Source organism: Kribbella deserti (genome assembly GCF_042434725.1).
Classification (GTDB): Bacteria; Actinomycetota; Actinomycetes; order Propionibacteriales; family Kribbellaceae; genus Kribbella; species Kribbella deserti.
Genome location: NZ_JBHLTC010000018.1, coordinates 515,619 through 629,368, shown reverse-complemented (window position 1 = coordinate 629,368; position 113,750 = coordinate 515,619). Strand labels below are relative to the sequence as shown.

108 protein-coding genes (2 of these 108 cut by a window edge) are annotated in these 113,750 nt (G+C 68.4%); 56 read left to right on the top strand and 52 right to left on the bottom strand.

Features of this window, described 5'->3' with window-relative positions; genetic code table 11:
- The 5 genes from ACFFGN_RS16200 to ACFFGN_RS16180 form a co-directional block, all read right to left on the bottom strand.
- Positions 1-111, bottom strand: the start of a protein-coding gene (locus ACFFGN_RS16200; protein ID WP_380048232.1) for an MFS transporter. The gene continues 1,233 nt to the left of window position 1, outside the view; only the first 111 of its 1,344 coding nucleotides appear in the window; its start codon is at positions 109-111; its stop codon lies off the left edge, out of view.
- Between the two features lie 102 nt (positions 112-213).
- On the bottom strand, positions 214-636 hold the full coding sequence (locus tag ACFFGN_RS16195) for a TIGR03667 family PPOX class F420-dependent oxidoreductase (RefSeq protein WP_380048230.1): 423 nt from the start codon (positions 634-636) through the stop codon (positions 214-216).
- Positions 637-668: 32 nt separating this feature from the next.
- Entirely contained in the window at positions 669-1,064 is a 396-nt protein-coding gene (locus tag ACFFGN_RS16190; protein WP_380048228.1) for a CoA-binding protein, read from the bottom strand.
- Positions 1,065-1,094: 30 nt separating this feature from the next.
- Positions 1,095-1,742 carry a response regulator transcription factor gene (locus ACFFGN_RS16185; protein WP_380048226.1) on the bottom strand — a complete coding sequence of 216 codons (648 nt, stop codon included), beginning with the start codon at positions 1,740-1,742 and terminating at the stop codon, positions 1,095-1,097.
- Positions 1,743-1,768: 26 nt separating this feature from the next.
- Positions 1,769-3,037, bottom strand: a complete 1,269-nt coding sequence (locus tag ACFFGN_RS16180) for a sensor histidine kinase (RefSeq protein WP_380048224.1) — start codon at positions 3,035-3,037, stop codon at positions 1,769-1,771.
- Between the two features lie 109 nt (positions 3,038-3,146).
- Here ACFFGN_RS16180 and ACFFGN_RS16175 point away from each other — a divergent pair, with 109 nt between their 5' ends.
- The 7 genes from ACFFGN_RS16175 (at position 3,147) to ACFFGN_RS16145 (ending at position 12,563) form a co-directional block, all read left to right on the top strand.
- Complete coding sequence (locus ACFFGN_RS16175) at positions 3,147-3,893, top strand: ABC transporter ATP-binding protein (RefSeq protein WP_380048222.1); 747 nt, start codon at positions 3,147-3,149, stop codon at positions 3,891-3,893.
- A complete protein-coding gene (locus ACFFGN_RS16170) occupies positions 3,893-5,830 on the top strand; it encodes an FtsX-like permease family protein (protein ID WP_380048220.1) in 1,938 nt (645 codons plus the stop codon). The genes ACFFGN_RS16175 and ACFFGN_RS16170 overlap by 1 nt, the downstream gene beginning before the upstream one ends.
- A 381-nt stretch (positions 5,831-6,211) precedes the next feature.
- Positions 6,212-8,662, top strand: coding sequence for a DNA gyrase/topoisomerase IV subunit A (locus tag ACFFGN_RS16165; RefSeq protein ID WP_380048218.1), 2,451 nt, complete (start codon positions 6,212-6,214; stop codon positions 8,660-8,662).
- Between the two features lie 4 nt (positions 8,663-8,666).
- Positions 8,667-9,371: an LppX_LprAFG lipoprotein gene (locus ACFFGN_RS16160; protein ID WP_380048215.1), complete on the top strand. Its 705-nt coding sequence runs from the start codon at positions 8,667-8,669 to the stop codon at positions 9,369-9,371.
- Positions 9,368-11,071: an MFS transporter gene (locus ACFFGN_RS16155; protein ID WP_380048213.1), complete on the top strand. Its 1,704-nt coding sequence runs from the start codon at positions 9,368-9,370 to the stop codon at positions 11,069-11,071. The genes ACFFGN_RS16160 and ACFFGN_RS16155 overlap by 4 nt, the downstream gene beginning before the upstream one ends.
- 5 nt (positions 11,072-11,076) lie before the next feature.
- A complete protein-coding gene (locus ACFFGN_RS16150; RefSeq protein WP_380048211.1) occupies positions 11,077-12,027 on the top strand; it encodes a ferredoxin family protein in 951 nt (316 codons plus the stop codon).
- Positions 12,027-12,563, top strand: coding sequence for a beta-class carbonic anhydrase (locus tag ACFFGN_RS16145; protein WP_380048209.1), 537 nt, complete (start codon positions 12,027-12,029; stop codon positions 12,561-12,563). Before ACFFGN_RS16150 ends, ACFFGN_RS16145 begins: the two co-directional genes overlap by 1 nt.
- A 44-nt stretch (positions 12,564-12,607) precedes the next feature.
- Here ACFFGN_RS16145 and ACFFGN_RS16140 read toward each other — a convergent pair whose 3' ends face one another.
- Positions 12,608-13,381: a carbonic anhydrase gene (locus tag ACFFGN_RS16140; RefSeq protein ID WP_380048207.1), complete on the bottom strand. Its 774-nt coding sequence runs from the start codon at positions 13,379-13,381 to the stop codon at positions 12,608-12,610.
- Positions 13,382-13,603: 222 nt separating this feature from the next.
- Between ACFFGN_RS16140 and ACFFGN_RS16135 the strand changes: the two genes are divergently transcribed.
- Positions 13,604-14,953, top strand: coding sequence for a pyroglutamyl-peptidase I (locus ACFFGN_RS16135; RefSeq protein ID WP_380048205.1), 1,350 nt, complete (start codon positions 13,604-13,606; stop codon positions 14,951-14,953).
- A gap of 8 nt (positions 14,954-14,961) precedes the next feature.
- Here ACFFGN_RS16135 and ACFFGN_RS16130 read toward each other — a convergent pair whose 3' ends face one another.
- The 3 genes from ACFFGN_RS16130 to ACFFGN_RS16120 form a co-directional block, all read right to left on the bottom strand.
- Positions 14,962-15,441 carry a VOC family protein gene (locus tag ACFFGN_RS16130; RefSeq protein WP_380048203.1) on the bottom strand — a complete coding sequence of 160 codons (480 nt, stop codon included), beginning with the start codon at positions 15,439-15,441 and terminating at the stop codon, positions 14,962-14,964.
- A gap of 88 nt (positions 15,442-15,529) precedes the next feature.
- Positions 15,530-15,664, bottom strand: a complete 135-nt coding sequence (locus ACFFGN_RS16125; protein ID WP_380048201.1) for a hypothetical protein — start codon at positions 15,662-15,664, stop codon at positions 15,530-15,532.
- Complete coding sequence (locus ACFFGN_RS16120) at positions 15,664-17,748, bottom strand: DNA gyrase/topoisomerase IV subunit B (protein WP_380048199.1); 2,085 nt, start codon at positions 17,746-17,748, stop codon at positions 15,664-15,666. The genes ACFFGN_RS16125 and ACFFGN_RS16120 overlap by 1 nt, the downstream gene beginning before the upstream one ends.
- Before the next feature lie 603 nt (positions 17,749-18,351).
- On the opposite strand from ACFFGN_RS16120, the gene ACFFGN_RS16115 reads away from it, so the two are divergent.
- Positions 18,352-18,597, top strand: a complete 246-nt coding sequence (locus tag ACFFGN_RS16115) for a DUF7455 domain-containing protein (RefSeq protein ID WP_328994281.1) — start codon at positions 18,352-18,354, stop codon at positions 18,595-18,597.
- A 39-nt stretch (positions 18,598-18,636) separates the two neighbouring features.
- On the opposite strand, the gene ACFFGN_RS16110 is transcribed toward ACFFGN_RS16115, so the two are convergent.
- On the bottom strand, positions 18,637-20,703 hold the full coding sequence (locus ACFFGN_RS16110) for a glycogen debranching N-terminal domain-containing protein (protein WP_380048196.1): 2,067 nt from the start codon (positions 20,701-20,703) through the stop codon (positions 18,637-18,639).
- A 64-nt stretch (positions 20,704-20,767) separates the two neighbouring features.
- On the opposite strand from ACFFGN_RS16110, the gene ACFFGN_RS16105 reads away from it, so the two are divergent.
- From ACFFGN_RS16105 to ACFFGN_RS16080, 6 genes are all read left to right on the top strand, one after another.
- Positions 20,768-21,250 (top strand): DUF456 domain-containing protein, encoded by a 483-nt coding sequence (locus ACFFGN_RS16105; RefSeq protein ID WP_380048194.1) that lies wholly within the window; start codon positions 20,768-20,770, stop codon positions 21,248-21,250.
- Between the two features lie 155 nt (positions 21,251-21,405).
- On the top strand, positions 21,406-21,963 hold the full coding sequence (locus ACFFGN_RS16100) for a hypothetical protein (RefSeq protein WP_380048192.1): 558 nt from the start codon (positions 21,406-21,408) through the stop codon (positions 21,961-21,963).
- A 96-nt stretch (positions 21,964-22,059) separates the two neighbouring features.
- Entirely contained in the window at positions 22,060-22,755 is a 696-nt protein-coding gene (locus ACFFGN_RS16095; protein ID WP_380048190.1) for a response regulator transcription factor, read from the top strand.
- Between the two features lie 37 nt (positions 22,756-22,792).
- Positions 22,793-24,244, top strand: a complete 1,452-nt coding sequence (locus ACFFGN_RS16090; protein ID WP_380048188.1) for a sensor histidine kinase — start codon at positions 22,793-22,795, stop codon at positions 24,242-24,244.
- A 47-nt stretch (positions 24,245-24,291) separates the two neighbouring features.
- Positions 24,292-25,266 carry a carbohydrate kinase family protein gene (locus ACFFGN_RS16085; RefSeq protein ID WP_380048186.1) on the top strand — a complete coding sequence of 325 codons (975 nt, stop codon included), beginning with the start codon at positions 24,292-24,294 and terminating at the stop codon, positions 25,264-25,266.
- Positions 25,263-26,201: a pseudouridine-5'-phosphate glycosidase gene (locus tag ACFFGN_RS16080; protein ID WP_380048184.1), complete on the top strand. Its 939-nt coding sequence runs from the start codon at positions 25,263-25,265 to the stop codon at positions 26,199-26,201. The genes ACFFGN_RS16085 and ACFFGN_RS16080 overlap by 4 nt, the downstream gene beginning before the upstream one ends.
- Before the next feature lie 76 nt (positions 26,202-26,277).
- Here the strand turns inward: ACFFGN_RS16080 and ACFFGN_RS16075 are convergent, their stop codons facing one another.
- From ACFFGN_RS16075 to ACFFGN_RS16045, 7 genes are all read right to left on the bottom strand, one after another.
- Positions 26,278-26,553 carry a YidC/Oxa1 family membrane protein insertase gene (locus ACFFGN_RS16075; RefSeq protein WP_380048182.1) on the bottom strand — a complete coding sequence of 92 codons (276 nt, stop codon included), beginning with the start codon at positions 26,551-26,553 and terminating at the stop codon, positions 26,278-26,280.
- Positions 26,554-26,589: 36 nt separating this feature from the next.
- The gene (locus ACFFGN_RS16070; protein WP_380048180.1) at positions 26,590-26,787 is read right to left on the bottom strand and encodes a hypothetical protein; all 198 of its coding nucleotides are present in this window, start codon (positions 26,785-26,787) and stop codon (positions 26,590-26,592) included.
- A gap of 4 nt (positions 26,788-26,791) precedes the next feature.
- Positions 26,792-28,111, bottom strand: coding sequence for an RNA polymerase sigma factor (locus ACFFGN_RS16065; RefSeq protein WP_380048178.1), 1,320 nt, complete (start codon positions 28,109-28,111; stop codon positions 26,792-26,794).
- A 278-nt stretch (positions 28,112-28,389) separates the two neighbouring features.
- Positions 28,390-29,007 carry an HhH-GPD-type base excision DNA repair protein gene (locus ACFFGN_RS16060; RefSeq protein WP_380048176.1) on the bottom strand — a complete coding sequence of 206 codons (618 nt, stop codon included), beginning with the start codon at positions 29,005-29,007 and terminating at the stop codon, positions 28,390-28,392.
- 1 nt (position 29,008) lies between these two features.
- Positions 29,009-29,422, bottom strand: a complete 414-nt coding sequence (locus tag ACFFGN_RS16055; RefSeq protein ID WP_380048174.1) for a universal stress protein — start codon at positions 29,420-29,422, stop codon at positions 29,009-29,011.
- 180 nt (positions 29,423-29,602) lie between these two features.
- Positions 29,603-31,081 carry a glutamate-cysteine ligase family protein gene (locus tag ACFFGN_RS16050; protein ID WP_380048172.1) on the bottom strand — a complete coding sequence of 493 codons (1,479 nt, stop codon included), beginning with the start codon at positions 31,079-31,081 and terminating at the stop codon, positions 29,603-29,605.
- Between the two features lie 177 nt (positions 31,082-31,258).
- A complete protein-coding gene (locus tag ACFFGN_RS16045; protein WP_380048170.1) occupies positions 31,259-32,044 on the bottom strand; it encodes an MBL fold metallo-hydrolase in 786 nt (261 codons plus the stop codon).
- A 61-nt stretch (positions 32,045-32,105) separates the two neighbouring features.
- Here ACFFGN_RS16045 and ACFFGN_RS16040 point away from each other — a divergent pair, with 61 nt between their 5' ends.
- The gene (locus tag ACFFGN_RS16040) at positions 32,106-33,452 is read left to right on the top strand and encodes a DNA polymerase IV (RefSeq protein ID WP_380048168.1); all 1,347 of its coding nucleotides are present in this window, start codon (positions 32,106-32,108) and stop codon (positions 33,450-33,452) included.
- A gap of 181 nt (positions 33,453-33,633) precedes the next feature.
- On the opposite strand, the gene ddaH is transcribed toward ACFFGN_RS16040, so the two are convergent.
- Entirely contained in the window at positions 33,634-34,398 is a 765-nt protein-coding gene (ddaH, locus tag ACFFGN_RS16035) for a dimethylargininase (RefSeq protein ID WP_380048166.1), read from the bottom strand.
- A 112-nt stretch (positions 34,399-34,510) separates the two neighbouring features.
- On the opposite strand from ddaH, the gene ACFFGN_RS16030 reads away from it, so the two are divergent.
- Complete coding sequence (locus ACFFGN_RS16030; protein WP_380048164.1) at positions 34,511-35,026, top strand: hemerythrin domain-containing protein; 516 nt, start codon at positions 34,511-34,513, stop codon at positions 35,024-35,026.
- A gap of 3 nt (positions 35,027-35,029) precedes the next feature.
- On the opposite strand, the gene ACFFGN_RS16025 is transcribed toward ACFFGN_RS16030, so the two are convergent.
- The 5 genes from ACFFGN_RS16025 to ACFFGN_RS16005 are packed head-to-tail and all read right to left on the bottom strand — an operon-like array spanning position 35,030 to position 39,062.
- A complete protein-coding gene (locus tag ACFFGN_RS16025; protein WP_380048162.1) occupies positions 35,030-35,758 on the bottom strand; it encodes an MBL fold metallo-hydrolase in 729 nt (242 codons plus the stop codon).
- Positions 35,755-36,147: a YccF domain-containing protein gene (locus ACFFGN_RS16020; RefSeq protein ID WP_380048160.1), complete on the bottom strand. Its 393-nt coding sequence runs from the start codon at positions 36,145-36,147 to the stop codon at positions 35,755-35,757. Before ACFFGN_RS16020 ends, ACFFGN_RS16025 begins: the two co-directional genes overlap by 4 nt.
- The gene (locus tag ACFFGN_RS16015) at positions 36,144-37,001 is read right to left on the bottom strand and encodes an alpha/beta fold hydrolase (protein ID WP_380048158.1); all 858 of its coding nucleotides are present in this window, start codon (positions 36,999-37,001) and stop codon (positions 36,144-36,146) included. Before ACFFGN_RS16015 ends, ACFFGN_RS16020 begins: the two co-directional genes overlap by 4 nt.
- 4 nt (positions 37,002-37,005) lie before the next feature.
- Positions 37,006-38,163: a saccharopine dehydrogenase family protein gene (locus ACFFGN_RS16010; protein WP_380048156.1), complete on the bottom strand. Its 1,158-nt coding sequence runs from the start codon at positions 38,161-38,163 to the stop codon at positions 37,006-37,008.
- Entirely contained in the window at positions 38,160-39,062 is a 903-nt protein-coding gene (locus ACFFGN_RS16005) for a short-chain dehydrogenase/reductase (RefSeq protein WP_380048154.1), read from the bottom strand. The genes ACFFGN_RS16010 and ACFFGN_RS16005 overlap by 4 nt, the downstream gene beginning before the upstream one ends.
- 73 nt (positions 39,063-39,135) lie before the next feature.
- On the opposite strand from ACFFGN_RS16005, the gene ACFFGN_RS16000 reads away from it, so the two are divergent.
- Positions 39,136-39,753: a TetR/AcrR family transcriptional regulator gene (locus tag ACFFGN_RS16000; protein ID WP_380048152.1), complete on the top strand. Its 618-nt coding sequence runs from the start codon at positions 39,136-39,138 to the stop codon at positions 39,751-39,753.
- Between the two features lie 21 nt (positions 39,754-39,774).
- On the opposite strand, the gene ACFFGN_RS15995 is transcribed toward ACFFGN_RS16000, so the two are convergent.
- The gene (locus ACFFGN_RS15995; RefSeq protein ID WP_380048150.1) at positions 39,775-40,737 is read right to left on the bottom strand and encodes a hypothetical protein; all 963 of its coding nucleotides are present in this window, start codon (positions 40,735-40,737) and stop codon (positions 39,775-39,777) included.
- Between the two features lie 114 nt (positions 40,738-40,851).
- On the opposite strand from ACFFGN_RS15995, the gene ACFFGN_RS15990 reads away from it, so the two are divergent.
- The 3 genes from ACFFGN_RS15990 to ACFFGN_RS15980 all read left to right on the top strand — a co-directional run bounded on the left by ACFFGN_RS15990 (position 40,852) and on the right by ACFFGN_RS15980 (position 45,498).
- A complete protein-coding gene (locus tag ACFFGN_RS15990; RefSeq protein ID WP_380048148.1) occupies positions 40,852-41,655 on the top strand; it encodes an exodeoxyribonuclease III in 804 nt (267 codons plus the stop codon).
- A 25-nt stretch (positions 41,656-41,680) separates the two neighbouring features.
- Positions 41,681-43,756 (top strand): S9 family peptidase, encoded by a 2,076-nt coding sequence (locus tag ACFFGN_RS15985; protein ID WP_380048146.1) that lies wholly within the window; start codon positions 41,681-41,683, stop codon positions 43,754-43,756.
- 791 nt (positions 43,757-44,547) lie between these two features.
- Entirely contained in the window at positions 44,548-45,498 is a 951-nt protein-coding gene (locus tag ACFFGN_RS15980) for a sigma-70 family RNA polymerase sigma factor (protein ID WP_380048144.1), read from the top strand.
- Between the two features lie 96 nt (positions 45,499-45,594).
- Here the strand turns inward: ACFFGN_RS15980 and ACFFGN_RS15975 are convergent, their stop codons facing one another.
- Positions 45,595-46,314, bottom strand: coding sequence for an HAD family hydrolase (locus tag ACFFGN_RS15975; RefSeq protein ID WP_380048142.1), 720 nt, complete (start codon positions 46,312-46,314; stop codon positions 45,595-45,597).
- 111 nt (positions 46,315-46,425) lie between these two features.
- Between ACFFGN_RS15975 and ACFFGN_RS15970 the strand changes: the two genes are divergently transcribed.
- From ACFFGN_RS15970 to ACFFGN_RS15960, 3 genes are read left to right on the top strand one after another with little or no spacing between them, the layout of a single operon-like run.
- A complete protein-coding gene (locus ACFFGN_RS15970; protein ID WP_380048140.1) occupies positions 46,426-47,757 on the top strand; it encodes an MFS transporter in 1,332 nt (443 codons plus the stop codon).
- Entirely contained in the window at positions 47,754-49,178 is a 1,425-nt protein-coding gene (locus ACFFGN_RS15965; protein ID WP_380048138.1) for a pyridoxal phosphate-dependent decarboxylase family protein, read from the top strand. Before ACFFGN_RS15970 ends, ACFFGN_RS15965 begins: the two co-directional genes overlap by 4 nt.
- Positions 49,179-49,213: 35 nt before the next feature.
- Complete coding sequence (locus ACFFGN_RS15960; protein ID WP_380048136.1) at positions 49,214-50,749, top strand: ATP-dependent DNA ligase; 1,536 nt, start codon at positions 49,214-49,216, stop codon at positions 50,747-50,749.
- 21 nt (positions 50,750-50,770) lie between these two features.
- Here the strand turns inward: ACFFGN_RS15960 and ACFFGN_RS15955 are convergent, their stop codons facing one another.
- Positions 50,771-51,427: a TetR/AcrR family transcriptional regulator gene (locus ACFFGN_RS15955; protein ID WP_380048134.1), complete on the bottom strand. Its 657-nt coding sequence runs from the start codon at positions 51,425-51,427 to the stop codon at positions 50,771-50,773.
- 148 nt (positions 51,428-51,575) lie between these two features.
- Here ACFFGN_RS15955 and ACFFGN_RS15950 point away from each other — a divergent pair, with 148 nt between their 5' ends.
- The gene (locus tag ACFFGN_RS15950) at positions 51,576-52,802 is read left to right on the top strand and encodes a cytochrome P450 (protein ID WP_380048132.1); all 1,227 of its coding nucleotides are present in this window, start codon (positions 51,576-51,578) and stop codon (positions 52,800-52,802) included.
- A 5-nt stretch (positions 52,803-52,807) separates the two neighbouring features.
- On the top strand, positions 52,808-53,008 hold the full coding sequence (locus tag ACFFGN_RS15945; RefSeq protein WP_380048129.1) for a ferredoxin: 201 nt from the start codon (positions 52,808-52,810) through the stop codon (positions 53,006-53,008).
- Between the two features lie 9 nt (positions 53,009-53,017).
- Here the strand turns inward: ACFFGN_RS15945 and ACFFGN_RS15940 are convergent, their stop codons facing one another.
- A complete protein-coding gene (locus ACFFGN_RS15940) occupies positions 53,018-55,084 on the bottom strand; it encodes a DUF2207 domain-containing protein (protein ID WP_380048127.1) in 2,067 nt (688 codons plus the stop codon).
- A gap of 265 nt (positions 55,085-55,349) precedes the next feature.
- Here ACFFGN_RS15940 and ACFFGN_RS15935 point away from each other — a divergent pair, with 265 nt between their 5' ends.
- The gene (locus tag ACFFGN_RS15935) at positions 55,350-56,042 is read left to right on the top strand and encodes a GAF and ANTAR domain-containing protein (protein WP_380048125.1); all 693 of its coding nucleotides are present in this window, start codon (positions 55,350-55,352) and stop codon (positions 56,040-56,042) included.
- Positions 56,043-56,048: 6 nt separating this feature from the next.
- Here the strand turns inward: ACFFGN_RS15935 and ACFFGN_RS15930 are convergent, their stop codons facing one another.
- On the bottom strand, positions 56,049-57,065 hold the full coding sequence (locus ACFFGN_RS15930; RefSeq protein WP_380048123.1) for a sigma-70 family RNA polymerase sigma factor: 1,017 nt from the start codon (positions 57,063-57,065) through the stop codon (positions 56,049-56,051).
- 78 nt (positions 57,066-57,143) lie between these two features.
- Between ACFFGN_RS15930 and ACFFGN_RS15925 the strand changes: the two genes are divergently transcribed.
- Positions 57,144-57,734, top strand: coding sequence for a DinB family protein (locus ACFFGN_RS15925; RefSeq protein ID WP_380048120.1), 591 nt, complete (start codon positions 57,144-57,146; stop codon positions 57,732-57,734).
- A gap of 46 nt (positions 57,735-57,780) precedes the next feature.
- Positions 57,781-58,719, top strand: coding sequence for a uridine-preferring nucleoside hydrolase UriH (gene uriH / locus ACFFGN_RS15920; RefSeq protein WP_380048118.1), 939 nt, complete (start codon positions 57,781-57,783; stop codon positions 58,717-58,719).
- 61 nt (positions 58,720-58,780) lie between these two features.
- On the opposite strand, the gene ACFFGN_RS15915 is transcribed toward uriH, so the two are convergent.
- The 3 genes from ACFFGN_RS15915 to ACFFGN_RS15905 form a co-directional block, all read right to left on the bottom strand.
- Positions 58,781-59,419: a GAF and ANTAR domain-containing protein gene (locus tag ACFFGN_RS15915; protein WP_380048116.1), complete on the bottom strand. Its 639-nt coding sequence runs from the start codon at positions 59,417-59,419 to the stop codon at positions 58,781-58,783.
- Between the two features lie 192 nt (positions 59,420-59,611).
- A complete protein-coding gene (locus ACFFGN_RS15910) occupies positions 59,612-60,517 on the bottom strand; it encodes an SDR family oxidoreductase (RefSeq protein WP_380048114.1) in 906 nt (301 codons plus the stop codon).
- 115 nt (positions 60,518-60,632) lie between these two features.
- A complete protein-coding gene (locus ACFFGN_RS15905; protein ID WP_380048112.1) occupies positions 60,633-61,052 on the bottom strand; it encodes a low affinity iron permease family protein in 420 nt (139 codons plus the stop codon).
- A gap of 161 nt (positions 61,053-61,213) precedes the next feature.
- Between ACFFGN_RS15905 and ACFFGN_RS15900 the strand changes: the two genes are divergently transcribed.
- Positions 61,214-61,594, top strand: a complete 381-nt coding sequence (locus tag ACFFGN_RS15900; protein WP_380048110.1) for a DUF6766 family protein — start codon at positions 61,214-61,216, stop codon at positions 61,592-61,594.
- 83 nt (positions 61,595-61,677) lie between these two features.
- Here the strand turns inward: ACFFGN_RS15900 and ACFFGN_RS15895 are convergent, their stop codons facing one another.
- The 3 genes from ACFFGN_RS15895 to ACFFGN_RS15885 all read right to left on the bottom strand — a co-directional run bounded on the left by ACFFGN_RS15895 (position 61,678) and on the right by ACFFGN_RS15885 (position 64,057).
- Complete coding sequence (locus ACFFGN_RS15895; RefSeq protein WP_380048108.1) at positions 61,678-63,219, bottom strand: FAD-dependent oxidoreductase; 1,542 nt, start codon at positions 63,217-63,219, stop codon at positions 61,678-61,680.
- A 33-nt stretch (positions 63,220-63,252) separates the two neighbouring features.
- A complete protein-coding gene (locus ACFFGN_RS15890) occupies positions 63,253-63,669 on the bottom strand; it encodes a CBS domain-containing protein (RefSeq protein WP_380048106.1) in 417 nt (138 codons plus the stop codon).
- Positions 63,670-63,763: 94 nt separating this feature from the next.
- Entirely contained in the window at positions 63,764-64,057 is a 294-nt protein-coding gene (locus tag ACFFGN_RS15885) for a DUF4287 domain-containing protein (protein ID WP_380048104.1), read from the bottom strand.
- A gap of 184 nt (positions 64,058-64,241) precedes the next feature.
- Between ACFFGN_RS15885 and ACFFGN_RS15880 the strand changes: the two genes are divergently transcribed.
- The 11 genes from ACFFGN_RS15880 (at position 64,242) to ACFFGN_RS15830 (ending at position 72,585) form a co-directional block, all read left to right on the top strand.
- On the top strand, positions 64,242-64,583 hold the full coding sequence (locus ACFFGN_RS15880; RefSeq protein WP_380048748.1) for a YciI family protein: 342 nt from the start codon (positions 64,242-64,244) through the stop codon (positions 64,581-64,583).
- Between the two features lie 4 nt (positions 64,584-64,587).
- Positions 64,588-65,850 (top strand): RNA polymerase sigma factor, encoded by a 1,263-nt coding sequence (locus ACFFGN_RS15875; protein ID WP_380048102.1) that lies wholly within the window; start codon positions 64,588-64,590, stop codon positions 65,848-65,850.
- An 86-nt stretch (positions 65,851-65,936) separates the two neighbouring features.
- Positions 65,937-66,290, top strand: coding sequence for a hypothetical protein (locus ACFFGN_RS15870; RefSeq protein WP_380048100.1), 354 nt, complete (start codon positions 65,937-65,939; stop codon positions 66,288-66,290).
- Between the two features lie 70 nt (positions 66,291-66,360).
- On the top strand, positions 66,361-66,729 hold the full coding sequence (locus ACFFGN_RS15865) for a hypothetical protein (protein WP_380048098.1): 369 nt from the start codon (positions 66,361-66,363) through the stop codon (positions 66,727-66,729).
- Between the two features lie 40 nt (positions 66,730-66,769).
- The gene (locus ACFFGN_RS15860; protein ID WP_380048095.1) at positions 66,770-67,150 is read left to right on the top strand and encodes a VOC family protein; all 381 of its coding nucleotides are present in this window, start codon (positions 66,770-66,772) and stop codon (positions 67,148-67,150) included.
- 90 nt (positions 67,151-67,240) lie between these two features.
- Complete coding sequence (locus tag ACFFGN_RS15855) at positions 67,241-68,503, top strand: aminotransferase class V-fold PLP-dependent enzyme (RefSeq protein WP_380048093.1); 1,263 nt, start codon at positions 67,241-67,243, stop codon at positions 68,501-68,503.
- A 212-nt stretch (positions 68,504-68,715) separates the two neighbouring features.
- Entirely contained in the window at positions 68,716-69,504 is a 789-nt protein-coding gene (locus tag ACFFGN_RS15850) for a glycerophosphodiester phosphodiesterase family protein (RefSeq protein ID WP_380048091.1), read from the top strand.
- Positions 69,501-70,898, top strand: coding sequence for an MFS transporter (locus tag ACFFGN_RS15845; protein ID WP_380048089.1), 1,398 nt, complete (start codon positions 69,501-69,503; stop codon positions 70,896-70,898). Before ACFFGN_RS15850 ends, ACFFGN_RS15845 begins: the two co-directional genes overlap by 4 nt.
- Before the next feature lie 61 nt (positions 70,899-70,959).
- Positions 70,960-71,181, top strand: coding sequence for an SDR family oxidoreductase (locus ACFFGN_RS15840; RefSeq protein WP_380048087.1), 222 nt, complete (start codon positions 70,960-70,962; stop codon positions 71,179-71,181).
- Positions 71,182-71,672: 491 nt separating this feature from the next.
- Positions 71,673-72,056, top strand: a complete 384-nt coding sequence (locus ACFFGN_RS15835) for an RNA polymerase-binding protein RbpA (RefSeq protein ID WP_380048085.1) — start codon at positions 71,673-71,675, stop codon at positions 72,054-72,056.
- A 112-nt stretch (positions 72,057-72,168) separates the two neighbouring features.
- A complete protein-coding gene (locus tag ACFFGN_RS15830; RefSeq protein ID WP_380048083.1) occupies positions 72,169-72,585 on the top strand; it encodes a VOC family protein in 417 nt (138 codons plus the stop codon).
- Between the two features lie 66 nt (positions 72,586-72,651).
- Here the strand turns inward: ACFFGN_RS15830 and ACFFGN_RS15825 are convergent, their stop codons facing one another.
- From ACFFGN_RS15825 to kdd, 9 genes are all read right to left on the bottom strand, one after another.
- Positions 72,652-73,020, bottom strand: coding sequence for a GNAT family N-acetyltransferase (locus ACFFGN_RS15825; RefSeq protein WP_380048081.1), 369 nt, complete (start codon positions 73,018-73,020; stop codon positions 72,652-72,654).
- 89 nt (positions 73,021-73,109) lie between these two features.
- Entirely contained in the window at positions 73,110-73,718 is a 609-nt protein-coding gene (locus ACFFGN_RS15820) for an FxsA family protein (RefSeq protein WP_380048079.1), read from the bottom strand.
- Between the two features lie 6 nt (positions 73,719-73,724).
- Entirely contained in the window at positions 73,725-74,534 is an 810-nt protein-coding gene (locus ACFFGN_RS15815; RefSeq protein WP_380048077.1) for a polyprenol monophosphomannose synthase, read from the bottom strand.
- 31 nt (positions 74,535-74,565) lie between these two features.
- The gene (gene lnt / locus ACFFGN_RS15810; RefSeq protein ID WP_380048075.1) at positions 74,566-76,137 is read right to left on the bottom strand and encodes an apolipoprotein N-acyltransferase; all 1,572 of its coding nucleotides are present in this window, start codon (positions 76,135-76,137) and stop codon (positions 74,566-74,568) included.
- Positions 76,138-77,923: 1,786 nt separating this feature from the next.
- Positions 77,924-78,325: a 3-aminobutyryl-CoA ammonia lyase gene (gene kal, locus ACFFGN_RS15805; RefSeq protein ID WP_380048073.1), complete on the bottom strand. Its 402-nt coding sequence runs from the start codon at positions 78,323-78,325 to the stop codon at positions 77,924-77,926.
- Positions 78,322-79,071: a lysine 5,6-aminomutase subunit beta gene (gene kamE, locus ACFFGN_RS15800; protein ID WP_380048071.1), complete on the bottom strand. Its 750-nt coding sequence runs from the start codon at positions 79,069-79,071 to the stop codon at positions 78,322-78,324. The genes kal and kamE overlap by 4 nt, the downstream gene beginning before the upstream one ends.
- Positions 79,068-80,636: a lysine 5,6-aminomutase subunit alpha gene (gene kamD, locus ACFFGN_RS15795; protein WP_380048069.1), complete on the bottom strand. Its 1,569-nt coding sequence runs from the start codon at positions 80,634-80,636 to the stop codon at positions 79,068-79,070. Before kamD ends, kamE begins: the two co-directional genes overlap by 4 nt.
- Entirely contained in the window at positions 80,633-82,228 is a 1,596-nt protein-coding gene (locus ACFFGN_RS15790) for an amidohydrolase (protein WP_380048067.1), read from the bottom strand. Before ACFFGN_RS15790 ends, kamD begins: the two co-directional genes overlap by 4 nt.
- A 3-nt stretch (positions 82,229-82,231) precedes the next feature.
- Positions 82,232-83,305 (bottom strand): L-erythro-3,5-diaminohexanoate dehydrogenase, encoded by a 1,074-nt coding sequence (kdd, locus tag ACFFGN_RS15785; RefSeq protein ID WP_380048062.1) that lies wholly within the window; start codon positions 83,303-83,305, stop codon positions 82,232-82,234.
- Between the two features lie 230 nt (positions 83,306-83,535).
- On the opposite strand from kdd, the gene ACFFGN_RS15780 reads away from it, so the two are divergent.
- The 3 genes from ACFFGN_RS15780 to ACFFGN_RS15770 are packed head-to-tail and all read left to right on the top strand — an operon-like array spanning position 83,536 to position 86,028.
- On the top strand, positions 83,536-85,014 hold the full coding sequence (locus ACFFGN_RS15780) for a KamA family radical SAM protein (RefSeq protein ID WP_380048060.1): 1,479 nt from the start codon (positions 83,536-83,538) through the stop codon (positions 85,012-85,014).
- Positions 85,015-85,066: 52 nt separating this feature from the next.
- Positions 85,067-85,609, top strand: a complete 543-nt coding sequence (locus ACFFGN_RS15775) for an MOSC domain-containing protein (RefSeq protein ID WP_380048058.1) — start codon at positions 85,067-85,069, stop codon at positions 85,607-85,609.
- 41 nt (positions 85,610-85,650) lie between these two features.
- Positions 85,651-86,028 carry a VOC family protein gene (locus ACFFGN_RS15770; RefSeq protein ID WP_380048056.1) on the top strand — a complete coding sequence of 126 codons (378 nt, stop codon included), beginning with the start codon at positions 85,651-85,653 and terminating at the stop codon, positions 86,026-86,028.
- Between the two features lie 106 nt (positions 86,029-86,134).
- On the opposite strand, the gene ACFFGN_RS15765 is transcribed toward ACFFGN_RS15770, so the two are convergent.
- On the bottom strand, positions 86,135-86,575 hold the full coding sequence (locus tag ACFFGN_RS15765; protein WP_380048054.1) for an Lrp/AsnC family transcriptional regulator: 441 nt from the start codon (positions 86,573-86,575) through the stop codon (positions 86,135-86,137).
- Positions 86,576-86,646: 71 nt separating this feature from the next.
- Between ACFFGN_RS15765 and ACFFGN_RS15760 the strand changes: the two genes are divergently transcribed.
- The 3 genes from ACFFGN_RS15760 to ACFFGN_RS15750 all read left to right on the top strand — a co-directional run bounded on the left by ACFFGN_RS15760 (position 86,647) and on the right by ACFFGN_RS15750 (position 89,231).
- A complete protein-coding gene (locus tag ACFFGN_RS15760) occupies positions 86,647-87,585 on the top strand; it encodes a 5'-3' exonuclease (protein WP_380048746.1) in 939 nt (312 codons plus the stop codon).
- Positions 87,582-88,799, top strand: coding sequence for a M20 metallopeptidase family protein (locus tag ACFFGN_RS15755; protein ID WP_380048052.1), 1,218 nt, complete (start codon positions 87,582-87,584; stop codon positions 88,797-88,799). Before ACFFGN_RS15760 ends, ACFFGN_RS15755 begins: the two co-directional genes overlap by 4 nt.
- A 174-nt stretch (positions 88,800-88,973) precedes the next feature.
- Entirely contained in the window at positions 88,974-89,231 is a 258-nt protein-coding gene (locus tag ACFFGN_RS15750) for a hypothetical protein (protein WP_380048050.1), read from the top strand.
- 523 nt (positions 89,232-89,754) lie between these two features.
- Here the strand turns inward: ACFFGN_RS15750 and ACFFGN_RS15745 are convergent.
- The 5 genes from ACFFGN_RS15745 to ACFFGN_RS15725 all read right to left on the bottom strand — a co-directional run bounded on the left by ACFFGN_RS15745 (position 89,755) and on the right by ACFFGN_RS15725 (position 95,919).
- A complete protein-coding gene (locus ACFFGN_RS15745) occupies positions 89,755-90,492 on the bottom strand; it encodes a VOC family protein (RefSeq protein WP_380048048.1) in 738 nt (245 codons plus the stop codon).
- 105 nt (positions 90,493-90,597) lie between these two features.
- Positions 90,598-92,754, bottom strand: a complete 2,157-nt coding sequence (locus ACFFGN_RS15740; protein ID WP_380048046.1) for an ABC transporter ATP-binding protein — start codon at positions 92,752-92,754, stop codon at positions 90,598-90,600.
- A complete protein-coding gene (locus tag ACFFGN_RS15735) occupies positions 92,751-94,484 on the bottom strand; it encodes an ABC transporter ATP-binding protein (RefSeq protein ID WP_380048044.1) in 1,734 nt (577 codons plus the stop codon). The genes ACFFGN_RS15740 and ACFFGN_RS15735 overlap by 4 nt, the downstream gene beginning before the upstream one ends.
- Positions 94,484-95,077: a TetR/AcrR family transcriptional regulator gene (locus tag ACFFGN_RS15730; RefSeq protein WP_380048042.1), complete on the bottom strand. Its 594-nt coding sequence runs from the start codon at positions 95,075-95,077 to the stop codon at positions 94,484-94,486. Before ACFFGN_RS15730 ends, ACFFGN_RS15735 begins: the two co-directional genes overlap by 1 nt.
- A gap of 86 nt (positions 95,078-95,163) precedes the next feature.
- Positions 95,164-95,919, bottom strand: a complete 756-nt coding sequence (locus tag ACFFGN_RS15725) for a TetR/AcrR family transcriptional regulator (RefSeq protein WP_380048040.1) — start codon at positions 95,917-95,919, stop codon at positions 95,164-95,166.
- A gap of 231 nt (positions 95,920-96,150) precedes the next feature.
- Between ACFFGN_RS15725 and ACFFGN_RS15720 the strand changes: the two genes are divergently transcribed.
- The 6 genes from ACFFGN_RS15720 to ACFFGN_RS15695 all read left to right on the top strand — a co-directional run bounded on the left by ACFFGN_RS15720 (position 96,151) and on the right by ACFFGN_RS15695 (position 107,492).
- Positions 96,151-98,061: an ABC transporter ATP-binding protein gene (locus ACFFGN_RS15720; protein WP_380048744.1), complete on the top strand. Its 1,911-nt coding sequence runs from the start codon at positions 96,151-96,153 to the stop codon at positions 98,059-98,061.
- A gap of 166 nt (positions 98,062-98,227) precedes the next feature.
- Positions 98,228-101,089 (top strand): SCO1167/SCO6262 family helicase, encoded by a 2,862-nt coding sequence (locus ACFFGN_RS15715; protein ID WP_380048037.1) that lies wholly within the window; start codon positions 98,228-98,230, stop codon positions 101,087-101,089.
- Entirely contained in the window at positions 101,086-102,288 is a 1,203-nt protein-coding gene (locus ACFFGN_RS15710) for an SWIM zinc finger family protein (protein ID WP_380048035.1), read from the top strand. Before ACFFGN_RS15715 ends, ACFFGN_RS15710 begins: the two co-directional genes overlap by 4 nt.
- Positions 102,289-102,295: 7 nt before the next feature.
- Complete coding sequence (locus ACFFGN_RS15705; protein WP_380048033.1) at positions 102,296-104,113, top strand: gamma-glutamyltransferase family protein; 1,818 nt, start codon at positions 102,296-102,298, stop codon at positions 104,111-104,113.
- 117 nt (positions 104,114-104,230) lie between these two features.
- Complete coding sequence (locus ACFFGN_RS15700; RefSeq protein WP_380048031.1) at positions 104,231-105,097, top strand: GNAT family N-acetyltransferase; 867 nt, start codon at positions 104,231-104,233, stop codon at positions 105,095-105,097.
- A gap of 208 nt (positions 105,098-105,305) precedes the next feature.
- Positions 105,306-107,492 carry a bifunctional SulP family inorganic anion transporter/carbonic anhydrase gene (locus ACFFGN_RS15695; protein WP_380048029.1) on the top strand — a complete coding sequence of 729 codons (2,187 nt, stop codon included), beginning with the start codon at positions 105,306-105,308 and terminating at the stop codon, positions 107,490-107,492.
- Positions 107,493-107,757: 265 nt separating this feature from the next.
- Here the strand turns inward: ACFFGN_RS15695 and ACFFGN_RS15690 are convergent, their stop codons facing one another.
- Positions 107,758-109,530 (bottom strand): M1 family metallopeptidase, encoded by a 1,773-nt coding sequence (locus tag ACFFGN_RS15690; RefSeq protein ID WP_380048027.1) that lies wholly within the window; start codon positions 109,528-109,530, stop codon positions 107,758-107,760.
- Positions 109,531-109,636: 106 nt separating this feature from the next.
- Here ACFFGN_RS15690 and ACFFGN_RS15685 point away from each other — a divergent pair, with 106 nt between their 5' ends.
- Positions 109,637-111,190, top strand: coding sequence for an adenylate/guanylate cyclase domain-containing protein (locus tag ACFFGN_RS15685; RefSeq protein ID WP_380048025.1), 1,554 nt, complete (start codon positions 109,637-109,639; stop codon positions 111,188-111,190).
- A gap of 27 nt (positions 111,191-111,217) precedes the next feature.
- Here the strand turns inward: ACFFGN_RS15685 and ACFFGN_RS15680 are convergent, their stop codons facing one another.
- On the bottom strand, positions 111,218-112,000 hold the full coding sequence (locus ACFFGN_RS15680) for an SDR family oxidoreductase (protein WP_380048023.1): 783 nt from the start codon (positions 111,998-112,000) through the stop codon (positions 111,218-111,220).
- Between the two features lie 21 nt (positions 112,001-112,021).
- On the bottom strand, positions 112,022-112,813 hold the full coding sequence (locus ACFFGN_RS15675; protein WP_380048021.1) for a GNAT family N-acetyltransferase: 792 nt from the start codon (positions 112,811-112,813) through the stop codon (positions 112,022-112,024).
- A gap of 169 nt (positions 112,814-112,982) precedes the next feature.
- On the opposite strand from ACFFGN_RS15675, the gene ACFFGN_RS15670 reads away from it, so the two are divergent.
- Positions 112,983-113,234 (top strand): hypothetical protein, encoded by a 252-nt coding sequence (locus ACFFGN_RS15670; RefSeq protein WP_380048019.1) that lies wholly within the window; start codon positions 112,983-112,985, stop codon positions 113,232-113,234.
- An 83-nt stretch (positions 113,235-113,317) separates the two neighbouring features.
- Positions 113,318-113,750: the beginning of a helix-turn-helix domain-containing protein gene (locus ACFFGN_RS15665; protein ID WP_380048017.1), read on the top strand. 515 nt of this gene lie beyond the right edge of the window; only the first 433 of its 948 coding nucleotides appear in the window; it begins with the start codon at positions 113,318-113,320; its stop codon lies off the right edge, out of view.

The window sequence follows — 113,750 nt, the reverse complement described above, 5'->3', positions numbered from 1 at the left end:
GACCAGGGCGACCATCCAGATGCCCGTACCGATGACCGATGCCACCAACGCGGCGGCGAGCCAACGGTAGGCCGGGATGCCGAGCGGCCGGAGGGCCCTGGGAGTACGCATGTCGATCGCTCCTTCGCGAGTGGTTTCCCTTACCCGTACGTCGAAGCGGCCCGGCCCGTTTCGACACCACTCAAGAAGAATTTTGCGAGGCGACGCCGTTGGTCAGAAGCCGCGGACCTTGATCGGGGTGATGCGGATCAGCACGGGGTATTCCTCGTGGAACTTCGCGGCGGTCATGTTGAGGCTGGCGAGGCCTTCGGCGTACTTCTTGTTGTACGCCGTGCGCTCTTCCTCCGTGGGGCCGGATTCGTCGATCTTCGCGGTCCCCGTGAACACCACCACGTCGCCGCCGTACTCGGTGGCGTTGAAGTGGACGGAGACCAGTTCCGAGTGCCGCACGTTGTGGACCTTCGGCTTACCCGCCTGGCTGAAGATGAGGATCTCCTCGCCGTTGAAGTAGAACCACACCGGGTTCGGTTGCGGCGTACCGGACTTGCCAACGGTAGTGAGCCAAACGACGAGTTCGTCGGTGAGACGCGTGCGGACGCGGCCGCCGAACTCGGTATCGGTGTCGATCGTGAACATCGGTTTCCTCTCGCCAGACAACCGGATGGACTTCAGAGCCGGGGTAGCTCGATCGCCGGGCAGCGGTTCATCACCATGGTCAGACCCGCGGCCGTGGTGCGAACGTAGGCGTCCTGGTCGATCACATCCAGTTGGAACCACACAGCCCGCGCGCCGATTCCCACGGCCTGGTCCGCGATCTCGCCGGCCAGTTCCGACCGGACGAACACGTCCACGCAGTCGACCGGAAAGGGGATGTCGGCCAGTGTGGCGTAGCCCTGCTCACCGTGCACCGTCTCGGCGGAGGGATGCACCGGCACGATGCGTTTGCCGTGCCGCTGGAGGAACCGGGCCACGCCGTACGCCGCGCGGCTGGTATTGGACGACAGGCCGACGACGGCCCAGGTGTCGCAGCTGGTCAGGATTTCGCGTACGGCGGAGTCAGTCACGCCTCCACCGTACTGACCCCGTACTGCGCGTCAGCCGGTTCCGCGCAGATATGTCAGTACGGCGGACACGCGGCGGTCGAGCCCGTCGGACAGGTCGAGCTTGGCGAAGATGTTGCCGATGTGCTTCCGTACGGCGGCCTCGCTGACGACGAGTTCAGCCGCGATCGAGGCGTTGATCCGGCCTTCGGCCATCAGCGCGAGGACCTCCAGCTCGCGCGGGGTCAACGCCGCCAGCGGGCCGTCGTTCTGGCGGCGCGACAGCAACTGCCGAACCACCTCCGGGTCGACCACCGTGCCACCACAAGCCACGCGATCGAGAGAGGCGAGGAACTCCGTGACGTGGCCGACGCGGTCCTTGAGCAGGTAGCCGATACCGCCTCCGCCGGTGGATTCCAGTAGCGCCGGGAGGTACGCGTCGGCGACGTACTGCGAGAGCACGAGAATGCCGACGGCCGGGTGATCCGCGCGAATCGCCGCGGCCGCGCGCAGGCCTTCGTCGCTGTGCCCGGGCGGCATCCGTACGTCGGTGATGACAAGGTCCGGCGGATCCTTGCGTACGACGGCCACCAGCGTCTCGGCATCACCCACGGCATCGCGCACGTGGTGACCGGCCCGGTCGAGAATGCTCGCCAGGCCCTCGCGCAACAGCAACGAGTCCTCCGCCAGCACGATGCTCAACCCGCCACCAGAACCAGGCAAAGGGTTCAGTCCTCCAGCCGGCACGGACACTCCATTCGTAGACGCGTCGGTCCTCCGGGTGGGCTCGACAGGTCGAGTGTGCCGCCCAAGGCGTCCAATCGGGTGACCAGCCCGGTCAAACCGGTCCCGGCGGCCGGGTTCGCTGCCCCGATCCCATCATCCGTCACGCTCACGACCAACCGGCCGTCGCGGACCCAGCCTTCCACCTCGCAATGCCGTGCGCTCGCGTGCTTCGCGACGTTCGCCAGGCCTTCGCTCACCACGAAGTACGCCGCGGCCTCGATCGGCGCGGGCAGTCGCTCGGACAACGCCAGCGACACGGTGACCGGCAAGGGCGAACGATCGGCCACCTCCCGTACGGCGGCCTCCAGCCCGTGGTCGACCAGCACGCGCGGGTGGATCCCCCGGACCGCCTCACGCAGATCCGCCAGCGCCGCCTCGGCCTCGGCGTGGGCCTTCACCACCAGGCGGCGGCTCTCCCCTTCCGGCAGGTCGAGTTCGGCCAGGCCGAGGGTCATCGTGAGACCGACCAGGCGCTGTTGTACGCCGTCGTGCAGGTGTCGCTCGATGCGCTGGCGCTCGGTTTCGAAGGCGTCCACGAGGTCGAGGCGCGAGCGGCGCAGTACGGCGATATTGCGGCGCAGCTCGTCCTCTCGGGGGCCGAGCAAGGCCTTCGCCAGTTCGCTTTCCGCCGCCGCCAGCAGCGTCACGGCGTACGACGTGATCACGAAGATGATCGGCCCGCCGATCAGGGCGAAGGGCAGTGCCTCCGCGGGTGAGTCCAGCACCCATGGGCCGAGGCTCACCTGGTCTGCCGCTGCGAGGATCGGCGAGATCAGCGTGACGACGAGCAGTGTGAGGCTGATCGTGGCCGCGGCCGCGTTGATCGGCAGCAGAAACAGGCCGAGCACGACGCCGTAACCGAAAGCCCGCAGGCTCGCGCGTTCGCGGCGCCAGTGGTCCATCCGGTCGCGCAGGCTCGATCCGGCCGGCATCGGCGCGTGCGGCGTCGGCACCGTGCGTCCGAGCAGCCGTAGGCGGAGGCGTTCGACTTTGCCGATCGGTACGCCGAGCACCGGTACGGATCCGAGGATCAGCAGGCCGACGATGATCGGCGCGGTGAGGACCCCAATGGCCGAGGCGGCGGCGACGCACGCGAGCGTCAGCGTGGCCACCGGCACGGAGCTGATCAGATAGGCGTACGACCGCCAGGGCCACGAGGACGTCAGGAATCGCCACGGCGAAGCTCCCAACGCGTTCCAGACAGTCGGCACCTGCCACACCCTAGGCGGCCGGAATGCCTTCGCGCGGTAGCGCCGGCGCTACCTTCGATGTCGCGAGCAGGCCCGCGACCGGAGCGCCGTACCGGGCTTCGATGGAGACATGACCACCCTCGCCCTGCAGACGACCTCGGCGTTGCTGCTCGACGGCATCACCAAGACCTATCGATCGAAGGCCGGCTCAGTTCAGGCTCTGCGCGGTGTCACGCACGCCTTCGCGCCGGGCAGTTTCACCGCCGTCATGGGCGCCTCCGGCTCCGGCAAGTCCACCCTGCTGCAGTGTGCGGCAGGCCTCGACCGGCCGACCTCGGGCTCGGTGCTGCTCGCGGGCACGGAGCTGACCATCCTGGACGAGACCGAGCTGACGATGCTGCGCCGCCGGGCGATGGGCTTCATCTTCCAGGCGTACAACCTGCTGCCCGCGCTGACCGTGTACGACAACGTCGCGCTCCCGCTCCGGTTGACCGGCACCAAGCCCACGAAGAGCCAGGTGTACGACGTACTGGCGCGGGTCGGACTCGACGGCAAGGCCAAGCGGCGCCCGGCCGAACTGTCCGGCGGCCAGCAGCAACGCGTCGCGATCGCCCGGGCCTTGATCGCGCAGCCGGCCGTGCTGTTCGCGGACGAGCCGACCGGCGCCCTCGACCGCGGAACCAGCCGGCAGGTACTCGAATTGTTGCGGGCGGCAACGGATTCGGCCGGGCAGACCGTGGTGATGGTGACGCACGATCCAGTGGCAGCGGCGTACGCCTCGCGGGTGCTGTTCCTGTCGGACGGGCTGGTCGCGGGTTCGCTGGACCACGGCACCGCTCAGCAGATCGCCGCCGCGATGAGTGAGCTGGAGCGCTGATGTTCCACCTCAGCCGCCAGACCGTACGGCACGGGCGTTCGCTCTACGCCGGGTCGTTCGTGGCCTTGGCCGTCGGCGTCCTGATGCTCGGCCTCGCCGCGACCACGACCGCCGCCACGCTGGCGTACCAGGCGCCGCCGGGCGAGACGATCCGCGTGCACGTGACCGGTGGAGACATGCCCGCCCGGTGGATCCGGGTATCCACGGGCACCGCGGATGTGTCTGGCCTGCAGACCGTGCTCGGCATCGTCGGCATGTTGAGCGGGTTCATCACGATCTTCGTGGTCGCGAGCACGTTCGCCTTCGCCGTGGCCTCGCGTCGCCGCGAACTCGGCTTGCTCCGGCTCATCGGCGCCACCCCGCGACAGACCCGGTGGATGATCCTCGGTGAGGCCTTCGTGGTCGCGCTCGCCGCCTCGCTGACCGGGGCCGTCGCCGCCGCGCTCGGCACGCCCGCGCTGCTGGCGAAGGCGTCCTACACCGAACTCGCGCCAGTACGGCTCCACCCGGCCGGTCCGTGGCTGCCGCTGGCCATCGCGGTCGGCGCGGGCCTCATCGTCGCGATGCTCGGCGCCCGTTCCGCCGCGCGCCGGGCCGGCCGGGTGGCCGCGATCGACGCGCTGCGCGAGGCGGACCTGGAACCACCTCGGGCCGGGGTGTTCCGGATCGTGGTGGGGCTGATGTTCCTCGCGGGGGCCGTCACGATGCTCGTCCTGATCCGGCCTGGTACGGGCGAAGCCGTCATCCCGCTGGCGATGTTCTCGCCGATGGTGCTGGTGGTCGCGTTCATGGCGTTCGCGCCGCTGGTGGTGCCGTGGATCGGCCGCGTCTGGGCGGTACCGCTCGTCGCACTCACCCGGATCTCCGGCCGGCTGGCCCGCGCGAACGTACTGGCCGCGCCGCGCCGCAGCGCCTCCCTGGCCGCGCCGATCCTGGCGATCTCGGCCATCGCGGGCTCGATGGTGCTCACGCTCGGCTTCGCCGCCGACGCGTCGTCCGTGGTCATCCGCGACACCCTGCGCGCGCCGATCGTTGTCACCGGCAACGCCGACCGCATCGCCGGTACGCCGGGAGTCGCCGCGGTCGATGGCAGCAGGAACCTGCCGATCGTCCGGACCGATCGCGGCGACGCGTACCTCGAGGAGGCCACCGGGATCGACCCGGCGGCGGCCGTACAGGCCCGGCAACTCGCGCCGATCGCCGGATCGCTGGCGAATCTCAAGGGCAACACCGTGGCGATCGCGAAGGACCTCTCGTCGTTCGACAACTACAAACTGGGCAGCACGATGAAGGTGGCCTTCGCGGATGGCAAGACCGCCAGCCTGCGAGTCGTCGCGATCCTGCCGAACGCGCCCGAACTCAACGCGGAGATGCTGATCCCGATGACCCTGGCCGCCGCGCATGGGGCGGAACCACCGGCGGAGTGGTTCGTCGTACCCGAGGCCGGGACGCCGTACGACGTACTGCTCGGGGCCTTGCGCGCTCGTGGTGTCGAGGCGGTCGCGGCGACGGAGTGGGAGCAGCGGCAGAGCGACGCGATTCGCGAGGGTAACCAGTTCGGGTTGGTTCTGCTGCTCGGGCCTGCTGCGCTCTACAGCGCGATCGCGATTGTCAACACGTTGTTGATGGCGAGCCTGCAGCGCAAGCAGGAGTTCGCCTCGGCGCGTCTGCTCGGAACCACCGCTGCTCAGCTGCGCCGGATGGTGTTGTGGGAGTCAAGCCTGGTCGGCGCCGTCGCACTCTCCCTCGGCACGGCGATCACCGTCACCGTCGGGCTGTTGCTCAGGCGAGCGATGACCCACGGCCTCACCGCCGTACCCCTCACCATCGACTGGCCCCTCCTCCTCACCATCGCCACCACCTGCCTCGTCCTGACCACCACCGCCGCCCTGGCCCCCACCCTCCCCCTCCTCCGCCCCACCCGCCGCCCAAGCTGAGCCGATGTGACGGGTACGGCCGGACCTGCTATTTCGCTCGTCTCCGAGGCACCAGAGGCGAGGGCATCGACGATTGCGACCACTCGGGGCGGGACGTACGGCGGCGGGCGCGGGTGTGGTGAGTGCGGGGTGGCGGGGAATGTCGGAGTGGGGTCGTAGGGTGGGCGCCAAAGTCGGGGGTTGGGCCGGGTCGCTGCTGGGCTTGGGCCGCTCCGGGCGGGACAATGAGCCCAGCCGGGACCAGGGTTTGACCACGTCAGACCCGGACCATTGTTAGACCGAACCACCGTCCGACCGGACCACCAGTTAGACCGGACCACAGCTAGACCGGACCGGCCTCCGCCGAGATAGAGCTGTCACCAAGGGAGTGCGTCGACCCGCATGGCACGTCGTAGCAGTAACACTGTCGAACCCGAGGACTTCGAGGAGCGCATTCTCGACGTCGACGTCTCCGACGAGATGCGTACCAGTTTTCTGGAGTACGCGTACTCGGTGATCTACTCCCGGGCACTTCCGGATGCCCGGGACGGGTTGAAGCCGGTTCAGCGCCGGATCCTGTTCTCGATGGCGGAGAACGGTATCCGGCCGGATCGCGGCCATGTGAAGTCGGCCCGCGTCGTCGGTGAAGTGATGGGTAAGTACCACCCGCACGGTGATGGCGCGATCTACGACGCCCTGGTCCGTACGGCCCAGCCGTGGTCGATGCGCGTGCCGCTGATCGACGGCCACGGGAACTTCGGTTCGCTCGACGACGGCCCCGCCGCCATGCGGTACACGGAGTGCCGGATGGCACCGGCCGCGATGGCGATGACGAACGGCCTGGACGAGGACGTTGTCGACTTCAAGCCGAACTACGACGGCCGGGAGGAAGAGCCCGCCGTACTGCCGGCCGCCTTCCCGAACCTGCTGGTCAACGGTGCCGCCGGTATCGCCGTGGGTATGGCGACGAACATGGCGCCGCACAACCTGGTCGAGGTGATCCAGGCGCTGCGGCACCTGATCAAGCACCCGAACGCCGATCTCGACGACCTGATGCGGTTCATTCCCGGGCCGGATCTGCCCACCGGCGGCAAGATCGTCGGGCTGGAAGGTATTCGCGACGCGTACGAGAACGGCCGTGGCTCGTTCAAGATGCGCTCCACCGCGCGGATCGAGAACGTCACCCCGCGCCGCAAGGGCATCGTCGTCACCGAACTGCCGTACACGGTCGGTCCGGAGAAGGTGATCGAGAAGATCAAGACCCTGGTGCAGGCGAAGAAGCTGCAGGGCATCGCCGACATCAAGGACCTGACCGACCGCAGCCACGGCACCCAGCTGGTGATCGAGGTGAAGAACGGGTTCCACCCCGAGGCGCTGCTGGAGCAGCTCTACAAGCTCACGCCGCTGGAGGACTCGTTCTCGATCAACGCGGTCTGCCTGGTCGACGGTCAGCCGCGCACGCTCGGCCTGCGTGAGCTGCTGAACGTCTACCTCGAGCACCGGTTCGACGTCACCCGGCGCCGCAGCGAGTACCGCCGCAAGAAGGCGCAGGACCGCCTGCACATCGTGGACGGCCTGCTGATCGCGATCCTCGACATCGACGAGGTCATCCAGATCATCCGGTCCAGCGACGACGCGGCCGCGGCGCGGACCCGGTTGATGGACATCTACGACCTGACCGAGGTCCAGACCAACTACATCCTGGACATGCCGCTGCGGCGCCTGACCAAGTTCTCCAAGCTCGAGCTGGAGACCGAGAAGGCCGAGCTGGAGCGCGAGATCGAGAAGCTGACCGCGATCCTCGAGGACGAGACGCTGCTGCGCAAGGTCGTGTCCGAGGAGCTCGCGGAGATGGCGAAGATCTACGGCACCCCGCGTCGTACCGTGCTGCTGGAGTCGTCCGGCGCGACCAAGACCGCGGCCGTTCCGCTCGAGGTCAGCGACGACCCGTGCTTCATCCTGCTCAGCTCGACCGGCCTGCTGGCCCGGACCAACGGTGTCGAGCCGTTCGGTCCGGTCGAGTCCCGGGCCAAGCACGACGCGATCGTGTCCCGCATCCGCAGCAGCGCCCGCGGGCAGTACGGCCTGGTCACCAGCGCGGGCCGGTTGATCCGGCTCGACTCGCTGGACCTTCCGGCCGTGCCGACAACCGCCTCCGCGCCGAACCTGCAAGGTGGTGCGCCGGTCGCCGAGTTCGTCTCGCTGGAACCAGGCGAACGGGCCCTCGCGCTAACCAGCCTGGATCCGGACTCCGTCGGCATCGCCCTTGGTACGGCGCAGGGCGTCGTCAAGCGGGTCGTACCGGATCACCTCAGCAACCGCGACTCCTGGGAGATCGTGCGGCTGGCCGACGGTGACGAGGTGGTCGGCGCGGTCGAGCTGTCCACGGGCGACGAGGAGCTGTGCTTCATCAGCTCCGACGCGCAACTCCTGCACTTCAACGCCTCCCTCGTCCGCCCCCAGGGTCGTACGGCGGGAGGCATGGCCGGGATCCGGCTTGCCGCCAAGCAGAAGGTGGTCTTCTTCGGTGCCTTCGACGCCAACCGGGAAAGCCACGTGCTCACGATCTCAGGGTCGTCCTCGGCCCTGCCTGGGACCGAGGTGGGCGCGGTGAAGGTGACCCCGTTCAGCGAGTATCCCGCCAAGGGCCGTGGCACCGGCGGCGTGCGCTGCCACCGGTTCCTCAAGGGCGAGGACGGCCTCACCCTGGCGTACGCCGGCCCCGCGCCGCTGCACGCGAGCGGATCCGGCGGCCAGCCGGTGGAACTGCCCGAGGCGGACGGTCGTCGCGATGGTTCCGGCGTGCCGTCGTCCCAGCCCATCGCGGCTTGTGCCGCGGACCTGGCAGGCTGAGGTCATGAAGAAGATCCTCGCGCTGGCCGCGGTAACGATGCTGGCGCTGACCGGTTGTACCGACGACAAGAAGTCCGGCGGTGACGGCGGGTCCAAGGAGGACGCGGCCGCGTTGCTGGCCGACGCCAAGAAGACGATCGACGAAGCGGCCAGCGTGCACTTCGTCATCGCCGGGCGGGACCTGCCGGACAGCGCGCAGGCGCTGGCCAAGGGTGACGGCGTCGCGACGCACGCTCCCGCCTTCAAGGGCAAGCTGACGGTTCGCACGGCTGGTTCCACCATCGACGCGGACGTGGTCTCCGTCGGCGGCAAGACCTACGTGAAGCCGTCGTTCAGCCCGAAGTACCTGGACTTCTCGCCCGAGCAGCTGGCCGGTCTGGGGGCGCCCGATCCGGCCATCCTGCTGAACCCGGAGAAGGGCCTCACCAACGCCCTGGCCACGGTGAAGGACCCGGTCGTCAAGGGCGAGGTCCGCGACGGCGCCAAGGTGCTCACCGAGGTGACGGGCGCGATCCAGGGCAAGTCCCTGGCGGGCATCTTCCCGGGTGCCGCGGAGGACAAGGAGTTCCCGAGCACCTTCACCATCGACAAGTCCAGCAAGCAGTTGGTGAAGGCAACGATCACCGGGCCGTTCTACGGTGACGCGACCAGCGCCTACGACGTGACCCTGGACAAGTACGGCGAGCAGGTCGAGATCGTCAAGCCGTGACCCCACGCGCCAAACTCGCCCTCGCGGCGGTGTCGGTGGCGTTCGCCGCCGCCGACACCTACGTGGTGGTGCTGGCTCTGCCGGACATGATGACCGGCGTCGGGCTGTCCGCGGACCAGTTGCAACGGGCCGCGCCGATCATCTCGGGTTTCCTGCTCGGCTACATCGCGGTCCTGCCGCTGATCGGCCGCATCGCCGATGTCGTCGGCCGTACGCCGGTACTGGTGGCGGCCCTGCTGTTGTTCGCGGTCGGCTCGCTCATCACCGCCGCGGCGTACGATCTACCGCTGGTGGTGACCGGCCGGTTCCTGCAAGGCGTCGGCGGTGGCGGGCTGGTCCCGGCCACGCTCGCGCTGGTAGCGGATCTCTGGCCTGCCAACAAACGCGGCCTGCCACTTGGTGTGGTTGGAGCCGTGCAGGAGCTCGGTTCCGTGCTCGGCCCCTTGCTCGGCGCGGCCGTGCTCGCGGTGTCGGATTGGCGAGCCATCTTCTGGCTCAACCTCGGCGTCGCACTTGTCCTTGCCCTGTTCCTGCGGGGCTTTCGGGAGCGCCTGCGCAATCCGCTTGCGGTGGTCCTGGGCGTGCTCGCGGGTATCTCGCTGGCGTTGACGTTGATCGCGCCGGTCCGTCTTGCGACCGACGTGACGCTTGGACTGCCGTTTGTGCCGTTCGCTGGTTCCGAATCGCGGCTGGCGACGCCGATCGGCCTGGTGACGCTGGCGCTTGCCGCCGGATGGGCCGTCGCCGCGTCCTGGCGTGGACGCGCGGGAGCGCGCGACGTACTGCGGCAGGTGGATCTTCCCGGCGCGTTGTTGCTGGCGTTGGCGTTGGCCGGGGTGGTGCTCGCGTTCGCGACGGCCGATCCCGAACGGGAGTTGATGTCGCCCGCCGGGCCGTGGTTACTGCTGGCCGCGTTGGTGTTCGCGCTCGCGTTCTGGTGGTGGCAACGTCGTACGCCGCAGGCCATCGTGCCGCCCGGGCTCCTCGCACCGCGGGCTGCCTGGGGCTCGCTCGCGGTGAGCTTTCTTGTTGGTGCGGCCTTGATCGCGGCGCTGGTGGACGTTCCTGTGTTCGCCCGTACGACACAAGGCGGCGGGCAGCTCGCGGCGGCGCTGGTGCTGCTGCGTTTCCTGGTGGCACTCCCCCTTGGCGCCGTTGCCGGTGGCTGGTTGACCCGGCGGGTTGGGCTGGCTCCGATCACCTTCGGCGGGCTGGCGTTGACCGGCGCGATGTTCGTGCTGATGGCTCGGTGGGATCGCGACGCCCTCGACGGGATCGCGGCCACCGTGGTGCTGGCCTTGTGCGGTTTCGGGTTCGGCCTGGCGATCTCGCCGGTGAACTCGGCGATTCTCGCGGCGACCCGGGCGGATACGCATGGCCTGGTGAGCGCGTTGGTGGTGGTGGCCCGGATGATCGGCATGCTCGTCGGGATCTCCGCGCTCACCGCGATCGGCCTTCGCCGGTACTACGCGCTCGCGGACGACGTACCGCCGCCTGAGCAGGTCTGTACCGGCGGCGCCGGGATCTGCCGGGAGTACGTGGATGCGCTGCGTGACGCCGCGATAGCCCAGTCGAGCGCGATCTTCGCCGGGGCGGCCGTCTGCGCGTTCGCCGCCGCCGTACTGGGGCTGTTGCTGCTCGGCAGGCGTCCAGTAGGTGATTCCGATCATGGGGACATCCCGTCGGCTCGCGTACCGTGAGGCCTGTGAGCGGATTGAACAGGCCGGGCCTCTGCTCGACCTGGTGCCGGGAACTGGAGGAACCGATCGCCGGTACGGCCGTCGTCGCCACCGGCTGGCTGGTCGTGGAGCAACCCGGGCCCTGGGGCGCGAAGGCGCCTACGCAGAGTCACTTCGACCCGGTACTCGGCGCGCGGATCGACAACGACGCGAAGAAGGCCGACGTACGGTTCGGCCTGATCCGTACGCCCGGCCGGCACGCGGATCTGCCTGCCGAGGACCTTCCGGCCGGCAGCCGCCAGGTCTTCGCCGCGTGCACCGTGCCGGGCCGGACCATCCTGCTCGGCGGCCGGATCGGCGCACCCGAAGAACTACTGGCCATCGACCTGGAGGCCCTCGCGCGCGGTGACGCCGCCGCGATCACCGCGGCCGTACCGTCGCTCGCACCGGTCGAAGGCCCGATCGTGCTGGTCTGCACCAACGGCAAACGCGACGAGTGCTGCGCCATTCTCGGCCGGCCGATCGCGCAGGCCCTGGCCGCGGCGGCGCCCGGCCGGGTGTGGGAGTCGAACCACCTCGGCGGGCACCGGTTCGCGCCGACCGCGACGATCCTGCCCGAGGGCAGCAGCCACGGGCAGCTCACGGTCGAGTCGGCCCTGGAGATGTACGCCGCCGCCACCCGCGGCGAGACCGTGATCGAGAGCCTCCGTGGCCGTGGCTGCTGGTCGAAGCGCGGACAAACCGCCGAGATCGCTGTACGCCGCGCCATTGGCGAGGCCAGACTGGACGTACTGACCGTGGTCGATGCCGATCCTGAGTCAGTGGCCGTCCGGCATCAGGACGGCCGCGCCTGGACTGTTGCCGTGAGCACCGAACCGGCCGATCCGCCCCGCCCGGAGTCGTGCGGGAAGGAACCGTTCAACATGTCGATCCTGCGTGCGGGCCGGGTCGAACTAGTAGCAGAGAAGGACCTGTGATGAGCACACCAGCCAGCGACTCACCCCGATCCAGCGAGCCGGTCCCCGGTTTCGAGGATCTGCTCGCCGCGAACGCCGAATACGCGAACGACTTCCACTACAGCGGGTTCGACGGCATCGCCCACGCCGGTGTGGGCGTGGTGACGTGTATGGACTCGCGGATTCCGCCGCTCGAGTTGCTCGGCCTCAAGCCCGGTGACGCGAAGGTGCTGCGCAGCGCGGGTGGCCGGGTCACGGAGCTGACCATGACCGGGCTGGTGCTCGGCGTGCAGCTGCTCGGTGTACGGCGCATCCTGGTGGTTCCGCACACCCGGTGCGCGATGGCCGCGATGAGCGAGGACGAGCTGCGCGCGAAGGTGGCCAACGCCGCGGGCCAGCCGGCCGGATACCTGCCGCTGAACGTGATCCCGGACCAGACCGAGGCGCTGCATCGCGATGTGGCGGCCGTTCGGGACCACCCGCTGATCGGCTCGGACGTACTGGTCGGCGGGTTCCTCTACGACGTGGACACCGGCCTGCTCAAGCAACTGGCCTGAACATCCGGGGAGCCCTGCACGGCGGGGCTCCCCGGATGCCGTAATCAGCGGTGCAGGATCTCGACCAATCCGGTTTCGAGGCTGTAGTAGCCGCCGACCAGCATGACCTTGCCCTCGCGCTCGGCCGGACCGAGCAGCGGCGAACGACGCAACCGGGTCAACTGGTAGCGAACGTTGGCCTTGACCGCGTTGGTGAGCAGATCGCCCGGCTTGTGCCGAACCGACTTCACCACCGGGGCCAGTGAACGGACCAGGTAGTCGACATCGCCCTTGGGGTTCTCGTACTCATCGCCGTTCTTGACGGCCTCGATCGTGGCGGCGAGCGCGCCGCACTTCTGGTGGCCGAGCACCAGCATCACCGGAGTGTGCAGTTCCTCGACACCGAACTCGAGGCTGCCGGTGACGGCGTGATCGGGCACCTCGCCCGCACTGCGCACGACGACCAGGTCGCCCAGGCCGCGGTCGAAGACCAGCTCGGGCGAAACCCGCGAGTCGACGCAACTGAAGATCGTCGCGAACGGGTGCTGTCCGCCCACCACCTCGGTCCGCCGGGCGGGCGTCTCGTTCAGATCGGTCGAGTGGAACTCGGCGTAGCGACGGTTGCCTTCGACAAGCAACTGCAGGGCGGCAGCGCTGGTCATCTCTGCTGGTTCAGCGGCGGGCACGGACCCCTGGGCGGTAGGTCCGTGGGCCGATTTCTCGCCGGCATGGCCGTGGGCGGCGGCCGCAAGCGTGGTGCCGAGCAGGCCGGCGCCGACCGCCGCACCCGCACTCCAGCGCAGGAAGTTGCGCCGTGATCCGGTATTCGGTTCTTCCATCGTTGTGGTCCTTGCTCTCCAGGACACCCCTCAAGTGCCCTAATGTATGCAGTATACCGCGCCATGACGGAGGGTAGTGCCGCGAATACTGCGCCGCCCGGGGGTCGCCCGGGATATCACCGCTTGTCCGGGCCGGCGATCTAGTGCAGCACAGGTCCGAAACCGCTGAAACAGGACCTCGCCACCTCACCAGACCAGTCGTCTTCTGGTAGAAAAACGGCTATGACTCACCGCCCGAGTTGCTTCAGTCCAAGCCGCCGTCGGCTATTGCCGATTCTTTGCGCGACGACGGCGTTCTCCCTCGCCGCCACCCTGACCCCGGCCGTGGCGGCCCCGATGCCGATCGCTGCCACGCAGGAACAAACCGCCGTCAACCGGACCTGTTACGACACGTCCGTGCCTGGAACCGTTGAGGAGCAGCGACTCGACAACGCCTCCCCCGGCGGCCAGCCCGTACCTCCGCAGATCCTCGAACGAAGCGGCTTCGACGACGACGTCGAGCGGTTCACCCGGATCCTGTGCGCACTGCCCGGGTACCGCCCGGCCCTCGCCGTGGTCCGGGCCCAGGGCGACGCGCTCTGGACCACCGCGATCCGGCGCGCCCAGCGCACGCAGCAGACCCCCGACCTCCCGTCGACCGATGACCGCGGGCTGTACTGGGCCCGCATCTCGATGGCGAAGGCGCTTCGCCAATGGCAACCGCGCAAACCACTGCAGGCCGCCGAACGGGCCGAGCTGATCCGCACCCTGGAGTACGCCTCGCGGGGTATCACCTCGACCCGGTTCGACCACGGCGTACGACGGGTGCTGGTGACGGGGTTCGATCCGTTCACACTCGACGCGGACATCCGGATCGGCAATCCCTCCGGAGCGAACGCACTCTCGCTGGATGGCACGCGCTGGCGCGTCAACGGCGAAACCGTGCAGATCCAGACCGTCGTCTTCCCCGTCAGGTACACCGACTTCGACGAGGGCATGGTCGAGCACGCCCTTGCGCCGCACTACCGGCCAGGGCCGCAACGCGCCGAGCTGGTGATGACCGTGAGCCAGGGCCGGGTCGGGCTGTTCGACCTCGAGGTGTTCAACGGTCGCCGCCGATCGGTTGTCTCGATCGGTGACAACAACAACCTCTGGGGCGGTGGCACCGTCGCCGCGCCGGTGGTCGCGCCGGGTATGCCGCCGGGTCCCGAGTGGTTGACCAGCAGTCTGCCGATGACCGAGATGGCGGCAACCGCCGTACCGCCGTTCCGCACCCGGGTGAACACCTCGGTGCTGGAGATTCCCGCGGGCCAGACCACGCCCGTACGGCGCCCCGATGGTCCGACGCCGGGGTCGATCGCGTCTGAGGGCGCGGGTGGTGGCTACCTGTCGAACGAGGTGGCCTATCGCAATACCTTGCAGCGGGATCTGCTGCATCCCGCCATGCCGGCGGGACACCTGCACGTGCCGGTGCTGCAGTTCGGCGCGGGCAATACCAGCGAGATCACCGATCCCAGTTACGAAGCGAACCGGGACGCCATCGTCGCGGGCTCACACGCCATCCTGCGCACGGCGCTCACCACCTTGCCGTAGACCTTCGCTCAGTTGAGGGTGTCTTCGCCGCCCGCGAATCCCTTGCGGGCGGCGTCGAAGGTCTCCTCGCTGACCGTGTACAGGTGCTTCGCCAGCGTCCAGCGAATGCCGAACGGGTCGATGATCGTCGCCACCCGGGCGCCGTGAAACGCGTCCTCCGCCTCGCGCTGCACGATCGCACCGCCTTCGACGGCCAACTGAACCGTGGCGTCCACGTCCGGCACATGCAGATACAGCGAGTACGTCGGGAGGTGGTCGGGCGACGGCTCGGTCACCCCGACCTCGGGATAACCGTCGGACAGCATCAGACCGGCGCCGTCGATGTCGATCTCCGCATGCCCGATCCGGCCGTCGGCATCAACGTACGGCTCGTAGGTCAACCGCGCGCCGAACACGTCGACGTACCACTCGATCGCGGCGCCGGCATTGCGACAGCACAGGTACGGCGTCAGCACGCGACCGCCCGGCGGTACGTAACTCCTGGTCATCCTCGCCCCTAGTGGTCTGTGGTGGCGGTTGGCTAACACCCTGCACCCAAGCACCCGCGGGGTCCAGCAAAGCCGCGTGTCCCGCGAGTCAGCTCGCGCGGATGAACTCGAACGCCTTCAGCACGTCGCGGACCACGTGATCGGGCCGTACGTCGACCGCGGCGGCTCCGCTGTCCACGAGCCCGGCCGCGTGACCACCGGCGATGTCGAGGTCCACCCGCATCAGGCGTCGATACGGCTTTCGTCGAGGTCATACGCGCCCTGCACGATGAACTCCTTGCGCGGCGCGACGTCGTTGCCCATCAGCAGGTCGAACACGCCCGCGGCGGCCTCGCCGTCGTCCACGGTGATGCGGCGCAGGGTCCGGTGCCGCGGGTCCATCGTGGTCTCCGCGAGCTGGTCGGCGTCCATCTCACCGAGACCCTTGTAGCGCTGCGGGGGCTCTTTCCACTTGACGCCCTTTTTCATCAGCTCGGCGGACTTCCGCTGATACTCGGCGTCGCTGTAGGTGTAGATGTACTTGTCCTGGCCCTTTTTCGGGTTCGTCAGCTCGAACCGGTGCAACGGCGGCACGGCGGTGTAGACCCGGCCGGCATCGACCAGAGGCCGCATGTACCGGAAGAAGAGCGTGGCCAGCAGGCAGCGAATGTGCGCGCCGTCGGAGTCGGCGTCGGCCATGAAGATGATCTTGCCGTAGCGGGCCTGCTCGATGTCGAAGGATCGGCCAGAGCCGGCACCGACCACCTGGATGATCGAGGCGCACTCGGCGTTCTTCAGCATGTCGCCGACCGAGGCCTTCTGCACGTTCAGGATCTTGCCGCGGATCGGCAGCAGCGCCTGGAACTCGGAGCTGCGCGCGAGCTTCGCCGTACCGAGGGCGCTGTCACCCTCGACGATGAACAGTTCGCTGCGGTCCACGTCGTTGCTGCGGCAGTCGGCCAGCTTCGCGGGCAGCGCCGAGGACTCCAGCGCGGTCTTTCGGCGCTGCAGTTCGCGATGCTGGCGGGCGGCCATCCGGGTCCGGGCGGCGGAGACGACCTTCTCCAGCAGCGCGCGGGCCTGCGGCTTCTCGTTCTTCTTGGTGGAGGTGAGGAACTCGGTGAGCTCGCTCTCGACCACCTTGGCGACGATGCGCGAGGCGGCCGGCGTGCCCAGGACTTCCTTGGTCTGGCCGTCGAACTGCGGCTCGCGCAGCCGGACGGTGACCACCGCAGTCATACCTTCCAGGGCATCGTCCTTGACGATCTCCTCCCCGGCCTTGATCAGCCGGGTGCCCTCCAGCGCCTTCGACAGCGTCTTGGTCAGGGACCGCTCGAACCCGTTCACATGGGTGCCGCCCTTGGGGGTGGCGACGATGTTCACGAACGAGCGCATCTCGGTCTCGTAGCCGTCACCCCAGCGCACCGCGATGTCGACGTCGAGGTCACGCTCGACATCGGTCGGCGTCATGTGACCGGCGTCGTCGAGCATCGGCACGGTCTCGGTGAAGTGGCCGGTTCCGGTCAGCCGGATGACATCGGTGACCTGCTGGTCGGTGGCGAGGAACTCGCAGAACTCGCTGATACCGCCGTCGTGCTTGAACGACTCCTCGGTCACCTCGTCGGTGCGCTCGTCGCGGATCACCAGTTCGAGGCCCGGCACCAGGAACGACGTCTGCCGCGCCCGGGTGACCAGCTCGTCGTAGTTGAAGGCGGCGTCCTTGGTGAAGATCTGGCGGTCGGCCCAGTAGCGCACCCGGGTGCCGGTGACACCCTTCTTGGCGCGGCCCTTCTTGCGCAGACCCGTCGCGGGCGTGAAGCTCGCGGACGCGCCCTCGGCGTCGAACTCGCCCGGCACGCCCCGGCGGAACGACGTGGTCCAGGTCACACCGCCACGGTCGACCTCCACATCCAGCCGCGCGGACAGCGCGTTCACCACCGAGGCGCCGACGCCGTGCAGACCACCGGAGGCGTTGTACGACCCGCCGCCGAACTTGCCGCCGGCGTGCAGCTTGGTGAAGACGACCTCGACACCGCTCATCTTGGTCTTCGGCTCGATATCCACCGGGATACCGCGGGCCTTGTCCCGGACCTCGACCGAGCCGTCCTTGTGCAGGACCACGTCGATGCGGTCGCCGTGGCCGGCCAAGGCCTCGTCGACGGCGTTGTCGATGATCTCCCACAGGCAGTGCATCAGGCCGCGGCTGTCGGTCGACCCGATGTACATACCCGGGCGTTTACGAACCGCCTCCAGGCCTTCCAGCACGAGCAGATGGCGTGCGTTGTACGTCGGGTCGAGCTCGGTACTGCGAGGCGTCGGGGCGGCCACAAGGCTCCTTCACTGGTTCAGGTGATGCTCGGGTCCTACCCTATGCGGCCGCACCGACAACGCCGTGACAGCACGCCGTGCGGCGGTGGCGCCTGGTCCAGGCGGCGGGTCCAGGCAGGTCGGCGGGGCCACGATTCGCCCAGCGGCTTGATCGGAACCGGAAGAGTACGTGAACTGCTACGTATGTCGGGCACCCGGCATAGCGTCCGGGCTGCGAGAATATTTGGCAGGCGACGGCATAGTTGATGTCGCTGCCCGTGGCCACCCGGTCACCGGCTGTTTTGCGTTCCTTGACAACTGCCTGACGAAACATCCAAAAGGCGATCGGCTCCGAATTTCTTGATATCGATCCGGACAAGATCGCGACACTCCGAACGTCGACACGCGGTAGCGCTTTCATGCCGCACAGTGAGAAATGACACGCCCGACACCCGCCGGAAACAACAAAACGCCCGCTGCAGAAACGAATCACCGTCAATATGCGTCATATGGGAACAGGTGGTTCGTCTCACATTCGGACACGCTGGCCCTACCGGGAAGTGATCCGCATGTGAGGATGTTGCTATCTGGTGAGTACGGAACTAGATGAGATGAGGCCTCAAAGTGACTACAGCACTCGCCCCGAGTTCGACCCTGTCGGCTGCGGACCGTTGTGACCGCTGCGGCGCGCAGGCCTACGTTCGTGTCACCCTGACCAGCGGTGGGGAGCTGCTCTTCTGCGCCCACCACAGCCGGGAGCACGCGGAGAAGCTGCGCAACATCGCCATCACGATCCACGACGAGACCGGCCGGCTCGAAGCCAAGAAGGCTGAAGCCGAAGCGGCGGCCGCCGCGGAGGACGACCGGTAGCCGGGGCCCCGGACAACGCGCCGGAGTTCAGGCGCGACCCTACCCAGAGACGTCATCTCGATGGCGGTCACCCTTTCGGTGACCGCCATCTCTAGTTGTGGGCTCGAGGTTGCCGGGGGCACTCAGCACGGTCAGCTCGCCGCTCTCGACGCGAACCGACAGCACCCCGTTTCCCACCCGCAGGCCGCGCAGCTCGAACCGCCGCCAGGGGAACGGATCAGCCGGCGCGATCCGCAGCACCCCGTTCGGCACGTCCGGCTCGATTCCGAGCGCCGCCACCAGGACCGCGACCACTGAAGCCGCGGCCCACGCCTGCGGACGGCACGCCAGCGGGTACGGCGCGGGTGTTCCCCCACCACCACTACCGTCGTACAGCTCGGGCAGGCGGTAGCCGAAGGCCTCAGCGGCCCTGGTGAGCCCTGAGACGAAGGAACCGGCGATGTCGGCCTGACCCGCGGCGTACAGGCCGGCGACGGCGATAGCGGTGTCGTGGGGCCAGACGCTGCCCGTGTGGTAGCCGAGCGGGTTGAATCGGGTGGCGGTCGTCGCCAGCGTGCGTAAACCGAAGCCGCTGTCCAGCTCAGGGGTCCCGAGACGGGCGGCCACGATGGCCTCCTCGTCGGGATCCAGCAGGCCCGTACCGAGCAGATGGCCCATGTTGGAGGCCGGACCCGCGACTGGCCGCTTGGCGGCGTCCAGCGCGATCGCGGGATAGCCGTCGACCCAGAAGGCCTCGCGGAAGCGCGTCTTCATCGCGTCCGCCCAGGTCCGCCACTCGTCGCCGGAGCGCCCGTACGCCGTCAGCAGGTCCGCCCCGGCGATGGCTGCCGCATAGGCATAGGCCTGTACTTCGGACAACGCGATCGGGGCCTTGGCGAATGTCCCGTCGGGCCATTGCACGGCGTCGACCGAATCCTTCCAGCCCTGGTTCGCAAGGCCGTGGCCGGACGTATCGAGGTATTCCAGAAAGCCGTCGCGATCGGGATCGGCCCCGTCCCGAATCCACGTCAGCGCCTGCTCCACCGCGGGCAGCAGGGCCGCCACCTCCGCGCTCGGCATTCCCCATCGCCAGGCTTTGTGCAGCGTGGTGATCCACAAGGGAGTCGCGTCATGCGTGCCGTAGTACGCGGGCGGCAGCACGAGACCACCGCCGTGATCCGCGACGGCCTCGCGCAGCTCGTGCGGGATCTTGCCCGGCTGTTCGGCCGCGCCCTCGTCGTGTTCGGTTCCCTGGTGCCGGGCCAGCGCGCGCAACGTTCCGGCAGTGAGCCCGGGATCGACGCCGACGAGCATGCCTGACGAGATCAGCGAGTCCCGCCCGAACAACGTCAGGTACCAAGGCGGCCCGGCGCCGAGGTAGCGGTCCTCCCCCTCCGCGAGCATCAACCCGCGCACGTCCTCCAGCGACCGGTCGAACCAGCGCACCACCCGCGAGTCATCACAGTCCACCGTCACCTGGTCGTACGACGTACGCACCGTCGGCGGCGCGATCCGGAAGCCTTGCGCCGGCTCCGCTCGGCTAAGGGTCAACCTGAGAGTGAGGGTGGTCGACTCCCCCGCGACGGTTCGGCATGGCCAGGTGACTCTGCCGTCGAGGTCGAGACTCGCGGCTTCTGGAGCGAGGACGACCTCGGCCGTTACGTCGTCGCCGGACCAGCGCAGGCCGTTCGCCGTACGTTCTGGGGTGATCGGGGGAAGCGCTGCGGCAGCCTCGCTTCGGACCGCCGCGGTGTTCGCCAGGTCGGCGGCGAGGTCCAGCGTGAGGTCGTACTCGATCGTCTGGCGGGAGCGGTTTGTGACCGTGACCGTCTCGGTGAGGCTCGCGCTGTCGAGGTGGCGGTGGCGATGCAGCGTGACGGTCGGGTCGTGGCCGGGATCGCCTAGGCCGGGCAGCACGGCGTCGTACTGGACGGTGCTCGCGTCGTACTCGTCGAGGTGGATCGGGACCGGTTCGTGGCCGTCCACGAGCAGCAGGCAGCGGCTCAGCAGGCGCCGGTCGGCGGCGTACACACCTTCGGCCCCAGTGCCGGTCAGCTGTCCCGAGCGAGGCGCCATCACCACCCAGGGCGCGGCAAGCGTGACGACTAGATCCTGCGCGTAGGTCATACCGGCCACACTAGGAGGGCGTGCCGGGGAGCGCGCGAGCTGGGCTTACGGCAGAGTGTGGCCGGTGAACACGTTTGCCCTGGTCCTGGTCGGTGTCGCGATCTTCGCCGGCATGCTCGGCATCGTCATTCCGATCCTGCCCGGCGCGATTCTGAGCTGGGCCGCCATCGGTGTCTGGGCCTTCGAGGAACAGACCGCCACCGCGTGGACCGTGTGGGCGCTGGCGACCGTGCTGATCGGTGCCAGCCAGGTGGTCAAGTACATCGTGCCCGAGCGCAAGCTCCGCGAGGCCGGCGTGCCGCGCCGGTCGATGATGATCGGCGCGCTGCTCGGCATCGTCGGGTTCTTCGTGATTCCGGTGGTCGGACTGTTCGTCGGCTTCCCGTTCGGCGTCTACCTGTCCGAACGGCAGCGCCTCGGCAGCCACGCGACCGCCTGGGAGTCGACCAAGCACGCGCTACGGGCCAGCGGGCTGTCGATCCTGATCGAGTTCGCCGGTACGGCGCTGGCGGCCGCCGCGTGGCTGATCGCCGTGCTCTTTCTCTGATCGTCCGGTGCGGCCTGTGGCGGCTGCTCGGGTGGATTGCCAGGGTTTTGCCAGCTTCGCGGCAGGACGGTCTTAGGTAGGCACGGCACCGTGGACGGGGTATGGCACCGGGCTACCCCTTGGCCGGTGCACGACCTACGGGAGGCTGTGCACAGATGACGACGTACGAGAAGAACGGCACCAAGCGCTGGCGGCTGGCCGGGACCGTCGCGGCGGTGGCGATGACCACGGCCGTGGGTGGTGTCGCCTGGGCGACGGGCGACCTCGGCAACGCCGATCCCACCCCCTCCGCCTCACCTTCGGCCCCGAGCTCCGCCTCGCCGTCGGCCCCGGCGGACGAGAAGCCCGCCCGCCCGGGCTTCGGAGGCCGCCACGGCATGCTGGGGATGGGCAGGCCCCTGCACGGCGAGTTCGTCGTACCGAAGCAGGGCGGCGGCTACCAGACCATCGCGACCCAGCAGGGCGAGGTGACCGCGGTCAGCACCGAGTCGATCACGGTCAAGAGCGAGGACGGCTACAGCCGCACCTACACGCTGACCGAGGACACCTTGGTGAACGCGGCCCGCGACGGCATCGCCGACGTGAAGAACGGCAACAAGGTGGTCGTCTCGGCCATCGTCGACGGCGACAAGGCGACCGCCGTCAGCGTGAACGACGGCACCGTCCGGGAAGGCGCCCGCGAGAAGTGGGGCCTCAAGCGCGGCCCGCGCTGACGCGGTGAACCGGTGAGTCGCCGGCGTCGGCGACTCACAGCTGGTTCACAGGAAACGTCCAGCCGGGGCACGGGTGGCGGGTTCAGACTGAGGGGTATGAGCCCGCACCTGCTGGTGGTCGACGACGAACCCAACATCGTCGAACTGTTGTCCGCGAGTCTGCGTTTTGCCGGCTACGAGGTCTCAACCGCGACCAACGGCACCGAGGCGCTGAAGAAGGCTCGCGACGTCGAACCCGATCTGGTCGTCCTGGACGTGATGATGCCCGGCCTGGACGGCTTCGAGGTCGTACGACGCTTGCGCGGGGAGGACCGCCACGTGCCGGTGTTGTTCCTGACCGCGCGTGATGCCGTAGAGGACAAGGTCTTCGGCCTGCAGACCGGTGGCGACGACTACGTGACGAAACCCTTCAGCCTGGACGAGCTGGTCGCCCGCGTACGGGCCCTCCTCCGGCGTTCGGGGCACCGGGAGCAGACGCCGGCCGAGGCGGCGGTGCTGAAGTACGCGGATCTTGAGCTGAACGAGGACAGCTACGAGGTGTTCAAGGCGGGTCAGCCCGTCTCGTTGTCGCTGACCGAGTTCAAGCTGCTGAGGTGCTTGCTGGAGAACGCTGAACGGGTGATGTCGAAGAGCCAGATCCTGTCGGCGGTGTGGAACTACGACTTCGCTGGGGACGCGGGCGTGGTGGAGTCGTACATGTCGTATCTGCGGCGCAAGGTTGATACCGGCGATCAGAAGCTGCTGCACACAGTGCGGGGCGTCGGGTACGTGCTCCGGACGCCGCGGGTCTGACGTGAGTACCCGGCGGAGGTTTTCGGATCGATATCCGTTGCGCGTCACCATCGTGGTGGCGCTGCTGGTGTTGGTCGCGGCGGCCTTGGTGGGCTCAGGGTTTACCGCGACGGCCATCATGCGCGGCTACCTGCTCGACCGAGTCGACTCGCAGCTGACCGAAGGCGCACGGTCGATGGCGGCAATACCTCCCCGCCAGATACTCAACCAGCTGGGAAACAGCCCGCCCACCCCGTTCTTTGTCCAGTTCAGCCTGTCCGGCCGTCCGCGCCCGATCCAACCTGACCGTGGCTTTCGTCGGCCGACGGCACCACCCGTCCTGCCGACGATGACTCTCGCCGAGGTCGAACAGACCCGAGGGCGTCCGTTCAATGTCAAGGCGACCATTGGCGGCGACACTTGGCGGGTCGTGGTCGTACCGATGACGCGTGCGGTGGGCGTGGTCTATGTCGCGCAGAGCCTGAGCGACATGGACCAGACCATCAACCAGCTGATCGGCGTACAGATCACGGTGGGGGTGATTCTGCTGGTGGTGCTTGCTGGGATCGGGACGTACGTCGTGCGGCGGAGCCTGCGAGGGCTGGAAGACGTTGAGCACACGGCGGTCGCGATCGCGGGTGGTGATCTGAGCCGGCGAGTACCCGAGCGCGATCCACGGACCGAGGTCGGCCGGCTGTCCCTCGCCTTGAACCAGATGCTGGGTCAGATCGAGAACGCCTTCGCGATGCGGACCGCCTCGGAGTATGCGGCCCGGCGTTCCGAAGACGCCGCGCGGCGATCGGAGGAGGCGGCGCGGTTGTCGGAGGATCGGATGCGGCGGTTCGTGGCGGACGCGAGTCACGAGTTGCGTACGCCGCTGACCTCGATCCGGGGCTTTGCCGAGCTCACGCGTCAGCGCGGTGGCAAGGCCGACGCCGATACGATGCGCCGGATCGAGGACGAGGCCAAGCGCATGGGGCTGCTCGTCGACGATCTACTGCTGCTCGCGCGGCTCGACCAGCAACGGCCCTTGGAGCGCGAGCCGGTTGACCTGCTGACCATCGCGGGTGATGCCGTGCACTACGCCGAGGCGGTGCAGCCCGAACGGCAGGTGGACTTCCGGATCCTGCCGGGCTCGGAGGCGCCGGTGGTCGAAGGCGATGAGGCCCGGCTCCGGCAGGTGCTCGGCAATCTTGTTGGCAACGCCTTGCACCACACGCCCGAGACGGCTCCGATCACGATTTCGGTTGGCACTCGCGACGGTGACGCCGTACTCGAAGTGAGCGACACCGGCCCGGGGCTCACGCCGGAACAGAAGCACCGCGTGTTCGAGCGGTTCTACCGGGCCGATACGGCTCGTACGCGTACCACGGGTGGTTCCGGGCTCGGGTTGTCGATCGTTGCCGCGCTGGTTGCGGCCCACGCGGGCAAGGTGACCGTGACGGACACGCCGGGCGGCGGTACGACGTTCACCGTGGCGTTGCCCATGGCAACCAACCCCGAGGCCTAACGATGGGATTTTGCTTCGGCGGCAGGCTGGCTTAGTTTGTCAGCACCATGTCGGCTCAGCGGGAATCCCTCAGCCCGCCGGGCCAGGTGGTGGTCATCGGCGGTGCCAACGTCGACCTCAAGGTTCGCGGTCTGGCCGCCATCCAGCTCCATACGAGCAACCCGGGCCGGTCCACCACCACGCCGGGCGGAGTCGGCCGGAACATCGCGGAGAACCTCGCCCGGCTTGGCACCGCGACGTACCTGATCGCCGCGATCGGCGGCGACGCGGCGGGCGAACGGTTGCTCGCCGAAACCGAAGCGGCCGGCGTACAGGTCTCGCAGGTCTGTCGAAGCGAGTATCCGACCGGCACCTATACGGCGGTGCTCGATGCCGACGGATCGCTCGTTGTGGCGGTCTCCGACATGACCGCTACGGATCGCCTCTCGCCGTCTGACGTTGATGACGCGTTGATCGCCGGCGCGAGTCTGGTGATTTTGGACGGCAACTTGCCGGGGCCGGTGCTGGACCACGCGCTGGATGTGGCTCGGGACGCTGGGGTGCCGGTTGTCGTCGAACCGGTCAGCGCGCCGAAGGCCGCGTTGCTCGGTGGACTCTTCAGTGCGGAGCGGCCCGTGTTCGCGGTGACGCCGAACTTGGAAGAGCTTCAGGCGATCATCGGTCGGCCTGTTGCCGGCTCGCGCGATGACCTGGTCCGTGCCGCCGAGGTACTGCACGCGCGTGGTGTCGAGCATGTGTGGATCCGGCTCGGCGAACGCGGCAGCCTGCTGAGCACTGCGGGTGCTGGGCATGTTTTGCCGGCCATGGCCCCGGCTGAGGTGCGCGACGTTACCGGCGCCGGGGACGCGATGCTCGCCGCGTTCGCGCACGCGCTGCTGCTCGGCGCGGATCCGGTCGAGGCGGCCCGCTACGGTCATGCCGCGGCGGCCCTGACGGTGGCGAGCACGGCCACGGTGCGACCGGATCTGACGCAGGAGTTGATCGAGGACTTGTTGAACAATTCGAACCGGAGCCAGTTATGACAACGCCCCACCCCCGGCTGATCCTGACCGAGGAAGTCCGCGCGGCCCTGCACGAAGGCCGTCCGGTGGTGGCCCTCGAGTCCACGATCATCAGCCACGGCATGCCGTATCCCCGCAACGTCGCGATGGCCCTCGAGGTCGAGGCCATCATCCGTTCGTACGACGTCGTGCCCGCCACCATCGCCGTACTGCACGGCCAACCGCGGATCGGCCTGTCGCCGGACGACCTCGAGCTGCTCGCCACCAGCCCGGACGTGACAAAAACCAGCGTGCGCGATCTGGCGTACGTCGTGGCCCGTGGTGGTCACGGCGCGACCACCGTCGCCAGTACGATGCGCCTCGCCGCGCTGGCGGGAATCCGGGTCTTCGTGACGGGTGGCATCGGCGGCGTACACCGCGGCGCGTCAACCACCTTCGACGTCAGCGCCGACCTCACCGAGCTGGCGTCCACCGGGGTGGCGGTGATCAGCGCCGGGGTGAAGAGCATTCTCGACATCGGGCTCACCCTGGAGACGCTGGAAACCCTCGGCGTACCAGTGATCAGCTACGGCACGGACGAGTTCCCGGCGTTCTACTCCCGCTCGAGCGGCTTCGCCTCCCCCATGCGGGCGGACTCGCCGGAGGAACTGGCCGCCATCATGCACGCGCGATGGGACCTCGGCATTCCGGGCGGAATCAGTATCGCCAATCCCGTTCCCGCGGCCGACGAAATCCCGGCCGAACAGATCAACGGCATCATCGACCAGGCCCTGGCCGAAATGGCCCAAGCCGGTATCACCGGCAAGGACACCACGCCGTACCTGCTAGGCCGCATCGTCGAACTGACCGACGGCACCAGCCTCAACACCAACATCGCCTTGGTGAAGAACAACGCCCACCTAGGCGCCCACCTGGCCACCGCCTACACCACCCTCACCCAACCCCCCACCACCTGACCCGCCACCCAGCTGTGGACGAGGGGGTGTCAGCGGTGGAGGAGGGTGCGTTCCAGGAGGGTCCAGGTGGTGGTGGTCAGGAGGTAGAGGCCCGCGGCAAGGGGAATGAAGGCGACGACGGCGAGCAGAGCTGCGCCAGCAACGGCAGACAGCCCGCGAACAAGCTGGTCCCGGTCTCAGCCTGGAGCTCGGCGATCTCGCGCTGGGCTCGGTCGGGATTTCCTCGGTGCTTCTTGGTGATCTCGGAGATCTTGGGCATCAACTCGGTCCGGGCTTTCGCGCCACGGATGGCGGCGATACCAAGCGGCAACAGCACGAGGCGGACGGCAAGGGTGCAGAGCACGATCGCCACGGCGGCGGCATACGGACCGGTCAGCGGTCGGGCTGCTCAGGCCAGGGGCTCGCGGTCGGCTGTCGCCAGCACGTGCTGCGGCGCCGAGACCAAGTGAGTGGCGGCGGCGCGGGATACCAGCAGGAGGGCGAACAAAGAGGCCGCCGCCGTAAGAACGGCGACGGCCAGCAGGCCTGATTCCAGGCCGAGGGCAGGCATCACCAGCGCTAGTACGCCGGCGATGCCTTGGCCCATCGAACTAGTCCAGGTAGTCGCGCAGAACCTGCGAACGCGACGGGTGACGCAGTTTGGACATGGTCTTCGACTCGATCTGGCGGATCCGCTCGCGGGTCACGCCGTAGACCTTGCCGATCTCGTCCAGCGTCTTCGGCTGGCCGTCGGTCAGACCGAAGCGCATCGACACCACGCCCGCTTCCCGCTCGGACAACGTGTCCAGCACGGCGTGCAGCTGCTCCTGGAGCAGGGTGAACGAGACGGCCTCCGCGGGCACGATGGCCTCGGAGTCCTCGATCAGGTCGCCGAACTCGGAGTCGCCGTCCTCACCCAGCGGGGTGTGCAGCGAGATCGGCTCCCGGCCGTACTTCTGCACCTCGATGACCTTCTCCGGGGTCATGTCGAGCTCCTTGGCGAGCTCTTCCGGAGTGGGTTCGCGGCCGAGGTCCTGCAGCATCTGGCGCTGCACCCGGGCGAGCTTGTTGATGACCTCGACCATGTGCACCGGAATACGGATGGTGCGGGCCTGGTCGGCCATCGCGCGGGTGATCGCCTGCCGGATCCACCAGGTCGCGTAGGTGGAGAACTTGTAGCCCTTGGTGTAGTCGAACTTCTCGACCGCACGGATCAGACCGAGGTTGCCCTCCTGGATCAGGTCCAGGAACAGCATGCCGCGGCCGGTGTAGCGCTTGGCCAGCGAGACGACGAGTCGCAGGTTGGCCTCGAGCAGGTGGTTCTTCGCGCGGCGGCCGTCCTCCGAGATCCACTCGTACTCCTCGCGGACCTTCTCCTTCAGCTTGGTGGCCTCGTCGCTGATCTGCTCCTCGGCGAACAGGCCGGCCTCGATGCGCTTGGCAAGCTCGACCTCCTGCTCGGCGTTCAGCAGGGGGACCTTGCCGATCTGCTTCAGGTAGTCCTTGACCGGGTCGGCGGTCGCACCGGCGACCATGACCTGCTGCTCGGGCTCGTCCGCGTCGTCGGCGTCGGAGACCACAAAGCCCTCGTCCTCGGTCAGCTCCTTCTCCAGGGGCTTGACCGCGTCAGGGGTGAAGTCCGACTCGTCGACCTCGTCGAGGCTGCGCGGCTTACCGGTCTTCGGGTCGATCGCGACCCCGGCCTCATCCGGCTTGCCGGCGGCCTTCTTGGCCGGCGCCTTCTTCGCAGCGACCTTCTTCGCGGTGTTCGCGGCAGCCTCCTTGGCGGGAACGGCCTTCTTGGCAGGGGCGGCCTTCTTCGCAGCCGGATCGGCGACCCGGGCACTGGTCCGGGGAGCCGTGGCCCGCGCGGCGGCGGGCACGACCCGAGGGGACTCTGCTGGAAGGTTCTCGGACGAGCTGGACGACACGAATTACCTCTCGTCTGACGGTTACTGTCTGCAGGGTTACCAACGTGGTGCGACGTGCTGGTTCGCGGTGGTGCTCCGGGCAGGCCCGGATGGTGCTCAGTGTGCACAGCCGCTGGTCAGGCGGCGGCAACACTACATTGTGACACGGCGCCCAAAGCTGATCGCCGCGCGGGCGTGCGATTCCCCTATCCAGACGCCCCGAGAGCCTACCCGGTTCCGGAACCGCACTCCGACCCCGGGTTGACCACCGCCGGGCAACCCGTGGCAACTCCCACGGACTAGCTGTTGCGGGTCTGCCGAACCGGACGGGCCAGCGGCCGTTGTTCGACCTTCTGCTCCTGCTTGTACTGCCGCACCTTCGCCAGTGAGCCGGCGTCGGTCACGTCCGCGACCGACTTGAAGGCACCGTCCTCGCCGTACGGCTCGGAGGCCTCGCGCCAGCCTCGCGGCCGGACCTTCATCTGCTTGCCGAGCAGCGCGACGAAGATCTTCGCCTTCTGCGCGCCGAAGCCGGGCAGCGCCGAAAGCCGGGCGAGCAGGTCGTCCCCGGACTTCACGTCGGCCCAGACCGCGGCGGCGTTACCGCCGTACTCCTCGTCGAGGTGCTTGGCCAGGGTCTGGATCCGGGCCGCCATGGCGGTCGGGAACCGATGCACGGCCGGCGGACCGGCCACCACCTCGACAAAACCGTCCGGGTCGTACGCCGCGACCGTGGAGGGATCGAACGAGCCCTCCATCCGGGCGGCGATCTGGACCGGGCCGGCGAACGCCCGTTCCATCGGGATCTGCTGGTCGAGCAACATGCCCACCAGTAACGCGAAAGGGTCCCGGCTCAGCAATTCGTCCGCTTCGGACTGCTGGGCCAGGCACAGTCGTTTGCCTCGGACCGACGTCACCTCAATCCTCCCCTTCCTCTGCCTTCACGGCGAGCACGGGACAGGGGGCGTCCAGCAGGACCCGCTGCGCGTTGCTGCCGAGGATGAGCTTGCCCACCGGTGACCGGCGCCTAAGCCCGATCACGATGAATTCGGCATGAACCTGCTCGGCGACGGCCACCAGGTCCTCCGCCGGGTCCAGCCCGCGAACGAGCTGCCGGACCTCGTAGGGAACTCCGGTCGACTCGAGCTGTTCTCTTACTTCACCGAGCGCCGCCTCACTCGCGGCCGCCTCATCGGAGGCGAAGCTGCGCCCGCCACGATGGGAATTGACCACCACCAGCTTGGCGTCCCGGAGCTTCGCCTCTTCCGCCGCCCGCCGTAGCGCTGCGCGCCCCTCGGCCTTCGGCACATATCCCACGACGATGGTCGTCATCGACTTGCCTCACCTCCGGGTACTTCCTCATCGACCCGTTCCGAACGATACTGCCCCGAGCCTTCACTGGCATCCGTGGAAATGCGATACCTGTGTCGCGAACGTGATGCGCCTGTGTCGTACGAGGTCTTAAACTTCCGCCCCAGGAAACCTGGTTCCAGGAACGCGTGGTCAGGCAGCCTAGTCCACCGGCCATTCGTGCACCGGGATGTTCTCGTGCATGTGGTCGCGATAGCGCTGCAGCATCGCCCGCAACGCGTCCCGCCGGCCGTGCTGGCCCAAGGTGTAGTGCTCGTGGAACATCTCCGCCTGCCAGGAGGCGCCGTTGCGGTTCAGAAGACAACGTTGTTCGATGATGCCGAGCAGCCGATCCCGGACCGCCGGATCGACCTCCCACTGGTCCAGCCCCTGTGATGCCAACGGCAACAATCTGCGCAGCACCAGCTCGGTCGCCCGGGCCGTACCGACACCGGGCCAGAACACCTCCGCGTCGATGCCTTGCCTGGCAGCGTTGTGGAAGTTCTCCTCGGCCGCGCTGAACGACATCTGCGACCAGATCGGCCGCTCGTCGTCGGCCAGTGCCCGGACCAGCCCGAAGTAGAAGGCGCCGTTCGCGATCGTGTCCACCACCGTGGGCCCGGCCGGCAGTACCCGGTTCTCGACCCGCAGATGCGGGCGGTCCCGGACAACGTCGTACACGGGCCGGTTCCAGCGGTAGATGGTGCCGTTGTGCAGCCGCAGTTCGGTCAGCGCCGGCGTGTCGCCCCGATCCAGCACGGCGATCGGGTCCTCGTCGGAGGTGACCGGCAACAGGGCCGGGTAGTAGCGCGAATTCTCCTCGAACAGGTCGAAGATCGAGGTGATCCAGCGTTCGCCGAACCACACTCGCGGCCGCACGCCCTGGGTTTTCAGTTCGTGTGTCCGCGTGTCGGCCGCCTGCTCGAACAACGCGATCCGGGTCTCCCGCATCAGCTCCTTGCCGAACAGGAACGGCGAGTTGGCCCCGACCGCGAGTTGTACGCCGGCGATCGCCTGGGCCGCGTTCCAGTAGCGCGGGAACGCGTCCGGAGTGACCTGGAGGTGGAACTGCGTCGACGTACAGGCGGCTTCGGGCACGATGCTGTCGGCCGTGACCTGCAGCCGTTCGACGCCGTCGATGGCGATCTGCACGTCCTCACCGCGGGCGGCGAAGATCTGGTCGTTGAGCAACGCGTAGCGCGGATTGGTACTGAGGCTGTCGCGGGTGATGTGGTCGGTCATCAGCGTGGGCAGGATGCCGACGACCACCATCGACGAGCCGGTCCGGGAGGCCTTCTGCTCGGCGGCGTTCAGGCTGGCCCGGATGGACTTCTCCATCTTGTCCAGGCCGTCGCCGTCGATCTGGCCCGGCGGCACGTTGATCTCGACGTTGAACTGGCCGAGCTCGGTCTGGAACGCGTCGTCGGAGATCGCGCTCAGCACCTCGGAGTTCTTCATCGCCGGGTCGTTGTTCTCGTCGACCAGGTTCAGTTCGATCTCGATACCGGTCATCGGCCGCTCGGCGTCGAACCGTGCCTCGCGCAGCATCCGCGCGAACGCGTCCAGATTGCGATGGACCTGATCGCGGAACGCGGTGCGATCCGCCCGGGTGAACTCGACCCGGTCGACCTCTTCGCCCATCTGCGCCTCCCCTTATCGAGCCCCTCGCGGAGCTGTCTCCTGAGTTCGGTGTGCGCTGAAGCCTCAGTCTGACCTCAGTCTGCCCGACCGGGCCGCCTCCCGCTGCCCCGACCGCGTGGATCGACCGGCATGCGGGACGACGGCCCTGATCCACGCCTGCGGCCGGCGGGCCGGCGGCTATCTCGGTACGACGACGAAGTGGTCCCGCACCACGTGCCGCGGCTCCGGGCCGGCCTGTTCGAGCACCTCGGCCAGTTCGGTAAGGACCTCCGGGCCAAGTTGCAGCTGGTGCTCACCGGGGTGCACGTCCGCACCCATCGGGTAGTCCCGGCCCGGCTGATCGGTCATCTCGATATGCGCCCCGAGCACCCACTCCACCGGGTTCGGGCCATCGGCAACAAACCGCGCGAGCCGGTCGATGCTCGCCCGGTACGCCGCCCAGTCCGGCACGTACAACCGGCCCGGGTACAGCGAGTCCCCGGTGAACAGGATCCGGGTGGCCGGGTCGTAGAAGGCCAGGTCCGATCCCTCATGCCCGGGAATCGGGATCACGTCGAGCATCCGCCCTCCAAGGTCGTACCGCCCGGGTCGCTGTGGCCACTCGTCCAGTCCGAAGTACGACGCGACCTCCGCCGCCGACGTACCGACCAGCACTGTGCCGGGCCGATCGGCGAACTGGCTGTCGCCGCCGATGTGGTCCCTGTGCCCATGGGTATGCGCGACCACCAGCTCCAGGTCCCGCTCCCCCAGCAACTCCTCCACTACGGCGCATAGGTCGATATGGCCCGTGCCGGTGTCGAGCAACAAGGCCCGTTCGGCACCGAGCAGCAGATAGCTGAACGGCCCTTCGAAGTTCGTTCGCAGGGCCTGGCGAATGATCGCCGTGCTCTCGTCGTACCAGTGCACCTGGTAGTCCGGCGTGCCCGCTTCTGTCCCGTCGTCCCAACGCTGTGGAAATCGCATTCTCCGATCCAATCAGGGGCCGGGCCGAAAAAGTGTCGGTGGGGCCGGGAAGACTGTGGGCGTGCGTAGTGAACCGTCGATCCTGCATGTCGACCTGGACGCGTTCTTCGCGGCGGTCGAGCAGCGGGACAAGCCGTCCCTTCGGGGCAAGCCCGTGGTCGTGGGCGGTATCGGCCTGCGCGGAGTCGTGTCCACCGCGTCGTACGAAGCGCGTAAGTACGGCGTTCGCTCGGCGATGTCGACCGCGGAGGCCCGGTCCCGCTGCCCGCACGCGGCCTACCTGGGCGGCCGGTTCGACGCGTATCGCGCCACCAGCGCGGCGGTGATGGCGCAGATGCGCGAGTTGTCCCCGTTGATCGAGCCGCTGTCGCTGGACGAGGCCTTCGTCGATCTGGAGGCCGCTGGACTGAGCGGGCTCGACGTGACGAAGGTGGCGGCCATCGCGGACCAGCTGAAGGAGGCGATCCACGCGGCCAGCGGCGGGCTGACGGCCTCGGTCGGCGCCGGTACGTCGAAGCTGATCGCGAAGATCGCCAGCGACCTGGACAAACCCAACGGCACGGTGGTGGTACCACCCGGAACCGAGGCGGAGTTCCTCGCGCCGATGCAGGTGACGGTCGTTCCCGGCGTCGGGCCGGCCACCGCGCAGCGGCTGACCATGGCCGGCGTCCGGACCGTGGCCGATCTGCAGCAACTATCGCTGGACGAGCTGGTGCGTCAGCTCGGCACCTCCCAGGGCACGAACCTCTATCGCCTCGCGACGGCCGACGACAGCCGCGCGGTGGTGAGCGATCGCGAGACCAAGTCGATCAGCATCGAGGACACGTTCGAAACCGACCTGATCGACCGGGCGGTGCTGGCGGCGATCGCGGACGGCATGGCCCGGCGGGTTTCGGAACGCCTCCAGAAGGCGCAACTGTCCGGCCGGACCGTCACGGTGAAGACCCGCATGCACGACTTCACCACCCACACCCGGTCGTCCACGCTCGCCGGGCCGACGGACGATCCGCGCATCATCGCGCGGGTCGCCCGCCGCCTGCTCGAGGAGAGCGACATCTCCGGCGGTATCCGCCTGCTCGGAGTCGGCGTGTCGTCGCTGGCGGACTGGATCCAGGACGACCTGTTCATCGACAGCGAAGCGGCCGAGGCGGAAGAGGTCGCGGTCGAACTGCCGGAGCAACGCCGTACTCGGGATCGAGCGGGGTATTACCCCGGGCAGGACGTGATCCACACCGAGTACGGCGAGGGCTGGGTGTGGGGTTCCGGGCGTGGCCGGGTCACCGTTCGGTTCGAGACCGCCCGCACTCCCCCGGGGCCGGTTCGCACTTTCGCCATCGAGGACCCGGCCCTGGCCGTGCACTACCCGCACCGCCCGCCCGAAGAAGACACGGACGTGGCGGCCGGCTAGATCTGGATCCGCCGATGGGGTGGCCGGTTGCGCGAGCGGTGAGGTGAGGGTGGCCACGTGCGAGGGGGTTGGCGGCTGCCGGGTTGATGCGCGTGTACCGGGCTCGCGGAAACCCGGTAGCCGCGAGCCACCCGACAGCCAGCCCAGGGGCCCGCGAGCGTCCTGTGGATCCAGGACTAGCTCATTCGCGGAGGCGGACGGATAGGCAGGTGACGCAGCCTTCGAGTTTCTCGAATTCGGAGATGTCGACCACGACCGGCTGATATCCCTTGGCGGCAAGCAGTTCCGCGGTCGCTGGGGCGGACGAGGCCATCAGCAGACGGTTGTCGCCTAGCAGTACGACATGTGCGCCGGCCTCCTCCGGAACGGCCAGGAACGACTCGAAGGCCGATGGGTCGTCCACCAGCGGCGGGTAGCCGATGACGGTTCCGTCCGGCAGGGCGGTCACGGCCGACTTGAGGTGCAGGACCTTCGTCACCGGTACGCCGATGACCTTCGCGCCAAGGGGTTCGAAGGCCGCGCGAAGCTGGTCGACGCCTGCCTGGTTCGTCCGGCCGCCGAGACCGACGTAAATGGTGGAACCGACCTTGAGCACGTCTCCCCCGTCGAGCGTGCCTGGTTCGACGATGTGCTCGATCCGGTATCCCTGCGCCGCGACGGCCTTCTCGGCGTCGACCGCCTCCGCCCGGCGAGGCTCGGCCCCCGCGCGGGCAATCACCGCCACGTCCCGGTAGACCACCATCGTGTCCTCGACGAACACGGCGTCCGGGCAGTCGTCGGCCGGTGGTACCTCGACGCAGGTCCATCCGGCCGCCGCCATCGCGTCGACGTACGACTGCCACTGAGTGACGGCCAGATCGACGTCCACCTCGGTCCGGTCCAGATGGGTGACAAGGCCTTCCGGCAGTCGGGGTCCGGGCCGTCGTACCAACGCGCGCTGAGTCATCTGCCGAGGTTAACCGCCCCGGCGTGCGGCGCATGGTCGGGCAGGGCCGGGGTACCGGCAGGCGACACCCCTCCGACTGGTTGGAAGGGGCCACGATCCCGAGGAGGACCTGATGCCGAAGATCTCGATGCCCACCGGTGGCGACGTCGTGGAGGTCATCCTTGCCGACCACCGCTGGTTCGAGGAGGCGCTGCGCGAACTGCGGGACGTCACCAGCGACCGGTCCGCCGTACTGGCCGATCTGGCCGCCGTGCTGATCGCGCATGCCGAGGCCGAGGAGTCGAAGGTCTATCCGTCGCTGAAGAAGAAGGACGCGATCGACGCCGAAGAGGTCGAGCACTCCGAGCACGAGCACGACGAGGGCAACGAGGCGCTGCTGGCCCTGATGGAGGTCGATGACACCGCCAGCGAGGAGTTCAGCGAGAAGGTGCACGAGCTGTCCGAGTCACTCTCGCACCACCTGGACGAGGAAGAGCGTGACGTGCTCAACCCGGCCCGCACCGACGTATCGGCCGACGTCCGCAAGAAGCTCGGCGACGAGTTCGCGGCCGAGCGCAATCGCCTGATCGACAGCGGCTGCGGCGACATCACCAACGTCCGCAAGCTGGTCGAAGCCAGCAAGGGCTAACCGTCAGAGCGGAACGACCAGACCTTCTTCGGCGGCGATAACCTCGCCGCCGAAGACCTGTCTGGCCTCAGTGACTGACACCGCCCGATCGCTCCCAGGCCAGAAGTGCGTCAGGAGCAACCTGCGAGCGCCGTTGGCCGCCGTAGCCGCTTCTCCCGCCGTCATCACGTATCGCGGCTCTGTAGCGGGCGAAGGCCCCTGCAAGGTCGCGTCCGCGACGAACAGGTCAACACCCGCCGCAAGGTGTCCCAGCAGCTCAGACGGTCCACTGTCACCCGTGTACGCCAGGCTCACCCCAGGCGCGTCCAGCCGCAGGCCATAGTTCGTGACGTAGTGCGGCAGCAAGACGGTTTCCAGCTGGAAAGGCCCCACCACACCGGCTTCCAGGTTCCGTATGTCGAACACGGACGCGGGATCCGGCCGAGGCTCTAGAGCCCGCAGTACGTCCAGAACGCCCGGCGGGCAGTAGAGCGGGATCGGAGCCGCCTCCCGTGCCAGGTCGTACCGAACCCGGGCAAGTCCGCTCACGTCGACACAGTGGTCCGGATGCTGATGGGTCACCATGACCGCGTCGACGGCGCCGTCCGGGCACAACTCCAGCAGCCGTGGCAACGCCGCATAGCCGAGGTCCAGCACGACGCGGAAGCCGTCGTACTCCACGAGGAAACCGGCGCAAGCGCGGCCGGGCTCGGGCCAGGCCGCGCAGGTGCCGAGGACTGTGAGGGATCTCAACGGGTGGCGAAGGGCTGGTCTGAGGGGACGATGTCTTTGCCTAGTGGGAGTAGGGAGATCGGGATCAGCTTGAAGTTGGCCAGGGCGAGCGGGATGCCGATGATCGTGACGAGCAGGGCGATGCCGGTGACCAGGTGGCCGAGCGCGAGCCACCAGCCGGCGAAGATCAGCCAGATCACGTTGCCGATCACCGAACCGGCGCCGGCGGTGCGGCGGTCGACCACGGTCCGGCCGAACGGCCAGAGCGCGTAACCGGCGATCCGGAACGACGCGATACCGAAGGGAATCGTGATGATCAGCACACAGCAGATCACCCCGGCGATGACGTAACCGACGGCCAGCCAGAAGCCGGCGAGCACCAGCCAGATCAGGTTCAGCAGCGTTCTCATGGTTGCAAGCCTGCCACGCGCGCGAGGTGTTCCCGGGTCAGCCTGGCGACCGTTCGGGGATCATTCCGGGGCAACCAGTGCCCTCCCCTGACCACGCGTACGGCGAGTTCAGGGGCCCACCGGGCGACTTCGGTCTGCAAAGCGGTCGTGATGAAGGCATCCCCGTCCGGCGATACGGACAGCACGGGAACGTCGGTAGTCCGTGGCGACGGCCTCAACAGCCTCGGCATCACGTTGGCCCGGTACAACTCCAGCCCGTTGATGAAGTCCGCCATAGACCGTTCGCCTTCACCAGCCGGTAGACCGCCCGCGGCCCGTTCCAGCCGGCCGAAGACCTTCATCCCCCAGCCAAGACGCCAGCCGAGTTCCGGCACTACTGGCAGGTGGAAGTAGAAGATGTACCAGGAGTGCAGCAACTGTCGGATCGCCTCGACCGATCCCGCGCGCAGGAAGTACCCGGCGTGGTCCAGCGAAGGCCCTGAGATCGACACGTACGACGCGATCCGCTCGCGCAACGCCTCGCTGGTGACGAAGTGCCAGGCCTGGATCGAACCCCAGTCGTGCGCTAGTACGTGCACGGGCTCATCCGGGCTGACCGCGTCGATCACCGCGGCGAAATCCGCCTCCAACCGCTCCAGCCGGTACGCCGCCCGCTCCCGCGGGTGGTCCGAGGCGCCGGCCCCGCGCACGTCGTACGCCACCACGTGGAAGTCGGCCGCCAGTTCCTCGGCGACCTCCTTCCACAGCGAGGCGTTGTCCGGATAACCGTGCACGCAGACGATCGCCGGCGCCGCGGGATCGCCGTACGAGTAGACGGCCAGTTCGACCCCGTCCGGGGCGGTGACGCGGCGCACGGGCTCAGTAGTCCTCGGTCGAGACCACGCGAATGGTCAAACCGGCGTCGATCAGGCGCTTGCGCAACGCCGGGCCCATCGCCACTGCGGTGGTCACCTGGCCGGAGGTGGCCGGCAGGTCGTCGTACGTCAGGCACAACGCGCATTCGGCCAGCATCTTGGCCGTCTCGTCATAGCCCGGATCGCCACCGGCGAACTCGGTGGTGACGCGCTTGCCGCCACCTTCGGCGATGAACCGCGCCTTGAACCACGACTTGGCCCGCTGTTCCGCGCTGGGCCCGTCGCCAGAGGTGATCCGGTCGAGCATCAGCTTGCGCACGGGCGGCACCTGGGCGCCGAGCAGCAACCCGGTCGAACCGGCGAGCAGCCCGAGCATCGCAGGCAGGCGCTTCACCGCAATGAAGTGGGAGTACCGGAAGTCGGGCCCGTAGCGTTCCAGTGCCCGGCCCGACGCGGCCACCACCCGCGGGTCGACGCTCGGGAACGGGATCGCCCACCAGCCGCCGCGCCGGTGGATCCGCCCGGGCACGGTCCGGACCGAACGGCCTTCCGGCTTCGGCTCGATCCGCCTGCGCTCCTTGCGCGCCGCCACGCCCTGTTTGGGCCGGGAGGCGATCGTGACGACCGTCTGCAGTGTGCCCGCTGACGGGCGTCCGCCCGCAGTCACCACGCCGGTCACCTGGATCGGGACCCGCTCGGGCAACTGCTCCACGGCGTACTGCACGCCGATGTCGTACGGGATCGAGTCGAAACCGCAGCAGTGCACGATCCGCGCGCCGGTCTCGACCGCACGCTGGTGGTACTTCACGTACATGGTGTCGACGAACTCCTGCTCACCGGTCAGATCCAGGTAGTCCGTGCCCGCCTCGGCGCACGCGGCGACCAGCCCTTCGCCATAAAGCACGTACGGCCCGACGGTGGTGATCACCGCCCCGGTCGACGCGGCCAGCTTCGCCAGCGACTCCGGATCGGTGACGTCGGCCTCCAGCAGGTCGACCGACAGGCCGAGTTCGTCCCGCACGGCCTCCAGCTTGGTTCGATTCCGCCCGGCGAGGGCCCACTTCAGCTCCGCCGGCGCGAACTTGGCGAGGTACTCGGCTGTCAGGCGTCCGGTGAACCCGGTCGCACCGAAAACCACGATGTCGTACTGGCGATCCTTCATCCGGCCACCTTACGAGCGGCGGCGACGGCGATCTCGCTGTCGGCGAGTCCACCCGCGCCGGAGGCCCGCGACGAGGCGGCCCGGCCACGTGCCTCGATGTCGGCGAGCGCGGCGCGGTCGGCCTTCGGCACGCTGAACCGGCTGCCCGCCTCCACGACGTACGGCCAAAGGGAACGGAAGACCTTCATCACGCCGATCCAGCCCGGCACGTGCACCACCCGCGAACGGCGATCGATGCCCCGGGCAAATTTGTCGACGGCCAGTTCGAGCGGATAAACCCGGCTCACCAGCGGTACGCCGGTACGGACCTTGCCGAAGACGGGGTGTTCGTCGACGCCCCGAACCATGTCGGTGTCGACGAACGTCAGGTGCGCGACGCCAACCTTCACGCCGAGGTGCCGCAGTTCGGTCCGCAAACTGTTGCCCAGGGCCTCTACTCCGGCCTTGGCCACGTTGTACGAAGCAAGGCCCGGGATGTGCACTACGGCCGCGAGAGAAGAGACGAGCAGTAGATAGCCCTTGCTGTCGATCAAGTGCGGCAAGGTCGTGTGCACGGTTCGCCAGACACCGAACAGGTCGACGTTGATCACGCGCTCCCAGACCGCCGGGTCCATGCTGCGGCTGAAACCGGGCGCGGCGATACCCGCGTTCGCGACGACCACGTCGATCCGGCCGTACCGCTCGGCGATCTCGGCGACGGCCTCGCCCAGCGCGGCCGTGTCGGTGACATCCACCTCCCACCAGCCGGCTTCGGGTCCACAGTCGGCGGCGACCTTGGCCAGTTCGTCCGGCTCCAGTCCGACCAGCGCGAGCGTGTCTCCCTCGGCGGCGAGGCGGCGGGCGACGGCCGCGCCGATCCCCCTCGAGGCTCCCGTGATCAGTACGACTCTGCCGGCCATGGCACACCCTTCGTTGTTGAGTGGATACTCAACAGTAGGTGCTTGTTGACCGTTTCCTCAATAGACTGCCGGTATGAATCGCCTTCGGCCCGACGAGCGCCGCGTCCAGATCTTGGCCGCGGCGCGGCGCGTGCTGGAGGCGGATCCGCACAGCGAGGTTTCGGTCGAGGAGGTCGCGGCCGAGGCGGGCGTCTCCCCCGCGCTGCTGTTCCACTACTTCGGCTCGAAAAAGAAGTTCCAGTACGCCGTGATCGAGGAAGCCGCCGCGTTGATGCTGCTCCGGACCGCGCCGGACCTCTCGTTACCGCCGGACGAGCAACTCCGCACCGGTATCCGGGCGTTTGTCGGCGCCGTACTGGAACAACCGCAGCTGTATCGGGCCACGCTGGCGATGTCCGCGGCCGGTGATCCCGCGGTCCGGGCGCTGCACGCGGAGATGCGGCGAACGTTCACCGGCTGGGTGGTGGCGGCGGTCGCCACTTTGGGCGTTGGTACGACGCCGGCTGTGACGTTGGCCTGTTACGGCTGGCAGGGCTTTGTCGAACAGACCTTGCTCACCTGGCTCGACGGCCCGTCGGTCGATCGCGACGAGCTGGAGCGAATGTGTGAGGAAAGCCTCGGCTTGTTGCTGCTGACGGCCGTCACGAACGATGACGAGCGAGCGGTACTGAAGACCCTGGCCCGGGTCTGAGGACCCGGGCCAGGACTCAGATCACCAAGCGGTCAGGCGAACCCAACCGAGGCGGCCTTCGTTCTTGACGCCGGCCGCGGCCTCACAGTTCGACCTGGCCGAGGTGAAGTGATCACCCGACGGCAGGAGGCACCGGTAGATCGCGGTGTACTTGCTGCCCGGGTTGAAGGTGTAAACGAAACCTTCCCGCCGCAGCACCCGCTTGCCTTCGCAGTTCGCCTGCAGGGACAGGAAGTGATCGGTACGGGTACCGATCGGGTACGAGCAGCCGTACAGCGCGCGGGAGCGGCTGGTCTGGGTCCAGCGAATGGCCCAGCTGCCCTCGCGACGGTAGTTCGCGTCCACGGCACTGGAGGTCTCCCAGTGGTCCGGGCCGTTGTTGTACCGCGAGAACCCGACCAGGCTGGCCGTGGTCCGCGCGTAACCGAGGAAGCCCGCGTTGCGCGCGCCCTCGCAGTTGCTGCGGATCGAGACGAAGTGATCGCCCTTGGTCTGGTAGCACTGCCACAGTGCCGCCGTCGCCGGGGTCTTCGGCTTCGTCTTGTAGATGTAACCGAGCAGACCGATCTTCACCTTGCCGCCACAGTTCGAGGCGAACGAGATGAAGTAGTCGTACGAGCCCGCGCGGCATTCGTACAGCGCGCGCGTGTTCGTGGGGTTCGTGCGCAGCAGACCCCACAGGCCGCCGAGTTCGGCGTACCAGCCGGCGGTCTTCAGGCCGACAGTGGTGACCCGGTGCCGGGCGGTACCGCGGTTGTAGTACCGGACCAGCGTGGCCGGATCACCGGCGGCGGCCGGCATCGCCGTACCTTGTGGCGCGACCGCCGTGGTCGCGACCGGAGCCTTGGCCTCGGCCTTCATCGGCGCCGGAGGCATGGCCGAGGACGGCTCGTCGGCGACGCGAGCGCCCGCGGGCAGCGTCGCCGTACAGACGGCCAGTACCGAGGTGCCGAGCACCAAGGCCGCCCTTGTGAATTTGTGCAACTGATTCTCCTATCCAGTGATTCTTCCCCCGCGGGCGGAAGCTACCGGCCCCGAGGGTCCTCACCGGGCACTCTTCGATCAGGATCGAAAGGTTCACCCGCTAGAGTTCCGCGGGTGCTGAGAGTGGCTACTGCGAACGTGAACGGAATCCGCGCCGCCTATCGCCGGGGAATGGCCGACTGGCTCGCCGCCACCGACCCCGACTTGCTGCTGATGCAGGAAGTTCGCGCGTCCGACGAGATCCTGCGCGACCACCTCGGCGGTGACTGGTTCATCGCGCACGCCGAGCCCGGTACCGACGGCAGCAAGGGCCGTGCCGGCGTGGCCGTCGCGAGCCGCCGGCCGATCAAGGCCGAGCGTTCCGAGGTCGGCCCGGAGCGGTTCCTGGGCTGTGGCCGCTGGGTCGAGGCGGACGTCGTCCTGGATGACGGGTCGACGCTGACCGCCGTGAGTGTCTACGTGTACACCGGCGAGGCCGAAACGCCGCCGCGGCAGGAGGAGAAGTACGCCTTTCTCGACGCGATGATGGCCCGGCTGATCGAGCTACGGGCCGACGGGCGGCACGTGCTGATGTGCGGCGACCTGAACATCGCGCACCGCGAGGAAGACCTCAAGGCCTGGAAGGCCAACCGCAAGAAGTCCGGATTCCTGCCCGACGAACGGGCCTGGCTGGACCGCTTGTTCGCGGCGGGCTGGATCGACCTGGGCCGGCGCTTCGGTGGCGACGGGCCCGGGCCGTACTCGTGGTGGTCGTGGCGCGGTAAGGCTTTCGACAACGACGCGGGCTGGCGGATCGACTACCAGATCGCGTCACCGGAGCTGGCCGAAAAGGCCGTGGATTGCGCGGTCCACCGGGCCCCGACGTACGCCGAACGCTGGAGCGACCACGCACCGGTCGTCGCCACCTATCAGGTCTGATCGCGCCGGGCGGTAGTGTCGCGGCATGTCCGACCTCACACCGCCAGTAGCCGCACGTAAGCCCAAGGAACGCAGTCACCACGGCGACGTCTTCGTGGACGACTACGAGTGGCTGCGGGACAAGACCAACGAAGAGGTTCTCGAGTACCTCCGGGCCGAGAACGCCTACACCGCCGCCCGCACCGAGCACCTGAAGTCGTTGCGCGAGGCAATCTTCTCGGAGATCTCCGAACGCACCCTGCAGACCGACCTGAGCGTGCCGGCCCGTCGCGGCGGTTACTGGTACTACACCCGCACGATCGAGGGCAAGCAGTACGCGATCAGCTGCCGGGTCAAGGTCGAGGGCGACGAGCCGCCGGTCACCGAGGGCGACATCCCGGGCGAGCAGCTGCTGCTCGACGGCAACCAGGTCGCGGGCGACTCGGAGTTCTTCGCGCTCGGCACGGTGGACGTCTCCCCCGACGGCAACCTGCTCGCGTACTCGGTCGACCTGACCGGCGACGAGCGCTTCACCCTGCGAATCAAGGACCTGCGCACCGGCGAGCTGCTGCCGGACGAGCTGACCGACATCCACTACGGCTCGGCCTGGTCCGCCGACGGCTCGACGTTGTTCTACACGAAGACCGACGACGCCTGGCGCCCGTACCAGGTCTGGCGGCACGAACTCGGCGCCACCGAGGACGTGCTCGTACTGGAGGAGCCGGACGAGCGGTTCTGGGTCGGCGTAGACCTGACCCGCAACGAGCAGGCGATCCTGGTCTCACTCGGCAGCAAGCTGACCAGCGAGGTCTGGCTGCTCGACGCGCAGAACCCGGCCGGCGAACTCGTCGTCGTGGCCCCGCGCCGCGAAGGTGTCGAGTACGACGTCGAGCACGCGGGCGATCAGCTGCTCATCACGCACAACGCCGACGCGCCGAACTTCTCCCTCGCGACGGCACCTCTCGACAACCCGGGCAGCTGGACCACCCTGCTCGCGGCCGACGAGGAGAGCCGCCTGCTCGGGGCGGACGCCTTCGCCGGACACGTCATGGTCTACCGCCGCCGTAACGCGCTGACCGAACTCGCCGTGCTGCCGCGCGAAGGCTCCGGCTTCGGTACGCCGGAGGCGCTGGTCTTCGACGAGCCGATCTACTCGGTCTCCCCCGGCCGGAACGACGAGTGGAACGACACCCGCTACCGGTTCGGCTACACCTCACTGGTGACCCCCTCTTCGACGTACGACGTGGAGGTCGCGACGGGCGAGCGCCGCCTGCTCAAGCAGCAGCCCGTGCTCGGTGGCGTCGACCTCGGCGCGTACACGCAGTACCGGGAATGGGCCACCGCGCCGGACGGGACGCGCGTGCCGATCTCGATGGTGGCGCGCAAGGACGTCACCCCGGACGGGAACGCGCCGGTACTGCTTTACGGCTACGGCTCGTACGAGTCGTCGCTGGACCCGTGGTTCTCGATCCCCCGGCTGTCGCTGCTGGACCGGGGCGTGGTTTTCGCGATCGCCCATGTCCGCGGTGGCGGTGAGCTCGGGCGGCACTGGTACGACGACGGCAAGATGCTGGCCAAGCGCAACACGTTCACCGACTTCATCGCGTGTGCCGAGCACCTGGTGTCATCCGGCTGGAGCCAGCCGTCCCGGATCGTCGCTCAGGGCGGTAGTGCGGGCGGTCTGCTGATGGGCGCGGTGGCCAACCTCGCGCCGCAGGCCTTCGGCGGCGTCGTGGCCGAGGTGCCGTTCGTGGACGCGCTCACCACGATCCTGGACCCGTCCCTGCCGTTGACGGTGATCGAGTGGGAGGAGTGGGGTAATCCGCTGGAGGACCCCGAGGTTTACAAGTACATGAAGTCCTACTCGCCGTACGAGAACGTCGCGGCGCAGGACTATCCCCCGATCCTGGCGATCACCAGCCTCAACGACACCCGCGTGTTCTACGTCGAACCCGCCAAGTGGGTGGCCCGTCTCCGTGAGCTGAAGACCGGTGACTCCGAGGTACTGCTGAAGATCGAGATGGAGGCCGGCCACGGCGGCCGAAGCGGCCGCTACGACGCCTGGCACGAACTGTCCTTCACCCTCTCCTGGATCCTCGACACCCTGAAACTCGCCAGCTAACAGCGACGAGCTGAGGCCAGCGAGGACCTCCACACTCACCGCCGTCCCGATCCCCTTGGGCTGCCGTGCTTCGCCCCGTTTCGCCCCGGTCTGTCGCCGTAGGTCGCTGGTTCGCCCCCTCGCCGTTGCGCTCAGCTGGATCCGTCCAGCGGCCGGGCCGGCTATCGGATTATGGGACGACTACCGGGTTGTGGTGTACCCACTACCGACCTTTTGCGCGGCTACCCGGTTCCAACCAGGTAGCCGCGCAAATACTCGGTAGCCGACCCCAGGACCACCATGTCCGGGCCGCCGCCTCTCCACGTCATGCCACGATCGGACCCTATTCGCCCTGCGCCGACCGGGAGAGCGACCAAGCGAATTGGGACCGATCGTTGCCACCCGAAGGCCACACGGAATGCCCAGCGTCACCGGGGATGTTGAACTTGTGCAGCCGTTTCGTGGCGGCGGGCGCGGGTACCGCAGGGATAGGCGCAAATGCGGTGTGTCCTCCACCACATGGCACGGCGACAACCAGGAGGGGGTGGCGAACGTCCTGGAGGTGGCTGGCAGCTGCCCGCTGGTGAGGCGCTTTCCTTTGTTTACAGGCATTCCGGACCGGATACCCCGTTCCACCCGTCCATTCGCGCGTCGGCGCCGAACAACTGCCGTACGCGGGCGGGAAAAGATGAGAGAACGGTGCCGGGAAATCTCAGGGAACCTTCAGGGTCTTTACACCCTGATCGTGGAATCTTGAACCTCACTCGAGCGTTGCTCTCCATGTAACGACGAAGGGAGTTTCGGTGGCTCGCATGGTTCGTGTCCGTTCAACGGATGACGGTATCGACGGCAAGGACAGCGTCGGTCTCTATCTCGAAGAGATCGCTCGTACGCCGCTGCTGTCGGCGGAAGAAGAGGTCGAGCTCGCTGAGACGGTCGAGGCAGGGCTGCTCGCGGAGCAACTGCTGGCCGAGGGGCGGGTTGGTCGGAAAAAGGGCGGAGCGCCCAAATACGCGACGGCGGAAGAGCTCGAGTGGCTGGCCGAAGAGGGCCAGCGCGCACAGCAGCGCTTTGTGACCGCGAACCTGCGGCTGGTGGTCTCGATCGCCCGTCGTTACGGCCGGTCGCAGATGCCGCTGCTGGATCTGGTCCAGGAAGGCAACACGGGCCTGATCCGCGCGGTGGAGAAGTTCGACTACCGCAAGGGCTTCAAGTTCTCGACATATGCGACCTGGTGGGTTCGCCAGGCCATCACCCGCGGTATCGCGCAGCAGGCCCGAGTGGTCCGCCTGCCGGTGCACGTGGTGGAGCAGCTGAACCAGATCGGTTCGGCCCGGCGCACGCTCGAGCGCAAGCTCGGCCGTGAGCCCGAGGTGGAAGAGATCGCGCTGGAACTGGATCTGGAGCCGGAGCGGGTTTCCGAGCTGATCCGGATCGGCCGCGATCACATCAGCCTCGACAACCCGATCGACGACGAGGGTGAGACCTCGCTCGGCGACCTGATCGCCTCCGAGACCTCCCCCGGTCCGGACGAACTGGTCGCGGACGCGTCGGACCGTTCGGGTCTGTTCAGCCTGGTCGACAAGCTCGACCCGCGCTCGGCGGACGTGATTCGCCGTCGCTACGGGCTGCATGACGGCCGCCAGGCCAAGCTCGCCGATATCGGCGCCGTGCACGGCATCTCCGCCGAGCGCGTTCGCCAGATCGAGCGGGAGGCCCTGGGCCGCCTGCGTCAGCTGGCCGATCCTTCCCTGGCCGCCTGAGCCAACGGCGGCGTCAGCCGCCACCACCGAAGAGCCCCCCAAAGGACCCCCGGCGCCGCCCTCCCGGCCCGGGGGTCCGCTCTGTCCGCGGCCGGATCAGGCCGCTAGCCAGTCGTCGATGAGTGGGACCAGCTCCGACAGCTTGTGCACGGTGGCGTCCGGCACGCCCTCGGTGTGGCCGATCTGGTTCAGCGGAATGTCGCCGTGCGGGATGTGCACCGCGCGCATGCCCGCGTTCTGTGCGCCCCAGACGTCGTCGAACAGCCGGTCGCCCACGAACACGCAGCGCTGAGGATCGATCGCGCCCGCGGCCCGCATCGCCGTCAGGAACGCCTCCGGATGTGGCTTCGTCCACGGGATCTCGCTGGAATAGACCGCGCCGTCGAACAGCTCGAGCGCGTTGTCGCGGTCGAAGATCTCCTCGTGGTGCTCGCGCGGCCAGATCGTATTGGACAGCACGCCGACCTTGAGGCCGCGCTCACGAAGAGCGGTCAGCATCGCCGGCGCATCCGGGTCGAGCAGGCTGTGCGGATGCCACTGCCGCTTGTACTCCGCGAGGGCGTCGGGGGTCATCACGACCTCCGCCAGCGTGCACACCTCCTCGAGCGTGCCGCTGACGTGCTCGTCGCGGGCGCGGGCCCAGACGCTGTCTTCGGCCTTGTGCAGGGCAATGGCCAGCTCGTCGGCCCGGTCCGGGTCGATCTGCGCCGCGACGGCACGCCAGGCCGCGACGATGTCGATCGTGTGCCAAGGGGTCAAGGTGCCGCCCCAGTCGAACAGGACGGCCTCGATCGGTGCGGGGTTCTCAGTTCTCACGCCCCAAAGACAATCAGACGCCACCGACAGTTCGCACGTCATTTCCGCGACCACCGAACTCGTCGGGCCGAACAGCGGAAAAGACCGGAACGGGCTGGCATGCTGTCCGCCATGTCGTCGCACACGCTGCCCCGCCAGGTGCGGATCGGTTATGCCCTGGGCTCGGTCGCCACCGGCTCGTTCGGCACGGTGCCCGGCTTGCTGCTGTTGCCCTATCTGACCGACACCCTTGGTATTGCGGCGTTCCTGGCCGGGGCGATCGTGTTGTTGCCCAAGGCCCTCGATGTGGTGCTCAATCCCGTCGCCGGCCGAATCAGCGATCGGCATGTGTCGCCGCTCGGGCCGCGCCGGCCGTTCCTGCTGCGCGGCGGTGTCGCCCTGGCCATCTGTTTCGCCCTGCTCTTCGCGGCGCCGGACCTCGGCTCGTCCGTAATCGACGGCGCCTGGGTGCTGATCGCCTTCTTGGCCTGCGCCACGGCTTATGCGTTTTTCCAAGTGCCGTACGTCGCGATGCCCGCGGAGATCACCGACGACTATGGCGAGCGGACCCGGCTGATGGCCTGGCGCGTCGCCGTACTCACCTTGGCCATCCTGGTCAGCGGCGGGAGTGCGCCCGCGATCCGCGACGCCCTGGGCGGCCGGGAGGGCTATCGCGTGATGGGCCTCGCCATCGCGTGCCTGCTGCTCATCGGCACCATCGGGGCGTATCTCGGCACTCGCAAGGCGCCGATCGGGCCCCCCGCCGAGACCGCCGGGTCGTTGCGATCGCAGCTGCGAATCGTCGCGCAGGAGGCCGACTTCCGGCGCCTACTGCTCACGTTCATGCTCCAGGCCCTGGCCGTCGGCGCGATGCTTGCGGGTATCGACTATCTCGCGAGGTATGTCCTGGGTGACAGCGGTGCGTCCACCATGTTGTTCCTCTGCGTGGTCGGTCCCGCGTTGCTGGTCAGCCCGGTTTGGCAGGCGGTCGGCGCCCGCTTCGGCAAAAAGACGGGGTACGTCGCCGCGTCGGTGGTGCTGGCTCTCGGCGCGGCCGGGCTCGTCGCGGCTCAGGATGTGCCGGTCGGCCTCGTTTACCTGTCGACCGCGTTCGTCGGGATCGGCTTCACCGGCGCGCAGGTGTTCCCGATGGCGATGCTGCCCGACGTCGCCGCGGTGGATACGGCCCGGACGGGCATGCGCCGGGCCGGGGTCTTCACCGGGATCTGGACCGCCGGGGAAACGCTAGGCCTCGCGCTGGGCCCGGGCGTGTTCGCGTTGGTGCTGCAGCTTGGCGGTTATATCTCCTCGACCAGGGATCAGGTGGTTCAACCTGGTTCCGCGTTGACCGCGATCGTGCTCGGGGTGTCGGTGGTGCCCGCCGTCTTGATTCTGGTCAGCCTGTTCTCCCTGCGCCGGTATCGGCTCAACGCCGGCGAGGTCGAAGCCCTGGAGGTGCGATGAACGACGTACTCGCGAGGCTGCGGGCCTTGCAGGCGGGCGATCTGCCCACGCATGGCGGCAGCACGCTCGCTTATGTGTACGACTCGGGCCTGGCGGAGGCCGACGAGATCGGCCGGCAGGCGCTCGCGATGTTCGGCGCCACGAACGGGCTTGATCCGACGGTGTTCCCGAGCGTGCGCGAATTCGAGAACGACTTGGTCACGCATGCCGCCCGCCTGCTGCATGGACCTCCCGGCACGGTCGGCACCGTCACCTCCGGTGGTACGGAGTCGATCCTGCTGGCGGTTCAGGCCGCGCGCGATTCGCGTCCCGAGGTTGATCGCCCGAGCCTGGTGTTGCCGTCGACCGCCCATGCGGCCTTCCACAAGGCGGCGCACTATTTCGGCGTTCAGGTCGTCGTGGTGGATGTTGATCCCGCCACCTTCCGGGCCGATCCCGAGGCGATGGCCGCCGCTTGTGACGACACCACCGTGCTGGTCGTCGCGAGCGCCCCGTCGTACGCGCATGGCGTGATCGATCCCGTGCCCGCGATCGCCGAGGCCGCCGCGGCCAGGGATATCCGATGCCACGTCGACGCGTGTATCGGCGGGTGGATCCTGCCGTATCTCGACGACTGCCCCGATTTCGACTTCGTCGTACCGGGGGTGACGAGTGTTTCGGTGGACCTGCACAAGTACGCGTACACCCCGAAGGGCGCGTCGATCCTGCTGCACCGGACGGCCGCGTTACGCCGTTCGCAGTTCTTCGCGCATGCCGATTGGCCTGGTTACACGATGCTCAACGCGACCACCCAGTCGACCAAGTCCGGTGCACCCGTCGCCGCCGCGTGGGCCGTCGTCCGGCACATCGGCGATGAGGGCTACCGCCGGCTGGCCGCGACCGCCGTCACCGCGACCCGGCGGTTGGCCGCCACCGCCGACGGGATCGACGGGCTGACAGTTGTAGCCGAGCCCGCGACCACCTTGTTCGCCGTCCGGACCGATGAACGGGCGGACGTGTTCACGCTCGCCGACGAGCTGGCCGCGCGCGGGTGGTTCGTGCAGCCGCAACTGGCCTTCCGCGGTCAGCCGCCTTCGCTGCACTTCACGATCAGCGCCGCCACCGCCGCGCGGTACGACGACCTCGTGGCGGCTTTGACCGCCTCGGTCGTGGCGGCCCAACAAGCCGGGCCCGTGCAGGTGGCTCCGGAGTTGGCGCAGGCGGCGCAGGGGCTTGATCCGGACACCCTGGACGATGCCGCGTTCGACGGCCTGCTGGAATTGGCGGGATTGAGTGCCGGTGGCAACGAATCGGGTGTGCGCCTGCCGGCCCGGATGGCGCCGGTGAACGCCCTGCTGAACGTCGCACCGCCCCGGTTGCGGGAGGCCTTGCTGATCGCCTTCCTCGACCGGCTGATGCGCCCCGCGCCCGGCCCGGGGTGAGCGGAACTGTCGGTGGCGTGGTCCAGACTGGAACCATGTTGCTTGCGGATGTGGTGGCCACCTCGACGGCGCTCAGCCAGACCCGGTCTCGCCGGGCCAAGGCCGACCTGATCGCGACGCTGCTCACCACGGCGGCCGACCCGCTCGAAACCGAGATCGTGGTGACGTATCTGTCCGGTGAGCTGCGCCAGCGCCGTACCGGTGTCGGCTGGCGCACGCTGGTGGACGTGCCCGAGCCGGCCGTGGCGCCTTCGCTGACGGTCGAGCAGGTGGATGCGGCCTTCGCCGACCTCGCGACGCTGGCGGGTGCGGGTTCCCAGGCCAAGCGGCGGGAGGCGGTCGCGGCGCTGTTCGCGCAGGCGACGGCCGAGGAGCAACGGTTCCTGCGTCTGCTGGTGAGTGGCGAGCTGCGCCAAGGCGCGCTCGACGGCGTGATGGCCGATGCCGTCGGCAAGGCCACGGGCATTCCGCTGGAGAAGATCCGCGCCGCGACGATGCTGCGCGGCGCGGCCGCTCCGGTGGCGGTGGCGGTGCTGACCGAGGGCGAGGCCGGGCTGGAGCAGTTCGGCCTGGAGGTCGGCCGGGGCGTGCAGCCGATGCTCGCGCAGTCGGCGACCGACGTCGCGGAGGCCATGACCAAGACCGGCGTGCCGGCCGCGATCGAGTGGAAGCTGGACGGCATTCGCATCCAGGCCCACCGCAACGGTGACGAGGTGACCGTCTACACCCGCACGCTGGATGACATCACCAGCCGCGTGCCGGAGGTGGTCTCGGCGGTGCTCGCGCTGCAGTGCGAGCAGGTGGTGCTCGACGGTGAGCTGATCGCCCTGCGGCCGGACGGACGGCCCGAGGCCTTCCAGGTGACCGGTTCGCGTACGGCGACGAAGGCCGCGACCGGTCCGGAGAGCGTGCCCCTCACGCCGTACTTCTTCGACATTCTGCACATCGACGGCCATGACCTGCTCGGGCTCGACGGCGCCGAGCGGCACGAGTGGCTCAGCACGTTGGTGCCGGAGGCGAGCCGGATTCCCCGGTTCGTGACGGAGGACCCGGTCGCCGGACAGGCGTTTTTTGCCGACGCCGTTCAGCGCGGTCACGAGGGCGTGATGGTCAAGTCCCTCACCGTGCCGTACGAAGCGGGCCGGCGTGGTTCGGGCTGGGTCAAGGTCAAACAGACGCACACCTTGGATCTGGTCGTGCTCGCGGCCGAGTGGGGACACGGGCGCCGCCAGGGCAAGTTGTCGAACATTCACCTCGGCGCTCGCGACGAGAAGACCGGCGAGTTCGTCATGCTGGGCAAAACCTTCAAGGGCATGACCGACGAACTGCTCGCCTGGCAAACGGAGAAGTTCCAGGCAATCGAGACTCACCGGGACGACCACACCGTGTTCGTGCGGCCCGAGGTCGTGGTGGAGATCGCGTTCGACGGCGTGCAGACCTCCACCAGGTATCCGGCCGGTATGGCGCTGCGGTTCGCCCGGGTGCTGCGGTATCGCGACGACAAGACCCCAGCCGAGGCCGACACCGTGCAAGCCGTGCGGGCCATCCACCAACCCGAGCTGGGCGCCTGACCGGAGCCGGAGCCGTGCGGGTCAGGCGGATTGGGAACTGGGCGCCTGCAGCATGCCGCAGATAATGTCGGCGAGAAAGATGCCGACCTCGTTCCAGTCGGCGCCGGCCGGCTGCTCATCCCGTTCGAGTAGTCCCTCGAACTCGGCACAAGCCTGCGTCGCCACCAGCGCGACCAGGTCCCCGCGGTAACGCAGCACTCTCGCGTCCACCGTCGGCGCCAACCGGCTCAGGGCCGCGCGGAACCACTCGTCGTCGAGCGTCGACTTGATGTCGTTCAGCACGATCGGCCGCCAGGCGGGATCCGTCATCGCGCTCAACATGAACCGCGCGTAGTACGTCGGAACCGGCAGCGACGCGAGATACAGCGTGAGCGGCCGAACCATCACGCCCACGTAGTCGCGCAGCTCGTTGGACGGGACCACGCCGGACAGCAACTCGTCCCGGATCGCCTGGATCGGGCCGGTGTGATGCCGGAGGACCGCCAGCACGAGATCCGTCTTGGTGCCGAAGTGGTAGCCGACCGCCGAGTTGTTGGCCGCGCCCGCGACTTCGGCGATCTTGCGGCTGGAGACCGTCGCGATGCCCCGCTCGGCGAACAACCGCTCCGCGGCCATCCGGACCGCGTCCTTCGTCGACCGCTCGGCCCCCGCCGTCCGGCCCAGCGCCACTTTGCTCACGGTATCGATGTCTACCACCTCCCACCGCCGAACCAGCTGACCCCGGCCGGGAGCACCGCGCGGCCGGCACCACTTTAAGGCACTTGACTTATCCGAATGCCTCTGGCTGACTAGGCGTGGCCGAGCGATCACTCTGAGGAGGCATCCCGTGACGAGCAGCGATGAAGCCAAGTGCCCGATGCGCGAGTACCCGTTCGAGTCCGACCGTCCGCTGGCGCCGCCCGCCGAGTGGGCCGAGCTGCGGGAGACCTGCCCGGTCGCCGACGTACGGCTGGTCAGCGGGGACACCGCCGTTGTGCTCACCCGGTACGACGACGTGAAGACCGTGCTGGCCGATCCCCGGTTCACCCGTCAGCTCGACCGCGAGCAAGGCGCCGCGCGGATCTCGACCCAGGAGTCGGGCGGCATCTTCGAGCAGGCCGATCCCGAGCGCAACGCGATCGCCAGCGGTGAAGGCCATCGCCGTTGGCGCAGGCTGCTGAACCGGTCGTTCACCGCCAAGCGGGTCAACTCGATGCGCCCGGGCATGACCGCGATCGCGAACAGCCTCGTCGACGAGCTCGTCGCGGGACCACGGCCGCCCGACATCATCGCCGGGTTCGGTTTCCCGCTCCCCGTGCGGGTGATCTGCGAGCTGCTCGGCGTGCCCGCGCAGGATTGGCCGCGGTTCGCGTACTGGTCCGACACCATGCTGAGCACTACCCGCTACACCGACGCCGAGATCCAGGCCGCGCAGCTCGAGTTCGCGCAGTACATCGACGCGCACATCGAGCGGTGCCGGCAACAACCCGGCGACGACCTCATCAGCGAGCTGATCGCGATCAGCGACACCGGCGAAGGCCTGTCGCACGGTGAACTCCAGCTCACCGCGATGGGTCTACTCGTCGCGGGACACGAAACCACCGCCAGCATGATCGGCAAGATGCTCGCCATCTTGCTGGCCGACCGGTCGCAGTGGGAGGCGCTGCTCGCGGATCGGGCTCTGGTCCGGACGGCGGTCGAGGAGGTACTGCGCTTCGACCCCAATCCCGGCTTCGGCCTACCGCGCTTCGTCACCGAAGACCTCGAACTCGGTGAGACCTCGATCGCCGCCGGGACGACCGTGCTCACCACGATGGCCGCCAACCGTGACCCGCGCGCCTTCGACAACGCCGACCAGCTCGATCTCGCCCGCAGCCCGAACCCGCACCTCAGTTTCGGCGTCGGCCCGCATTCGTGTCTGGGTCAGGCCCTCGCCCGTACCGAACTTCAGGTCACGCTGGAGGTGCTGCTCGAACGGCTACCCGGCCTGCGGCTCGCCGTACCGGTTGAGCAGCTGGAACGGCGAACGGGCCTGCTGGTGGGTGGATTCGTCACGCTGCCGGTGGAGTGGTGAGCGCGATGGGAGCCGTGGTCGAGACCGACGAGGACCGGTGTTGCGGCGCGGGCCACTGCGCGATGGTGGCGCCCGAGGTCTTCAGTCAACGCGACGAGGACGGCGTCGTCGTAGTCCTGCAGCCCGAACCAGGACCGGAATTACTCGACGCCGTCCGCGAGGCCGCCACCACCTGTCCGACGATGGCGATCAGCGTCCGCGACTGATCCGGGCGGTTACCAGGATCCGCCACCGCCACCGCCACCACCGGCGGATCCTCCCCCAGCGCCCGAGTCGGAGCTACTGCTGAAACCGGACGAACTGCCACCGCCGCCACCGAAGCTGGAGCCACTCCCGAAGCTCGAGCCACCGAAGCCACCGCTGGAGTGGTTGCTACCGGAGAAGAAGCTGGAATCGGACATCGGCGCGGTGAACGAACCACTGACCTGTTGCGCGAGCAGCACCGTGGTGAAGGAGGACTCGAAGTACGACGGCCCGCTGTACCAGTCGGCGCCTGCCGGGATCCGCCCGGCCGCCACCAGCTGGGCGCAAACCTGCTGCCACCGGCCGGTCAGCCCGAACACGATTGCCCAAGGCAAGTACCGGCTGAAGATGTCCTCGCCCTCCTCGAACCGCAACTGGTCCGCCTCGGCCGTCGCGAGGTACTTCCGGAAGCCGAGCGCCTGATCCGTGACGGCCCGTCCGGCGGCCGATCGACGGCCCTTGGCCCGGGCGTTCTGCAACACGTTGAGGCTGATCCCGCCGATCAGGAACGCCGCCACCACGAGTACGCCGTCGAGGAAGCGCCGGGTCCCGCTGCCGACGATGAACGCGGCGATCAGGCCCACCACGCCAAGGCCGATCGAGAGGCCGAAACCGCCGCCACCCGCCACCGGCATCCGCTCGTACCAGCCGCGCGCCTCCGCTTGCCGCTCCACGCCGACGACCAGCCTGAAGTGCGCGGAGGCCATCGACGAACCGCTGGTCAGCGTGCGAACCTGACCCGCTTCGAACGGGATGAACAACGTCTTCAGCAAAGCGGTCTCGTGCTCGTACGTCGCGAGCGCCGGATCCAGCAACGTCACGGTGGTGGACGAGCCCGAGCCGCCCGCCTCGATACGTACGGCACCGCGCACCGCCAGGTCGATCAACGTGGCGGCGGTCTCCGTCGTCGTGAGCTGCCCGTCGATCAGGAGGCCCGCCTCGGCGACCGCCACCGCGGGCGGCGCGTACGCCACGGGGATCTGCTCATCCCGCAGGGTGTCCGGGCCGATCGGACCCACTGCCCCGCCGACTGGCGCCATGCCGGGTGGGAGACCGGCGTACCGGTGATCGCGCCGCGACGACCGGACCTTCGCGGCCACCCCCACCGGAAGCAGCAGACCGGCCGCACCGGCCATCACCAGGACACCGGCCGAGGCACCTTCCTTCATCGGCTCGCCGCCACCGAACGGGTTGCCGAAACCGAAGGGATCGTCCGTGCCGTAGTCCTCGGGATTGAAGTCGGGCGGCAACTCCCCCGGCGGCAGCTCGGTCGGGATCTCGGTCGGGTAGTCGGTCGGCTCGCCGCTCGGCGTGGCCGGTTCGAGCAGCGGGGTGTCGTTGCGAACCAGCCCGGGCCGGATCGCCGCGACGTACGTCAGCTGGTGCCCGGGCGCCAACGAGGCCTGGCTGAACACGCCCTTCGCGGCCTTGATCGACTTGCCCGCGCAGGCCTTCTTGCTCTTGGGCGCTCCCGCGAAGCACGCCACCCGGGTGACGCCGCCCGGCACCTCCACGGTCACCGCGACCTTGCGCAGCGGCGCGGTCCAGCCGCGGCCGGTGGCGTCCCAGAAGACCTCGGTGTGGTCCTTGAAGTGCCTCAGTGCGCCTTTGACCCGGTACTTGATCACGTACGTCGCGGTCGCGCCGCTGATCGTTTCGTACTGTGAGCCGATCCGGAGCCGAAGCCCGACCTGACGCCCGAGCCCCTGATCCAGGTCGAGCGGCTCCTCGGTCACCTCGGCGTTGGCGCCGGACGGGCTGGACACCTGGACATCGGTGACCTGGTAGAGCTGGTCCTTGCTGAGATCGTCCACATACGGCTCGCGGACCAGCAGATCGCGGAGAATGCCGTGCCGCCCGGAACCACTGCCGAATCGGTAGACGATCGTCTCCGTCACCTGCAGTGCGCCGTCCGCGGTGACCCGGTGCACGGCTTGGAACGAATCAACCTGATCGCCGGCCGTACCGGCCGCGGACGCGAACCCCGCCGGCGCCAGCACCGCGATCACAACCCCGAGTAAAGCCCCCAGTCGCTTCATGTCCGTCACTGTAGGTGTCGAAGCGGACCACTCGCGTCAATCCGGCGTTGCAGCAACCTGCCGAGTCCGGCCGGAACCAGATGCCTGTCGCGGGCGTCGCCACCGGCTGAGCCCGGACCTCAACCGGTATGCAACGGTGCTGGTGCGGCCGGGCAATCGGTGCCACTCTGAATTCGCGGGCGCTCTGGTCCGCGCGCGGCCCGAGGGTCAGTCGGGACCCCTCCAGCGGCGGGAAGATCCCACCGATCAACGCAGGGGTGCCGCCATGGTGCAGTTCGATCCAGCCCAGCCACTTGCCGCGCGAACCTTCGCCGAACTCGCGATGGAGTTACACGGCGCTCCGAGTGTCACCGAAACCGTCGAGGCCGCGCTGGACTTCGCCGTTCAGGCCGTTCGTTGTGCCCACTCGGGCCTGATGCTTGCCGAAGGCGCCCGGCTGTGCACCGGCGCCGTCACCGATCCCGCCGTCGAGGCGATCTACCGCTGGGAGCGCGCTGCCGGAGACGGACCCGCGCTGACTGCCTTGCGTGAGCAGATCACCATCGGTGTTCGCGACACCCGGGCCGAGACCCGGTGGGTGGGCTGGAGCAACGTGGTCACGGCGCTGGGCATCGGCAGTGTGCTGCACACCCCGCTGGCGATCGGCGCTGAGACCGTCGGCGTGCTCAGCCTCTACGCCGGCCGGATCGATGCCTTCGGCAACGATGATCTCGCCATCGCGCACATCCTGGCCCGGCACGCGTCGATCGCGGTCGCCGCCGCCCGGCACCAGGAGTCGATGGTGCAGGCCGTCGACGCCCGCAAGCTGATCGGTCAGGCGATGGGTGTGCTGATGATGAAGTTCGACGTTGACGAACAGCGCGCGTTCGCGATTCTCAAGCGCTATTCCCAGCACCACAACCGCAAACTGCGCGAGGTGGCCCAGGAGGTCGTCGACACCCGGAGCCTGCCGCGGTGACGGCGCTCAACCGGCGGTGACCGGTACGCCGAGCGTATGGAAGTGCTCGGCACCGATGAACGAGGTGATGTCGGCGATCCGCCCGTCCCGCAGGGTCAGCACGTTGATCGACCACGCGACGTACTCGTCTTGCCCGGTGGGCCGCAGGTAGCAGGCGAGCGCGGGTTGACCGTTCGCCGTGGTCGCCCGGTGCTGCCAGGAGCCGCAGGTCATCGGTACCCGGACCGCGTGGTCCATCACTGCCTCGACGCCGGCGTACCAGGACGGCAGCGGCGGCATCGACCACGTGACGTCCTCGGTGAGCAGCGATACGAGTAGGTCGGCATCGCCGTTCTCCAGCGCGGTGGCGTACCCGGCCACCACCTCGCGGACCCGGACGTCCCCGATGGCGCGCAGGCTCTGCTGCTGACTGTGCTCGGGCACCCTCGCCGCGATGACCCGGCGGGCTCTCGCCAGGGCCGAGTTCACCGAGGTGGTCGAGGTGTCCATGATCGCGGCGATCTCGGCCGCCGAGAACCCGAGTACGTCGAACAGCAGCAGCGCCGCTCGTTGATTCCCCGGCAGATGCTGGAGCGCCGCGACGAAGGCCAGTTCGACGGCCTCGCGCTGCTCGTACCGCGATGCCGGGCTAACGTCGTCGCCCAGCCCAATGGCGGCGTACGGTCCGAGCCAGGCGACGTCCGTCACCGGTTCACCCTCGAGCACGGCCCGTTCGCTCGACGGTCCGAGGTCGATCGGCAACGCCCTGCGGCCGCGGGCCCCGGCAGCGTCGAGACACGTTCGGGTGGCAACCGTGTAGAGCCAGGACCGCAATGAGCTTCGGCCCTCGAACCGCCCGAGGCCGCGCCAGGCCCGGAGCAAGGCCTCCTGCAACGCGTCGTCGGCGTCGTACGACGAACCGAGCATGCGGTAGCAGTGCGCGTGCAGCTGCGGACGCAACGGCTCGACCAGCCGGCTGAACGCGTCGCCGTCACCAGCTTGGGCCCGAGCCAGCTCGGACGGCTCTGAAGAAACCTCGGTCACAACCGACGATTCTGCCGGACCGGGCGGGTCTTCACTTCGACAGCGCAGTCCCGCGCACCGAACGACGGAGGAACCACCATGACCGAGGCGGACCTGAAGACCGATCTGCACGACTACCTGCGCAAGGCTCGCGAGGCCGTGTGCTGGAAGGTCGACGGCCTGTCCGAGTACGACGTACGCCGGCCGTTGACTCCGACCGGCACCAACCTGCTCGGACTGGTGAAGCACCTGGCGACGGTGGAACTGCTCTACCTCGGGATGGCCTTCGGCCGGCACTTCGAGCAGTACCTGCCGTGGTTCCGCGAGGACGCTGAGCCGAATCAGGACATGTGGGCGACGGCCGACGAGTCCCGGGAGTACATCCTGGATCTGTATCGCCGGGCCGGGGAGCATGCTGATGCCACGATCGAGGCGCTGCCGCTGGACGCCATCGGCGAGGTCCCGTGGTGGACCGACGAGGGCGGCAAGGCAACGTTGCACCGCATCCTGACGCACCTGCTCGCGGAGACCCACCGGCACACGGGTCAGGCCGATATCGTTCGCGAGTTGATCGACGGGCGGATCGGCGAAGAGCCTGGTGACGACCGCATCCCGTCCACTGACGCTGCTTGGTGGCAGGCCTATCGCGACAACCTCGAACGCATCGCCGCCGGTAGCCGACTCCGCTGAGGGCGGCCCGGCCGGCGATGGGCTGCTGACGTTTAGGGTGGCGGGCGTGGCGAAGAAGATCATCCTGGACTGCGACCCTGGCCATGACGACGCCGTCGCGCTGTTGCTGGCGCACGGCAATCCCGAGATCGACCTGCTGGCCGTGACCACGGTGTTCGGCAATCAGACGCTCGACAAGGTCACCCGCAACGCGTTGGCGGTAGCGCGGGTGGCCGGCATCACCGACGTACCGTTCGCCGCTGGATGCGCCCGGCCGCTGGTTCGCGAGATCGAGACAGCCGGTGCCATTCACGGTGAGTCCGGGCTGGACGGCCCCGAGCTGCCCGAGCCGACGCTCGCGCTGGACCCGCGGCATGCGGTCGACCTGATCATCGAGACGCTGATGACCGAGGAACCGGGCACGGTCACGCTCGTACCGACGGGGGCGCTCACCAACATCGCCATGGCGGCACGAAAGGAGCCGCGCATCGTCGGCCGCGTACGCGAAGTCGTCCTGATGGGTGGCGCGTACGCGGGTGGCAACTGGGCTCCGAAGGCGGAGTTCAACATCCTGGCCGATCCCGAAGCCGCGCATATCGTGATCAACGAGCCCTGGCCGCTGACGATGGTGGGCCTTGACCTGACTCACCAGGCCCTTGCCACTCCGGACGTGGTCGAACGCATCGCGGCGGTTGGTACGGGACCAGCGCGGTTCGTGGTGGAGCTGATCGAATTTTTCGCGCAGGCGTACGAGCTGAACCAGTACTTCACCGCTCCCCCGGTGCACGACCCGTGCGCCGTCGCCCGGGTGATCGATCCGGCGGCCATGACCACCCGCTACGCGCCACTGAACGTCGAGCTAACCGGCACTCTCACCCGCGGAATGACCGTGGCCGACTTCCGGGCTCCCGCCCCGCCGGGCTGCACCACCCAGGTAGCGGTCGACCTCGACCACACCCGCTTCTGGAACCTCGTCATCGACGCCCTCCAACGCATCGGCGGCTAACACCCGCCGGTGGTCAGAAGGTGGCGATGCGGTTGATGGGACTGCCGGAGGTGGCGGCGAATCAGGCCGGCAGCTTGCGGGTGTCGATGACCTCCTGGGCGACATCCCGCAGCTTGCGGTTGTTGTCCTGGGAGTAGCGCTTGAGAATCGCGAAGGCCCGGTCACCGTCGACGTCGAACTTCATCATCAGGATGCCCATCGCCTGGCCGACCAGTTTGCGGGCGTCGACGGCCCGGGCCATCGTCTCCTCCTGGCGCGCCTCGGCCACCGCGATCGAGGCGTGCCGGGCGAGGATGTGCGCGACCGCGAGATCGTCGACGCCGAATGCGCCGGGCTGGTCGCCGTACAGGCTGAGCACGCCCACAGTGCGCTCGCCGACGGCCAGTGGCACGTGCAGCGCGGCGCCGATACCGAGTTCGGACACCTTGGTGGACCAGTCCGGCCATCTCGGCTCGTTGGTGGTGTCGTCGACCGTCACCACCTCCTGGTCGTGCAGGGCGACGATCATCGGGCCATCGGCCACGTCGATCTGCCACTGGAAGATCGTTTCGATCACTGGATCGGTGACCGCGCCGATCTCGGCCCGGCCGCCGCGCACGGCGAGAGTGATACCCGCATGGCTACAGGTCACCGCCTGCAGCGCGAACTGGAGCACCGTTTCGACGGTATCGGCCATCGACGGCGCAGAATGCAACTCCATAGCAAGCTCCGCGAAGGTGTGTGCCGGGACCCGCTCGCCTGGGCCGGCCGGCCGGGAACGCACGTCACCGTCCGTAGCGTCCGTTCCGCTCGAGCGATCCACGCATCCATCTTGCCTCCGCCAGGCCGATTTCGGCCAGCCGACCCGGCCGGTACGGCGTAGGAGCCGCGAATTCCGTCAGTCGCGAGGGCCTTACGGCAATGGCTTGCCGCCGGTGATGCCGATCCGCTCACCCGTGATGTAGCTGGAATCCGACGACGCCAGGAAGACGAACGCCGGCGCAAGCTCGGCGGGCTGTCCGGCCCGGCCCAGTGGGGTGTCGGCGCCGAACTGGTCAACCTTCTCCGGCGGCATGGTGGCCGGGATCAACGGAGTCCAGATCGGCCCGGGCGCCACCGCGTTCACGCGAATGCCCTTCGGCGCCAGCTCTTGAGCCAGACCGCGGGTGAAGTTCAGGATCGCGGCCTTGGTGGTCGCGTAGTCCAGCAGCTCCGGCGACGGCTGGTAGGCCTGGATCGAAGTGGTGTTGATGATCGTCGCGCCTTCGCTCAGATGCGGCAGCGCGGCCTTGCAGAGCCAGAACATCGCGTACACGTTGGTCTTCATCACCCGGTCGAACTGCTCGGTGGTGATGTCGGCGATGCTCGACTGCGACATCTGATACGCCGCGTTGTTGACCAGGATGTCGAGACCACCGAGCTCCGCGACGGTTCGCTCTACCAACTCGTTGCAGTGCTGCTCGTCCCGGATGTCGCCCGGCAGCGCGAGTGCTTTGCGGCCGGCCTTCTCGACCAGCGCGCAGGTCTCCCGGCCGTCGGTCTCCTCGGACTCCAGGTACGACACCGCCACGTCCGCGCCTTCCCGCGCGTAGGCCAGCGCGACGGCCCGGCCGATGCCGGAGTCGCCGCCGGTGATCAACGCCCGCCGGCCGGTCAGCTTGCCGTGCCCTTCGTAGCTGTCCTCACCATGGTCCGGACGCAGGTCCATCTTCGGCGTGAGACCGGGGTGTTCCTGGCTCTCGGGTCCTTGCTCTTCCGGGCCTGGGTACTGCTGCTCGTCTGACATCTTGTCCTTCCGCCCATCCAGTCGGTTGGTCACAGGGCACGGTGGTACCCGGCCGCGCCCGGTCCACACCCGCTCCGCCTGTCCCACTCGGCCGCGCCCGCTCAGCCGGTCCCGCTCAGCCGGTTCCGCTCAGCAGCGCCCGCGGGGCTCAGGAGCTTTCGCGATCCTCTAGGCCCACCGCGTCGCGCAGTTCCTTCGTCGCTTCCTGCAGTTCGTTCGACGGGTCGTCGCTCTCTTCCATCAAGACAGCGAGCGCGGCGGCCATCGCGTTCAGCTTGTCCTGTACGGCGGCGTCCGCGCGATTCTGGCTGTTCTGCAGCAGCGCGACCATCAGGAACGTGACGATGGTCGTGACGGTGTTGATGATCAGCTGCCAGGTGTCGACCGTGCCGATCAGGAAGTAAGAAGGTGCCCAGAGCAACACCAACAGCAGGCAGAACGCGAAGAACCAGGCCCGGGAGAAGAACGCCGAGGCCGCGGTGGCGAACCGGTCGAACGGGCTGACCCGGCTCGACACATCCGATGGCATATGCGCGGATCGCTCCGCTTCGTGGACCGTATTGGTCATTTCCAGCCTCCAGCCGGTACGTCATTGCCCTCAGCAACCCGTGCCCTTCGAGCCCGGATTCATGCCTGCCCGGGCAAACGGTTCCATCGCCGGTACCGCAAGCGGTTACCCGGCCGGCCGTGTAACCGCTGTGAACCGGGGAAGTTGGGTACTGGACTTGCATGAGCGAATACGATCTGGAGCCGGATCCTCGGCGTGACCACAAGCCAGACAGCCACATGCGGCGCTGGGGCGCCGTGTACCTGCTGGCGATTCTGTTCATGGGTTCCTGGCTGGGTCAGTTCTTCACCCAGCTGAGCGAATTCCGCAGCGATCAGGAACAGCACGGCCAGTCGTTCGTCTGGGCCGACTACCTGATGAACTTCTTCGCCAGCACCTTCGAGAACTGGCAGAGCGAGTGGCTGCAGCTGGTGTTCCAGGCGCTCCTGCTGCTCGGCGCCAAGCACATCCTGTTCCGGGTCGACGCCGAGGACATGGAGCGGCTCGAGGCCAAGGTCGACAAGATCTCCAAACAGCTGGACAACGCCAAGCTCCCCAGCTGAGCCGATCGCCGGCCTGGTCGCTCACTACGATCAGGCCCGCGCCGTGGTGCCTCCGGCTACAACGGCCCCGGGGTCTTGAGGTGTCAGGACTTGCCGGGCTTGAGGGGTTTTGTCGCCGGACCATCGAGGACCTTGCCGTCCGGGTCGAATCGGGAGCCGTGGCAGGCGCAGTCCCAGCTGGTGTCCGCGGTGTTCCATGACAACGCGCAACCCATGTGACTGCAGATCGGCGACACCGTGTGCAGGCCGCCCTCGTGGTCGCGGTAGGCCCCGACCGTTGAGCCGTCCACCTCCAGCAGACCACCTTGGCCGACCTCCAGATGATCGACGCCACCCTTGAGCGTTCGGCCGAGGTGTCCGGCCGCGAACTCCTTGCCGACCTTCAGGTTGTCCTTCACCATCGACGCAACCGCCCGCGGACCACCGATCCGGCGCGCGTCGTACAGCTCGGACCATGGGTTGTCCCGGCCCGAGATCAGGTCACGCAGTACGGCGGCCGCGGCGGTTCCGTTGCTCAGTCCCCACTTTCGCATGCCGGTGGCAATCAAAATGGTGTCGCTCTCCGGCGTGCGGCCGACGTACGGGATGCTGTCGACCGTGCTGTAGTCCTGCGCAGACCAGCGGTACTCCACGGTTAGATCGGCGACATTCCAGGTCGAGCCGACCCAGTCGATCAGGCCCTGGTAGTTCCCGTGCGTGTCCTCAACCGTGCCCGTCTCGTGGCCGCCGCCCACAACGATCAACCCGTTCGGGCCACCGCCCGGCCAGGTACGCGTGGATCGGGTCTGCTGGTCGACCGAGATGGCCATGCCTTCCGGGGGCGGCTCCGGCAGTCGCACGGCGATTCCGTACGAGCGGTTCGGCCGGGTCCGGGCGAAGTAGCCGCCGGTCATACCGATCGGCAGCAACGTCGCGAGTACGGCGTGCCCGGCGTCAACGACGGCACCGCCTTCCGTCGTGACCCGGACGCGGCCGTCGGATTCGCTGACATCCACCGCGCGACTGTTCTCGAAGACGCGCACGCCTTCGTCGATCAGTGCCCGGGCCAGACCGGCCAGGTACTGGGCCGGATGGATCTGGACCTGGTTGTCGAACCGCACGGCCGCGGCAACTTCAGGAAGGCCCACCTCGTCGGGATTCGCCAGCACTGCGGGCAATCCCAGTTCCGCGGCGGCCTTCGCCTCGGCCTCGATCTTCTCGACTTGGCCCGGATCGATCGTGTAGGCGAACGCGGGTGTCCGGATCAGCTCGCACTCGATGCCGAGCGTTTCGGCCAGATCCGCGACCTGCTCGACGCCGGCCTGGTTGGCGTCGGCGTAAAGGCGCGCCTTGTCCTGGCCGTGGCGCCGCACCAGTTCGTCGTACGTGAGGCTGTGCTGGGCGGTCACCTTGCCGGTGGTGTTGCCGCTGGTGCGCGACCCGATCCGGCCGGCTTCGAGAACGACGACGTCGGCGCCTTCGTCAGCCGCGAGCAGCGCGGTGGTCAGGCCGATCAGGCCGCCGCCGACCACGACGACGTCCGCCCGCAGATCGCCGGTGGCCGCTTCGAACCTCGGCATCTCGGCCGTGGCCAGCCACACGCTCTGCGGACGGACGTCGTCAGGAAACTTCGAAGGGTTCGCCATGGGAGTCAGGTACCCAACTCCGCAACGGCCCAACTACTCCTGCGACACGTCCTGAACGACCTCGCCGGTCAGCTTCTCCGGCATCGACCGGGCGATATCGGCCTGCGCGAGCATGCCGACCAGCTTGTGACCGTCGATCACCGGCAGACGCCGGACCTGGTGCTCGGACATCGTCGCGAGGGCCTCCTCGATACTGTCGTCCGCGCCGATCGTGACCGGTTTGCCCTGCCCCATCGATCCTGCCGTCGTACTGGCCGGATCGCCGCCGTCGGCAAGGCAGCGAACGACGATGTCGCGGTCGGTCAGCACGCCCTTGAGCCGGTCGTCATCGCCACAGATCGGCAACGCCCCGACATCGAGGTCGCGCATCTTGCGGGCGGCATCGACCAGGGTCTCCTGCTCGCCGACGCATTCCGCGCCTGCCGTCATCAGGTCTCTTGCGGTCGTCATAGCGCTCACCTGTCCTCTCGGGTCGGTATAGCCGCCAGGTTCCCCTCGCCCTCGGCCTCAAACGGCTCCGCCCAGACACGAGCGCCGCGCAGAATCAGCCAGCGGGCTTGGTGGCCACGCCGTCGAGCCAGAGGGTGTCGGACTCGTCGCGGTGTACGCCCTTACTGCCGACGTGCCTGGCGGAGATCTTCGGGCCGTTCTTGATCACGTGCACCAGCGCCATCGCGTGGCCGCGGCCGAGGTCGTAGTCCGCCTTCAGCCAGTCGGCGACGGCGCCCGCCTTGGTGCCGGGGCCCTCGAAACCGCGCTCGCGGGCCAGGTCCACCAGCTGGCGCGGGGTCTTGCCGGTCTTCTCTTCGATCTTGTCGAGGTATGCCTGGAACGACATGTCAGTACCTTTCAGGGCGTACGGCAGGGTTGCTTTCACCACTGCGTCGTACGGCCCAGACCGGTTTCGACACCAGCTGAGAAAGAATTTTGGCCGGTCGGTCCAAAGTGGTGGTTGCCGTTCGTGGTGTAGGCAGCACGGCGACAATATGCACGGACCGACAAGGGAGATATCTGTGAAGTACATGCTGCTGATCAACGCGGGCGCGGTCGACGCCGACGGCACGGCCGAGGGCTGCACGGTCGAGGACTGGATGGCCTACGACAAGTCCGTGCAGGAGGCCGGCATCTTCGTGTCCGGCGAGTCGCTGGCCGATCTGGTCACCGCGACCACCGTGCAGGTGAACGCGTACGGCCAGCGGATCGTGACCGACGGCCCGTTCGCGGAGACGCGGGAGGTGCTCGGCGGGTTCTACGTGATCGACGTACCGGATCTCGACACCGCGCTCGACTGGGCCGGCCGCTGCCCGGGCGCGCTCGGCGGCGGCTCGATCGTGGTCCGCCCGGTCGCCGACTTCAGCGCCTGACGCAATGACAGCGGAACCCATCGGCGCACCGGACTCCCGGGCGCTGGTTGAGCGGGTGTTCCGGGAGGAACGGGGCCGCCTGCTCGCGGCGCTCGCCCGCCGGTTCGGCGATCTTGACCTGGCCGAGGAGGTCACCTCGGACGCGATCGAGGTGGCTCTGGCGCGCTGGCCCGTCGAAGGGGTTCCGCCCAAGCCGGGCGCGTGGCTGATGACCACCGCCCGGCGCAAGGCGGTCGACCGGTTGCGGCGGGACAAGACGTACGCCGCCCGGCTGGCCGTACTCCAGGTCGACGCCGACCGGGCGGACCACGCTCCCCCGGCCGACGCGGACGGCGAGTTGCCGGATGAGCGCCTGCAACTGTTCTTCACCTGCGCCCATCCGGCGTTACCCGCCGAGGATCGGACGGCGTTGACCCTGCGGTGTCTGGCTGGACTCGCCACGCCGGAGGTGGCCCGGGCGTTCCTGGTTCCGACTCCGACGATGGCCAAGCGGATCGTCCGGGCGAAGAAGAAGATCCGCGAGGCGCGCATCCCGTTCCGCGTGCCCGGCGCGGACGAACTACCCGAGCGTCTGCCCGTTGTACTGCAGGTCGTCTACTCGATTTTCACCGAGGGATACGCCGCCAGCACCGGCCCGGACCTGCAGCGGCTGGATCTGGCCGACGAGGCCATCCGGTTGGCCCGGATCCTGCATCGGCTGCTTCCCGCTGAGCGGGAGGTCACCGGTCTGCTTGCGCTGATGCTGCTCAATCACGCGCGCCGCGACGCGCGTACGGGCCCGGACGGCGAGTTACTGCTGCTCGACGAGCAGGACCGGGGCCGGTGGGATCGCCTGATGATCGAGGAAGGCCGCGGCCTGGTGATTCCGGCCGTCAGCGGCGGCCCGCCTGGGCCGTACGGCGTACAGGCCGCGATCGCCGCGCTGCACGACGAGGCAGCGGATGTCGCGACGACCGATTGGCCGCAGATCGTCGCGTTGTACGACGTCCTGCTGGCGATCACGCCGTCGCCGGTGATCGCGGTCAATCGCGCGGCCGCCATCGCGATGCGCGACGGCGCCGAGGCGGGACTGGCGTTGCTGGACGAACTGGCGGACGAGCCACTGCTTCGCGCTTACCACCCGTACCTGGTCGCACGGGCGGACCTGTTGCACCGGCTCGGACGGCTCCCCGACGCCGTGGCGGCGTACCGAAAGGCCCTCGAGTCGGCCGGTTCGGACCCGGAACGCCGCCACCTCGAACGTCGGCTGGCCTCGCTCAACGCCTGAGCGGCGCTCGACTTCGAAGGCGCTGGGCGGTGGTGTCGCATCAGACCGCCTGGGTACCCGAAGCGGAGAGCAAAGGAGGGACCACGATGACGGTCAAGTTGAACAAGGTGGCTTTGGATCATGCCAAGCACCTTGTTTCCAAGCATCAGGTGAGCAAGGACGAGCGAGACGACTGGAGTGAGCACCAGCCGTCCAGCGACCAGGAGAACGAGTACCTCGACAAGCACGGCTGGGAGGACTACTCCCGCTGGTACCTCGGTATCGATGACGAGATGGACGAGGACACCAAGGGCCACTACAAGTTCCCGTACGGCGACTTCCGCCGGCTGCACCGTTGCGGGCTGATGGCGGCCGAATCGCGGGCGGCGCAACAGGACTACGAGGACATTCGCAAGGCTGTCGCCAACCTTCACAAGCGGCTCGACGGCGACCACGCGTGACCTAGAGTCGCGCGACTGTTCGGGTGGCTCGGCGAGCTGGGTGACCCTGGGCGAGGGCTAGTTTGCCGCCATGCAACCGGCTCCGACCCTTGGCGAACGCGTTGGTCTGGCGTGCGCCCTGATGGCCGTGGGGCTGACCGCCGCCGTGCTCGCGGCCGGTGCCATCGCCTTGATCGGTTCGCTCGCCGCCTTTGTGATCGGTGTCTACCTCGGCTCGGTCGTCGGCGGCTGCTGCCTGTACACGATCGCCGTACGGACCAGGCTCGGGGTGACCTTCGGTCTGCTCAACTGCGGCGCGCTGATCGCGGCGGGCATGTTCGGTGTGTTTCCGTCGCTCGACCACTCCGGCGGCCTCGCCCTGCTGATCGGCGGCCTGTTCCTCTTCGCCGCTGCCACCGCGCTCCTGACCGCGCCACGAACTGCGCGGCCCGCACCGTAATTCGATTGGCGCTACGCGGTTTGTTGGGCAGGGTTCGGCTATGAGTTCACTGCTGCACCACATCACGTTCGATGCCCGCAATGCCTTTGAGATCGCGACCTTCTGGGCGCAGGTAGTCGACGGCCACGTGCATCCGGACGACAAGCCCGGCGACGACAGCGTGCTGGTGGTCACCAAGGACGGCGCGGACCTGCTGTTCGAGGTCAACCCGGACGACAAGACCGTGAAGAACCGCGTGCACTTCGACCTGCAGCCCGCCGAGCGGACCCGAGATGAGGAGGTCGCCTGGCTGCAGACGATCGGCGCCACCGTGTACAGCGATCAGCGCCGCCCGGACGGCACCGGCTGGGTGGTCATGCGCGATCCCGAGGGCAACGAGTTCTGCGTCGAGCGCAGCGCGGCCGAGCGCCAGGCCGGCTGATCGCGCGGTACCTGGTTGATCGTGGCCGTTTTGTGGTTGTCGTGACCCCGGTGGGCCGGTAGGACGGTTGCACCGGTGAGAGGGGTGGCGATGGTCGGCAGGAGAACGGTGCTCGGCGCGGGTCTGGCCCTGGGCGCGGGTGCCGTACTGACGGGATGCACGGAGGACAAGCCGAAGGCGAGCGCGCCGTTCGACCCGAAGAACTGGGATTCGGTCCGCGCCCAGTTCGCGCTCACGCCGGATCTCGCGCACTTCGGCGCCTTCATGCTGGCCTCCCACCCGGCGCCGATCCGCGAAGCGATCGACCGCCACCGGACCGGCCTGGACACCGACACCGCGGCCTACCTGGAGCAGGGGAACGAACTCGAGGAGAGGGTCCGCAGCGCCGCCGCCGGCTACCTCGGCTCCGGCGTCCGCCCGGCCGATATCGCGCTGACCGACAGCACAACGATGGGCATGGGCCTGGTCTGTACGGGCATCCAGCTCCGACCGGGACAGGATGTCGTCACCACCGAGCACGACTTCTTCGGCACGCACGACGCCCTGCGCAAACTGGCCACCCGCACCGGTGCCGTCGTACGCCGGGCCAAGCTGTACGACGATCCGGCCAACGCCAACGCCGGAGACATCGTGGCCCGGGTGAAGGCGGCCATCCGACCAGTCACCCGGTTGGTGGTTGTGACGTGGGTCCACTCCAGCACCGGCGTACGCCTGCCGATCCGGGCGATCGCGGACATGCTCGCCACGGTCAACGCGAACCGGGCGGAGACGGATCGGGCCCTGCTGTTCGTGGACGGCGTGCATGGGTTCGGCGCGGTCGATGCCGGGATGGCGGATCTCGGTTGCGACTTCTTCACCTCTGGCACGCACAAGTGGTTGTTCGGGCCGCGCGGCACGGGCCTGCTGTGGGGACGAGCCTGGAACGCGGTTACGCCGCTGTTCACGAGCTTCAGCGCGCCGGACGGGCCAGGGCGGCTTGCGACGCCTGGTGGCTACCACTCGTTCGAGAACCGGTGGGCGGTCACAGAGGCGTTCGCCTTCCACCAAGCCATCGGGCGCGATCGGATCGCCGCCCGGATCACTGAGCAGGCCACTCGGCTCAAGGAAGGCCTAGCCGGTATCAGTACCGTCAGGCTGGCGACACCGAAAGACCCGGAACTGTCCGCCGGGCTGGTGATGTGCTCGCTGGACGGCCTCAGCCCGAACGACGCCGTACGACGACTTAGGGCCGACCACAAGATCGTTGCCAGCGTCACGCCGTACGACAATCCCCTGTTGCGTTTCGGTCCTGGCATCGTCACTACGCCGGATCAAGTCGATCAGGTTGTCAAAGCGGTCGCTACGCTCCGGTGAGCTTCAGGCGGGCTGCGGGGCGTTGAGCGGGGTGCGGGCGTTAAGCGGCCCCCAAGCCGGGAGGGTCGGGGGCCGCCTTGCTGCCGCCGCTCGCGGTACACGTCGGGCCAAGTCGGGACGACCCGGATAAGTGCCGTCGAAGCGCACGGTATGTGCCGAAACGTAACTTTGAGCTTCGTTGTCAGGCAAGGCTCTTGCACCATACTTCGGGTGTGACCGCCACCAGGTACCCGTTCCTCGATCATTCCGGCCCACTGGCCATGGCGCATCGAGGCGGGGCTTTGCATCCGGACAACATCGGCTACGAGAACTCGATGCGGGCCTTCGCACACGCGGTCGGCCTCGGCTACGAGTACCTAGAGACCGACCTCCACGCCACCTCGGACGGCGTAGTGGTCGCCTTCCATGACGACCGGCTCGACCGGGTCACGGACCGCACGGGCGTGATCTCGGAACTCCCCTGGTCCGAAGTCTCCAAGGCCCGGATCAACGGCCACGAGCCGATCCCGCTGCTGCTCGACGTACTGGAGGAATGGCCCACTCTGCGGCTCAACCTCGACATCAAGGCGCCGAACGGCGTACAGCCCGCGGCAGATGTTATTCGCAAGGCAGGCGCTATCGACCGCGTATGCGTCTCGTCGTTCTCCCAGCGCCGGGTGTGGAGTATCCGCCGGGAACTCGGTGAACGCCTCTGCACCGGGTTCGGTCGGGTAGAGATCGCCGCGCTGCGCTATTCGCCGTTCCCGCTGGTGTTGCCTGGTACAGGCGCGTGTATCCAGATCCCCGAGTACTACGGCCGGTTCAAGGTGCTCACGCCCGGGCTGATCCGCCGGGCCCACGCCGCCGGTCGTCAGGTGCACGTGTGGACCGTGGACGACGCTGACGAGATCAACCGCTTCCTGGACGCCGGGGTTGACGGTATCTTCACCGACCGCACCGACATCCTCCGCGACGTCCTGATCGCCCGAGGCCAGTGGAACCCGAACGGAGCCTCCGCATGACTACAGCGCCCTCAGCCTCGGCCGAGTCCGCCGCGGCCGATCAGTACGAGCGGCGCGGCTGGTACTTCTACGACTGGGCCAACTCGGGATACGTCACCACCGTCGGTACCGTGCTCTTCGCGCCGTACCTGACGTCCATCGCCGAGCAGGCCGCTTGTGGGCGCGCTGGTACAGCGGACGACCCGTGCCGGACCAACCTCGACATCCTCGGCGTAGGCATCGCACCTGGCTCGCTGGCGTTCTACGTCGTCACGGCGGCCACGCTGATCTCGGCGCTGTTCCTGCCGATCGTGGGCGCCATCGCGGACCGGTCACCGCGCAAGAAGCTGTGGATGTGCGGCTTCGCCTGGATCGGGTCGCTCGCCGCCTGCAGCATGGTTTTTGTCGCCGGGGACCGATGGTTGCTCGGGGCCCTCTTGTTGTTCGTCGGACATATCTGCCTGGGCTCGTCGATGGTGGTCTACGACGCGATCCTGTGCGATATCGCCGGACCGGACGAACGTGACGAGGTCTCGTCCCGCGGCTGGGCCGCCGGCTATCTGGGCGGGTTCATCCTGCTGGCGTTCAACCTCGGCGTGGTCACGGCGCACGACGCGCTCGGTATCAGCCAGGGCCTCGCCGTGCGGTTGAGCCTGCTGAGCGCTGGTCTGTGGTGGGGCCTGTTCACGATCGTGCCGTTCCTGCGGCTGCGGAACCGCCCGCCGGTCGCCGTTGTCGTCGTACCGGTGGAGGGCGGCCGGGCGAGCCTGATCCGGCAGAGCTTCGGGCAGTTGTTCCAGACCTTGAAGCACGCCAAGACCTACCCCATGACGTTGCTGTTCCTGATCGCCTATCTGTTCTTCAACGACGGCATCCAGACCGTGATCGCGGTGTCGTCCACGTACGGCGAGAAGCAGCTCGGGTTCGCGACGCAGGTGCTGATCGCGACGATCCTGCTCGTACAGCTGGTCGCGTTCTTCGGCGCGCTGGCCTTCGGGCGGATCGCCAAGCGGTTCGGCAGCCGCCGCACGATCATGGCCGGCCTGGTGGTCTGGATGGCCATCGTGGTGGCGGGCTTCATGCTGCCGAGCAAGCAGATCGTGCCATTCCTGGCGATGGGGTTCACGATCGGCCTGGTGCTCGGTGGTACGCAGGCGCTGTCCCGGTCGTTGTTCAGCCAGCTGATCCCGCGTGGTCGCGAAGCCGAGTACTTCAGCCTGTACCAGGCGGGCGAACGTGGCACCTCCTGGCTCGGTACGCTCGTGTTCGGCCTGGTCCACCAGCTCACCGGTTCGTACCGCCCCGCCATCGTTGCCCTCGGCCTCTTCTTCGTAGTCGGCCTCATCCTGCTGTCTCGGGTGGACATGCGCCGCGGCATCCGCGAAGCCGGCAACATCCAGCCGACCGTGGTGTAGCTCTCACCCGCCGCGGCCGGTCCGATGTCACGCTTCGGCCGGCGCGCGGTGTCGTCCAGCTATGAACCTCAACGCTCCCTCCAGACGAGTCGTGCTCGTCCTGTCGATCGCGGTCGGCCTCGCGGCCGGGGTGCGGCACCACGTGCTGCTGTCGATCGTCGGGATCGACGGCGTGCCGTCCGGCTCCTACGCGGGCAAGTTGGCGCAGGAGACTTTGGTCACGCAGGGCGACGTTCTGTGGAGCATTCTGCGCGCGAAGTCCGCCATGCCCTGGCCGGTCTGACCGAGGCCGGACCCGCGGGTCGTACGCCGGAGCCAGGTGGTCCGGAGGTGGCGCGGCTGGACCACCTGGCGAGGCGGTATCTCCACGCGACGGGCGGTCGTACGCGCGTAATCAGCGTGCCGGTGCCCCGGCGGATGGGCCGTGCCGGCGCACTCCTGACCGGTCCGGGAAGCCACCACGGGCGGATGACGTTCGACAACTGGCTGCGAGGTGACGGGCGAGACATTTTCGGCTCGTCAAGCGTCGAACCGAAGGCCTGCGGCCCGCGTCTACCTGAGTGGCAGGCCGGCTCCGTGGCGGCTTGACCCTGCGTGCGGGCCCATGACCGTGCGTGACAGTTCCGTAACACCGGATGACGGCTGGATGACAACGAAGGCCCACCGTCGGGTGTCGCGGACCGTCAGGTACGTCGCGGGTCGCTGAGCATGCGAAAATGGGAATCATCCGGGCCGACCGACCGTTGACCCGGATGACGAACTCGGAGGTTTGACATGTCTAATCGCGTACTGCGTGGTTCGGGGCTGGGTGGGGTCAGCTTCGAGGATGACCGTGGCGTGGAATTCGCGCCCCGGCAGATGATCAGCTATGACTGCCCCCGCGGTCACGTGGTCGAGGTCACCATGGCGCATGACGCCGAGGTGCCCGCGATCTGGGAGTGCCCGCACTGCGGCAGCGAGGCTGCTCGCTCGACCGGCGAGAAGCCCGAGCCGAAGCAGGAGAAGCCGGCGCGTACGCACTGGGACATGCTGCGCGAGCGTCGCAGCATCTCGGAGCTGGAGGAGCTGCTCGCCGAGCGGGTCCAGCTGCTCCGCGCGGGTGAGATCGGCCCGGCGCACCTGCACCGCGCTCGTAACACCGGCAAGAAGACCGCCTGACCCCAGCCCCAACCTGGGCCAGACGAACGATCGAAGGGCCGCTCGCGCAGTCAGCGGGCGGCCCTTCGCCTGTCCCCTGGCCTCCGGGGTCGAGCGGTGGGAGGCTGAGGCGGTGGACTGGACCCTGGAAGTCATCGCCGTACCCGTCACCGACGTCGATCGCGCCCGCGACTTCTACCGCGACAAGATCGGCTTCCACCTCGACCACGACAGCTGGCCGATGCCGGAGGTCCGGGTCGTACAGCTGACGCCGCCCGGCTCAGGCTGCTCGATCGCGATGGGTGTCGGGGTGTCCCCCATGGAGCCCGGCACGCTCAAAGGCGTGCAGCTGGTCGTCTCCGATATCAACGTGGCCCGGGCCGAGCTCATCGACCGTGGCGTGGAAGTCTCCGAGATCGTCCGGTACGGCGACCGCGACGGCAGCGCGTTCTTCTACTTCGACGACCCCGACGGCAACACCTGGGGCGTCCAGGAGATCCGCGCCCGCGCCAAAACCTCCCCCACCTCCAACACCTCCGCCGACGGCTGACCCGCAAGCTGGCTGCGCGGTCGGCAAGGCTCGGGAGACCGCCGAGGACCGGGCGGTCGGTAAGGGTTAGATCGGGCGTTCGAGGCAGACCAGGTCGGGGCGGTCGTCCCAGGACGGAACGACCTTGAAGCCAAGGCGCTCGTACAGGCCGATTGCCGCCTTGCGCCAGGACCACACCGACAGCCCTACGACACTCGCGCCCATGCGGCTCGCCTCCGCGACACCGCATTCGACCAGCTCGGACGCGAGGCCGACGCCACGGGCCACCGGGAAGACGTACAGCCGCTTCAGCTCGGACCGGCCCAGCTCAGGCGAGGTGACCGCCAGGCAACCAACGGGCGTGCCGTCCTTCCAGGCGAGCAGGACCGTGTCCTTGCCGAAGGCCGCAACCGGATCGTCGACCTCAGCGCGGTACCGGTCGGGCAGCTCGGACACGTCCGACACCGCGAGGCCCTTCTCGGCCTCGGTCTGCAGGTGGTAGGCGGCCAGGAGTGAGGTGAGGTCCTCCCCCGCCCAGACGGTGATCAGCGGTCGTCCGGGTCGACGACCTCACCCTGCACCACGTCGCCTCGCCCGGACCCCGGACGCGCAGGATCGGACGGGTTCTTCGGCGTGGTGAATCCGCCGAACGGACCCTTGAAGGTCGTCGGCCGCGTCGTGCCGGCCGAACCGCCCGGACCGCCTAAGCCGCCTGTACCGGGACCACGGCCGCTGGGCGGATTGCCCGGTGGGTTGCCCATGAAGCCGGTCAGCGGGCCGCTGGTCGAGGCGAGCAGGCGCCTGGTGACCAGGCCGGCGAGCATGCGGCGGGCAATCGGCCGGGTGAACGGCAGGATGAAGAAGAACCCGAAGATATCGGTCACAAAACCGGGTGTCAGCAGCAGCGTGCCGCCGATCAGCACCAGGGCCGCGTCGGCCATTTCCTTACCCGGCATCACGGCGGTCTGCATCGAGCTGCGCAACGCGTTCCAGGCACGCCGGCCCTCGCGTTTCACCAGCCAGGCGCCCAGCGCGCTCTCGAAGATCAGCAGCGCCACCGTCGGCCAGGCACCGATCACCTGTCCGACCTGGATGATGACAAAGATCTCCACCACCGGTACGACGAGTAGTGCGAGTGCGATGAGCCATCCCATGACCGGTCAACTCCCCTGAGACGCGCGCGGGCGATCCGTCGAACCGCGACCGGTCAGTTTGCGAACACCCTGCCGGACTTGATTACCCCGATAGGCCAGGCCCCAGCGCCCGACCAGCAGCATGGCCTCGACCACGATCCGCTGGGACATCTTCGACTGGCCGCGCTCGCGCTCGATGAACGTGATCGGCACCTCGGCCACCCGGAATCCGGCCTTCAGCGCCCGCCAGGCCAGATCCACCTGGAAGCAGTAACCGGCCGACGCCACCTCGGCGAGACCGATGCCTTCGAGGGTCTGGCGCCGGAAGGCCCGGAAGCCGCCGGTCGCGTCCTGCAACGGCACGCCCAGCGCCAACCGGGTGTAGATGTTGCCGCCGCGGCTGAGGATCTCGCGCGACTTCGGCCAGTTCACCACCGAGCCGCCCTTCACATACCGCGAGCCGAGGACCAGGTCCGCGTCGCGAAGCGCCTCCAGCAGCCGATGCAACTGCTCGGGCTGATGTGACCCGTCGGCGTCGTGTTCGACCAGTACGTCGTACCCCTGGCCGAGGCCCCACTGGAAGCCGGCGATGTACGCCGCGCCGAGGCCTTCCTTGCCGCGGCGATGCAGCACGTGCACGTGGTCGTCGTCGATGGCCAGCTTGTCCGCCAGGTCGCCGGTGCCGTCCGGGGAGTTGTCGTCCGCGATCAGGACGTGGACCTCCGGCAGGGCGGCGCGCAACCTCCCGACGATGGGCTCGACGTTCTCGGCCTCGTTGTACGTCGGGATGATGACGAGGATCCGGCCGAGATCGGCGAATCCCCCTGTTGTGGTCACGACTACCGCTCTCCTGCCTTGTCGGCCTTGCTCAGACGGTGACACCTTCAGGACTGGGCTTCGCGGCCGGTGGGGTGGCCGGACGCTGCCGGCGCCGCGCGACAAGCGCGAGCACCGCACCCATCATCCCCAGGCCGGTCAAGATCCACTGCGGCCAGCCGCCGAGCCTGGTGGCCAGGGTATGGCCGTCGCGCACCGGAACCGAGGCGACATACACATCGGCGGTGCCCTGTTTCGACTTGTGCTCGATCGAGCCGTCCGGCCGGATCACGCCAGAGATGCCGTTCGTCGAGGCGACCAGCACGGTCCGCCCGGTCTCGATCGCCCGCATCCGCGTGATCGCGAACTGCTGCTCCGGCTGGCCGGTACCGCCATACGTCGCGTTGTTCGTCTGCACGACGAGGATCTGCGCGCCGCCCTTGACCACGTCGGCCACCACACCGTCGTACGCGATCTCGAAGCAGATCACGTCGCCATAGGTGACGCCGTTGATCGGGACGACGCCGGGCGAGGTACCGGGCGCGGTCTGCCGGCCGACCATCTCGAGGCGCTTGATGTACGGCAGGAGCTGCTCGCGGAACGGGATGTACTCCCCGAAGGGCACCGGATGGCGCTTCGCGTAGATCTGCCCCGGGCCGGTCGCGGGGTCCCACACCACGCCGGTCGTCTGGCGCTCGTTCTCCCCGGGTCCTTCGAGCACGGCACCGACCAGGATCGGGACGCCGACCGCGCCGACGGCCTCCTCGATCACCGTGCGGGTCTGCTGGTCCTTGAACGGGTCGATGTCGGTCGAGTTCTCCGGCCAGATCACCACCTCGGGCTTCGCGACCTTGCCCGCGGCGACATCCCGCTGAAGCTGCAACGTGACGTCGCGGTGGTTCCGCGTGACCGTACGCGCCTCGCCGAGTGGTTCGAGGCCTTCGCCCGGCACGTTGCCCTGAACCATCGCGGCGGACACGGTCTTGCCGTTGCCGTCCATCGACAGTGGCACCGCACCGCTCAGGCCGACAACCGCCACGATCGCGATCAACGCGGCGCCTCGGCCGACCCGGCTGACGCCTTGTTTGGACCAGACGAGCGCGTAGACCAGCACGCCGAGGAAGGCGATGACAAAGCTCAGCCCGGGAATTCCGACATACGCCGCGAGCCGCCCGGGCCACGCGTCGGCGAAGGCCCACGCGAGCCGGCCCCACGGGAAACCGCCGAACGGCACGGAGGCGGTCGCGAACTCCGTCGCCACCCACATCGCCGGCACCCAGAGCATCCACAGCCGCAGCTTGAGGGCCTGGCTGGCGAACGCGCCGAACACGCCGTAGAAGAGGCCTTCGAGAATGGCGAGCGCAATGGCCGCGTCGCCGCCGATAACGCTCAGCCAAGGCACCAGCACGGCGTAGTACGCGATGCCGAAGCCCGCGCCGATCACGATTCCGCCCTTGACCGAAACCCCGCGCAGCGCGATCAGCAATACCGGCAACGCCAGCAACGCCAGCCAGGGCAGGTTGTACGGCTCGAAGGCCAGCCCGAGCACAGCTCCGCCCGCCACCGCCACAAGCAACCGCGGCAGCACGCGAACCCGCTCAGTCCGCTCGGCCTGCTCCACCACAAGACCCCCTCAAGGTCATCCCCGGCACACACCGGCCGCACGACCGTACAACGCACGGCCCCCCAGAAAGTATCCAAACCCCACCAAGCCCCGAACAACTAGACGAAAGTACGGGGCCCCTCCCCCCAACGTCGTACGTCACCACCTCGCTTCGGCATCCGGCTTTGGGATCCGGCTTTGGGATCCGGCGGGACTGCTTCGGCGCTCGGGAGAGCTAGCCACTGGGAGCGTGGGTTACCACCTGGGATTCCGAGGGGGTAACCCACCCCGCCAGTGGCCAGCCACCCCCCAGGGCGTCGCCACAAGTCCCCGCGACCGCCGGCTTGGCCAGCCTGGACCGCGGCACACCACCCGGCCGCCGAGTTCGTACCCGCTGCAGGACTTCGGCCCAGTGCCGGGTTTCGGCCCAGTGCCGGGTTTCGGGGCCACTGCCGGGTTTCGGGGCCACTGCCGGGTTTCGGCCTGCCCGCTACCAGGTTGTTGTGCCACTACCCGGTTGCAGCCAGGTAGTCGCACCAAAACCCGGCACTGGCCCATCCCGGGTGACTTATTCCGAGGGTCGACCGTCGGAATCGGGGGTGGACTCGTCAGATCTGGCACGTCGACCCCCGACCTCAAAGGTCGACCCGGCGACCCAGGCGCGGGCGAACCCAGCGGGTCAGTGCGGAAGGACTCGACGGTCACATGCGGAAGGACTCGACGCTCAGGCGCGGGAGGGCCCGACAACGCGCTCGCCGTCGCGGCGTCGATCGCGAAGGCCCGGCCGCTCACGCGGAACAACCCGGAGGGATAGGTGTACGGGACTACGCGAGGCAACCGGTCAGACCCCACCCGTCCCCCTGATAGCCCGCCGCACTTGGTCGGTTCGGGCCGGGTCAAGGGCGCGTCAGCGTCGCCGGCAGGCGATCTCGACCCTTGACGCGGCCCGAACCGACCTGACCATCGCGGCCACTCAGGGGGACGGGTGATCACCGAGGGATCACCGGCTTCGGTGGTTCGAGGCGGGCCAGCGACGACTCGTCCGAATTCGCCCGCCTGCGTCGGTGACCACGGTGACCGCCGTACGGAGGGGCGAGCGAATCCCGACCAACCGACGCAGCGTCGGGAGTCCCCTCGGCGCCCACGGGCCAGGCTGAGGTCGACGTCGACGCGCGGGCAGCGTCGGGAGTCCCCTCGGTGCCCACGGGCCAGGCTGAGGTCGACGTTGACGCGCGGGCGGCGTCGGGAGGCCTGCCGGTGCCCACAAGGCCGCACGAAGGTCGACCTCGATGCCGGGCGGCAGCGGCGGGAGGCCTGTCGGTGGCCGAAGGGCTGTGCCGAGGTCGGCGCGGGGGCGGTAGGGGCCTGGGGCAAGCAATTCGGGGGAAAGGAAAGAGGCTCGGCGTACCCTTCGGACCGGCCGGCGGCACGCTGGCTGCGGGCCGCTCGGTCGTTGTCTACTGGGCGCCGAGCCTCTTTTACCTTTGCCCCGCGGGGGGCTGACCACCGGCGATCTCAGCCCCCGTCGACTCAAGCCTGGCACTGGCCTGGTCAGCGTCGCGGGATCATCCGGTGGCTGAACTTCTGTTAACCCGTTGAAGATTTCGTTCTGACGACTCGCAAAACATTGCTCGCCTAAGACGCTGGTGTCAACCTCTGCGGGGTCATGACCGGGCGTTGTAACACATTCGCCGAACCCGGCCACTCTCCGTACACCGTCTCTCTTCGCAAACGAGCCAAAGAAAGACTCGTCACGTTACAGAGTCGTCTCGGCGCTGATCGTGACGAGCTCGCGAAGAACGCGCACTTACTGTGTCTTATTCGCAACAGGAACAACGACCGTGCCAACCGCCTTCGTGATCACCAGCGGCTCCGCCAGTACCTCGGCCGCGGATTCCGACAGGTCGGTCCGGCCGCGGCACACCACCGAAGCGGTGAAGGTGATTTCCCTACTGCGATTACCGACTCGGGAGATAGTTGCCTTCACCTCCACAACATCGCCCGCCCGCAACGGCTGCAGGAACTGCACATCCGAGTACGACGCGAACAGGCCTTCGTCGCCATCGGCAACAATGCAGACCTCGGTGGCGACATCGCCGAACAGGCCGAGCACATACGCGCCGTCCACCAGGTTCCCGGCGTAGTGCGCGTGGCTGTACGGCACGTAGCGGCGATGCGTGACGGTCAGGCCGACCGTGGCGTTGGTCATGAGGCACTCCTGGCAAGTCGGCGGGTGACGAGGGTGTCGACGAGATAGCTCGCCACCTCGCCGGGCGTGGTACCGCGGCCGAAGACCCGGTCCACCCCCAGCTCGGGCGCCATCTGCTCGGTGAAACGGGGGCCTCCGGCAACCAATACCGGCCGGGCGTGCTCCGGGTAGGCCTCGCGGAAGGCGGCGGACATCTCCTTGGTGTTGAGTACGTGCGCCTCGCGCTGAGTAACCACCTGGGACACCAGGATCGCGTCGGCCTTCTCGGCCTTGGCGCGCCGTACCAGCTCGGGTACGGCGACCTGGGCGCCGAGGTTGACCACCTTGATCTCGCGGTAGTACTCCAGGCCCTTCTCGCCCGCGAAGCCCTTGATGTTCATGATCGCGTCGATGCCGACGGTGTGCGCGTCGGTACCGATACAGGCGCCGACCACGGTGAGCCGGCGGCGCAGGCCCTTGCGGATGGCAAGGTTCGCGTCCTTGGGCGACAGCAACGGATAGTCGCGCTCGAGCACCTCGACCTTCGAGGTGTCGACCAGGTGGTTCACCGGGCCGTACACCACGAAGAAGGTGAAGTCTGGTCCCATCGCCTTGGCGTGCACGACCAGCGCCGGATCCATGCCCATCTTGTTGGCCAGCTGCGCGGCGGCGCCCTCGGCCCGCTTGTCATGCGGGATGGGCAGCGTGAACGACATCTGCACCATGCCGTCACCAGTGGTGTCGCCGTAGGGCCTGATGATGCTCATGAAGTTGCCTCCAGCAACTCGATGGCCGGGTTGTAGTACGCCGACGACCGGCGCGCGACACCTTCGAGCCCGCGGCCCGCGTCGGCCGGGCGCTTCATCAGGCCGAAGGTGCCGTCACCGATCGCGTTCAGCAGGCCGTCGTCGACGATGCGTTCGAGCAGTTCCACCGACTCCCCCAGCACCTGCCGGGCACGGTTGGCGATGAAGCCGTCCGGGGCCGGGTGGAAGTCCTCGTGAAGGTTGCCCGCGGCCCCCATCACGTACCGCACGTTCTGCAGCGCGAGGTCCCGGTCGGAGATCCACGGCGTCACCACGGCCTCGGTCATCATGCCGACCAGCAGAATGCCCTGCCCGGTCATCGCGCCGACAAGGTTGAAGAATCCGTCCAGCAAATACCCGCGGAACACGTCACCGGTCATATGCCGCGTCGGCGGCATCCACTTCAGCGGCGCGTCCGGGAATAGCTGCCGCGCAAGCAACGCGTGCGCCAATTCGAGCCGGAACGAATCCGGAATTTCCGGGGTGATCTCAAAAGCGTGCCCAAGGCCGAGTTGCCAATCCTCCAGACCGGCTTCCTTGGCGAAGTACTCGTTCAGCAACTGCGACACCGTCACCGTGTGCGCGGCGTCAACGGCATCGGCCGTGGTGAGGTAGTTGTCCTCACCGGTGTTGATGATGATTCCCGCGCGAGCGTGGATCTGCCGGCTGAACCGCTGGTCCACGAACGTACGGATCGGGTTGATATCGCGGAACAAGATGCCGTACATCGAGTCGTTCAGCATCATGTCCAGCCGCTGCAACCCGGCCAGCGTCGCGATCTCCGGCATGCACAGCCCCGAGGCGTAGTTCGTCAGCCGGATGTATCGCCCGAGCTCGCGGGACGACTCGTCCAGCGCGGCCCGCATCAGCCGGAAGTTCTCCTGCGTCGCGTAGGTACCGGCGAAGCCTTCACGCGTCGCGCCTTCGGGCACGTAGTCCAGCAGCGACTGCCCGGTCGAGCGGATCACCGCGATGACGTCCGCACCTGCCCGCGCGGCCGCCTGGGCCTGCGGGATGTCCTCGTAGATGTCACCCGTCGCGACGATCAGGTAGATCCACGGCCGCTGCTCGGGATCGCCGTGCCGCTTGATCAGGCGATCCCGCTCGCGGCGCCGTCCGTCGATCTGCTTCATGCCGACCGCGGCGGCTTTCCGCGCCGCGGACCGGGCCCGTACGGCGTCGCGTCCCTCCGGCAGGCGGAACGTCACCGAACCCGACGCGGCCTTTTGCGCGAGTACGGACAGGTCCTCGGCCTCGCCGCGAACCAGCGCGTCCCACACCGGCAGAGCCAGACCGTGCTCCAGCCCGACGTCGGCCCGGACGGTGTCCGCGAGGCGGTTCACCCAGGGGATGCCGTCGCTGTCGGCACCGGTGAGCCCGGCCAGCCGCAGCACCGCCCGCTCGACCGAGACGGTGGTGTGCTGCTTGGCCAGGTTCACGATCGGCCGGCCGGCCTTGCGCGCCAGCGACCGGGCCTTCCGGACGGTGACCGGATCGAGGTCCAGCTTCTTCACGGCACGGCTCACGTACGCCATCCTTCGCTCTCGTAGACAACGCGACCGGCCACGACGGTTCGCAGGCAGGTCGGTAGTTCGGAATCAGGCTGCAGATCCGGCAGCACCGGCACCCCCGCGCGCACGTCGGTCGACCAGGCCGCGACACGCTCGTCCGGCGTCTGCACCACCAGATCGGTGCTCAGGTCCCAGATCGCGTACGTCGCCGCCGTCCCCGGCGCGAGCACCCCCGCGTCGTCGATCCCGGCCGCCCGCCAGCCCCCGCGAGTGTGGGCCGCGAACGCCGCGCGAACGGTGATCCGCTCGGACGGCGTCTGGTGCCACGCGGCGGCGCGCACGCCTCCCCACGGGTCGAGAGCGGTGACCGGGCTGTCCGAGCCGAAGGCCAGGGCAACCCCCGCACGGGCCATCGAGGCGTACGGGTTCATCCCGGACCAGCGATCGCCCAGGCGTTCGGCGTACATGCCCTCGGCGCCTCCCCAGAGCGCGTCGAACATCGGCTGCACGCTCGCCACCACGCCGTTGCGGCTCAGTACGTCGATCCCGGCCGCGTCGATCATCTCGACGTGCTCGAGGCGATGGCGCGCGGCGACGAGTTCAACCGCGCCGACCTTGTCCGAGGCTTTCGCGAGACCCTCGACGACGGCCCCGACGCCGGCATCACCGATGCAGTGGAATCCCGCCTGCAGGCCGTTCGACGTACAGCCGATGACGTGCTCGGCGACCTCTTCGGCCGTCAGGTAGGCGTGCCCGCAGGTGTGACCGGCGTCGGCGTACGGCGCACTCATGGCGGCGGTTCGCGAACCGACCGCGCCGTCGGCGACCAGGTCGCCCGCGAGACCGGCGACACCGAGTTCGCGGGCCTTGTCGAAGGCGCCGAGCTCACCCCAGTACGTGACCACGTGCAGGCCCATCGCGTCCGCGAGTTCCTTGATCACGAGCATGTCGTCGGCCGGGCAGATGTGCGGGGCGCCGAGCTCGTGGATCGAACCGATGCCGAGCCGGGCGGCGGCCTCCAGCGAGGCCTGCAGGGCGGCCCGGCGCTGGTGGTCCGGAATCATCTTGGCGATGGCGTCCCGGACGACGTGATGGGCGGTCCGTTCGGCGCGGCCGTCTTCGGTCCAGCCGGGCTGCGCCGCGAGATCCGGCACCTTCGCGGCGAGCGCGGGCGAGATCACCGCGGAGTGGCCGTCCACCCGGGACAAGTAGATCAACCGGCCCGGCGCGGCGTTCTCCAGCTCCGCGCCGGTCGGCACGCGGTGCTCGGGCCAGCGGGTTTCGTCCCAGCCGAAGCCGAGGACCAGCCCGTCGTGCTTCGCGGCGTGATCGCGAACGGCGTCCAGGGCGTCGGCCAGCGTCGCCGGAGCGCCGAGGTCGATGCCGAGCAGCTTGAACCCGGTCATGCCGGAGTGCACGTGGGAATCCACGAACGCGGGCGTGACCAGGCGGCCCTGCAGGTCGATGACCTCGTCGGCGCCATTGGCGTACGACGCGGCGCCCGTGTCGTCGCCGATCCAGGTCACCACCCCGTCGTCGAAGGCGATGGCGGTCGCGTGGGGGTCGGCGGGCGAATAGACGGAACCGTTCATCAGGAGTGTGCGCACGGGCTAATCCTGCCTGTCGCTCTCCGCCTCGGCCGCGAGCCGCGCCTCGAACAGTCCACGCACGCCGGGCTCGGTGCGCAGCAGGTCCATCGCGTAGTCGGCGTGACCCGGCACGTAGCCGTTGCCGACCAGCATGGTCACGTCCGCCGCAAGGCCTTCGGCGCCGAGGGCCGCCGCCGAGAACGAGGTGGCCATCGAGAAGAAGATGACCGTGCCGCCGGCGGCCGTGGACAGGACGGCGCCATGCTCGCAGCCGGGCACATCCACGCAAACGACGGTGATGTCGGCCGGTCCGCCCGACTCCTCGACCGCCTTCGCCAGCGCGACCGGATCACGCGCGTCGGCGATCGCCACCACGTCCGCCAGGCCGGCGGCGCGCAGGCTCTCGGCCTCGCGCTCGAACGGTACGACGCCGATGGTCCGGGCGGCTCCGGCGCGAGCCGCCGCGGCCAGTGAAAGCGACCCGCTTTTACCTGCGCCGCCAATTACTGACACGACAGGCTTTGTGCCTTTGTCGACATACTGTTGCACGATCCGGGCGGTCAGTGCGGGTGCTCCGCAGACGTCCATGACGGCCAGCGACAGCTCCGGCGCGAGGTCGTCGGGCAGCTTCGCCACGATCGACCGCGCGAACAAAATGGCGTGCCCCTCGGCCGGAACCTGCTCACTGCGGCCATCCCAGCGGGTCAGTCCGTCGGTGATGCGCAGCGGCGTCAGCGTCAGCGAGACCAGCGTGGCGACCCGATCGCCCTTGCGTACGCCGAGCGGCGACTCCGGTCCGGCTTCGTCCACCACGCCGACGAGCATGCCGCCGGAGCCGGTGACCGGGTTCTGCATCTTGCCGCGGGCCTCGACGATCTCCAGCACCGCCTGCTTGACCCGCTCGCCGTCGCCGCCGTGAGCCTCGGACAACTGCCGGTACGACGCGGCGTCCAGGTTGAGCCGCTCGACGCTGATGCGGACCTCGTCCGGCCAGATTTCGGGCGCCGGGTCGAGCCGTTGCGCCGCCTGCGGCAACACGCCGGCGGGCTCGAGGACCCGATGCAGGCCTACGGGTGATCCGGGGCTGGTCGGCACTGGGCCTCCTCCTGTCGTTACCGCCGGTGGTCCGGCGTGCTTCGGTACGGCGTCCTCGGTGCGGTCTGGCCGGTGTCAGGGCGCTGCGTCAGATCCTGTTACGGCCGCGCAAAATACTACTTCTGCGGGTGTTGAAAGGAAATCTTCCGGCATACTGTTGCATCTAGAGGACGTTCTATCGCTATCCTCACACGAAACGACCACGTCGTGGAGCCCCTGGGAGGACTCGCGTGACCGATCTGATCAACCCGGCCGTCACCACCACCGCCGGCGACTCGCTGAACGGGCAGCCGTATGCCTACAGCCGGGTCCAGCTGGTGGAGCCCGACTGGACCCGCATGCCGGGCTGGAAGGACGTGACCGACGAGGAATGGCGTTCGGTGCAGTGGCAGCGCTCGCACTGTGTGAAGAACGTGCGCCAGCTCCGCGAGGTGATGGGCGATCTGCTCGAGGATCGCGTCTACGACGACCTCGAACGGGATCAGGCCGAGCGCGCGACGATGTCGATGCTGCTGCCGCCGCAGATGCTGAACACGATCGTGCCCGAGGGCGCGGCGGCCGGCGCGGCGTACACCGAGGCCTTTTACGCGGACCCGGTCCGCCGCTACATGCTGCCGGTCTTCACCGACCGCCGCACCGACTGGCCGTCGCACCCGCACGCGGCGCGCGACTCGCTGCACGAGCACGAGATGTGGGCCACGGAGGGGTTGACCCACCGCTACCCGACCAAGGTGCTGGCGGAGATCCTGCCGACCTGCCCGCAGTACTGCGGGCACTGCACCCGGATGGACCTCGTCGGCAATTCCACGCCGGTGATCGAGAAGCTCAAGTTCACGATCAAGCCGCAGCAGCGCCTCGACGACATGCTCGACTACCTGCGCCGCTCCCCCGGCGTGCGCGATGTCGTGGTGTCCGGCGGCGACGTGGCGAACATGCCCTGGCCGCGGCTGGAGTCGTTCCTGACCAGCCTGCTGGAGATCGAGAACATCCGCGACATCCGGCTGGCCACCAAGGCTTTGATGGGCATGCCGCAGCACTGGCTGTCGGACGACGTCCGCGCCGGTGTCGAGCGGGTGGCCCGGATCGGCCGTGACCGCGGCGTCATGATCGCGATGCACACGCACGTGAACGCGGCCCAGTCGGTGACACCGCTGGTGGCCGAGGCGACCAAGGCGATGTTCGACGCGGGCCTGCGCGACGTGCGGAACCAGGGCGTGCTGATGCGAGGCGTCAACGACTCCGTACCGCAGCTGCTGGATCTCTGCTTCGCCCTGCTCGACGGCGCCACCATCACGCCGTACTACTTCTACATGTGCGACATGATCCCGTTCTCGGAGCACTGGCGGGTCTCGGTCCGGGACGCGCAGCACCTCCAGCACGGCATCCTCGGCTACCTCCCGGGCTTCGCGACGCCCCGCATCGTCTGCGACGTGCCGTACGTCGGTAAGCGCTGGGTCCACCAGCTCGACGAGTACGACGAGGTGCGCGGCATTTCGTACTGGCGCAAGAACTACCGCACCGGGATCGAGCAGCAGGACCCCGAGGCGTTGAACCGGCAGTACGAGTACTACGACCCGATCGACACGCTTCCCGCCGAGGGCCAGGCGTGGTGGACGCAGCACGCCGGCGACTCCCTGGCGGAGGCCGAAAAGCGCGCGGCGGCCTCCCGTGGCGCGTCCGAATCGCAGAAGCTCATCCAGATCACCTGAGCCGTGTTCCAGGCCCTACGTCCGGGTGGTCGCCCGGACGTAGGGTGCTTGGGTGAGCGCTTCCGTGGAGGCCGTCTGCCGCGACGGGCGGCACCGGTTCAGCAAGGCGCCGGTGGAAGAGATCCAGCTGATCGCGGGGTACGGCGTCGAGGGTGACGCTCACGCCGGCGCCGAGGTGCAGCACCTGTTCTTGCGGCGCAAAGACCCGGCTCAGCCGAATCTGCGCCAGGTCCACCTCATCCACGCCGAGCTGTACGACGGCCTCGCGCATGCTGGTCACGCCGTGGCGCCGGGCGAACTCGGTGAGAACGTGGTGACGAGAGGGATCGACCTACTCGGCCTGCCGCGCGGCACCATCCTCCAGATCGGCCCGTCCGTACGGCTCGAGGTGACCGGCCTCCGGAATCCCTGCGGGCAGATCGACGCCTTCCAGCCCGGCCTCTTGAAGCAGGTCCTCACCCGCGCCGCGAACGGCCGGGTCATCCGCAAATCCGGCATCATGTCGATCGTGCTCACCGGCGGCCCTCTCCGCCCCGGCGACCCGATCACCGCCATCACCCCGCCCGAACCCCACGAACCCCTCGCGCCGGTCTAGGCCCGCCGGGCTGGGCCTCCTGCGGGCCTACACTGCTGCGCATGCTCGCCCGATTGCAGTGTGTGGTGCTGGATTGTGCCGAGGTTGATGAGCTGGCTGGGTTCTACCAGTCGCTTCTCGGTGGAGTGGTGAACCAGCCCGATCCGCGGTGGGCGGTGAACGCCGACTGGGCGACGCTGCACCTGCTGGGTGGACTGGTGTTGGCCTTCCAACGGGTGGAGGACCATCGGCCGCCACTGTGGGCGGATCCCGCTCGCCCTCAGCAGTCCCATCTTGACCTGGAGGTCGGGGACCTGGACGAGGCTGAGGAAACAGCCCTCGGGCTCGGCGCCACGCTGCTCGACAAGGGCGACGGCGAGCGGTGCTGGCGCGTCTACGCCGATCCGGCCGGGCACCCGTTCTGCCTCGTCCGCCACTAGCAATGACGAGGTGAGCGGCTCGCTGCGATCCCGAACCGCCGCATCCCGCCAACCCGTGAGTGGACGCGTATGCACTCGCGCGAACACGCGTGGCGAGCGCGGCGGGTCAGACGGCAGGAGGGCGGCGTTCGTAGGGAGTGGAGAGCACGATCGTGGTTGTGGTGGCGACGTTGGCCTTGGCGCGGATGACGGCGAGCAGCTCTTCCAGCTTGCCCGGGGTGGCGACGCGCACGATGAGGATGTAGCTCGAATCGCCGGCGACCGAGTAGCAGGACTCGATCTCGCGAACCTCGCGCAGCCGTTCGGGCGAATCGTCCGGCTGGGACGGGTCGATCGGGCGAATCGAGATCAGCGCGGTCAGCGGCAGGTCCAGGGCCTCGTGGTTGATCGTTGCCACGTACCCCTGAATGACACCGCGCTGCTCGAGCCGCTTCACCCGCTGGTGCACGGCCGACGTCGACAGTCCGGTCGCCTTACCGAGGTCGGTGAAGCTCATCCTGCCGTCAGTGGCGAGCAGGGCGACGATCTTACGATCCAGGTCCTCCATCCTGGAGACCCTACTGGTGCCGGTACCGGGCATGAAAGCATCTGCCCATGTCTGACTCTCCCGACCGGTTGATGCTGCTCGACACCGCCTCGCTGTACTTCCGGGCGTTCTTCGGTGTTCCCGACACCATGAAGGCCCAGGACGGTACGCCGACCAACGCCGTGCGCGGGTTGCTGGACTTCATCGCGCGGCTGATCGACAACCACCACCCGACCCACCTGGTCGCCTGCTGGGACGACAACTGGCGCCCGTCCTGGCGGGTCGCGCTGATCCCGTCGTACAAGGCTCAGCGCGTCGAGTTCGTCTCGAAGTCCGGCGAACAGGTGGAGGACGTACCGGATCGCCTCGAACTCCAGGTACCGCTGATCCGCGCCTGCCTCGACGCCCTGGGCATCCCGATCGTGGGCGCCGAGGACCACGAGGCCGATGACGTCATCGGCACGTTGGCGCACCGCGCGCAGATGCCGGTCGATGTGGTCACCGGCGACCGGGACCTGTTCCAGCTGATCGACGACTCGCGGGACATCCGGGTCATCTACACCGCCGCGAAGGGAGTCGGCCGCGCGGACGTACTCGACGAGGCCGCGCTGCTCGCGAAGTACACGATCCCTGCTCAGCGGTACGCCGACTTCGCCACGCTGCGCGGTGACGCCTCCGACGGTCTGCCCGGTGTGAAGGGAGTCGGCGAGAAGACCGCCGCCTCGCTCATCACCACGTACGGCGACCTCGACGCGATCCGAGCGGCCGCGGCCGATCCCGCCACGCCCATGTCCCCCTCGGTGAAGCGGAAGATCCTGGACGCGGCGGACTACCTCGACGTGGCGCCGAAGGTTGTCGCCGTTGCGACGGACGCGCCGGTCGGCCCGTTCGACGCGCACCTGCCAGGTGAGGTCAAGCACCCCGAAGCGTGGCTCGATCTCGTGGACCGTCTCGACCTCGGCGGCAGCGCCCAGCGGGTGATGATGGCGCTGAACGGCCAGCCCCTGCCGGCGATGGGCCAGCCGCAGTGAGCGCGCTCGGTCGAAACGAGAGCACTGCTCTCGAATTAGGGCACCGCTTCGGTCCGGACACGATCGCCCTTCGCCGCGCTCTGCACGAGGTACCGGAGTACGACCTGGACCTGCCGAGGACCCAGCGGCTGATCCTCGACGCCCTCGAAGGCCTTGACCTCGAGATCACCCTCGGCAAGACACTCTCGTCGGTGACGGCAGTCCTGCGCGGCGGCAAGGGCCCCGGGCCCGTCGTCCTGCTCCGGGGTGACATGGACGCGTTGCCCGTCACCGAGCGGGTCGACGTGCCGTGGGCCTCGAAGAACCCGGGCTACATGCATGCCTGCGGCCACGACCTCCACGTCGCCGGACTCGTCGGGGCCGTCCGGATCCTGCACGAGCTCAGAGCCGAACTGGCCGGCGACGTCGTCTTCATGTTCCAGCCGGGCGAGGAGACGACGGGGGGCGCCCCGATCATGATCCGCGAGGGCCTGCTCGATATCGCGGGCCGGCGGGTGGACGCGGCGTACTGCTTGCACGTCCAGTCGGCGGGCGACCCGCTTGGCATGTGGAACAGCCGGCCCGGGCCGTTCATGGCTGCCGCCGACCAGTTCCACGTGCGGGTGGTCGGCGCGGGCGGGCACGGCGCCGAGCCGTACCGGACGAAGGACCCGATCCCGGTGTTGTGCGAGATGGTGACCGGGTTGCAGGCGATGGTCACACGCCAGTTCAACGTGTTCGACCCGGTGGTACTGACGGTGGGCAAGATCGCCGGTGGAACCAAGGAGAACATCATTCCGGATGACGCGTTCTTCGACGCGACCATTCGTACGTTCTCCGAGCAGACCCGCCACGGCGTGGCCACGGCCGCCGTACGGCTCGTCGAGGGCATCGCCGCGGCGCACGGTCTGACCGTCGAGGCGGAGTACCAGTTGGGTTATCCCGTCACGGTGAACGACGAGACCGAGTACGAGTTCGCCCGCGACACCATCGTGGACCTCTTCGGCCCGGAGCGATTCCGCCTCCGGCCGGATCCGAAGGTCGGCGCCGAGGACATGTCGTACGTGCTGAACGAAGTACCCGGCGCCTACGTCAACCTCAGCGCCTGCGCCTCACCCGACTACCAGAACGCCCCCGCCAACCACTCCCCCTTGGCCAACTTCGACGACTCCATCCTCCCCGACGCCTCCGCCCTCCTAGCCGAACTAGCCCTCCGCCGCCTAACCCGCGGCTAACCGTCTCCGCTTTGGCCCCGCGGCCCGGTCGGCGCCCCCGGACCGCGCGGCGATCGTTTTACCGCGTTTCGGCCTGGCACGATGCTGAGTCAAACCTTGCGGCAGGAGCCGATATGAGTTCATGGGTAGACGACTTGCCAGAGCCGGTCGAGCGCGCGATCGATGAACTGCTGTATGGCCAACCTCCTGTGGAACGGCTTCCGTGCGGAACGTGACCAGTACGTCGTCGTGGCCGTTGCCGAGGACGTGTACGTTCCCTCGTTCGACTCGGCCGCGATCAACGTCTCGGTCGAGCACAGCCAGGGGTTCGCACTCGAGCTGACCACGCCGTACCAGCCGAAGCGCTTCCTCCGTCGAGCCAAACTGAAATTCGCCGATGGTGTGGTCGCCCCAGGAATACTGCGTGTCTGGCCAGAGCGCCGCGGCGACTGAGCCATCGCCGGGCGGCGGGGAATGCTCCTATGGCGGCCACCTGGCGGCCAGCGGGATTGGGGTCGGGCGAAATCGGCAGGGCCCGCGCGAAGGCCGTGCGTGCTCGCGGTCAGTCGCCCGGTGATCGCAGGGGTTGACCGGCGAGTTGGGGGCTTGACGTCTGAAACTTGACGAGTCGACCCCCCATTTCACACGTCGACCCTTGTTATCCCCGCCGCGATCCGCCGCACGGGACGCGTTCGAGCTCGGCCGTGGCGCCGGTGGCCGACGAGCGGGCGCGGCGGGAGGGCGCGGCGGGAGGGCGCGGCGGGAGGGCGACTGGCCATGGGCGAGGAGGGTTACCACGAGTGGTCGCGTCTGCACGCGTCCACTCGCGGCATTCCTGGGGCCCGAAGGCGGCGAGGGACGCACGCGCCCTACCACCCGGGCAACCCCGGGATACCCATGTGGAGAACCTTGCCGCGTCCCGTGCATACGCGACCACTCACGGAAAGAAGGCCACAGCTCGTCACTGCTGGGTGGGTCAGGCCGGCGTGAGGACGCAGAATTCGTTGCCTTCGGGGTCGGCGAGGATGGTCCACGGCACATCGCCTTGGCCGAGATCGACGTCGACGGCGCCGAGCGCGCGAAGGCGGTTCACCTCGGCCGCGTGATCGTCACCCGGATAAGGCCGCAAGTCGAGATGAACGCGGTTCTTCACAGTCTTCGCGTCCGGGGTTCGGATGAACTCCAAATACGGCCCGACCCCCTTGGAGGAACGCAACCGCGCAAGGTCGTCGGTCACCTCGTGCACGGTCCAGTCCATGGCCTCGCCCCAGAACGCGGCCATGGCCCGCGGGTCCGCGCAGTCGACCACCACCGCGGCGATCGGCCCGATGTCCCGGTAGATCTCCCGAGGCTCAAGCACGCAGAACTCGTTGCCCTCCGGATCGGCCAGCACCGTCCACGGCACATCGCCCTGGCCGATGTCGGCGGGTCTCGCGCCGAGATCCGTAAGGCGCGCAACAAGTTCGGACTGATGCTCGGCGGAGGTGGTTGCGAGGTCGACGTGCACCCGGTTCTTTCCGGTTTTGGGTTCCGGCACGGCGATGACGTCGAGGAACAGCGTGGCCGGATCGGGATACTCGAAGCCCGTTGGCTCGACGTTGCTCACGCCGGGGCCTTCGCTGGACAGCCCCCAGCCGAGGGCGTCCGCCCAGAACCGGCCGGCCGCCGCTTCGTCCCGGGCATTCATCGCAATCTGAATCAGTCGCACAGCCATGGCGTCGATCCTATGTCCGGACGGACCGGGGAATCGCCCGATTTTCCCCACCGGGCCGGGATCAGCTCAACGTCACATCAAGCTGATCCCGGCCACTGGGAGATGTCAGACCGCGGCGGTCTCCGGCTCGTCGATGTCGGTCGCGGCACCGCTGAACTGGGCGGCGTACAACCTCGCGTAGGCGCCGTCGGCGGCCAGCAACTGCTGGTGGTTGCCTTGTTCAACGATGCGGCCGTCCTCCATGACGAGGATCAGGTCCGCATCGCGAATGGTCGACAACCGGTGCGCGATCACGAACGACGTACGGTCGGATCGCAGCGCCGCCATGGCCCGCTGGACCAGGACCTCCGTGCGGGTGTCAACCGAGCTCGTCGCCTCGTCGAGGATCAGCAGCTGCGGATTCGCCAGGAAGGCCCGGGCGATCGTGAGCAACTGCTTCTCGCCCGCGCTGACGTTGTTGCCCTCTTCATCGATGACCGTGTCGTAGCCGTCGGGCAGGCTGTGCACGAACCGGTCGACGTACGTCGCCTTGGCCGCGGCGAGAACGTCGTGCTCGGTGGCGTCGAGATTGCCGTACGCGATGTTGTCCCGGATGGTTCCGCCGAACAGCCAGGTGTCCTGAAGCACCATGCCGATCCGCGAGCGCAGGTCCTCCCGTGTGAGCTGGGTGATGTCCACGCCGTCGAGGGTGATCCGGCCCGAGTTCAGCTCGTAGAACCGCATCACCAGGTTGACCAGCGTGGTCTTGCCCGCGCCGGTCGGGCCGACGATGGCGACGGTCTGACCAGGCTCGGCGACCAGGCTCAGGTCGGTGATGAGCGGCTTGTCCGGGCTGTACGAGAAGGTGACGTGCTCGAACTCGACCCGGCCGCGCGAATCGCGCACCACCGCCGGGCTGCCTTCGTCCGGGATCTGCTCCTTGGCGTCGAGCACCTCGAAGACCCGCTCGGCCGAGGCCACGCCGGACTGCAGCAGGTTCGCCATCGAGGCCACCTGGGTGAGCGGCTGCGTGAACTGGCGGCTGTACTGGATGAAGGCCTGCACGTCACCCAGCGACATCGTGCCCGAGGCCACCCGGAGACCACCGACCACGGCGATCACGACGTAGTTCAGGTTCCCGATGAACATCATCGCGGGCATGATGATGCCGGAGATCAGCTGCGCACCGAAGGCCGCCTGGTAGAGCTCCTCGTTCTTCTTCTCGAACATGGCCTCGACCTCCTTCTGGCGGCCGAAGACCTTGACCAGTTCGTGGCCGGTGAAGGCCTCTTCGATCTGGCCGTTCAGGGCGCCGGTGTGCATCCACTGCGCGACGAACTTCTTCTGCGAGCGCTTGGCGATCGCCGCCGTCAGCACCATCGAGATCGGGATCGTCACCAGCGCGATCAGCGCCAGCAACGGCGACACCACGAACATCATCGTGACCACGCCGATCACCGTCAGCAGCGAGGTGAGCAACTGGCTCAGGGTCTGCTGCAGGCTGGTGGAGACGTTGTCGATGTCGTTGGTGACCCGGCTCAGCAGCTCACCGCGCGGAGCGCCGTCGAAGTAGCTCAGCGGCAGCCGGTTGAGCTTGGCCTCGACCTCCTCGCGCAGGGTGTAGATCGTGCGCTGCACGACGCCGTTCAGGATGTAGCCCTGCGCCCAGGACAGCAGGAAGGCGCCGAGATAGAGGGCCAGCGCGATCATCAAGACGTTGCGCAGGGCATCGAAATCGACGCCCTCGCCCGGTACCAGGTCGCGCATTCCCTCGATCAGGTCGGCGAACCGGTCGTTGCCGTCGGCCCGGGCCGCCGCGGCGACCTGCTCCGGCGTCGTACCGGCCGGCAAGTCCTTGCCGATCGCCCCGGCGAAGATGATGTCGGTGGCCCAGCCGAGTACCTTCGGCCCGAGCACGGCCAGTACGACGCTGCCGACGGCGAGCAGGAACACGCCGAAGACCTGCAGGCGATGCGGCCGCAGGCGCGCGATCAGGCGTTTCGCCGAAGGGCCGAAGTTCATCGACTTGTCACCGGGAATGCCCTGCGGCGGGCCGAACCCGGCCCCACTGGTCGGCCGCCGGGTCGCCTTCACGGTCTCTCCCGTGGCGGCACCATCCGTACCCGCGGCTGTCCCGGCCTCAGCGCCCGCGGCGGCCTCCGCTGAAGGGGACGCGGGCGCCGTACCGGCTGGGGTGACGGGCGCCACGCCGGGCGCGGCTGGTGCGGCCGGCGAGGCGGATTCGGGTTGTGCCGGCGTGACCGGCTTGTCGTCGTCGCTCATGCTGCTTCCTCCGCGGACCGCTGGGACTCAACGATCTCGACGTATGTCGGGCAGGTCTGGAGTAGTTCGTCGTGCGTGCCCTTGCCGACCACCCGGCCGTCCTCGATCACCACGATCTGGTCGGCGTCGACGATGGTGGACACCCGCTGGGCCACGATCACCACGCACGCGTCGGCCGTGACCGGAGCCAGGGCGGCTCGGAGCCGGGCATCGGTGGACAGGTCCAATGCCGAGAAGGAGTCGTCGAACAGGTAGATCTCGGGCTTACGAACCAAGGCCCGGGCGATCGCGAGCCGCTGGCGCTGACCGCCGGACACGTTCGTACCGCCCTGGGAGATCGGGGCGTTCAGGCCATCCGGCATCGCCTCGACGAAGTCCTTGCCCTGGGCAATGCGCAGCGCCTCCCACAACTCGTCGTCGGTGGCGTCGGGATTGCCGTAGCGCAGGTTGCTCGCGATCGTGCCGGAGAAGAGGTACGGGCGCTGCGGTACGAGGCCGATCCGGCGCCAGAGCGCGTCCGGTTCGAAGTCGCGCACGTCCACTCCGTCGACCCGAACCGAACCGGCGGTCGCGTCGAAGAGGCGTGGCACCAGCGACAGCAAGGTCGTCTTCCCGGCGCCGGTACTGCCGATCACCGCCGTGGTCTGACCTGGCCGGGCGGCGAAGGTGATGTCGCACAACACCGGTTCGGCCGCGCCCGGGTACTGGAAGCTGGCGCCGTCGAAGACGAGTTCGCCGCGGCCGGTCGTCGCCGTGACCGGGCTGTCCGGCGGCCGGACCGACGACTCGGTGCCGAGTACGTCGCTGATTCGCTCGGCGCACACGGCGGCGCGCGGCACCATGATCATCACGAACGTCGCCATCATGACCGAGAACAGGATCTGAATCAGGTAGCTCATGAAGGCGGTCAGCGCGCCCACCTGCATCTCGCCGTCCTGGACCCGGGAGGCACCGAACCAGAGCACTCCGATGGTGGAAATGTTCAGGATCAGCATGACCACGGGAAAGACCAGCGCCATCAGGCGGCCGACGCTGCGGGCGGTATCGGTGAGATCGGCGTTGGCCTGGCCGAAGCGCTTCACCTCATGCGGCTCGCGGACGAAGGCGCGGACCACGCGGATACCGGTGATCTGCTCGCGCAGCACCCGGTTCACGTTGTCGACGTTCACCTGCATCTTGCGGAACTGCGGCACCATCCGGCCGGCGATCAGGCCGATCGACAGCACCAGCAGCGGTACGGCGACCGCCACCAGCCAGGACAGACCGATGTCCTCGCGAACGGCCATGATCACGCCGCCGATCATCGTGATCGGGGCCGCGACCAGCATCGTGCAGGTCATCACGACCAGCATCTGCACCTGGGTGACGTCGTTCGTACTGCGCGAGATCAGCGTGGGGGCGCCGAACTTTCCCACCTCACGGGCGGAGAACTGACCGACCCGATGGAAGACGGCCGCGCGCACGTCGCGCCCGAATCCGGCGGCGGTCTTGGCGCCGTAGTAGACGGCCCCGATCGAGCACACGACCTGGATCAGGCTAACGGCGAGCATCCAGCCGCCGTGACCCATGATGTAGCCGGTATCGCCCTTGGCCACGCCGTTGTCGATGATGCTCGCGTTCAGGCTGGGTAGATAGAGGGAGGCGATCGTCCCGACGAGTTGCAGGATGACGACCATGGACAGGTTGCCGGCGTACGGACGCAGGTACGTACGCAACAGGCGAAGCAGCATCAGTGGTCCCCGGGTTCGTTGGCGCGGACACCGTCGAGCAGCACGTCGACGATCTCCCCGGCGGTCAGTGGCCGACCGTCGGAAATCAGTGGGTGAGTGGCGGAGAAGGTGAACATGTTCAGCCGCCGGGCGACCTCGTCCGGCGGATAGCGCAACCGCGCGGCATCCGGTTCCAGCAGCCCGGCCAGCGCGGACCGGACCAGTTCGTTGCCGTCGGCATCGTCTCGGCAGGCCTTCTTGGGCTCGGGCGGACGGCCCAGCCGCAGGGCGAAGATGAGCTTGAACAGGCCGCGCAGCCGCTCCTGAAGCACCTCGACGATGGCCTCCATGCGCTCTCGCAACGGCAGAGCGGCATCGATGGCCAGGAGTTCGCGGTGCATCGGCAACGGATCGAAGGCGGTCGCGAGCACGGCCTCGATCAGCGCGTCCTTGTTGCCGAAGGCGCGGAACAACGTGCCTTCGGCAACCCCGGCGGCTTCCGCGATCTGCCGGGTGCTGACGTCCTTGCCGTGCTCGGCCAGCAACGGCATCGCGGCGGCCACGATGGCAGCACGCCGCTCGTCCGGGGTCATCGCGGGGGCACGTGGGCTCATGCGCCGAACTTAGCGGAGTGAGCGCTCACTCCAAAATGATTATTCGGCCGGCAGAACCGCGGCCGACGGCATGTTCATGAACGCCGTCAGCGGGTGGCGAGCAATGCGGCGATGCCGTCCAGTACGCGGCCGAGGCCGAACTCGAACGAATAGTCCGGGTCGTACGGCGCGTTGAACTCGACGCCGACCGCCGTGCCGACCCGGTTCGCCAGCGGGTAGTTCTCGAGCTGCGGCACCTTCGCCAGCACCGGCGCGAGCTGCACCCACCACTGCCCGTGGGTCAGCCCGCTCTCCTTCTGGATCTGGTCGGACTCGATCGCGGCCCGAACCGCACCGTGCACGTATTCGTTCACCAGCGCGATGGCCGCGTCCATGTCGATATCGGACAACCCGATGCCCTCGACGATGCTCAGTTCATGTTCGTACTTCGCCATGATGTTCGGTCCCATCGGCGGCCGGCTGGTGGCGACCTGAACCAGCCAGCGATGCCGCAGGTACAACGCCCGGACGTCGCGCGCCGTCGCCTCCAGATCCGCACGCCACTCCCCCGTCGGCTCCGCCCGGGTGAGTTCACCGGAAACCGTGTCCACCATCAGATCGAGCAGTTCCGCCTTGCCCGGGACATAGCGGTACAGCGTCATCGCGCCGACGCCAAGGTGGTCCGCGACCCGGCGGATGGACATCGCGGCAAGGCCTTCGGCATCGGCGACCTCGATCGCGGCGCGAACCACGTCGGCGACGGTGTGCGCCGGCTTGGGCCCGCGGGTCGGTGCCGCCTGCACGCCCCAGAGCAGTTCGAGGGTACGAACGGGATCACCGGTTCCGCTGTACTCGGTGGTCACGGCGTGGGCTCCGAAATCATGTGCGCGATCCAATCGGGTCGGGTATCGTCGTGGCGCTACGCCGTACACTGTACTCAAATGCGCTCGAAAAGCTGCGCCGGAAAGGCGGCCCTTGACCTCAAGTGTCATTGAGGTTCTACGCTCACACGAAATTGTCGGTGGCGCCTGTCACCATCATTGCCCACTCGTTTTTCGTGACCCAGGAGCCGGTGATTCGGTGTGAGTATGGAGATGACCGCGTGGAACTCGCTGTACCACGCGATGCACGCGCAGGACGACAAGCGGCCGTTCTCGCGCGCGACACTGAAACGTATTCTGGCCTTCGCCAGACCCCATCGACGCCTGCTGATCTTCTTCCTCGTGCTGAGTACGGCGGGCGCGGTGCTGGCCGTCGCGACGCCACTGCTGGCCGGCCGTGTGGTGACCGCGATCGTGGACAGCGCCGACTACAGCGTGGTGCTGCGGCTGGCTCTGCTGATCGCGCTGATCGCGATCGCCGAGGCCGCGCTCGGCCTGGTCCAGCGCTGGCTGTCCGCGAGTATCGGTGAAGGCCTGATCCTGCAGCTGCGCACGGCGGTGTTCGACCACGTGCAGCGCATGCCGATCGCCTTCTTCACCCGGACCCGCACCGGCGCACTGGTCAGCCGGCTGAACAACGACGTGATCGGGGCGCAGCGCGCCTTCAGCGACACGCTGTCCGGCGTGGTGAGCAACCTCGTCATGCTGGTGCTCACACTCGGCGTGATGATCGGCATGTCGTGGCAGATCACCTTGCTCGCGCTTGTCATCCTGCCGGTGTTCGTGATCCCGGCCCGCCGGGTCGGCGCCAAACTGGCCGGGCTGGAGCGCGAGGCCGCGAACCACAACGCCACCATGAGCACCCAGATGACCGAGCGGTTCTCGGCGCCGGGCGCGACGCTGGTCAAGCTGTTCGGCCGCCCCACGCGGGAGTCGTCCGAGTTCGCGAACCGGGCGCGCCGGGTCCGCGACATCGGCGTGCGTACGGCGATGGTGCAGTTCATCTTCATCACCGCCCTGACCCTGGTCTCGGCGCTCGCGCTGGCCCTGGTCTACGGGCTCGGCGGGTTCTACGCGCTGCGCGACCAGCTCGACGCGGGCACGGTGGTCGCGATGGCGATGCTGCTCACCCGGCTGTATGCGCCGTTGACGGCCTTGGCCAGCGCCCGGGTCGAGGTGATGAGCGCGCTGGTCAGCTTCGAGCGGGTCTTCGAGATCCTCGACCTCGAGCCGCTGATCAAGGACAAGCCGGGCGCGGTCGAGGTGCCGCCGGGGCCGGTGCAGGTCGAGTTCGACCGCGTCAGCTTCGCTTATCCCTCGGCGGACAAGGTCTCGCTGGCTTCGCTGGAAGAGGTCGCCAAACTCGATACCCGCGGTGGCGTCGAGGTGCTGCACGAGGTTTCGTTCACGGCCGAGGCCGGGCAGATGGTGGCGCTGGTCGGTTCCTCCGGCGCGGGCAAGTCCACGATCGCCCAGCTCATTCCGCGGTTGTACGACGTGGATTCGGGCTCGGTCCGGCTGGGTGGAGTGGACGTGCGGGACCTGAGCGCGGAGACTCTGCGCGACACCCTCGGCATGGTCACGCAGGACGGTCACCTGTTCCACGAGAGCATCCGGGAGAACCTGCTGCTCGCCCAGCCGGAGGCGACCGAGGAAGACCTGTGGCACGCGCTGACCAGGGCCCGGCTGGCCGAGCTGATCCGGTCGTTGCCGGACCAGCTCGACACCGTCGTCGGTGAGCGCGGTTACCGGTTGTCCGGTGGTGAGCGTCAGCGGCTGACGATCGCCCGCATGCTGCTGGCCCGTCCCCGCGTGGTCATTCTCGACGAGGCGACCGCCGCGCTGGACTCAACCTCCGAGGCCGCCGTTCAGGCCGCGCTCGGTGAGGCGCTGGCCGGCCGGACCGCCGTGGTGATCGCGCACCGGTTGTCGACCATTCGCGCGGCCGACCTGATCCTCGTGATCGAGGACGGCCGCATCGTTGAGCGCGGCACCCACACGGAACTACTCGCCGCGGGCGGGCGTTATGAGCAGCTGTATCGCACCCAGTTCGAGCAGCCCGCCTCTGTCGTGACCGCCGAGATCGGCGCAGCGGACGACGCCGCGGAGGTGGTCGTGGGCTGACGCGGGTGAACCTCACGGCGGCGTGTGCGGACGGCTGAGAGGTGCGTGCGGGTGGGCTTTGGGCGGGTGCGGGTGGACGTACTCGCCCGGCGGCTTCCGGTGCTTCGGCGCGGAAGCCGTCGCGGGGTTGGATCGGTAATGGCACGAGACGGGGAGCGGCGACAGCGTGACGCAGGGAACTATCGAGGCAGCAAACCGGCTCGGCCATCTCGCGGTGGCCTTTCAACCGGCGGATCCGCCTCGCGAAAGCCGGATGGCCTTCTGGTCGCCCGACGGTGCGGAACTTCCGCTTGATCTCGGGGAAACCGGCGAGCTCGAGGTCTTCGATGCCACCGTGCCGTCGGGTCAGGGCGTTCAACGCGTGGTGCTGCTGCCGGTGAGCGCGGCCGTGCCGATTCTCGGCCGGGCCCGTACTGCCGGTGACGCGCATGCCACCACCGCCTTTTGGGGTACGGCGGCGCTCACCGCCCTGCAACTCGTCGCCCGCGGGCGGCTGCTGCCCGGCGTCAGCCCCGAGGGGTACGACGCCTGGCGCGTCGGTCCACTCGAAGCCACCGACGTCGAGCGCATCCAGCACCTCGCCCAGGTGCTGCCAACGGGCGCCCTCGCCCGCCGCACCGACGGCCCGCCTGTGGATGGGGACGCGATGGTTCGGGCGTTTCTGGATGCGGTCGCCGACGGCATGCCGCGCTCCCCTGCCGCCGCGGCCGCTCATGGCACGTTGCCGTTCGCGGCGAAGGCGCCGCAGCGCGTGCCAGGGCTGCCGTCCTGGTCGAACGAGGTCTCGGCGGGTCTCGATTCCGGTGTGCGGATCTCCCTGCGCCTCGATCTCGACCGTGGCCCCTCCACCACCCAGACGACCCGCCTTCACAACGTCGAGACCGGCCTCGATGCCGACCTCGACAGCGATGTCGGCTTCAGTGAGTTCGTCGCGGTCGTCCAGGTACACAGCCTGAGCGATCCGACCCTGGTGCGGGACGCGCGAGAGGTCTGGGCCGGGGAAGTTCCCGGGTTCGGCACGCGGGCGCGGATCGACACCACCCTGGCCATTCGGCGTACGGCCCGCAGCTGGGCACCGTTGGGCCGCCTGCTCGACGCCGCCGTACCGGCCGAGATGTCGTTGACCGACGACGAGGTCGGTGACCTGCTCAGGAGTGGCGCCGCCCGGCTCGCCGCGGCCGGAGTGGACGTGCACTGGCCGAAGGGCCTGCAGCGCAAGCTCACCGCACACGCCGCGATCGGTGCCGGTGAGGCCGCGCCTTCGGATATGCCGAGCTTCTTCGGTGGCGACAGCACGTTGACGTTCAGCTGGCAGTTGGCGCTGGGCGACGATCCGTTGACCGAGGCCGAGATGGACGCGCTCGCCGAGGCGACCCGGCCGATCGTGCGGTTGCGGGACCAGTGGGTGCTGATCGACCCGGAACTGGCGAGCAAAGCCCGCGATCGGATGCTCAAGCCCGTCACCGCGATCGACGCCCTCGGTGCGGCTCTTACCGGCGCCACCGAGATCGACGGCCGCCAGGTCAAGGTCAGCCCGAGCGCCTGGCTGGACGAACTACGCGCGCGGATCGCCGATCCCGATCGGGCCGACGATCCACCCGAGGCACCGGAGGCGTTGCAGGCGACGTTGCGCGACTACCAGTTGCGTGGTCTGCGCTGGCTGGTCCGGATGACCTCGCTCGGGCTTGGCGGTTGCCTGGCCGACGACATGGGTCTCGGTAAGACCATCACCCTGATCGCGCTGCACCTGCATCGCCGGCTCGACCCGCGGACCAGCGGCCCGACCCTCGTCGTCTGTCCCGCCTCCCTGCTGGGGAACTGGGAGCGCGAGGTCAATCGCTTCGCCCCGGGTGTGCCCGTGCGCCGCTTCCACGGCACCGGCCGAACGTTGGAAGGCGCCGGCGACGGTTTTGTCCTCACCACGTACGGAACCATGCGCCGGGACGCGGCCCGCCTCGGCCGGCACGAGTGGGGCCTGCTCGTCGCGGACGAGGCGCAGCACGTGAAAAACCCCTCTTCCGGTACGGCGAAGGCGCTGCGGGAGGTCCCGGCGAAGGCCCGGGTGGCCCTCACCGGAACGCCCGTGGAGAACAACCTCTCCGAGCTGTGGGCGATCCTCGACTGGACCACACCTGGGCTGCTCGGACGGCTCAGCCACTTCCGCAGTCGCTGGGCCGCGCCGATCGAGGCCGACAAGGACGCCGATACCGCCGAGCGGTTCGCCAGTCTGGTCCGGCCGTTCCTGCTTCGCCGGAAAAAGACCGATCCGGGCATCGCGCCGGAACTGCCGCCGAAGACCGAGACCGATCAAAGCGTCTCCCTCACCCGCGAACAGGCCGTGCTGTACGAGGCCACCGTGCGCGAACTGATGGACGAGGTGAAGGCCGGCGACAAGATGGTCCGGCGCGGATTGATCGTGAAGTTGCTGACCGGCCTCAAGCAGATCTGCAACCACCCCGCGCAGTACTTGAAGGAGCCGGACACGGCCAAGCTGTCGGGCCGATCCGGCAAGCTCGAGCTGCTCGACGAACTGCTCGCCACCATCCTGGCCGAAGACGGTTCGGTCCTGATCTTCACCCAGTACGTCGCCATGGCCCGTCTGCTCGAACGGCACCTGGCCGGGCGCGGGGTTCCCAGCCAGCTACTCCACGGCGGGACGCCGGTGCGGCAGCGTGACGAGATGGTCGAGCGATTCCAGGCGGGCGAGGTGCCGGTGTTCCTGTTGTCGCTCAAGGCCGCCGGGACCGGGTTGAACCTGACCAGAGCCGATCACGTCGTGCACTTCGACCGCTGGTGGAATCCCGCGGTCGAGGATCAGGCGACCGACCGGGCCTACCGGATCGGCCAGACCCGTCCGGTGCAGGTCCACCGGCTGATCGCGGAGGGCACGATCGAGGACCGGATCGCCGCCATGCTGACGGCCAAGCGCGATCTGGCCGACGCGGTACTGACCTCCGGCGAAGCGGCCCTGACCGAGCTGTCCGACGACGAGCTGGCTGACCTGGTCGAGCTGCGAGGTGCGCGATGAACGGCGAACAGGCCCGCGGTTTCCCGGCTTTCCCCGCCCAGCGCGGCCGTAGCACGCGGGGCCAGTCGTGGTGGGGGCGCGCCTGGGTGCAGGCGCTGGAAGACACTTCGCTCGATGCCGACCAGCTCCGCAAAGGCCGTCGCTATGCGAACTCCGGTCAGGTCGGCACGATCACGATCAGCCCGGGCCGGATCGCGGCGACCGTGCACGGGCCACACGACAGCTACGACGCGGTCGTGCTGGTGGACCGGCTTTCCGACGCGGACTGGGACCGGTTCCTCGAGCAGATCGCGGCTCGCTCGGGATTCCTCGCGGCGTTGCTCGACGGCGAGATGCCGCATGCGCTGGTGGAAGCCGCGGGCGACGCGGGTGTGCCGCTGCTGCCGGGGATCGGCGACCTCGACCCGTCTTGCTCGTGCGAGTCGTGGGAGTTGCCGTGTCAGCATGCGGCCGCCCTTTGTTATCAAACCGCTTGGCTGCTCGACGAGGACCCGTTCATCCTGCTGCTGCTCCGCGGGCAGGATCGCGACACCCTGCTCGAACGTCTTCACGCGGCTACCCCGGTCCCCGCCGCGCCTCCCGCGGAGACGTCAACCCAGCCTGGTGTCCCTAGCGAGGGCCTACCAGACGTGCCGGCAGCGCCAGGACCCTTGGCGATCGACGATCTGCCGGTCACCGGAATCGAGCCGCCTGACGGTCTCGACCCCAGCACGCTGCCGCTACTGGTGATCGACGCGGTGGGCCGGGCTCGTCGGATGTTCGCGGGACTGGTCGCCGGTGAGATGCCACCTGCCGAGCTGAACGACTGGCAGGATGCCGTGCGGCTGGCCGCAAACTACCCGCCGCTGGAAGCTCGGCTCGCCTCCGCCACTGGACGAGCCGCCGAGTTGCCCACCGCCGTACGGGCCTGGTCATATGGCGGAGCGGAAGGCCTCGACGTACTGGAGAACTCGTGGGCGCCCACGACCGGGGAGGCCGCGCGGGCGCGGGCTGAGCTGGTCGCCGCGTGGGATGACGAGTCACTCGAGGTCGAGCTGATGGACAACCGGCTGACGCTTACGACCGGATCGGAGACCCGACAGCTTCGGCTCGACCGGCTCGGGCGTTGGCATCCGTATGAGCTGCTCGATCAGGTCTGGGCTCCCGCCGGGTCACCGGACCGCGACCCGGTCGGCGTGATCGCCGCCCTGGAAGGATGAGGGCCGCATGACGTTCACGACGCGCCCGACATTGCGCGGCACCTTCGGCATGGTCTCGTCGACGCACTGGCTGGCCTCGCAATCGGCGATGCGGCTGCTCGAGCTGGGCGGTAACGCGTTCGACGCCGCGGCCGCCGCCGGCTTCGTGCTGCATGTCGTCGAGCCGCACCTCAACGGGCCCGGTGGCGAGGTGCCCGCGATCATCACGACCGCCGACGATCCAGCGCCCAAGGTTCTCTGCGGCCAAGGGCCCGCGCCGGCGGGTGCGACCATCGAGCACTACCGCGATCTCGGGCTGGACCTCATCCCGGGATCCGGCCCGCTCGCCGCGGCGGTGCCCGGAGCGGTCGATGCCTGGTTCCTGCTGTTGCGCGACCACGGCACGCAGTCGCTTCGCGACGTGCTGAGCCCCGCGATCGAGTATGCCCGCGACGGTCATCCCCTTGTTGCCGGTGCCGCCGATACCGTTGCGCAGGTCAACGAACTGTTCCAGCAGCACTGGCCGACGTCCGCCGCGCTCTGGCTGTCCGGCGGTGAACCGCCAAAGCCCAACGAGCGCTTCCGCAACCCCGCGTATGCCGAAACCCTCGAACGACTGGTCCGCGCGGGTGAGACCGCCGGCGAGGACCGCGTCGCGCAGATCGAGCGGGCCCGGCAGGAATGGCGTACCGGGTTCGTGAGCGAGGCCATCGACCGTTTCGCGCGTCTGCCCCATCGTGACTCCAGTGGGCGGGACCACCCGGGGTTGATCACGGGCGACGACCTCGTGGCGTACGAAGCCAGCTGGGAGGAACCGGCCACGCTCGACTGGAACGGTTACACCGTCGCCAAGACCGGCCCGTGGGGGCAAGGCCCGGTGTTGCTGCAGTCGCTCGCCACCCTTGCGGAACTGGGCGATCCGGCGGACCTGGATCTGCTCTCGGCGGATGGCGTTCACGTGGTGACCGAGGCGCTCAAGCTGGCGTTCGCCGACCGGGAGGCCTGGTACGGCGATGGCACGGACGTACCGCTGAAGGCCTTGCTCTCGGAGGAGTACGCCGCCACGCGCGCGGCGTTGATCGGAGCCGACGCGAGCGCCGAGTTGCGACCGGGGCGGCCGGAGGGGCGAGAGCCGGTGATACCTGCACTCGCCCAGCCGTCGCTTGCCGGCCATCCGCGAGTCGAAGCCGGGGCGGGCGCCGGCCGCGGTGGGCGGGACGGGAGCGTTGGCGAGCCGACGGTTCGGGCCGACGGGGTGACGCGCGGGGATACCTGTCATATCGATGTCGTCGACCGCTGGGGTAACGCGATCTCGGCCACGCCGAGCGGCGGTTGGTTGCAGTCCTCGCCGGCGATTCCCGAGCTCGGGTTCTGCCTCGGAAGCCGGATGCAGATGTTCTGGCTGGAGCCGGGACTGGCGTCGTCCCTCGCTCCGGGCAAGCGCCCACGGACGACGTTGACGCCGACGATGGTTCACCGCGAGGGCTCGTTCGTCTTGGCCTGCGGATCTCCCGGTGGTGACCAGCAGGACCAGTGGCAGTTGATCTTCCTACTTCGGCAACTCGCGCAGAGGCGGGAGTTGCAGGAGGCGATCGATGCGCCCGCCTGGCATACGCGGTCGTTCGCGAGTTCGTTCTGGCCGCGGGAGTTCGAGCCTGCCGGGCTGACGATCGAGGACCGGTTCCCACCCGGGGTGATCGACGATCTGGTTCGGCGTGGGCATCGGATTACCCGGTCCGATCCGTGGAGTCTTGGCCGGCTGTGCGCCGTGGGACGCGAGCCGGACGGCGTACTCACCGCGGGAGCCAATCCGCGCGGCATGCAGGGCTACGCCGTCGGCCGCTGACCCATCTGCACGGGCGGCTGTCCCCCTGCGACGAGCAGCCAAGCCGCAGCACCCGCACCCACCTCGGCCGCACCCCGATGGCCGCGACGGCCGGATGACATGAACAAGAGGAGACAGATGATCACCGCCCTGGTTGATCCGGAAGCTGGTCCGGCCAGCCGCAGGTTGGCCTGGCTGGCCAGCGACACGGACTCAGTGCCGGTCGGTTCGGCCTTCCTCCGGCTGTACACCTCCCCCGGCCAGGACCACCTCGGCGAGTTCGAGCTCACCGTGCACCCGTCCTCCCGTCGTACCGGCGTTGGCAGCGACCTGCTCGCCGAGATCCTGATGGCGGCCCGCGCGGACAACCGCCGATGCGTCATGAGCCAGGTCGATGCCGACTCACCAGGCGACAAGTTCCTCGCCGCCCGGGGCTTCCGGGTGGTGCTCACGCTGACGTACGCCCGTCTCCCCCTGGCGACGGCCGATCTCGAAGCGATCGAGTCGATAGCCGGTCAGCCCCGTGCTGGCTATCGGCTCGTGACCTGGCAAGGCCTCGTACCGGATGAGCTGGCCGAGACCTACGTCGCCTCGCGGCGCGCGATGGACGACATGCCCATGGACGACGCGGACTACGGACCGACTGTCTGGGATATCCCGAAACTCCGCGCCGCCGCCGAGAAAATCGATCAGCGCGGCGACCACCTGCACACGGTGGCCGCCGTCCGCGATGGGCAGATCGCCGGGTTCACGGAACTGGTCGTGCCAGGCGATGGCCGGGGTGACGCGCAGCACTACGGCACCGGTGTACTGCCCGAGCATCGCGGCCACCGCCTGGCGCTCTGGATGAAGGCGGAGTCGATTCGCCGCGCCAGGCTCGACTACCCCGAGCTCGGCGGCCTGCTGACCGATACCGCCGACACCAACACCTACATGCGTAGCGTCAATGACAAACTCGGCTATCTCGCCACCCATCGCACGGTGCTGCGCCAGCTCGACCTCTAGTTGCCTGCAACAACCTGTTTGCCGATGTCGCAGGACTCGTTGCCCAAGACAACGGCATTAGTGGTTGCCTGAAAATCCAAGTACACTCGGTGACCAGATCGACACTCTTTGTTTCGACGTTCCGCTGCCCATGCGCACAGACGCCGGAGGACCCGTGCCGACCATCAAGTCACCTCACCCCGCCCCTGACCGGACCACTTTCAGGTCCGTGCTCCGCCATGACCTGCCGGCCTCGCTGGTGGTTTTCCTGATAGCCATTCCGTTGTCACTCGGCATAGCCGCGGCATCGGGCGCTCCATTGATAGCCGGGCTCGTCGCCGCCGTTGTCGGTGGTGTTGTCGCGGGCGCGCTCGGCGGTTCCCGCTTGCAGGTCAGCGGTCCCGCTGCCGGCCTGACCGTGGTCGTCGCCTCTCTGGTCGCGCAGTTCGGCTGGGCGGCGACCGCCGCCATCACTTGTGCCGCTGGGTTACTGCAGATTTTGCTCGGTATTACGCGGATCGGGCGGCTCGCGCTGTCCCTGTCCCCCGCCGTCGTGCACGGCATGCTCGCCGGTATCGGCATCACCATCGCGGTGCAGCAGCTACACGTCGTGCTCGGCGATCAGGCGGAGAGCTCGCTGATCGCCAACCTCGCCGATCTGCCGGCGCAGCTCGTCGCGCATCACCCCGCCTCGGTGCTGGTCGGCGTGCTGACCGTGATCATGCTGCTGGTCTGGCCGAAACTGCCGAAAGTGAAGGTGGTTCCGGCACCATTGGTCGCCGTGGTCACCGTGACGGCGCTGACCTCGGCGTTCACGGTGGACGTCACCCGCGTGGATCTGCCCGCCGACCCGCTGCGTGCGCTGATCTGGCCGGCCATGCCGTCGGGCTCCTGGACCGCCATCGCCAGCGCCATCCTGACCGTGGCCCTGGTCGCCAGCGTCGAGTCGCTGCTGTCGGCCGTTGCCGTGGACAAGCTGCATCGCGGCCAGCGCAGCAATCTGGACCGCGAGCTGATCGGCCAAGGCGCGGCGAATGCCCTCTCCGGCGCGCTCGGCGGCATGCCCGTCACCGGCGTGATCGTGCGCAGCTCGACCAACGTCGCCGCGGGTGCGCGCAGCCGTGCGTCGGCCATCATGCACGGACTGTGGATCGCCATTTTTGTGCTCGCGGCCGGCGCGATGCTGGAGCTGATTCCGATGGCGGCTCTCGCGGGCGTTCTGCTGGTCACCGGTCTGCGACTGGTCCAGCTGGCCCATATCCGCACGTTGCGGCACCACGACGAGCTCATTGTGTACGTCGTGACCGCGGCGGGCGTCGCCTTGCTCGGTCTGGCCGAGGGCGTGCTCGCCGGCTTGGCGCTGGCGCTGGCCCGAGTGCTCTACCGGTTGTCCCGGGCAACCGTGACCGCGACCGAAGGTGCCGACGGCGTCTGGACTGTTCGTATTCGTGGCACCCTGGTGTTCCTCGGCGTCTCCTCGCTGGTCCGGACTCTGCGCACGGTTCCGGCCGGCGCGCACGTCCGCCTCGACGTCCGGGTGAACCATCTCGATCACGCCGCCTACGAGGCGATCCAGGATTGGCGCCGCGGCCACATCTCTCGCGGCGGCAAGGTGCTCGACCCGCCACCACTGGTCGCTGAGGTCCCGCCCGCCACTGAGACACTGTCGCCGTCCGTGCGAGCCACCGCGGCGACGGTCCTCGCGCCATCAGCACCCCCGGTCGAGAGCGCCGAGTCGAACGCGCAACGGACCTCGATCCTGCTGGGCATTCGCGAATTCGAGGCCACCGCCGCCGATCAGGTCCGCCCGATGCTCGCGCGTCTGGCCGCGGACGGCCAGCGTCCGACGCAGTTGTTCATCACCTGCGCCGACTCGCGAATTGTGCCGACCATGATCACCACCAGCGGCCCGGGCGATCAGTTCTGCGTGCGCAACGTCGGCAATCTCGTACCAAGGGCCGGTGACGACTCTGGCGACAACTCCGTCGACGCCGCCATCGAGTACGCCGTACAGGTCCTGGGTGTCGCCTCGATCGTCGTGTGCGGGCATTCGCATTGCGGCGCGGCCGGTGCCGCCCTGGGCGAGACCTCCGAAGGCGCTTTGCGCAGCTGGTTGCGCCATCTCGAACCGAGCGTGCGCCGCGCCGCCGACAGGCCGGACATCATCGATCCGGTCACTGGGGAAATCCTCGCTCCGGCCGACAAGCTGTCCGTCACCAATGTCGGCATGCAGCTGCAGAACCTGCGCACGTTCGCCTGCGTTCGCGAGGCAGAGGCGGCCGGCAACCTGGAACTCATCGGGTTGTACTTCGACATCGGCGCCGCCGCGGCCCGGCTCGTCGTCGACCGCGAGCCCTACCTGGTCCGCGCCGACGAAGAACTAGCCACCGCCACCCGACCCCTCAACCACCTGTAACCCCGCTAGCGTTCGTCGATCCGAATCCGCCCTCGCCCACGCCAACCCGCACGATAAGGCGGACCACGAGTGGCCGGATTCGGACCGATGAACGCAGAGTTCTAGTGTCCTGAGTCGGAAGTTCGTGCTTCAGCTCCGGTGTCCAGGTGCGTGCATCGCAAGGCGGAGAAGCGGTCGCGATGCTCTAGCATCGTGGCCGTTTCTCCAACGCCGCGAGGTGCGTGCCTGGGCGCCGGAGATGTGCACGAACTTCCGACTCAGGACACTAGCTGGCCAGAATTCGTTCGACGGCGGCAGCGGTGATCGGGTGATAGCCGGCGCGGGCGGCGGCGTAGAGCTCGCGCGCGCGGTCCGCCTGGCCCGCGCCGACGAGTGCCCGGTAGACCGGTAGGACCAGCTTCATCCGGCCCACCCGGATCAGGAAGTGCCGCAGTTCGTCGTACGACGGCTCGTATCCACTGGCGGCCACGATCGAGTACCAGCGCCGGGCGATCTCACCGTTCGCCGTACCGGTGAAGCCGAACTCCTGGTCGAGCGTGCGCAGCTGTTCGTGGCTCAGCACGTCTGGCATCGCGTCGAGGAAGCGTAACCACTCCTGCGTGGTCCATTCGGCCGTGGCCGCAGGCAACGAACCGCCTTCCAGCCAGGTGGTCCGGCCCTCGTCCACAACGCTGAAGCGAGCCGACTTGGCCCGCTCCGCGAAGGCCGGGATGCCCGGTTGGTCCAGCCAGGCGGCCAGCTCCGTCGCGGTGACCACGCCGGGGTACGGCTCGAGCAGCGCGCGTTCGAGATGGCCGACGAAGTCCGCCGAACAGATGCTCCGGAACGCGAACCGGTCGAAGTAGCCGCGGATGAACGGGTCGAAGACGTCCCGCCCGAACCGCTCTTCCAGCCACGCCAGGAACCACGTGCCCTTCAGCGCGCCAAGACCCGAGGTGCCGTGGTACTCCGTGCCGTGGTTCAGCCCGGGCAGTTCGAGGGCCTGGGTGGCCGGGTCCAGCGGGTCGAGCTTGGTGACGGTGGCGTGCTGCTTGATGGCCGTCTCCATCACCGCGAACTCCGTGCCGTAGACGGCCTCGACGATCCGGTTCTCGACGTACGCCGTGAAACCCTCGTTCAGCCAGATGTCGTCCCAGCTGTCCTGCGTGACGAGATTGCCCGACCAGCTGTGAGCGAGTTCGTGCGCGACAAGGCTGACCAGCGACTTGTCCCCGATCACCACGGTTGGCGTCGCGAACGTCATCCGCGGGTTCTCCATCCCGCCGTACGGGAACGAAGGCGGCAGCACCAGCAGGTCGTACCGCCCCCACCGGTACGGACCGAACAGCTCCTCCGTCACCCGCATCATCTGCTCGGTATCGGCGAACTCCGCCGCGGCCCGTTTCGCCATCTCCGGCTCGGCCCAAACCCCGGTCCGCGGGCCAGTCGCCTCGAACACCAGGTCGCCCGCCGCGATCGCCAGCAGGTACGACGGAATGGGCTCGGGCATCACCACGTCATACGAGCCCGTACGGCGCGAGGCCGTGCCGTTGTCGGCGCTCATCAACACCATCAGCTCGGGTGGTGCCGTCACATGCGCGGCATAGCTGAACCGCACGCCCGGCGTGTCCTGCACCGGCACCCACGAGCGCGCGTGAATGTGCTGCGACTGGCTGAACATGAACGGCAGTACGCCGCCCGCGGTCATCTCCGGCTCCAGCCATTGCAGGCCCGTCGCGGTCGGCGCGGTGCGGTAGTGGATCCGCACCTTGCGATGGCCGGCCGTCCGTATCGTCAGCGCCGAGCCGAGCTCGGCATCCGCCTCCGCCAGCTCGAAAACGAGCGGTTCCCAGTCCGGCTCCGACCAGCCTTCGACCCCTAGAACGGTCAGGTCCCGGGTATCGAGCACAAGGCGGTCCCCAGCGCCTTCGGCCCAGTCGAGGGTATGCGTCGCGGACCCGCTCAGCACCTTCGCGGTGAAGTCGAGCGCTAGATCCAGGTCGAGATGCCGGGTCCGCACGGTGGTCGGTTCGGCATACGAGTGGCGGTCATGGGTCACGGGGGCTCCCGGTGTGGCTGGTGTTCGTTCGGAGGACCATACCCACGCATTGGCCCGTCGGAGTGGCGAAAAAGCGTCACGGCGCAACAGCGTCACACTGGAGGGCATGATGGCGGAGCGGAGTCCGGCCCGTGTTCTGCAGCGACGGCCGTTCGGATCCTGGCTGCTCGGGCCCGCCGATCAGAGCCCGAGAATGCTGCGGATCCGGGTGCAAACACTGCTCACCGTGCTGCTGGTCGGCGCCAACCTCACCGGCGCCGCCGTGGCGTTCGTGCTGGCCGTGTTCGTGCTGCCCGGGCCGGAAACCGAGGGACAGCTGATCCGCGTCCTGATCACCGTCGGCTACCTCACCGCGGCCTTGATCATCGGCAGCATCTGGTGCACAAAACGCGCTCTCCGCGCGACCCGCTGGGCGCAGGAGAACCGGCCGGCGACCCGGCAGGACCAGATCACCACGCTGCGATTGCCGCTGCAGCTGACGATGATCGTGGCCTTCTTCTGGCTGCTCGCGACCGTGTGTTTCACCGTGGTGGCGATCATTCTCGAGCCAGCGAGCGTGGTCCGGGTGCTGGTCACCACGTTCGACGGCGGCATCGTGACGTGTGCGGCGACATACCTGCTGGCGGAGTTCTCGCTGCGGCCGATCGCCGCCCGCGCGCTGGTCGACTCGCCACCGCCGAGGCGGTTGCTGGCGGCCGGGCTGAAAGAGCGCACGATCTTCTTCTGGGCAGCCGGTTCCGGCGTACCGGTGGCCGGCTTGATGCTCGCGGCGCTGCTCTCGCTGATCGACAAGGACGTATCCGCCACGCGGCTGGCGGTCATCATGCTCTCGCTCGGCGGCGTCGTACTGATCTTCGGCTGCCTGCTCACCGTGTTGTCCGCGAAGTCGGTGGTGGTCCCGGTCCGTTCGGTACGGACCGCGCTGGCGGTGATCGCGAGCGGCGACCTGAACGTGCGCATCCCGGTGTTCGACGGCACGGAGCTCGGCTCGCTCCAGGCTGGGTTCAACCAGATGGCCGCCGGGCTGCGCGAACGCGAGCACATCCGCGATGTCTTCGGCCGGTACGTCGGCCCGGAGGTGGTCCGCGACGCCCTGACCCGGCACAACCTCGGCGGCGCGGAACGCTTCGCGGCGGTGCTGTTCGTCGACCTGGTCGGGTCAACCGGCCTGGCCGCCACCCGGCCCCCGGTCGAGGTGGTTGCCCTGCTCAACCGGTTCTTCGCGATCGTGGTGGACGAGGTGGACCGGCACGGCGGGTTCGTGAACAAGTTCGCCGGCGACGCGGCGCTGGTGGTTTTCGGCGCGCCAACCGAACTCGAGGATGCCGCCGGCAACGGGCTCGCCGCGGCCCGGGCGCTGGCTCACCGGCTGGCCGACGAGCTGCCCGAGGCAACGGCCGGTATCGGCGTCACGGCGGGTGTGGTCGTGGCCGGCACGGTCGGGGACGAACGACGCCACGAGTACACCGTCATCGGCGATCCCGTGAACGAGGCCGCCCGCCTCACCGAACTCGCCAAGTCCGTTCCCGGCCGCCTCGTCGCCTCCATGACCGCCGTCGACCACGCCGGCCCCGACGAAGCCGCCCACTGGCAACCCCACGGCGAACTCACCGTCCGCGGCCGAACCACCCCCACCCACCTAGCCATCCCAACCCCTTGACGTTTTCCCACCCACGTTTTGCATGGCTTAGCGGCCGCCGCTGACGTCGAGGGTGGTGCCGGTCATGTAGGACGCGCGGTCGGAGGCGAGGAAGGCGATGGCTTCGGCCACCTCGTCCGCCGTACCCGGACGACCCAGCGGCGGCGTGGACCCGAGACGATCGAGTCGGCCGGGCTCGTGGATGTCGGTTTCGATCAGCCCGGGCCGTACGCCGACCACGCGGATGCCCTCCTTCGCCACCTCGTTCGCGAGGCCGATCGTGAGCGCGTCCACCGCGGCCTTGGAGGCGGCGTAGTCGACGTACTCCCCCGCCGATCCGAGTACGGCGGCGCGGGACGACACGTTGACGATCACGCCACCTTCGCCGCCCGACGCGGTGGACATCCGGCGAACGGCCGCACCTGCTACCAGGAAGGCGCCGGTCACGTTGATGCGCAGCAACCGCTCGAGCCGCGCGGCGTCGTACTCGGCGACCCGGCCCGCCGGGGAGATCACGCCCGCGTTGTTGATCAGCGCGCGCAGCGGTCCGAGGTGTGCCGTCACCTCGTCGAAGAGGCACTCGATGTCGGCCGGCTCCGCCACGTCGGCCTGTACGGCGTACGCCTTGCGGCCGAGCTTCTCGCAGGCGGCGACAACTCGCGCTGCCTGGTCCGCCTCGGTCCGGTAGCTCAGGCCGACGTCCCAGCCATCCGCCGCGAGTGCAACCGCCGAGGCGGCACCGATGCCCCGGCTGCCACCCGTCACCAAGGCCGTGCCGCGGTTCCCCGTCGAGTCACGCTGTTCGATCGTCAGGCCCTGAGTTGCCGTCATGCGTCCAACCCTGCCATGGGCTCAGGGGACCTGTGGCTGACGGGTGAACTGCAACTGCTTCTCGTTGTCGGAGAAGCCCAACGTCCGGTAGATCCGGATCGCCAGGTAGTCGGGATCGGCGACCATCACCAGGGTCTTGGCCTTCAGTTCGCCGAAGCCGTACTGTGACGCGTGATGCACGAGCGTGGTGGCCAGGCCACGGTTCCGGGCGCTTTCCAGGGTTTGCACGTTCTGGTAGCGGGCCACCTCGCCGCCATCCGAGATGAGGCCGAGCGACGACAGCAAGACGTCACCGTCGAACGCGCCGAACCACGCGCCGTGACCGCCTTCGATCAGGCGGCGGTAACCGTCGTTGCGGCGGGCGGAGAACTCCTGGTAGCCCTCAACGTCCATGGTGTTCACGGTCCGGCTGATCGCGAGGTGCTGGAACCAGTCGTCGTCGCTGCGCAACTGCCGGATCGTCACCTCGGCGTTCGGCCGGGCCGGCGGTAGAACCTCGGTCGCGGACATTACGGTATTCGTCTCGATCTCGAACCCAGCCGCGCGTACCTCGTCGACGGCCCCGACGACTCCGTCGGTCGTGTCCAGGCCGAGGGTGAGATGGCTCGCCTCGGGAAACTCCGCCTCGAACGCGGCCACCCGCGCGTCGATATCACCCGGGGCGAACGGCGCACGGAACAACAGGTAGTTGCCCCACCAGAACGTCGGGTTGGCGGGTGTCCGGACGACGACATAGTCCGGACGCTCGGTCACTTCGCTGCCCTCCAACTGAAGCAGCATCAGATCGGTCCGGAACCCCAAGCTCGTGATCACCGGACGATTGTCCATCCGCGCGCCGGATCCGCCTACCGAATTCTCCGGCCGGTCCTATCTGTCGAGATTGCTGCGGAATACGCACAGATTGCCAACGGCAACAATCCGCTCTTGCGTTCCGGTGCGGCCGGGTGAACAGTGAAATTCACCGCAACGAAGGGGAAAAACAATGACCCAGCACGCCGAGGCCGTCGATCACGAGCACCTGCCCGACGACGGCTGCGAGACCGTACCGCACGAGGACCACGTCGACCACGTTCATGACGGCGAGCACCACCCGGAGGCCCGGCTGCACACCGGGCACGACGGCGCGCACACCGAGGGTGACGGCTGCGAAACGGTCCAGCACGAAGACCACCTGGACCACCTGCACGACGGCCATCGCCACTACCAGCACGAGGACCACGTGCACGAACACTGAACCGCCGCGGCCACACCGAAAATCCTGCCCGCCTGATCCGCTCGGCGGGATAGCCTGACGCCGAGGCGAGGGTGGGAGGTTCGATGCTCGAGACGGTCGGCGTGGCGGCTGCCGAGGAAGAGGTCTACCGGGTACTGCTCACGGCACCGGGCAGCACCGTCGCGACACTGGCGGAGCAGATCGGCCGCCCGCCGGACGAGATCGCCCGCTCGGTGGACGAGCTCGAATCCCTCGGGCTGCTGACCCGGCGCTCGGACCAGCTGATGCCGGCCCGGCCCGATGTCGCGATCGGCGTACTGATCGCGCGGCAGCGGGCCGAGCTCGACAAGGTCCAGGCCGAGGCACAGACGATGCTGTCCGAGGTACGGGCGCACGAGCGGTACCGGCCGGAGAACCTGGTCGAGGTGATCATCGGGCAGGAGGCCATCGCCGCCCGGTTCGCCCAGCTACTCGAAGGCACCGAGCGGGAGCTGCTCGTCCTGGACCGCCCGCCGTACGCCGCCGGCGCGGACAAGT

Coding starts and splice junctions, on each gene's coding strand:
- ACFFGN_RS16030 (WP_380048164.1), top strand. CDS start 34,511: ATGCCGAAGATCTCGATGCCCACCGGTGGCGACGTCGTGGAGGTCATC.
- ACFFGN_RS16010 (WP_380048156.1), bottom strand. CDS start 38,163: ATGAAGGATCGCCAGTACGACATCGTGGTTTTCGGTGCGACCGGGTTC.
- ACFFGN_RS15865 (WP_380048098.1), top strand. CDS start 66,361: ATGCAACCGGCTCCGACCCTTGGCGAACGCGTTGGTCTGGCGTGCGCC.
- ACFFGN_RS15870 (WP_380048100.1), top strand. CDS start 65,937: ATGACGGTCAAGTTGAACAAGGTGGCTTTGGATCATGCCAAGCACCTT.
- ACFFGN_RS15710 (WP_380048035.1), top strand. CDS start 101,086: ATGAACGGCGAACAGGCCCGCGGTTTCCCGGCTTTCCCCGCCCAGCGC.
- ACFFGN_RS15905 (WP_380048112.1), bottom strand. CDS start 61,052: ATGACCAATACGGTCCACGAAGCGGAGCGATCCGCGCATATGCCATCG.
- ACFFGN_RS15765 (WP_380048054.1), bottom strand. CDS start 86,575: ATGGAGGACCTGGATCGTAAGATCGTCGCCCTGCTCGCCACTGACGGC.
- ACFFGN_RS15700 (WP_380048031.1), top strand. CDS start 104,231: ATGATCACCGCCCTGGTTGATCCGGAAGCTGGTCCGGCCAGCCGCAGG.
- ACFFGN_RS15890 (WP_380048106.1), bottom strand. CDS start 63,669: ATGACGACCGCAAGAGACCTGATGACGGCAGGCGCGGAATGCGTCGGC.
- ACFFGN_RS15970 (WP_380048140.1), top strand. CDS start 46,426: ATGTCGTCGCACACGCTGCCCCGCCAGGTGCGGATCGGTTATGCCCTG.
- ACFFGN_RS15935 (WP_380048125.1), top strand. CDS start 55,350: ATGGTGCAGTTCGATCCAGCCCAGCCACTTGCCGCGCGAACCTTCGCC.
- ACFFGN_RS15940 (WP_380048127.1), bottom strand. CDS start 55,084: ATGAAGCGACTGGGGGCTTTACTCGGGGTTGTGATCGCGGTGCTGGCG.
- ddaH (WP_380048166.1), bottom strand. CDS start 34,398: ATGACTCAGCGCGCGTTGGTACGACGGCCCGGACCCCGACTGCCGGAA.
- ACFFGN_RS16110 (WP_380048196.1), bottom strand. CDS start 20,703: ATGACCTACGCGCAGGATCTAGTCGTCACGCTTGCCGCGCCCTGGGTG.
- ACFFGN_RS15820 (WP_380048079.1), bottom strand. CDS start 73,718: ATGGGATGGCTCATCGCACTCGCACTACTCGTCGTACCGGTGGTGGAG.
- ACFFGN_RS15980 (WP_380048144.1), top strand. CDS start 44,548: ATGGTTCGTGTCCGTTCAACGGATGACGGTATCGACGGCAAGGACAGC.
- ACFFGN_RS16140 (WP_380048207.1), bottom strand. CDS start 13,381: ATGGAAGAACCGAATACCGGATCACGGCGCAACTTCCTGCGCTGGAGT.
- ACFFGN_RS16145 (WP_380048209.1), top strand. CDS start 12,027: ATGAGCACACCAGCCAGCGACTCACCCCGATCCAGCGAGCCGGTCCCC.
- ACFFGN_RS16000 (WP_380048152.1), top strand. CDS start 39,136: ATGAATCGCCTTCGGCCCGACGAGCGCCGCGTCCAGATCTTGGCCGCG.
- ACFFGN_RS15745 (WP_380048048.1), bottom strand. CDS start 90,492: ATGGCTGTGCGACTGATTCAGATTGCGATGAATGCCCGGGACGAAGCG.
- ACFFGN_RS16080 (WP_380048184.1), top strand. CDS start 25,263: ATGACAACGCCCCACCCCCGGCTGATCCTGACCGAGGAAGTCCGCGCG.
- ACFFGN_RS15750 (WP_380048050.1), top strand. CDS start 88,974: ATGGCCAACCTCCTGTGGAACGGCTTCCGTGCGGAACGTGACCAGTAC.
- ACFFGN_RS15720 (WP_380048744.1), top strand. CDS start 96,151: ATGACCGCGTGGAACTCGCTGTACCACGCGATGCACGCGCAGGACGAC.
- ACFFGN_RS15945 (WP_380048129.1), top strand. CDS start 52,808: ATGGGAGCCGTGGTCGAGACCGACGAGGACCGGTGTTGCGGCGCGGGC.
- ACFFGN_RS16135 (WP_380048205.1), top strand. CDS start 13,604: ATGACTCACCGCCCGAGTTGCTTCAGTCCAAGCCGCCGTCGGCTATTG.
- ACFFGN_RS15845 (WP_380048089.1), top strand. CDS start 69,501: ATGACTACAGCGCCCTCAGCCTCGGCCGAGTCCGCCGCGGCCGATCAG.
- ACFFGN_RS16100 (WP_380048192.1), top strand. CDS start 21,406: ATGACGACGTACGAGAAGAACGGCACCAAGCGCTGGCGGCTGGCCGGG.
- kal (WP_380048073.1), bottom strand. CDS start 78,325: ATGACCAACGCCACGGTCGGCCTGACCGTCACGCATCGCCGCTACGTG.
- ACFFGN_RS16125 (WP_380048201.1), bottom strand. CDS start 15,664: ATGCGGGTGGACCTCGACATCGCCGGTGGTCACGCGGCCGGGCTCGTG.
- ACFFGN_RS16085 (WP_380048186.1), top strand. CDS start 24,292: ATGTCGGCTCAGCGGGAATCCCTCAGCCCGCCGGGCCAGGTGGTGGTC.
- ACFFGN_RS15760 (WP_380048746.1), top strand. CDS start 86,647: ATGCTGCTCGACACCGCCTCGCTGTACTTCCGGGCGTTCTTCGGTGTT.
- ACFFGN_RS16170 (WP_380048220.1), top strand. CDS start 3,893: ATGTTCCACCTCAGCCGCCAGACCGTACGGCACGGGCGTTCGCTCTAC.
- ACFFGN_RS16005 (WP_380048154.1), bottom strand. CDS start 39,062: ATGGCCGGCAGAGTCGTACTGATCACGGGAGCCTCGAGGGGGATCGGC.
- ACFFGN_RS15880 (WP_380048748.1), top strand. CDS start 64,242: ATGCTGCTGATCAACGCGGGCGCGGTCGACGCCGACGGCACGGCCGAG.
- ACFFGN_RS15885 (WP_380048104.1), bottom strand. CDS start 64,057: ATGTCGTTCCAGGCATACCTCGACAAGATCGAAGAGAAGACCGGCAAG.
- ACFFGN_RS16175 (WP_380048222.1), top strand. CDS start 3,147: ATGACCACCCTCGCCCTGCAGACGACCTCGGCGTTGCTGCTCGACGGC.
- ACFFGN_RS15860 (WP_380048095.1), top strand. CDS start 66,770: ATGAGTTCACTGCTGCACCACATCACGTTCGATGCCCGCAATGCCTTT.
- ACFFGN_RS15840 (WP_380048087.1), top strand. CDS start 70,960: ATGAACCTCAACGCTCCCTCCAGACGAGTCGTGCTCGTCCTGTCGATC.
- ACFFGN_RS16165 (WP_380048218.1), top strand. CDS start 6,212: ATGGCACGTCGTAGCAGTAACACTGTCGAACCCGAGGACTTCGAGGAG.
- ACFFGN_RS15735 (WP_380048044.1), bottom strand. CDS start 94,484: ATGCTGCTTCGCCTGTTGCGTACGTACCTGCGTCCGTACGCCGGCAAC.
- ACFFGN_RS15670 (WP_380048019.1), top strand. CDS start 112,983: ATGACCCAGCACGCCGAGGCCGTCGATCACGAGCACCTGCCCGACGAC.
- ACFFGN_RS15730 (WP_380048042.1), bottom strand. CDS start 95,077: ATGAGCCCACGTGCCCCCGCGATGACCCCGGACGAGCGGCGTGCTGCC.
- ACFFGN_RS16050 (WP_380048172.1), bottom strand. CDS start 31,081: ATGGGCGAAGAGGTCGACCGGGTCGAGTTCACCCGGGCGGATCGCACC.
- ACFFGN_RS15680 (WP_380048023.1), bottom strand. CDS start 112,000: ATGACGGCAACTCAGGGCCTGACGATCGAACAGCGTGACTCGACGGGG.
- ACFFGN_RS15705 (WP_380048033.1), top strand. CDS start 102,296: ATGACGTTCACGACGCGCCCGACATTGCGCGGCACCTTCGGCATGGTC.
- ACFFGN_RS15985 (WP_380048146.1), top strand. CDS start 41,681: ATGTCCGACCTCACACCGCCAGTAGCCGCACGTAAGCCCAAGGAACGC.
- ACFFGN_RS15895 (WP_380048108.1), bottom strand. CDS start 63,219: ATGGCGAACCCTTCGAAGTTTCCTGACGACGTCCGTCCGCAGAGCGTG.
- ACFFGN_RS15965 (WP_380048138.1), top strand. CDS start 47,754: ATGAACGACGTACTCGCGAGGCTGCGGGCCTTGCAGGCGGGCGATCTG.
- kamE (WP_380048071.1), bottom strand. CDS start 79,071: ATGAGCATCATCAGGCCCTACGGCGACACCACTGGTGACGGCATGGTG.
- ACFFGN_RS16095 (WP_380048190.1), top strand. CDS start 22,060: ATGAGCCCGCACCTGCTGGTGGTCGACGACGAACCCAACATCGTCGAA.
- ACFFGN_RS15925 (WP_380048120.1), top strand. CDS start 57,144: ATGACCGAGGCGGACCTGAAGACCGATCTGCACGACTACCTGCGCAAG.
- ACFFGN_RS15855 (WP_380048093.1), top strand. CDS start 67,241: ATGGTCGGCAGGAGAACGGTGCTCGGCGCGGGTCTGGCCCTGGGCGCG.
- ACFFGN_RS15740 (WP_380048046.1), bottom strand. CDS start 92,754: ATGAGCGACGACGACAAGCCGGTCACGCCGGCACAACCCGAATCCGCC.
- ACFFGN_RS15770 (WP_380048056.1), top strand. CDS start 85,651: ATGCTCGCCCGATTGCAGTGTGTGGTGCTGGATTGTGCCGAGGTTGAT.
- ACFFGN_RS16045 (WP_380048170.1), bottom strand. CDS start 32,044: ATGCGATTTCCACAGCGTTGGGACGACGGGACAGAAGCGGGCACGCCG.
- ACFFGN_RS16020 (WP_380048160.1), bottom strand. CDS start 36,147: ATGAGAACGCTGCTGAACCTGATCTGGCTGGTGCTCGCCGGCTTCTGG.
- ACFFGN_RS15835 (WP_380048085.1), top strand. CDS start 71,673: ATGTCTAATCGCGTACTGCGTGGTTCGGGGCTGGGTGGGGTCAGCTTC.
- ACFFGN_RS16160 (WP_380048215.1), top strand. CDS start 8,667: ATGAAGAAGATCCTCGCGCTGGCCGCGGTAACGATGCTGGCGCTGACC.
- ACFFGN_RS15900 (WP_380048110.1), top strand. CDS start 61,214: ATGAGCGAATACGATCTGGAGCCGGATCCTCGGCGTGACCACAAGCCA.
- ACFFGN_RS16070 (WP_380048180.1), bottom strand. CDS start 26,787: ATGGGCCAAGGCATCGCCGGCGTACTAGCGCTGGTGATGCCTGCCCTC.
- ACFFGN_RS15960 (WP_380048136.1), top strand. CDS start 49,214: ATGTTGCTTGCGGATGTGGTGGCCACCTCGACGGCGCTCAGCCAGACC.
- ACFFGN_RS16055 (WP_380048174.1), bottom strand. CDS start 29,422: ATGACGACCATCGTCGTGGGATATGTGCCGAAGGCCGAGGGGCGCGCA.
- ACFFGN_RS15915 (WP_380048116.1), bottom strand. CDS start 59,419: ATGGAGTTGCATTCTGCGCCGTCGATGGCCGATACCGTCGAAACGGTG.
- ACFFGN_RS15875 (WP_380048102.1), top strand. CDS start 64,588: ATGACAGCGGAACCCATCGGCGCACCGGACTCCCGGGCGCTGGTTGAG.
- ACFFGN_RS16130 (WP_380048203.1), bottom strand. CDS start 15,441: ATGACCAGGAGTTACGTACCGCCGGGCGGTCGCGTGCTGACGCCGTAC.
- ACFFGN_RS16195 (WP_380048230.1), bottom strand. CDS start 636: ATGTTCACGATCGACACCGATACCGAGTTCGGCGGCCGCGTCCGCACG.
- ACFFGN_RS15685 (WP_380048025.1), top strand. CDS start 109,637: ATGATGGCGGAGCGGAGTCCGGCCCGTGTTCTGCAGCGACGGCCGTTC.